The sequence below is a fragment of the Yersinia sp. KBS0713 genome (assembly GCF_005937895.2).
Classification (GTDB): Bacteria; Pseudomonadota; Gammaproteobacteria; order Enterobacterales; family Enterobacteriaceae; genus Yersinia; species Yersinia bercovieri.
The window spans coordinates 1,038,087-1,152,758 of record NZ_CP042173.1; the positions used below are offsets into that span (position 1 = coordinate 1,038,087).

Sequence of the window (114,672 nt, forward strand, 5' to 3'; positions counted from 1 at the left end):
CAGCACACGTGCTTGCAGCGCCAAGTAGCAAAGGTATCACTCTATCTAATTCAAGGTTAATGGCGATGAACAGTCGGTTAATGCTGATATTTGCCGCGCTGAGCGGTTTTTTCTATGTGGCTTTAGGCGCCTTTGGTGCCCATGTATTGAGCGCCACAATGGGGCCGAATGAGATGGCCTGGATCCGTACCGGGCTGGAGTACCAAGGGTTCCATACGTTGGCGATTCTGGCATTGGCTGTTGCGATGCAACGGCAGATAAGTATTTGGTTTTACTGGAGTGGAGCCTTGCTAGCGCTCGGAACGCTACTCTTTAGTGGCAGTTTATACTGCCTGGCTCTATCGCACCTGAAACTGTGGGTATATATCACGCCAGTAGGCGGAGTATGCTTCTTGGCGGGATGGATTTTGATGTTGATTGGCGCACTGCGTCTAAGAAAAAGGGCAGAACGCCATGAATAATAAAATTGCTTTATATTGCCGCTCCGGCTTTGAGAAAGAGTGTGCGGCAGAAATTACCGCGAAAGCGGCACAGCTCGAAATTTTTGGTTTCGCGCGAGTCAAAGATAATAGCGGCTATGTGCTGTTTGAGTGTTATCAGTTGGAAGATGCTGATCGTTTGATTCGTGAGGTGCCATTCCGCGAGCTGATTTTTGCCCGTCAAATGATGGTGGTGGGTGAGTTATTGAAAGACCTGCCACCGGAAGATCGTGTGTCACCCATTGTGGGTATGTTGACCGGCGTTATCGAAAAAGCGGGTGAATTACGGGTTGAAGTCCCAGATACTAATGAAAGCAAAGAGTTACTGAAGTTTTGTCGTAAGCTGACAGTCCCTTTGCGTAGTGCTATGCGCGAACAAAAAATATTATCCGCCCGTGAAAATGCTCACCGCCCTGTGGTGCATGTGTTCTTTATCGCGTCAGGTTGTTGTTATGTCGGCTACTCCTATAGTAATAACAACTCCCCATTCTATATGGGGATCCCGCGTCTTAAATTCCCATCAGATGCGCCAAGCCGCTCAACATTAAAATTGGAAGAAGCTTTCCATATGTTCATCCCTGCGGATGAATGGGAGGAGCGCTTGGCCAGTGGTATGCATGCTGTTGATTTAGGTGCATGTCCCGGCGGTTGGACTTATCAGTTAGTGCAACGCAGCATGATGGTTCAGGCCATTGATAACGGTGCTATGGCGCAAAGCCTGATGGATACTGGGCAGGTGACACATCACCGTGTTGATGGTTTTAAATATGAGCCGACACGCAGCAATATCTACTGGTTAGTGTGCGATATGGTGGAGAAACCGGCTAAGGTAACCGAACTTATCATCAAGTGGTTGGTGAATGGTTGGTGCCGTGAGGCGATTTTCAACCTGAAATTGCCGATGAAAAAGCGTTTTGAAATCGTTTCAGAGAATCTGGAAATGATGGATGAGCAGCTGAGAGAGAATGGCATCAATGCGCATATTCAAGCCAAGCAGCTCTACCATGACCGTGAAGAAGTGACGGTGCATGTGCGTCGTATTTGGTCTGGTTCTCCAGGGCGCCGTGATGAACGCGAGTAAAAGTGAGTGATATAGCGCTATAACGTTATGTTTAAGGGGCCTTTTGGCCCCTGAGGTTATTGGCAAAGTGCCGGTTGCGGAGAGAACAGCTAGATCGTAAAGACGCCGTCAATCCTTCCCTGGAGGCTCGAACCGCGCCCTCCCTGGCGCGGACGCTTTACTCTTCTACCCGTCCTCTCCGTTCCAGATCGCGCCATCGGGTTTTTTCAGCAGATTAAGGGGCCTTTTGGCCCCTTAATCTTTCTGTAAACGAAGCTGCTGTAAGTTGCCACTCAATGGTAAATCAGTTTTCAATGTGGCGATTTTTTTGCAAATAAACGCCATATCTTGATGCAGTTGCAACTTTTTACGCCATTTCTCCGGTACTGACTCCAGCCCCTGATAGAGTGCCTCTAGCGTGTTGGCCTGCTGTAGCAACAGTGTGGCCGTTTTTGCCCCAATACCCGCGACGCCGGGAATTTTACTGCTGCTGATCCCAGCAAGCCCCCAATAATCAGGCAGTTGGTGCGGTAATACGCCAAACTCCTGTTTCACAAACGGCATATCCAACCAGCGCTTTTGAAAGTAATCACGAATCTGCACATTTGGTGCCAATAGCTGGCAGTAACCTTTGTCGGTCGAAACAATCGTCACTTGATGGCCTGTGCCGCCAATTTTAGTTGCTAGCGTTGCGGCCAGATCATCGGCTTCATTGCCCGGTGAGTGCCAGCAAGCGACCCCTAGCGAATTGAATGCCTCACGGATAAGGGGCATTTCCTGCTGTAAGTTATCGGGCATCGGGGAGCGGCCCGCTTTGTAATCCGGCAGACACTGATGACGCCAACTGTCTGAGCGGTCATCTTCATCAAAAACCGCCACGGCATGTGTGGGTTGGCTGTGCTGAATCAACTGTTGCAGCGCATGTTGGCAAGCCTTAATGCAAGGCGAACCCTGCACCGCGTGAATGCGGCGAATTAAATTAAGGGCATCAACGATAAGAAGGTGGATTTGCATAGCCTGTTTTATATGAGAATTAAGCCAGTGGAGTCGGGCAGCGCTGGATCTCAATGCTGCCCGGTGATTGTACCTCTCTTTTAGCTACAGATTTCGTAGCACGGCGTATAATCACTGCCCGGCAATTTCATTCGTTGTTGAGCGATAAAGCCTTGCAATAGGCTATCCATTTGCTTCATCAATTGCGGGTCACCGTGTAATTTGAATGGCCCATTAGCTTCAATCGCCTGAATTCCCACCTCTTTCACATTGCCCGCCACAATTCCAGAGAAGGCACGGCGTAGCGCTGCGGCCAGTTTCTCAGGGGGCTGATTATGGGACAAGTTCAGATCCGCCATGTTTTCATGGGTTGGTTCAAATGGATGCTGCAGATCAGGCTCGATGCGGATTGACCAGTTAAAGCTATAAGCATCACCAGTATTGCGGCGATTCTCTTTCACTAATGGCATCGCTTTTTTCATCTGGCGAGCCACTTCATCCGGATCACCAATAATAATTTGGTAGTACTTACGCGCTTCATCACCCAGGGTATTCATGATGAACTCATCCACAACGCGGAAGTAGTCGGCACTCTCTTTCGGTCCGGTCAAAATCAGTGGCAATACCTGCTCACTGTTCTCTGGATTCATCAGAATACCTAACAGATAGAGTAGCTCTTCGGCGGTCCCTACACCGCCTGGGAAAATAATTATCCCGTGTGCGATGCGGACGAAGGCTTCCAGCCGTTTTTCAATGTCTGGCATGATAACCAGTTCATTGACCAGCGGGTTTGGCGGCTCCGCTGCAATGATTGAAGGTTCGGTCATACCGATAAAACGACTATTTCTGTAGCGCTGTTGGGCATGACCGACAGCTGCGCCTTTCATGGGGGCTTCCATCGCACCCGGCCCACAGCCAGTACAGATGTTCAACTCACGTAAACCGAGTTGGCTACCGACTTTGCGCGCGTATAAATACTCGTTTTCATTGATCGAATGGCCCCCCCAACAAACAACCATATTCGGCTCTTCATCAATATGCAGGGCGCGGGCATTACGTAAAATAGAGAAAACCAAGTTGGTCAAATGGCTGGAGCTTCCCATATTCAAATGCTGGTCATGTTCCGCACTAACAATTTGGCCATTCACAAATAAGATGTCGCGCAGTACGGCAAAGAGGTTCGCCTGCAAAGAACGGATGATTTTACCATCCACAAAGGCATGCTCTGGCGGATTCACCAGTTCGAGCTTCACACCACGCTCGCGGCGCAGTACGTTGATATCAAAGGTTTCATAGCGCGATAAAAGCTCTTTGCTGTTATCAGTCAGGCTACCTGAGTTGAGAACGGCCAATGAGCAGTTGCGGAACAAACGGTACAGATCACTGCTAGCTGTTCGCTTGAGCATATCCACTTCTAGCTGTGATAACAGATCCATTGAGCCGAGTGGGCTGATATGTGTAATCAAAGTTGCTCCTTTACACCCTTGAGGGTGGTAGTGCCCGTGTATCAGAATGCTACTTTCTATTTTGCTTAGGAATATCAGAGAGATCTTTCAGTATTCAGTTTGTGTTTTTTTGCTGAAAATAGCCGGAAGATACTGTAATTAACCTTAACGTTGTCCCCCGCATTTTGCCAACATTAACGTGCACTGGGCTAAAATGTTGCGCACATGCGCGCATTTATTGCCGTGCCAGACGACCTACTGACGGTACAAAATGGGTGTTGGAGCGCCAGGGATTGATATCCAATCCTCCACGACGGGTATAGCGGGCATAGACGGACAAGGTTTCCGGCTGACAAAAACGCATGATGTCATTGAAGATGCGCTCCACACACTGCTCGTGAAATTCATTGTGATGGCGGAAAGAGACCAGATAGCGCAGCAGTGCTTCGCGGTTAATTTGCCGACCACTGTAGCTGATTTGCACTGATCCCCAATCGGGTTGGTGGGTGATCAGGCAGTTGGATTTGAGCAGGTGGCTGACGAGGCTCTCTGCTACGTGATTCGCCCCAGCCGCGCCTTGCAGATAATCTGCACTGAATTCATAGCTATCAATGCGAATATCTTGCTGATCCAGACACTCTCCCGCAAAATTGGTAATCGGCTGATCCGCTATTTCATCGAGCCGGTACAGCGTGACGCTGACATCGCCCACAGCACAGGCGGCCAAATCACGTTGCAAAGTCGCCTGCACACTCTCCCAATTAGTAAAAACAGTTTGGTTAAAACTATTGAGGTAAAGTTTGAAGCTCTTTGATTCAATCAGATTGACGCTATTCGCATTGAGGCTTATTTCGCCTACCGCGACCTGCGGTAGCCCGTTGCTGTTTAGCCAGGATAGCTCATAAAGCGTCCAGATATCAGCGCCATGGAAGGGCAGGTTATCTGGATACAAGCCGAGAGGCTCGCGATTCATGCTACGTGGTACGGCTTGTAGTAAGGTCACGTCATAGTGATCGCGATAGGCGGTTGGTTTGCCCAGCGTCAGTTCCGCCAGCGCCTTGTGGTCTTGATATTCAGACATGCTGTTTCCATGATGAGAGTTCGGTACAATGGTTCTAGTTTATCAATTTATGCCGCGTTTAACTGCATTTCTAAGCGGGTGCGATACCCACCATGTTGCAGTGCACGCTGCCAGGATACTGAGAATTAAGAATGGACCAGAACGTTTCAACGGCACTGAACAGTTTTACTCAACGCTATATCGATTTATGGCAGCAGCAAACCGGGCACCCTCCCGCCAGTGAAGAACTCTATGGCGTACCCTCACCCTGCATCCTAGAAACGCAGGATAATCAGGTGATTTGGCTACCTCAGCCCTGTGTTGCAGATGCCAATCTGAGCAATATTGAGCGGGCACTGGAGATTCAGCTTCATCCAGATATTCATGAGTTTTACACTTACCAATATGCGGGTGACATGGTGGCTGATCTTGGTGATCACCGTTTCAGCTTGCTGCAAGTGTGGAGCGAAGATGATTTTATCCGCTTACAGGAGAATCTGATTGGTCACCTGGTAACACAAAAAAGACTGAAACTCTCTCCGACGCTATTTTTGGCAACCACTGAGTCAGAAATGACCATGGCCTCACTGTGCAATGTCAGTGGCAATGTGGTGTTAGAGCAATTTGGCAGCGGTAAACGTACGCTATTGGCTTCGATGCTTATACATTTCCTGGATGCATTACGCCCCGTATTGCCTGAATAAATAAGTGGTTATCCTGTATTCAGAGGCCCGTGCGTGTGAGAGATCTCGCACATGGGCTGTGAGACATCACTTCTATTGCTCATATGTAAAATTCTTGTACCAGATTTATCTTCAATAAAATCATTTTGTTATAAACGTTCATTTTTTTATATGAAAAAGTGTCAGCATCAATACCCTTACAGTACCTTGTCACCCTTTGTCGTTTAAGCGATCCTTCTACTCGCTGGATAGGATCTGGCGGAGAAGGAAGGTAGCGGATGCTACCACTTCAGGATGAAGAACACAGGGACTGCTTAGGACGAGTGAAGGGACGTTTCAGGATGAAACATAGGACACCTCCAGGATGGAGATTGAGAGCCGGTTCAGGATGGATGGTGGGTTAGGATAACTTCAGGATTAGCACCGGGATGGTGTAGGACAACGCTACGGATTGCTGGTTAGGATAACCGAACGGAAAAGTTTTCAAGGATTGAGCAGGGAGCATCACTTTTAGCTGGATAGCTATAAAACGAATCGAGGGGTACTGGTAAAACAGTACCCCTTTTTTTATCCACATTTTGCTTAGGTTATATCTGTTGCCTATGGTGTGAGTTTGGGCATAGCCTGCTTCAGTGGTATGCTTTGCCGCCGTTGAATCAGCCCGGTGAATGGCTGTTTTTGGTTGAGAGTAGAATCATGAATATAGAAAATAAAGTGCGCCAGAGCCTTCAGGATATTGAGCTAGCTATGCGGACCATTGATCTCTGGCAAACAGTTCCGCCGCAAGCAGAAGCTTTCGAAAGCAATGAACCTTTCAGCATCGACACTATGGATGCTGAGCAGTGGTTGCAATGGGTGCTTATTCCCCGGATGTATGCATTGCTGGAATCAAATGGCCCACTTCCCACCCGTTTTGCTATCACGCCCTATTTTGAAGAGGCGCTGAGTGGTGATGACCGGCCCGATTGCACCACACTGCTGGTGCACTTACAGCGTCTCGATGACCTGCTAAATAAAGAAAGTGCCTAATGCTGGAAATAATCTATCAAGACGAACATATAGTTGCAGTGAATAAACCGGCTGGTTGGCTGGTTCATCGCAGCTGGCTGGACAGTAATGAAACCGTATTTGTGATGCAAACGGTACGCGACCAAATCGGTCAACATGTCTATACCGTGCACCGTCTGGATCGTCCGACATCGGGGGTATTGTTGATGGCGCTATCCAGCGATGTTGCTCGTGCGCTCTCTTTGCAGTTTGAGCAGCATCAAATTCAGAAAACATATCATGCGGTAGTCCGTGGATATGTGCTGGAGGGGGGGACGGTTGATTACGAAATGACCGAAGAGCTGGATAAGATTGCTGATAAATTTTCTCGCCCAGATAAAGCACCACAGCCTTCAGTCACTCATCATCAGCCGCTTGCACAAGTGGAAATGCCTGTGGCCATTGGCCGCTACGACACTGCGCGCTTTAGCTTAATGGAGCTGAAGCCGGAAACAGGACGTAAGCATCAGTTGCGGCGGCATATGGCGCATATCCGTCATCCAATCATCGGTGATAGCACTCACGGTGACTTACGACAGAATCGTGGCGTTGCACAACACTTTGATTGCTCAAGACTTATGCTGCATGCGAGCCATTTAGAACTGAATCATCCGGTGACCGGTGAAGCTCTTTCGCTTACTGCGCGTTGGGATGAGTCCTGGCAAGGATTGATGTCACATTTTGGTTGGTCGGGCATTGCCCCTCATCTTGAAAGGGTTGAGTTTTCTGTAGCCGCCAGTCAGGATAGTGAATAATTTTTTCTAGCTAAAAGGGTATCTATTTTATGGCTCAGATCGGGATTTTTGTTGGCACAGTCTACGGTAACGCACTGTTAGTGGCAGAAGAGGCTGAGAATATACTGAAAGAGCAGGGCCACGACGTCAAAGTGTTCGACGAGGGTACCTTAGAGGCCTGGCAATACTATCGCCAACATTATGTTCTGGTGATCACCTCGACCACCGGGCAGGGCGACTTTCCCGATAGCATTGCTTCGCTCTTTGTGGCGGTTCGCGATCAGGTCGGATTCCAGCCTGAGCTACGCTATGGTGTCATTGCTCTGGGTGACAGCAGTTATGATAATTTCTGCGGCGCTGGGCGTGCATTTGATGAGTTGCTACAAGAGCAGGGGGCAACTCGGATTGGTGAAAAATTAGAGATTGATGCTATTGAGCAGCCAGAGCCGGAAGCGGTTTCCGCGCCATGGGTCGAGCAATGGGGGCGATTAGTTCAGTAATAAGCAGTAGTTTGGCCTCAGGGTTAATAATTAATTTACATAATAAAACTGAGGCTACTCCTTTATAAACTTCAATATTTCTTCATTTCTCATAATTAACCCACACTTAAATGGTTCATCAATGGTCTCTGTGTAATGTTGCTGCGACTGCCAATGCAGTGACTTATTTACTTTTTTTAAGAGACACAGCACTATGAATAGTACTTTTCTTTCTGTTACATCGGATCAATTGGGTTGTGGTAGCTTACCTTCAGGTTATGATGAAATCATATTTGAACTTTCAGAGGGCAAACCGGTTTACGATATTTTTTTACCTGACTATCCTGCCGATAATAGCAGAGTTGTTATTCGTTCTTCAGCAACCTGGGATGCAATGTTACATCTGCCTTTCACCTCAGTGAAAGTTAAGCCTAGCAGTGAATACTCTCTTGAATATCAATCAGATATTCAGCAATGGAGTATCAAAGGAACAGATATAAATTATCTGACGCCAAACAGTGATGGCAATATTACTCCTGATAATCCTAGCCATCTTACCTGCTATTCGATGGATGATAGTAATCACGCAGATGAAGTGACTCTGCCAACTAGAGCAGAAGATGGCGATATCATTGTTATTAGCTCAACAGCAGAATTTGATTCAAAAATTTCTGGTGTTAATAGATTAAGTAAAGAGGAAAAAACACTTAAGCGTGGCGATCACTATATTTTCAGATATCAGTCTAAATGTAATGGCACTGGCTGGGTGCTTGACTCTTTACCCATCCAACCACAGGAAGATATTAGTGATGAAAGCCCTGATTCAGAAGTTTTTATTAGCTATATAGATGATAGTGATGAGGTGGTTAAATTTACATATGATCTGTCAGATGATAATTGGACTGACGAGATTGTATTACCAACACAACCGACGGATAAATGCAAAGTTGAGATTAGTTCTTCCGCAGCTAAAAATTCAACACTAAATCTACCATTTGGCTCATTGAGTATTAAAAATGGTGATCAATATTTCCTCGAATATCACGCTGATACTCAGCAATGGAGTGTAAAAGGAACAGATATTGATTTTCTGACGCCAAACAGTGGTGGCCATACTCCTCCTGCCAAACAACAGACTAATATTAGTAATGAATCACTGGGTTCAACTCCAGATGTTACCGATGGCGTAGTGAGTGAAGAAGTCGATATAAATGTTAATAATGAAGAGAAGCAAAAGCGAAAAGCACGGCCGATAGCTAACCCCTTATCCACTACACCGAATAAATTAAAGAGTGGCTTATTACCTTCAGGCCATAGTGAGGTGGAGTTCAAACTTTCAGATGGTAACTGGACTAAAGATATCTTTTTACCACTGCAACCTGAGCAGGGGGATCGCGTTGTTATTCAATCTTTTGCAGGATATAATGCATACCTGCATCTACCATTTACCACAATAAAAATTGAAACTGGCAGTAAATACTCTCTTGAATACCGTGAAGATATACAGCAATGGAATATCCAGGGGACAGATATTAACTTCCTGACGCCAGACAGTGTCGGCAATACTATTCCTGATAAGTTAAAAGGTATTACCTACTATATGATGGAAAGCTATAACTGGGTGCCTGAAATTAGGCTTCCAGCTGCCGCCGAGGATGGGGCGCTTATTATTATCCGCTCTGCCGCAACAAACAGTGAGGCAAAAATCGCTGCGGAGAATTTGCTATATAACAGCACCAGCACGATAAAAAGTGGTGATCAGTATGTTTTAAAATATCTGAAAAAATTCAATGGTTGGGTATTTGAATCTGCGCCAATAAGAAGAGCCGAGTTTGATAGCACTGATGGAGAGATACCATATCCAACAGGAAAAAACACGCTGGTCGATATTACTGATAGTCATTGGTTGGCCAAAATAAAACTGCCTGAGCAAGCTGGGGACCGTGATAAAATCACACTGAAGTCATCAACTGACAAGATAACGATAATTGATACTACCCATATTAATGATCCGGGGGTGATGAAGCTCCGTAATGGCGAACAGTATGATTTTTTCTATATTGCTGAAAATGGAAAGTGGCAATTAATCAGTTCGCCGGATACGGTTTATCAAGCGCAAGATATTCTTAGTGGAGAAGTTCCTGAATTACGCACGCCACGAACGATCATTAATATATCTACCGATAATTATCAGCCAGAATTACGGTTACCGACAAACCCGTTATCAGGTAGTCGGGTTATCATTAATAGTGATGCTGAGTCAGATATTTCAGTTTCGGCGGGTAAAGAAAACTATAAAGTCTCTCAGGGTGAGACGGTGGCATTTAAAGTGGATGAGCAAGGGCTATGGTTCCGCGAAACAGTCACCATTGATATGTTATTGCTTTACAGCGATAAAGCCGCAGATAAGTTTGGTGAAGATGTCATTCGGGCTCAGTTGATAGAAGAACTTAATATAACCAATGAGGCTCTGGAAAATTCTGGGGCCAACTTTCGCTACCGTATGGTGGGTTTACGGCAGATAGAGGCGAAAGCGCACTGGCGCGGGTTGATAGATCCTCTTCGGGATTTACGTGATGATACTCTTGTACAAGAGTGGCGGGATACGTTAAAAGCTGATGGTATTTATTATAAAGGTACTGAAGATGGTTGTGGGTTGTCATGGCTAGGCACCCACAATAATAGCAAGAATATGGTTGCCACAGGTTCAACAAATTGTGGAAAAGCCGTTATGCGCCATGAAATGGGCCATAATATGGGCCTGAAACATTATCATAGTGATGGCTCATATAATGCAGGTTACGGGCTTTTATCAACTATTATGGCTGACAATTCGATTCCCTATTATTCCAACCCAAATCGCTATACTGCAGATTACGGCATACCAATGGGAATTGTGGGTGCACATGATGCTGTGCGGGCAATGAATGAGCGCTCTGCGACAGTCGCGGGCTACCGTTAAATGGCAGATCACGATTAATAGATTTGAGTTAGGGCTGAATTAAGCCCCTATTGTGGCGTGATGTTTACGCCACAATAGGTATCAGACTTAATATCTACCCTACGATTTAACTGCAACCGATTTAACGGCCACTGGTTAATTTTTCCAGGTCAGATTCAATCTCAGAAATTTTATTGGCGACCACACTCTCTAAATGACGCAGGTCATCCAGGATTTTACGTTTTAAATCAACTTCAATCTGATCGCGTTTGCACAATTGATCTAACTCATCAATGACATAACGTAGATTGGGGTTGATTTCATTGATCTCTTTGTAGCCATGGCCTGCATTATCCGCCACCACTGTTTTGCGTTGGCGCGGATATTTGAATTTCACACTTTTCGCGAAAAATTCGCCCTTATCTTTGCGGAAATAAATTTTCAGAATGTCGTTATTGGCCTCCTGACGCAGGCTATAGCGATCGACATCTTCTGGTTGTGTAATTCCTAAGCTTTTCAGATTGTCATACATAGCGCCACCTTTTTGGTTTTATATTCCACAGTTTTCTATTGTGACGGTAAATTCCGCCAAAATATGTGATTGCAGGCGATAACTGCTTTATCAGGCAAAAAAAAACGGGTGGTTAGCCCGCTTGTTTCAATATTAGTCGATAGTGCGTAATAACTCATTAATACCAACTTTTCCGCGTGTTTTGGCATCAACTTTTTTCACGATAACTGCACAGTATAGACTGTAGCTGCCGTCTTTTGATGGCAGGTTACCTGAAACGACAACCGAACCTGCTGGAACACGGCCATAGTGGATTTCACCGGTTTCACGATCATAAATACGGGTGCTTTGGCCGATAAATACCCCCATGGAGATAACGGAACCCTCTTCGACGATCACCCCTTCGACCACTTCTGAACGTGCGCCCACAAAGCAGTTGTCTTCGATAATGGTTGGGTTAGCTTGCAGTGGCTCCAGTACGCCGCCAATGCCAACACCGCCAGATAAGTGCACGTTCTTACCAATTTGCGCGCAAGAGCCGACAGTAGCCCATGTGTCGACCATGGTGCCTTCATCAACGAATGCGCCAATATTCACATAAGAGGGCATCAGCACGGTATTACGGGCAATAAAGGCCCCTTTACGCACTGTTGCCGGTGGCACCACGCGGAAGCCTTCACGTTGGAAACGTGCTTCGTCATAACCCGCGAACTTCATCGGCACTTTATCGTAGTAGCGGGTCTCTGCGCCTTCCATAACCTGATTATCATTAATGCGGAAAGAGAGCAGCACCGCTTTTTTCAGCCATTGGTGAGTGACCCACTGACCATCAATTTTTTCTGCAACACGCAGTGCGCCGGTATCGAGTAGATCGATCACGTGATTAATAGCTTCGCGCGTGATGGTGTCTACGTTCGCTGGCGTAATCTCTGCACGGCGCTCGAAGGCGGTTTCAATAACGTTTTGTAGTTGTTGCATTCTATTTCTCTTCCCTAACATTAAGAAGTTGTAAGTAAATTAATCGCTAAAAAGTTATTTGTATCACAGTTTATCGTTCGGATTGAGGGTATCTGTCAACCGTTGTGCTAATTCACGGCGCGTTTCTACACTCAATGCGCGGCGATCTTTATCGGCTAACACAAATAGATCCTCCACCCGTTCGCCGATCGTCGTGATACGTGCGCTATGTAGTGATAATCCTAAATCCGCAAAAATCTCGCCAACGCGCGCCAGTAGGCCCGGCTGATCCAGCGCAATTAGCTCAAGATAAGTTCGGCGCTCATTGTGAGTCGGCAAAAAGTTAGTTTCAGTCGGCACGCTGAAATGCCGCAGCTTGGGTGATAACCGCCTGACGCGCGGATGCTGATAGTTTGGTTGCGTCATAGCTTGCTCTAAAGCATGGCTGATGATGGGATGCCTATCTTGCGCCAGCGGGCTGCCATCTGGCTCCAGCACCACAAAGGTATCCATCGCCATCCCATCGCGGTTGGTGAAAATTTGTGCGTCATGGACACTCAGGTTGCGGCGATCCAACTCACCGACAACCGCGGCAAATAGTGATGGGCGATCAGGGCTCCAGATGAAGATTTCGGTGCCGCCACGGGTTGCCTGATGGCTAACCAGCACCAGCGGTTTGGTTGAGTCATGGGCCAGCAAATGGCGGGCATGCCAGGCCAATTGATTGGGTGAATGGCGCAGGAAGTAATCGGCCCGACAGCGGCTCCAGATACGATGTAGCGCTTCTTCATCAATATTATCCATCCGCAGCAGTGCCAGGGCCTGTAGCCGATGGTGGCGGACGCGATCACGTAAATCTGGGCTATTTTGCATACCACGGCGTAGCTGTTTCTCGGTCGCAAAATAGAGTTCGCGTAACAGGCTCTGTTTCCAGCTATTCCACAGGGTTTCATTGGTGGCGCAAATATCGGCTACGGTCAGACTGACTAAATAGCGCAAGCGGGTTTCGCTTTGTACCTCAGCGGAGAATTGCTGAATCACATCCGGATCTTGAATGTCCCGCCGCTGGGCGGTTACTGACATCAATAAATGGCAGCGGACTAACCAGGCGACCAACTGCGCCTCCCGTGAGTTAAGCCCATGCTGCTCAGCAAATTCCAGTACATCGTGAGCGCCGAGAATTGAATGGTCACCACCACGACCTTTGGCAATATCGTGGAATAGCGCGGCGAGCAGCAGTAATTCAGGCTGAGGCAGGCGCGGATAAAGCTCTACACACAAAGGGTGCTGTGGCCGTGTCTTTTCATCGGCGAAACTTTCGAGCTTAAGTAGCACTCGAATCGTGTGCTCATCAACGGTATAAGCATGAAACAGGTCAAACTGCATCTGGCCGACGATACTGCCCCATTGCGGCATATAGGCCCAGAGTACACTGTGGCGATGCATTGGCAGCAATGCGCGGGAGACCGCCCCTGGATGGCGCAAGATTGCCATAAACAGCTTACGGGCTTCAGGAATGTGACATAGCGGCTGCTTCAAATGCCGGCGGGCATGGCGTAAGCGGCGCATCGTAGTGGAGTAAATGCCTTTGATCTCCTGATTGCGAACCATCAGGTAAAACATGCGCATAATTGCTTCGGGCTGCTGTACAAAGAGATTCTCATCACGCAGATCAATGAGATCGCCACGTAACTGAAATTCATCATCCAGCGGGCGCGGTTTTTCATTGGTATCTAGCGCCAGTATGGCTTCGTCAAACAGCTGCAACAACATATTGTTCAGTTCGCTAACCCGGCGTGTCATACGATAAAAATCCTTCATCATATGCTCGACCGGTTCATTGCCTTCGCCCTGATATTGCAACAGCTGGGCAACACTGAGTTGGCGGTCAAATAGCAGGCGGTTATCGTAACGGGTCAATACCAGATGCAGCGCAAAACGGATACGCCATAAAAAGCTTTGGCTTTCAATCAGTTCGTTGCGCTCAGCTTTGGTCAGAAAACCGAAATCAACCATCTCACTTAACGAGGTGGCACCAAAATGACGACGCGCCACCCAGAGTAGGGTATGGATATCCCTTAATCCGCCAGGGCTGCTTTTGATATCTGGCTCGAGATTGTAGCTGGTGCCGTGGTAGCGCTTATGCCGCTCTTGCTGTTCGGCAACTTTGGCATGGAAAAATTGGGGTGAAGGCCAGAATCCGTCGCTAAAAATGTGTTTTTGCATCTGTAAAAACAGGGCTACATCGCCACAAATTAAGCGAGATTCAATCATATTGGTGGCAACGGTGAGATCAGCTAGCCCTTCCAGCAAGCACTCCTCCAGCGTTCGCACACTATGGCCGACTTCTAACTTCAGATCCCATAGCAGCGTAATCAACTGACCGATTTTCTGAGCATGTTCATCATTTAGGCGCTGCTTACTTAGGACAAGCACATCAATGTCTGACAGGGGATGTAGTTCGCCCCGACCATAGCCACCGACGGCGACCAGCGCGGTTTCTGGCACCTCATCAAAGCCATAGAATGTCCATAGTCGCCGTAACAGACGATCAATGTAATCACTGCGCGCAGCAATGAGTATCTCGGCGCTTATTCCACCGTTGAATGCTTCAGTTAGCCAGAATTGAAACGTCTCAAGCCGTTGCTTGAGTATCTGGCAATTAAGCTCGCCATCAAGATAGGTGCTGGGTGATGGGGGCTGCTCAGGAATAGTCAGCGTGAGCGCGCGTGATTCAGAGTGCTCGGTATGATTTTCAGACATATGTTTACCCGATGAATATTTACCCGATGAATGTATATCGGATAAAAAACGCAGCCCATAAAAAAGCCGGCGGGTGCCGGCTTGTCGTTATTACTCGTGCGTTATGATGTTGGGGATGGTGTCATCCTTGCGCAACGTCATTATTTCGCAGCCGTTATCCGTTACCACAATAGTATGCTCATACTGTGCCGACAAGCTGCGATCTTTAGTTTTTACTGTCCAACCATCTTTCATGGTGCGAATGCGGTAATCCCCTGCATTGACCATGGGTTCAATGGTGAACGCCATACCTGGTTGCAAAATGACGCCGCCGTCATCGGCATCGTAGTGCAGCACTTGTGGCTCTTCATGGAAACCTTCGCCAATGCCGTGACCACAATATTCACGTACCACCGAGAAGTTTTCCGCTTCCACAAACTTCTGGATCTCTTTACCCAGCGTACGCAGACGAATACCCGGTTTGACCATGTTGATGGCCAGATACAGGCTCTCTTGTGTCACGCGGCACAACCGCTCACCCAAAATGGTCGGTTTGCCGACAATGAACATTTTTGAGGTATCGCCATGGAAGCCATCTTTAATCACGGTAACGTCGATATTCACGATATCGCCATCTTTCAGGACTTTTTCATCACTGGGGATACCGTGGCAAATGACCTCATTCACCGAGATACAGACAGATTTCGGAAAGCCGTGATAGCCCAAACATGCAGAAATAGCCTGCTGGTGGTTGGTGATATGGTCGTGACAAATGCGGTCGAGTTCACCGGTGGTTACCCCAGGTTTGACGTGAGGCTCAATGATCTCCAGCACTTCAGCAGCCAGGCGGCCAGCAACGCGCATTTTTTGAATATCTTCAGGTGTTTTGATTGAGATTGCCATGCAAAAGTGTCCGTAGGGGCTGTGAATATCAGCCGCCATTATTAATATGACCTTCGTACTTGAGGTGCAGGGGCGAACTTGCTACCGAGCTGCCACGCCAAATGTTCAGGGCATAGATGCAGAAAAAAACAGGTGTATGTCGATTAATAAAAAATCTGTCGCCAATGTTACCAGCCCTGCAATTTGCTGCCAAACTTTCGTTTGCAGTCGCGGCACAAGATGCAACAAAAGTTGGTGTGTTGTGGCTGTTTATGGTATAAAGCGCGCCGGCGAACCGTACTGTGTTCTTGGAGATATTCTGGTCACGAATACGTTGTTTAGCTGAGTAATACCAATCGCACTCATATGTGTAAATAACACACACGTGTCGACACATACGCCGGGGTGCCCTAAAGTTTTTGATTAATATCAATCGCTTATGGGGTCGGCGTTATGGGACACGTGGAGGCATAACCCCAACTGATACTATAGAGGTTTTAATCATGGCAACTGTTTCCATGCGCGACATGCTCCAGGCCGGTGTTCACTTCGGTCACCAGACCCGTTACTGGAACCCGAAAATGAAGCCTTTCATCTTCGGCGCACGTAACAAAGTTCACATCATCAACCTGGAAAAGACCGTACCACTGTTCAACGAAGCTCTGGCTGAATTGAAAAAGATCTCTTCCCGTAAAGGTAAGATCTTGTTCGTTGGTACTAAACGCGCAGCAAGCGAAGCGGTAAAAGAAGCTGCCAACAACTGCGACCAGTTCTTCGTGAACCATCGCTGGTTGGGCGGGATGCTGACTAACTGGAAAACAGTTCGTCAGTCCATCAAACGTTTGAAAGATTTGGAAATCCAGTCTCAAGACGGCACCTTTGACAAGCTGACCAAAAAAGAAGCGCTGATGCGTACTCGTGAGCTGAACAAGCTGGAAAACAGCCTGGGCGGTATCAAAGACATGGGCGGTTTACCAGACGCTCTGTTTGTTGTTGATGCTGATCACGAACACATCGCTATCAAAGAAGCTAACAACCTGGGTATCCCGGTATTCTCTATCGTTGATACTAACTCCGATCCAGATGGCGTTGACTTCATCATCCCAGGTAACGACGACGCAATCCGTGCAGTTAAGCTGTACCTGAGCGCGGTTGCTACTGCCGTCAATGAAGGTCGTTCTCAAGATCTGGCCGTTCAAGCGGAAGAAAGCTTCGTAGAAGCTGAATAATAAGTCAGGCTCGCAGGAGCCCTTATTAACCAGGTATTGAAATATGTTGGTTAGGGGGGCCTTTTATAGGCCCCCTTTGCGTATCTAATGTGAGATCTTCTCTTCACAAGAGAACCGAGGAAATTTAAATGGTTGCTATTACCGCTGCTTTGGTAAAAGAACTGCGTGAGCGTACTGCCGCAGGCATGATGGAATGTAAAAAGGCGTTGGTTGAAGCTAACGGCGACATCGAGCTTGCCATCGACAATATGCGTAAATCTGGTCAGGCTAAAGCTGCCAAGAAAGCAGGTCGTATCGCTGCTGAAGGCATCATCCTGGCTAAAGTTTCAGCCGACGGTAAATTCGGTGTGATTCTGGAACTGAACTGCGAAACTGACTTCGTTGCTAAAGATGCTGGCTTCAAAGCATTTGGTGAAGAAGTTATCAACGCAGCTCTGGCTGACAAAATCGCTGATATCGACGCTCTGAAAGCTAAGTTCGAAGAACAACGTGCAAACCTGGTGGCTAAAATCGGTGAGAATATCAATATTCGCCGTATTGCTGCGCTGGAAGGCGACGTTCTGGGGACTTATCTGCACGGCGCACGTATCGGCGTTATGGTTGCTGCAACTGGCGCTGATGAAGAGCTGGTTAAGCACATTGCTATGCACATTGCTGCAAGCAAACCTGAATATGTTAAGCCAGATGATGTTCCTGCTGAAGTTGTTGCTCGTGAGCACCAAATCCAGTTGGACATTGCTATCGAATCCGGCAAGCCACGTGAAATTGCTGAGAAGATGGTTGAAGGCCGCATGCGTAAGTTCACCGGCGAAGTTTCTCTGACTGGTCAGAACTTCGTTATGGACCCAAGCAAAACTGTTGGCGATTTGTTGAAAGAGAACAAAGCTGACGTTGTAAACTTCATCCGCTTCGAAGTGGGCGAAGGCATCGAGAAAGCTGAGACTGACTTTGCTGCTGAAGTTGCAGCAATGAGCAAACAGTCTTAATGCTAAAAATGGGCCGCCAATAGGCGGTTCCATTTTATTCACTCCCCAATATTTTTACTGCTGCTTAGGACAGAACACCATGGCAACCAATGCAAAACCCGTATATCAGCGTATCCTGCTTAAGCTTAGTGGCGAAGCCCTGCAAGGCGCAGAAGGTTTTGGTATCGACGCAAGCGTTTTGGATCGCATGGCTCAAGAAGTTAAAGAGCTGGTCGAATTGGGCATTCAGGTCGGTGTGGTCATTGGCGGTGGTAACTTATTCCGCGGTGCCGGTTTGGCACAGGCAGGAATGAACCGCGTCGTGGGCGACCACATGGGAATGCTGGCTACCGTAATGAACGGCCTGGCAATGCGAGATGCACTGCACCGTGCCTATGTGAACGCCCGCCTGATGTCAGCTATTCCATTGAATGGTGTGTGTGATAATTACAGCTGGGCTGAAGCTATCAGCTTGCTGCGCCACAACCGCGTGGTGATTTTTGCCGCCGGTACGGGTAACCCCTTCTTCACCACTGACTCTGCTGCGTGTCTGCGTGGTATTGAAATCGAAGCTGATGTTGTGTTGAAAGCCACCAAAGTCGATGGGGTTTACTCCGCAGATCCGGTGAAAAATCCTGACGCGACGCTATATGAACAGCTAACCTATCAGGACGTTTTAGAGCGTGAACTGAAAGTTATGGATCTGGCAGCCTTCACTCTGGCTCGTGACCATAATCTGCCAATTCGCGTCTTCAACATGAATAAGCCAGGCGCTCTGCGTCGCGTGGTGATGGGTGAGAATGAAGGGACGTTGATCACTAAAGAAGTGACCTCGATCGCGAAATAAGCGGCTACTCGTCCTGTCAGGGGGATCTCAATTGAAGATTTGCCCCTCTAGCCAGCAACTGTTGGTTTGTATATTCACTGGCTATACTGAAGTTATGGCCTGCCAAGTAACCAGTTTTCAAGGGTTGACAACGTGATTAACGAAATTAGAAAAGATACTGAAGTGCGCATGGAAAAATGCTTAGAAGCTTTCCAGAACCATATCAGTAAGATCCGTACCGGCCGTGCTTCTCCAAGTATTCTTGATGGCATTCAGGTTGAGTACTATGGTACTGCTACACCACTGCGCCAGTTGGCTAACATCGTTGTTGAAGACTCCCGTACTTTGGCGTTGACTGTTTTTGACCGCAGCCTGAGTGCAGCAGTTGAGAAAGCGATCATGACCTCTGATTTGGGCCTGAACCCCTCTTCTGCTGGCACCGTTATTCGTGTTCCACTGCCAGCATTGACTGAAGAGCGCCGTAAAGACCTGATCAAAGTTGTTCGCGCCGAAGCAGAGCAGGGCCGTGTTTCTATTCGTAATGTGCGCCGCGATGCTAACGAGAAAGTGAAAGCTTTGTTGAAAGATAAAGAGATCAGTGAAGACGAAGATCGTCGTTCTCAAGATGAAGTACAAAAGCTGACTGATGCCTTTATCAAGAAAGTTGATGCTGCATTGGCTGCGAAAGAAGCCGAGCTAATGGATTTCTAATCCTCATTCATAATTGCAAAGCGCTGCTTAGGTGGCGCTCTGCTTTCGGCCAATCTGTTATGAGCTCATAAAGCGCCATAAAATTGGGCACGAGGATATTAATAATACCGCCTGTCATACAGATGGTTAACGCCTCGCCTATCATAAAAACAGTTATTCAGAGCACTCTCATGAAGCAACTGACTATTCTTGGTTCTACTGGTTCCATCGGCAACAGCACTTTGGGTGTTGTGCGCGCTAATCCTGAATTATTCAAAGTCACTGCGTTGGTTGCTGGCCGCAATGTCGAGCAGATGGCTCAGCAATGTCTTGAATTCGCTCCCCGTTACGCTGCAATGTCCGATGAACTATCGGCTAAAGCGCTGCGCCTGCTATTGGCTGAAAAGGGATCAAGAACCGAAGTATACGCTGGCGAAAAAGCTGCCTGTGAACTGGCGGCGTTAGATGATGTTGATCAAGTGATGGCGGCGATTGTCGGTGTTGCCGGATTATCTTCTACATTGGCGGCGATTCGTGCGGGTAAACAGGTATTACTGGCTAACAAAGAGTCACTGATTACCTGCGGCAAGCTGTTTATGGATGAAGTTAAGAGCAGTAAAGCGCAACTGCTGCCAATTGACAGCGAGCATAATGCTATTTTTCAGAGTTTACCTGAAAAAATTCAGCGCCAATTAGGCTACTCTTCATTGAGTGAGAATGGCGTTTCTAGCATCATCTTGACTGGCTCTGGCGGTCCATTGCGTGAAACCCCGTTGTCGCAATTCGCCGATGTCACCCCGGATCAAGCTTGTGCTCATCCAAACTGGTCTATGGGGCGTAAAATTTCAGTCGATTCTGCGACAATGATGAATAAAGGGTTGGAGTATATTGAAGCCCGTTGGTTATTTAATGCTAGCGCAGAACAAATTGAGGTGATTTTACATCCTCAATCCGTCATTCACTCGATGGTGCGCTATCATGATGGCAGCGTGTTGGCACAAATGGGAACACCTGACATGCGCACACCGATTGCGCATGCCATGGCCTACCCAATGCGGGTTAACTCTGGTGTAACAGCACTGGATTTCTGCAAGATACGTGAACTGACCTTTGCTACACCGGATTATCAACGTTATCCATGCCTGAAATTGGCGATCGATGCATGTAATGCCGGGCAGGCCGCTACTACTGCACTGAATGCGGCTAACGAAGTCTCTGTCATGGCATTTTTAGATTCACAGATTCGCTTCACTGATATTGCAGCCATTAATCGAGTGGTAGTGGAGTCTTTGTCATTGCCAGAACCCAGCTGTGTGGATGAGGTGCTGGTGATTGATCGTAAAGCCCGTAATGCAGCTGCGAATGCAATCGCAAAATTGAATAATTCAGAGCTACTGCCTGATTTGGGAATTTGTTAGGGCAAGGCTGAGATGGTATAGTCTGCACCGTCGATGGAGAGATAGACTGTTGATTAGTGGCCCAATAGGTATTTAAACCGTCTATTTTGGCTGTCACTTAAGAAGCCGTGACTTGGTACACGGCTTTTTTTGTGCGCTTACTGCCTAATGTTCGGGACGAACAATTGGTTTATTGAGGAAATGAGTTCGCATTATGTCGTCTGTAAATGAAGATAGGGCTAACTTGTCCCCCCTGATACCACGCCATGTCGCTATCATTATGGATGGTAATGGGCGTTGGGCTAAAAATCAGGGTAAATTGAGGGTTTTCGGTCATAAAGCAGGAGTGAAGTCAGTTCGCCGGGCAGTGAGTTTTGCGGCTACTCATCATTTGGATGCGCTCACGCTTTATGCTTTCAGTAGTGAAAACTGGAACCGCCCTGCTCAAGAAGTCACCGCCCTGATGGAGCTTTTTGTTCGTGCGCTGGACAGCGAAGTAAAAAGCCTGCATAAACATAATGTGCGCTTATCGGTTATTGGTGATATCAGTCGATTTAGTGAACGTTTGCAACAACGGATCCGTCGCTCAGAAGTGTTAACAGCAAATAATGACGGTCTGAAACTTAACATTGCTGCCAATTATGGTGGGCGTTGGGATATTATTCAGGGTGTGCGCCATTTAGCTGAACAAGTACAGCGAGGGGAGCTGCAACCCACAGATATCAATGAAGAATCGCTAAACTCGCATATCTGCCTGCATGAGCAATCTGAGGTGGATTTAGTGATCAGAACCGGTGGTGAACATCGCATCAGTAATTTCTTGTTGTGGCAAATTGCCTATGCTGAACTTTACTTTACTGATGTACTCTGGCCTGATTTTGATGAACATGTCTTTGAAGGTGCGCTGAATGCATTTGCACAACGCGAGCGTCGCTTCGGGGGAACTACACCTATCGATGCCACTGCATCCTAGGGGGAACTTTTGCTGAAGTATCGTCTCATAACTGCTTTGATTTTGATTCCGGTTGTCATTGGTGCACTGTTCCTGCTTCCGCCGGTTGGTTTTGCTATTGTTACTCTCTTTGTCTGTATGCTTGCAGCATGGGAGTGGGGTCAATTAGCTGGATTTGCCAGTCGTTCACAGCGTATTTGGTTAGCTATACTTTGTGGTTTTCTACTTGTTCTGATGCTGCTTAGCCTTCCAGCCTATCAGCATTCAGCTCATCTTCCACAAGTGAGTGTTCCTCTCTGGCTCTCTATGGGCTGGTGGTTCGCTGCATTGCTGTTGGTGCTTACATACCCACGCTCTGCCGTGTTCTGGCGCGATTCACGTCTCTTACGTATAATTTTCGGCATTCTGACCATTGTCCCCTTTTTCTGGGGCATGGTGGCACTGCGCCAGTATGGTTATGACCAGCACCACAATATTGGTGCCTGGTGGCTGTTATACGTGATGCTTTTGGTGTGGGGCGCAGATTCTGGTGCTTACATGTTCGGTAAGTTATTCGGTAAACATAAATTAGCGCCTAAAGTCTCACCAGGTAAAACGTGGGAAGGATTAATTGGCGGTTTACTGACATCAGCTCTGATATCATGGTTGTTTGGTCGATATGCTCCATTGGATATCATCCCAGAAAAGCTGCTAATCTGTTCCGTGGTTGCTGCATTGGCCTCGGTACTCGGCGATTTGACCGAAAGTATGTTTAAACGTGAAGCGGGAATCAAAGACAGTGGTCATTTGATTCCTGGTCATGGTGGGATACTGGATCGTATCGATAGCCTGACCGCAGCTGTGCCGGTATTTGCCTGCTTAATGCTGTTAGTGTTTTAATCCGTCGCTGACGGGGAGTTTAGGGAATATGATGAGCATACTCTGGAGCCTGGCCGCGTTTATTATCGCACTGGGGATCTTAATTACAGTGCATGAGTTTGGCCACTTTTGGGTGGCGCGGCGCTGTGGTGTCCGTGTCGAACGCTTTTCTATTGGTTTTGGCAAAGCTTTATGGCGCCGGACTGATCGCCAGGGTACTGAGTATGTTATCGCCCTTATCCCGTTGGGGGGCTATGTTAAGATGTTGGATGAGCGTGTGGCGGCTGTTGCACCGGAGCTTCGCCATCAATCTTTTAACAATAAAACTGTTTTACAACGCGCGGCAATCGTCAGCGCGGGTCCTATAGCTAACTTCCTTTTTGCTGTCATTGCTTACTGGCTAGTGTTTATCATTGGCGTGCCAAGTGTGCGTCCGGTTGTGGGTGATATTTCGCCACAATCTATTGCTGCACAAGCCAATATTTCTCCGGGAATGGAACTTAAGTCTGTAGATGGTATCGAAACGCCTGACTGGGATTCTGTTCGTTTGGCATTAGTTAGTAAAATTGGCGACAAGCAAACACAAGTTGGTGTAGCTCCATTTGGTTCTGTCAATGCGCCTGATTCTGTTAACAACCCGGATTCTGTCAACAACATAGTGCAAAAGACGTTAGATTTGCGTCAGTGGCAATTTGAACCTGATAAGCAAGATCCTGTCGTTGCGCTGGGTATCATTCCTCGTGGTCCGCAGATTGAATCCGTCCTGGCAGAAGTTCAACCAGGGTCAGCGGCACAAAAGGCGGGTTTACAAGCGGGGGATAGGATCGTTAAAGTTGGCGGTCAATCACTGGATCGTTGGCAAACATTTGTTTTGCAGGTTCGTGATAACCCCGGTAAGCCACTGGTGTTAGATATTGAAAGGGGAAGTACCCCCTTGTCTTTAACCTTGATACCAGATACAAAATCGGTGGGAGCAAACCGCAGTGAAGGTTTTGCGGGCGTAGTGCCGAAAGTTATACCGCTTCCGGATGAATATAGAACGATTCGCCAATATGGCCCGTTCACGGCACTCTACCAAGCTGGGGATAAAACCTGGCAGTTGATGCGGTTGACGGTAAACATGTTGGGTAAACTGATTACTGGTGATGTTAAGCTGAATAACCTGAGTGGCCCGATATCTATTGCACAAGGTGCTGGGGTTTCAGCTGAGTACGGGTTGGTGTATTACCTAATGTTTTTGGCACTGATCAGTGTCAACTTAGGTATTATCAATCTGTTCCCGTTACCGGTATTAGATGGTGGACATCTGCTCTTCCTGGCGATAGAAAAGCTCAAGGGTGGGCCGGTTTCTGAGCGAGTACAGGACTTCAGTTATCGCATTGGCTCTATTTTGCTAGTGTTATTAATGGGGCTTGCACTTTTCAATGATTTCTCCCGTCTTTAACGGCAGGGGATAGGTTAGGAAGAACGCATAACAACGATGGCGATGAAAAAGTTGCTCATAGCGTCGCTGCTGTTTGGCAGCGCCACCGTATACGGTGCAGACGGGTTCGTAGTGAAAGATATTCATTTCGAAGGCCTGCAACGGGTCGCCGTCGGTGCGGCGTTACTTAATATGCCGGTTCGCGTAGGCGATACCGTCAGTGATGATGACATCGGTAAAACTATCCGTGCGTTGTTTGCTACAGGCAACTTCGAGGACGTTCGTGTCCTGCGCGATGGTGATACGCTGATTGTTCAAGTCAAAGAACGCCCAACGATTGCCAGCATCACTTTCTCCGGTAATAAAGCGGTGAAAGATGACATGCTTAAGCAGAATCTGGAAGCCTCTGGCGTCCGGATTGGCGAAGCCCTGGACCGTACCACTATATCCAGCATTGAAAAAGGACTCGAAGATTTCTACTACAGTGTGGGTAAATACAGCGCTTCAGTGAAGGCTGTTGTTACACCACTGCCACGTAATCGTGTCGATCTTAAATTGGTCTTTACCGAAGGTGTCTCTGCAAAAATTCAGCAGATTAACATCGTCGGCAATCACAGTTTCACCACCGATGAGCTAATCTCGCGCTTCCAATTGCGTGATGAAGTGCCATGGTGGAACGTGGTCGGTGATCGTAAATATCAGAAGCAGAAACTGGCGGGCGATCTTGAAATCCTGCGCAGCTTCTATCTGGATCGCGGCTATGCGCGCTTTAACATTGATTCAACCCAGGTGAGCTTGACGCCAGATAAAAAAGGCATCTATATCACCATCAATATTACCGAAGGCGATCAATACAAGCTTAACAGCGTAGTTGTGAGCGGTAATCTTGCAGGCCATCAATCTGATGCTGACAAGCTGGTCAAGATTGAGCCGGGTGAGTTATATAACGGCAGTAAAGTCACGCGCATGGAAGAGGACATCAAGAAGATGTTGGGCCGTTATGGCTATGCCTATCCGCGTGTCGTGTCTCAGCCTGAAATTAACGATGCTGATAAAACCGTCAAACTGCATATCAATGTAGATGCGGGTAACCGTTTCTATGTCCGTAATGTTCGTTTCGAAGGTAATGACACCAGTAAAGACTCCGTATTGCGCCGTGAAATGCGTCAGATGGAAGGTGCATGGCTAGGTAATGATCAGGTCGAAGCGGGTAAGGAGCGTTTGAACCGTTTAGGCTATTTTGAAACCGTTGATGTTGAAACTCAACGTGTGCCAGGAACTGCTGATCAGGTCGACGTGACCTACAAAGTTAAAGAACGCAACACAGGTAGCCTAAACTTTGGTATCGGTTACGGTACTGAAAGTGGCGTGAGCTTCCAGGTTGGTGTTCAACAGGATAACTGGCTGGGTACGGGTAATACTGTTGGCATTAACGGTACGAAGAACGACTACCAGACCTATGCTGAATTTACCTTAACCGATCCTTACTTCACCGTTGATGGTGTCAGTTTGGGCGGGCGTATCTTCTATAATGATTTTAAAGCAGATAATGCAGATCTATCTGGCTATACCAACAGCAGTTATGGTGTTGATGGTACTTTAGGCTTCCCAATCAATGAGAATAACTCATTGCGTGTCGGCTTAGGTTACGTCCATAACGATCTGTCAGATATGGAACCGCAAGTTGCAATGTGGCGATATCTTGACTCTGTTGGCCAAGATCCTAATCTGATTGACCGTGCAGGTTTCACTGCCGACGATTTCACACTGAATCTGGGTTGGACATATAACAACCTTGACCGTGGTTTCTTCCCAACCAAGGGTGTTAAATCATCAGTAAATACCAAAGTCACTGTGCCGGGCTCTGATAACGAGTTCTATAAAGTGACTTTCGATACCTCTGCGTATCAGCCGTTAGATGAAGATCATTCGTGGGTGCTCTTGGGGCGTGGCCGCTTGGGTTATGGCGACGGTATTGGCTCTAAAGAGATGCCATTCTACGAAAACTTCTATGCCGGTGGCTCTAGTACAGTTCGTGGTTTCCGATCAAATAACATCGGGCCTAAAGCTGCATACTATAATGCTAATGGAACTGTTAGAGACTCTACCGATGCTGTCGGGGGTAACGCGATGGCGGTGGCCAGTTTAGAGCTGATTACACCGACACCGTTTATCAGTGAGAAATACGCTAACTCTATACGTACCTCATTCTTTATTGATTCCGGTACGGTATGGGATACCAATTGGGAAAATACCGCAGCTACACGAGCTGCTGGCATACCTGATTACAGTAAAGCGAGTAATATTCGTGTGTCTGCCGGTGTGTCATTGCAATGGATGTCTCCATTGGGGCCATTAGTGTTCTCATATGCTAAACCGGTTAAAGATTACGAAGGCGATAAGTCAGAACAATTCCAGTTTAACATTGGTAAAACTTGGTAATTGATTGGCAAAGCAGTACTGAATTTTCAAGACAGCACTGGTAGTTGGAAAAACCTAAAGTAGCGTTGGCCTAGGTCGGCGCTATCTTAGGCATTATTCAGCATTAAGTGCACTTCAAGGTGTCTCTGACACAAACGGGTAATGGTAAGGAGTTTATAGTGAAAAAGTGGTTGTGTGCCGCAAGTCTTGGTTTAGCATTGGCAGCTTCTGCCAGCGTTCAAGCCGCTGACAAGATTGCTATTGTTAATGTTTCCAGCATTTTCCAACAATTACCTGCGCGTGAAACCGTAGCTAAGCAGCTGGAGAATGAATTCAAAGGCCGTGCAACCGAATTGCAAGGGATGGAGAAAGATCTGCAGACTAAAATGCAGAAACTGCAACGTGACGGTTCTACCATGAAGGCCAGTGATCGTACTAAGCTGGAAAATGACGTAATGAAACAGCGTGAAACTTTCTCAACTAAAGCCCAGGCTTTTGAGCAAGACAATCGCCGCCGTCAGATGGAAGAACGTAACAAAATTCTGAGTCGTATTCAGGACGCTGTGAAATCTGTTGCTAGCAAAGGCGGTTATGATGTGGTGATTGATGCGAATGCTGTTGCATACGCAGATCCTGCTAAAGACATTACTGCTGACGTGCTGAAACAGGTTAAATAAAACATGCCTTCAATTCGACTGGCTGATTTAGCCCAGCAGTTGGATGCACAGGTGCACGGTGATGGCGATCTTGTCATCACCGGCATCGCTTCTATGCATTCTGCCGAGCCTTCGCAAATCACATTCTTGTCAAACAGCCGTTATCAGGAACAACTCGCCACTTGCCATGCCGGTGCTGTGGTGCTGACAGAAGCTGACTTACCTTTTTGTAAATCTGCGGCTTTGGTGGTTAAAAATCCTTATTTAACCTATGCACGTATGGCGCAGATAATGGATACCACACCTCAACCGGCGCAAGATATTGCACCAAGCGCGGTGATCTCCGTGCAGGCAACTCTGGGAGATAATGTCTCTGTCGGTGCTAATGCGGTGATAGAGTCTGGTGTTGTGCTGGGTGATAACGTGGTTATCGGTGCTGGCTGCTTTATTGGTAAGAATACTCACATAGGTGCTGGTAGCCGTTTGTGGGCCAATGTCTCCGTTTATCATGAAGTTGTGATTGGACAAAACTGTCTGATTCAATCCGGTACGGTCATTGGTGCAGATGGTTTTGGCTATGCAAATGATCGTGGCAATTGGATAAAAATACCACAGCTCGGTTCTGTACATATTGGCGACCGCGTTGAGATTGGTGCTTGTACAACGATTGACCGTGGTGCACTGGATAATACGATTATTGGTAATGGTGTCATCATTGATAATCAATGTCAGATTGCACATAACGTTGTGATTGGCGACAATACCGCAGTTGCGGGTGGTGTTATCATGGCGGGTAGTCTGAAAGTTGGCCGCTACTGTATGATAGGTGGTGCCAGCGTGATCAATGGTCATATGGAGATTTGTGACAAAGTCACAATTACTGGAATGGGAATGGTGATGCGCCCAATCACTGAACCTGGGTTATACTCCTCCGGTATTCCGCTACAACCGAATAAAGTTTGGCGCAAGACAGCTGCTTTAGTGATGAATATTGATGGGATTAATAAGCGATTAAAAGCTATTGAGCGTAAAATCGATAAAGAATAATCACTCAAGCCCGACACTCTGAGCGAATAATTAAACTTATTGGCAATTGATGCCAAAAGTAGATACCCAAAGAAATTGGTGTTGCAGCTAGTATCACCGCAGTTTCAGTTCGAAGGGTATACAGAGTTCCTAATTTGCGGCCTGCCTAATGCCTCCCTTTTGGGGCAGTGCAGGCCGTGTTGTTGATAGCATCAGTTTTTTAGACAGGAAGAGTATTTTGACTACTGACACTCATACTCTGCATATTGAAGAGATTTTGGATCTACTCCCGCACCGTTTTCCGTTCTTGCTGGTAGATCGCGTCCTTGATTTTGAGGAAGGAAAATTTCTGCGTGCAGTGAAGAACGTCTCTTTCAACGAGCCATTTTTCCAAGGCCACTTTCCGGGCAAGCCAATCTTCCCGGGTGTGCTGATTTTAGAAGCGATGGCTCAAGCTACCGGGATTTTGGCCTTTAAGAGCCGTGGTAAACTTGAACCGGGTGAGCTTTATTATTTTGCTGGTATCGATGAAGCTCGCTTCAAACGTCCAGTAGTCCCTGGCGATCAAATGATCATGGAAGTTGAGTTTGTCAAAGAGCGCCGTGGTCTGACTCGCTTTACTGGTGTTGCGAAAGTAGATGGTGAAATTGTTTGTACGGCCACTATGATGTGTGCTCGTAGCAAACCCGCGACACCGCCAGCAGAACCTGTAGTTGCAAAGGAGTCCTGATACGTGATTGACAAAACGGCCGTTATCCATCCAAGTTCTATTGTTGAAGAAGGCGCAGTTATTGGCGCTGGCGTTCATATTGGCCCCTTCTGCTTTGTCGGATCCCAGGTGGAAATCGGCGCTGGCACGGAACTGAAGTCCCATGTCGTCGTTAATGGAATAACAAAAATCGGCTGCGATAATCAGATTTATCAATTCGCTTCTATTGGTGAAGCAAATCAGGATCTGAAATATGCAGGCGAGCCAACTCGAGTCGAGATCGGTTCACGTAACCGTATCCGCGAAAGCGTTTCTATCCACCGTGGCACAGTGCAAGGTGGTGAATTGACAAAAGTAGGCAACGATAATTTACTGATGATCAATGCCCATATTGCCCATGACTGTATCATTGGTGATCGTTGTATTCTTGCGAATAATGCAACGTTGGGTGGTCATGTGGAAATTGACGATTATGCCATTATTGGTGGTATGACAGCTGTTCATCAATTCTGCGTGATCGGTGCGCATGTTATGGTGGGTGGTTGTTCTGGTGTTGCTCAGGACGTGCCTCCGTTTGTCATTGCTCAGGGTAACCATGCGACACCGTTCGGTATTAATATCGAAGGGTTGAAACGCCGTGGCTTCGACAAAGAATCACTTCACGCTATCCGCAATGCGTATAAGTTACTGTATCGCAGTGGCCGGACATTGGATGAAGTGAAGCCCGAAATTGCCGAATTGGCGGAACAATATCCGGCGGTTAAGGCATTCAGTGACTTCTTTGCTCGCTCCACTCGCGGCATTATTCGCTGATCTATGCAAAATAGCCCATTATCTGTTGATCGTCCATTAAGTGGCGGGCGTCCTTTAACGATAGGTTTAGTCGCCGGAGAGACGTCTGGCGACATTCTGGGTGCAGGGTTAATTCGTGCACTGAAAGCTCAGGTGCCTGATGCGCGCTTTGTCGGTGTCGCAGGGCCTCTGATGCAAGCTGAAGGATGTGAAGCCTGGTTTGAGATGGAAGAGTTGGCAGTGATGGGGGTTGTTGAAGTACTAGAGCGACTGCCACGCCTGCTGAAAATCCGAAAAGATCTGACCCAGCGTTTTAGTGAGCTATCCCCGGATGTTTTTGTCGGTATCGATGCACCTGATTTCAATATCACCCTTGAAGGGCGCTTGAAACAGCGAGGTATCCGAACCATTCATTATGTCAGCCCGTCAGTGTGGGCCTGGCGACAAAAACGTGTTTTCAAAATAGGTAAAGCGACTGATATGGTGCTTGCTTTTCTCCCTTTTGAAAAAGCGTTTTACGATCGCTTTAATGTTCCTTGCCGCTTTATCGGTCATACCATGGCCGATGCCATGCCGTTAACCCCTGATAAACAAGCCGCAAGAGCAGAGCTGGCTATTGCGCCGAATGTGCCTTGCTTAGCCTTATTACCAGGGAGTCGTCACTCTGAAGTTGAAATGCTCAGTGGCGATTTTCTGCGTACAGCAGTGCTCCTGAGGGAGCAACTGCCTGAACTGGAAGTGCTGGTTCCCCTCGTTAACAGCAAACGACGCGAGCAGTTTGAGCGAATTAAGGCCGAGATTGCCCCTGATTTATCCGTGCATTTACTCGATGGTAATGCCCGTGCGGCGATGATCGCCAGTGACGCAACACTGCTGGCATCCGGCACTGCGGCGTTGGAGTGCATGTTAGCTAAATGCCCAATGGTGGTCGGTTACCGGATGAAACCTTTCACCTTCTGGTTGGCAGAGCGTCTGGTCAAAACGCCCTATGTTTCGTTACCGAATCTGTTAGCGGGCGAAGAGTTGGTGACTGAACTGCTACAACAAGAGTGTCAGCCGCAAAAATTAGCCGATGCACTGCTGCCTTTGTTGCAAGGTGGTGAAGCGGTTGAGATATTAAAAGCGCGTTTTCTGATCTTACATCAGAGCATTCGCTGTGGCGCAGATGAGCAAGCTGCGCAAGCGGTTTTGGAGTTGGCAGGACGATGACTGATATTTTTATATATCCGCAGGCAAATCTGATTGCCGGTGTGGATGAAGTTGGCCGTGGCCCTTTAGTCGGCGCGGTTGTCACTGCTGCCGTGATCCTCGATCCTAAGCGGCCAATCGTAGGCCTTGCTGATTCGAAAAAGTTGAGTGAAAAGCGCCGCTTATCACTTTATGATGAAATTACCGACAAGGCATTATCGTGGAGCCTTGGTCGCGCAGAGCCAGAAGAGATAGATCGCCTGAATATATTGCACGCGACGATGCTGGCTATGCAGAGGGCGGTTGCAGGGCTGCATATCACCCCTGATTATGTTTTGATTGACGGTAACCGCTGCCCGAAACTGGCTATGCCGTCATTAGCCGTGGTAAAAGGCGATAGCCGAGTGGCAGAGATCAGCGCTGCCTCGATCCTGGCTAAAGTGACGCGAGATCGTGAAATGACTGAGTTGGATCGCCATTTCCCTGAATATGGTTTTGCGCAACATAAAGGCTATCCAACCGCTGTCCATTTGGAAAAATTGTCCGCCTTCGGTGCGACAGAGCATCACCGACGTAGTTTCGGTCCGGTTAAACGTGTGCTGGGTCTGGTGTAAGCCACCAAGCAACATCCATAACGTATCGATATGATTCCTCAGCAGTGAATCGCTGAGGGCATGATTCAATCCACTAATTTCTGGTATCTGGATATGGCCGAACCTCGTTTTGTCCACCTGCGTGTTCACAGCGACTACTCCATGATCGATGGATTAGCCAAGATTGGGCCATTGGTGAAAAGAGCTGCTGCGCTAGGTATGCCCGCTCTGGCCATTACCGACTTCACTAACCTTTGCGGCTTGGTGAAATTCTACGGTAGCGCTCATGGTGCTGGGATTAAGCCCATCATTGGCGCCGACTTCTACGTGCAAAGCGAAATTCTGGGTGATGAATTAGCCCATCTCACTGTGCTGGCACGCAATAACGAAGGTTATCAAAACCTGACTTTACTGATCTCCGAAGCCTATCAACGTGGTTATGGCGCTGCTGGGCCTATCATTGATCGTGATTGGTTGATCCGGCATAAAGAGGGGCTGATCCTGCTATCTGGTGGCCGGATGGGGGATGTCGGCAAATTTATTTTGCGTGGTAATCAGATTCAGGTTGATCAGTGTCTTGAGTTTTATCAGGAGCATTTTCCTGGCAGCTACTATCTGGAATTAATTCGTACCGGTCGGCCGGATGAAGAGAATTATCTGCATGCCGCTGTAGCATTAGCTACTGAGCGTGGCTTGCCGGTAGTGGCAACCAATGATGTGCGTTTTATCGATGAATCCGATTTTGATGCCCATGAGATCCGCGTCGCCATCCATGACGGTTTTACACTGGTTGATCCTAAGCGGCCCAAAAATTATAGCCCTCAGCAGTTTATGCGCGATGAAGAGCAGATGTGTGAACTGTTCGCGGATATCCCTGAGGCACTGATCAACAGTGTTGAAATCGCCAAACGTTGCAATGTGACCATCCGTCTCGGGGAGTATTTCTTACCGCAATTCCCGACCGGGAAGATGAGTACAGAAGATTTTCTAGTCGAGAAGTCGAAACAAGGTTTAGAAGAGCGGCTTGAGCTACTCTTCCCTGACCCTGAAGTGCGGGCGCAGAAACGACCAGAGTACGACGAGCGCCTGGAAATTGAGCTGAAAGTGATTAACCAGATGGGCTTCCCTGGTTACTTCTTGATCGTAATGGAATTTATCCAGTGGTCGAAAGATAATGGTGTACCAGTAGGGCCGGGGCGAGGCTCGGGTGCGGGCTCTTTGGTGGCGTATGCGCTAAAAATTACCGACCTTGATCCATTGGCATTTGACCTGCTGTTCGAACGTTTTCTCAACCCAGAACGTGTCTCAATGCCCGACTTCGACGTTGACTTCTGTATGGAGAAACGCGATCTGGTGATTGAGCACGTGGCGGATATGTATGGTCGTGATGCGGTTTCCCAGATTATTACGTTTGGTACCATGGCGGCTAAAGCCGTCATTCGCGATGTTGGTCGCGTACTGGGCCACCCCTATGGTTTTGTCGATCGAATCTCCAAATTAGTTCCACCAGACCCAGGTATGACCCTGGAAAAAGCCTTCGCAGCTGAACCCCAATTGCCTGAAATTTATGAGGCAGATGAGGAGGTTAGAGCGCTGATTGATATGGCGCGCAAGCTGGAAGGGGTAACGCGTAACGCCGGTAAACATGCCGGTGGTGTGGTGATCGCGCCGACTAAAATTACTGATTTTGCACCGCTATATTGCGATGCAGAAGGCAACAACCCCGTTACCCAGTTCGATAAAAATGATGTGGAATATGCCGGGCTGGTGAAGTTTGACTTCCTCGGTTTGCGAACACTCACTATCATTAACTGGGCGCTGGAGATGATTAACGCCCGGCGCGCCAAAACCGGGTTAGAGCCAATAGATATCGCCTCTATTCCGCTGGAAGATAAAAAAAGCTTCGATATGCTGCAACGTTCGGAAACGACAGCGGTATTCCAGCTTGAATCCAGAGGGATGAAGGATCTTATTAAGCGCCTGAAGCCTGACTGCTTCGAAGATATGATAGCACTGGTGGCGTTATTCCGCCCCGGTCCGCTGCAATCAGGGATGGTAGATAACTTTATCGACCGCAAACATGGCCGTGAAGCGATATCTTATCCGGATATTGAGTGGCAACATGAGTCCTTGAAACCGGTGCTTGAACCGACTTATGGCATCATTTTGTATCAAGAACAGGTTATGCAGATAGCCCAGGTTCTGTCTGGTTATTCACTCGGCGGCGCAGATATGTTGCGCCGTGCGATGGGTAAGAAAAACCCGGCAGAGATGGCTAAACAGCGCTCTGTATTTGAAGATGGTGCAAAAAATCAGGGCATTGATGGTGAACTAGCGATTAAGATTTTTGACCTGGTAGAGAAATTTGCCGGTTATGGTTTCAACAAATCTCACTCCGCAGCATATGCATTGGTCTCCTACCAAACGCTTTGGTTGAAGGCGCATTATCCGGCTGAATTTATGGCGGCAGTCATGACCGCTGATATGGATAACACCGATAAAGTGGTTGGTTTGGTCGACGAATGCTGGCGTATGGGGCTGAAAATTCTGCCTCCTGACATCAACAGCGGCCTGTATCATTTCCATGTTAATGATGAAGGCGAGATCGTTTATGGCATCGGGGCCATCAAGGGTGTGGGCGAAGGGCCGATTGAGGCCATGCTGGAAGCCCGTAAAGAGGGCGGACACTTCAAAGAGTTATTTGATTTGTGTGCCAGAGTCGATACCAAAAAACTCAATCGCCGCATCTTAGAAAAATTGATTATGTCCGGTGCCTTTGACCGTCTGGGGCCGCACCGTGCCGCATTGATGAGTTCGTTGGGCGAAGCATTAAAAGCTGCTGACCAGCATGCCAAGGCCGAAGCTATTGGTCAGGCAGATATGTTTGGTGTATTGGCTGATGCGCCTGAGCAGGTTGAGCAATCTTATGCTAATGTGCCGCCGTGGCAGGAGCAAATTGTCTTAGACGGTGAGCGGGAAACGCTGGGGCTGTACCTGACCGGTCACCCGATCACCCAATATCTCAAGGAGATAGAGCGTTATGCCGGCGGGCAGCGTTTGAAAGATATGCATCCGACGGATCGGGGCAAAATGACCACTGCAGTGGGGCTGGTTATCGCGGCAAGGGTTATGGTAACAAAACGCGGGAATCGCATTGGTATTTGTACTTTGGATGACCGCTCCGGGCGTCTGGAGGTGATGCTATTCACCGATGCGTTGGAAAAATATCAGCATTTATTGGAAAAAGACCGTATCCTGATAGCCACCGGACAGGTCAGCTTTGATGACTTTAGTGGTGGACTTAAAATGACCGCCCGTGAGTTAATGGACATCAGTGAAGCTCGTGAAAAATATGCCCGTGGGCTTGCTATATCGCTGACCGACAGGCAAATTGATGACCAGCTTTTGAACCGTCTCCGTCAATCGTTGGAACCCCATCGAGCGGGGACGATCCCAGTGCATCTTTATTACCAACGGGAAGATGCTCGCGCCCGGCTGCGGTTTGGAGCCACATGGCGCGTGACGCCCACCGATCGCTTATTGATAGATTTGCGGACGCTGGTAGGTAATGAGCAGGTGGAACTGGAATTTGACTAAAATAGGAATGCTATGAGTCTGAATTTTCTTGATTTTGAACAGCCGATTGCAGAGCTGGAAGCGAAAATTGACTCGCTGACTGCAGTCAGCCGTCAAGACGAAAAATTAGATATTAATCTGGATGAAGAGGTCCAGCGTCTGCGTGAGAAAAGTCTCGAGCTGACGCGGAAGATTTTCTCGGACCTCGGCGCATGGCAGATTGCCCAACTGGCACGCCATCCTCGTCGTCCCTATACCCTGGATTATATCGCTAATATCTTTACCGATTTTGAAGAGCTGGCTGGCGATCGTGCCTATGCTGACGATAAAGCTATCGTCGGTGGCATTGCTCGTTTGGATGGTCGCCCAGTGATGATCATTGGTCATCAAAAAGGTCGCGAAACCAAAGAGAAGATTCGCCGCAACTTTGGTATGCCTGCACCGGAAGGTTATCGTAAGGCACTGCGTCTGATGGAGATGGCTGAGCGATTTAAGTTGCCAATCATTACTTTCATCGATACACCCGGAGCCTATCCGGGGGTTGGCGCAGAAGAGCGAGGTCAATCTGAAGCCATCGCACGTAACCTGCGTGAGATGTCACGATTGAATGTACCTATCGTTTGTACCGTTATTGGTGAAGGTGGTTCTGGTGGTGCACTCGCCATCGGTGTTGGCGATAAAGTGAATATGCTGCAATACAGCACCTATTCCGTTATCTCTCCAGAGGGTTGTGCTTCTATCCTGTGGAAAAGCGCCGATAAAGCGCCATTAGCCGCAGAAGCTATGGGCATCACCGCACATCGTCTCAAAGAGTTGAAGATGATTGACTCCGTGATCGCTGAGCCGTTAGGTGGCGCACACCGTGATTACTTAGCGATTGCTGCTTCACTGAAAGCACAATTGCTGGCGGACCTCAGTGATTTGGATGTCCTGAATGAAGAAGAGCTGTTGAATCGTCGTTATCAGCGTTTGATGAACTACGGCTACTGCTGAGTTTATTGCTCATTGAGAAAAACCGGTGCAGAATTTAAGCATCGGTTTTTTTTTAGCTATTTTTTGCCGAATAGCTAAGTTTGGCTAAACCATATATAGCCTAAATAGCTTGAGTGCAGGAGGGTCGCCAACGCACAGGTAACCCGAAGCATGATGGGCATGGATACTTAATTTAACGGAGGATACATGCTGATAATACGTCAGGTTCACCATATTGCGATCATTGGCTCAGATTATCAGGCCAGCAAAAAATTCTATTGTGAGCTGCTGGGCTTCAATCTGCTCAGTGAGGTTTATCGTGCAGAGCGCGATTCGTGGAAAGCTGATCTGGCGTTAAATGGGCAATACACCATTGAATTATTCTCCTTCCCTTCACCGGCACCGCGCCCGAGTCGCCCGGAGGCTTGTGGCTTGCGACATCTGGCTTTTCAGGTTGATGACATTGAACAGGCGGTCAGTGAACTCGGCACCGCCGGGGTGATTTGCGAAGCAGTTCGCATTGATCCTTATACTCAATCACGTTTTACTTTCTTTAATGACCCAGATGGTTTACCACTGGAGCTCTATGAATTGATGCCGGAATAACATGAACCCAGTCCCTGCTACGCCAAATGTTTTACTTAACCCCGTGTTCGCACAATTGGGGGGGCAGCGCAATTTTCTGGTGGGATTCAGTGGTGGCTTGGATTCGAGTGTATTGCTGCATCTATTGGTCTGTATACGTGACCAACTCATTCCTGAACTGAAAGTACGCGCCATTCATATTCACCACGGCTTAAATCCGCGGGCAGATGGTTGGGTAAAGCATTGCCAACAACAGTGTGAGCGATGGCAAATTCCACTCGAAGTGGTTCGAGTGAGTATTGATCTCCGTCACAATGGTATTGAGGCGGCAGCCAGGAGTGCTCGCTATCAGGCATTCTCTTCACATTTAGCCGCCGATGAAGTGTTACTTACAGCCCAACATCTGGATGACCAATGTGAGACCTTCCTGCTCGCACTTAAGCGGGGTAGTGGCCCGGCAGGTTTATCTGCAATGGCTGCCAGAACGCCCTTTGCTCACAGTCAGTTATTGCGGCCTTTACTGACACTCTCCCGCGAAACACTGGAGAACTATGCCCGAATCCAGCAATTACAGTGGATTGAAGATGACAGCAATCAGGACGATCGCTTCGATCGTAATTTCCTGCGCTTGAGAGTTCTGCCTTTACTTCATCATCGTTGGCCGCATTTCGCACAGGCCACGGCACGCAGTGCGGGTTTGTGTGCTGAGCAAGAACAGCTATTGGATGAGTTGTTGGCTGAGAGTGTGCAACAACTAAAAAATCACCATGGCGCGCTCTCTATTGAGGGGCTGCTGCTGGCGTCAGAGGCTAAGCGAGCGGCAATAGTGCGCCGTTGGTTAGCAGAGAGAGGAGCCTTAATGCCGTCGCAGAGCCAGCTACAGAGATTGTGGTTGGAGGTCGCGATGGCCAGGCAGGATGCAGAGCCTCAATTAACCCTCGGTGCTTATCAGGTTCGCCGTTTCCGGCAACACCTCTATTTGGTGCCGGCGCTGCAAGAGATAGGTGTCGCGCATATCTTTTGGGCAACAGTTGAGGATAAAGAGCTGCCACCTGAACCCTTGGTTCTGCCCGCCAAACTAGGTGTACTGAGCTTGACTGCCCATGGTGGGCAAGCGATAAGAGCTGCTGCTATCGGCGACGAAATCAGTATAGGTTTTGGATTACATGGCGACGTCAAAATTGTCGGGCGGCACCATTCGCGCCAAGGCAAGAAGATATGGCAGGAGTTAGGCATTCCGCCATGGCAGCGGGAACGTATTCCATTGCTCTATTTTGGCGAGCAATTGATTGCCGCAGCTGGGGTTTTCGTGACTCAGGCGGGGCAGGCTAAAGAAGGCGAGCCGTGCTGGTGCCTGAATTGGACCAAAACGGAATAATAATAAATAGACCCAATAGATTTCAGCGGGCGGGAAGGCGGCAAACAGACGTCGCCAACAGGCCCGAAATTGGCAAGATACTGTGTGAGGAGCAATGATGAAATTAGTCGTCAGTACATTGGTCGTTCTCGGCCTATGCAGTTTTTCGGCGTTGGCAAAAAATGATATTGAGGCGGGGCGAGTGAAGTCAGCCAGTTGTGTGGCTTGCCATGGTATGAATGGCAAAGTTTCAGTGCCGATGTACCCCAATCTGGCCGGGCAGAATGCACTCTATCTGGAGCAATCATTGGCCGCGTATAAAAAAGGTGGGCGTACAGGAGGGCAGGCTGAAGTGATGCGGGCTTATGTCTCTAACTTATCTGACGAGGATTTTTCTGACCTGGCCGCTTACTATGCCAGTCTTAAACCTTAATATGCCGATTTAACCACTTAAACTTTAGGGCCGCTGTAAAGCGGCCCATATAAAGCGTGGAAATTATGATGCACTCACCACGACAGTCCCGATTTCGGGATGACTGAAACTGGCAATATGGTCCAGACGTAACTCGCGCATAGCTCCGTCTTGTTCGACAATCAGGTACTCGACCTTTTTTCTCAGCAGCAGATCGCTAGCTTTACCTTCCACGATCTCACCGCCTCTCAACTTCAACGTCAATATCAGGTGATGTTGGCAGGCGAGTTCCAGATTATCGTAGTCATCACAGTTGATGGGTTGATACTCTTCACTCATCGACATAATCGCTCACCAATAAGTTAGCGGCGGCATAGGCCGCCTGTTCCCTAACGGAGGACGGGAGTGCGTCGTTAGCCGCAACTTCGTCCAATGCTTTCAATACACAACGCAGGGCGTCTGGCACGTAGCCAAGATCACCACTTCCTATTTCGGCATAAAAACGGCGTACTAATTCACAGTATTGCTGCACAGTAATCCTCCTGAAAAGTTTAACCCGGTAGATTCTCAGTGGAAACAGCGCACTGTCAACCTACGAAGATAAACTCTGAACTTATAAGGACTATAGCACAGGAGTGATGGAGATATTAGAGTGGGAGATAAGGTTTCTTTTTAGTATTGATGCCACTAATAACTCTCTTTATGCAGGGTTGTCTGGCTGCTGGCAGACCTAATCAAGTACACTGTCCGCCAGATAATTAAGAGGTCACCCATGGCACTAAAAGCAACCATCCATAAAGCCGCTATTAACATTGCTGATATGGATCGTAATTTTTTTCAGGATGTTAACCTGACGATAGCGCAACACCCCTCCGAAACCGACCAGCGCATGATGCTGCGTTTATTAGCGTGGATTTGTCATGCAGATGAACGTTTGCAGTTTACTAAGGGGCTGAGCGCCGATGATGAGCCGGAAATCTGGCGTCACAACGATCACAATGGCATTGAACTCTGGGTAGAATTAGGGCTGCCAGAGGAGAAACGGTTACGAAAAGCCTGTAATCAGTCACAGAAAGTTGTGCTGTATGCCTACAGTGAGCGGGCGGCTAAAGTGTGGTGGCCACAGGTTCAGGATAAGCTCTCAGGACACCGCAATCTTCAAGTGCGCTTCCTTGATGATGAGCAGATGGCAAAGTTGGCTGCGCTGTCTAACCGAAATATGTCATTACAGGCCACGTTGCAAGAGGGAACTATCTGGCTATCAGATGATAAGAATAGTCTGGAAATTAGTTTTGCCGAATGGCAAAGCAGTGGGCAATAAGTGTGCTGATTATATCTAATAGCGTCAGCCTACCCGACAGCGAGATTGAGCTGACCGCGATCCGAGCGCAGGGGGCGGGGGGCCAACATGTCAATAAAACCTCAACTGCTATCCATTTGCGCTTTGACATCAAGGCATCAAGCCTGCCAGAGTATTATAAAGAAAGGTTATTATTGCTAAATAGCCATTTGATGACGGCTGAAGGTGTGGTCATCATTAAAGCGCAGGAGTACCGCAGCCAGGATATGAATCGTGAAGCGGCATTAGCGCGACTGGTGGCATTGATTCGTCAAGCCATGGTCGTGGAAAAGCCCCGTCGGGCGACGAAACCCACCAAAGGCTCAAAAATCAGGCGGGTTGAAAGCAAAGTCCGCAAAGGGGTAACCAAAGCGCTGCGCGGTAAAATAGATCAGGGATGATGCCTGAATGGCTTCATGCCTTATATATCGGACACTGTATGGGAGAGTGGCTGTGAGTAAATTAGCAATAGCGCTGTTTGTGGCAGTAGGTGCGCTGTCACTCTTCGGTTGTAATAATCGGCATCAGCCGATAGAGCAGGTTTTACAACCGATGCAGCAAAGTTATCAGGGGGTATTACCCTGTGCAGATTGCAGCGGACTGGATACCTCGCTGTTTCTTGATAGTGATGGCACATTTGTCCTAAAAGAGATTTATCGTGGCAGCAAAGAGGGTGATCAAACTTTTGCTGAATATGGTAAGTGGGCGCGTACTGCGGATAAGTTGGTGTTAACCAATGGGCAGGGCGAAAAACGTTATTTCCGCCCCGTGGGTAAGAATCTGCTAATGCTTGATCAGCAGGGGTTGCCGATCCAATCTACCTTGAATTATCAGTTGGTGCCGAGCGAACAATCTTTGCCTAAAACGCCGATGCCATTAAGTGGCATGTATAAATACTTTGCGGATGCCGCACTATTTACTGATTGTGCAACCGGCAAAACTTTCCCAGTAGAGAATAGTATCGCGCTGGAGAGAGGGTATTTGAAAGCACGTAAAAATGCCGGTGAACCTGTATTTCTGACCCTCAATGGTCACTTTGATATTCGACCTTCGATGGAAGAGGGGCAATCGGATAAAACGCTGATTCCGGCGGGTGATGATATTCAGTTCAATGCTAATAAAAGCTGCGACAGCCAATAAAATCGGTTTGTCGCTGAAATAAAAAAGCCGCTGGTGGTGATTACCCAGCGGCCTGATGAGCAAAATACCTAACTTAGCGTTTGATCTGACTCAGCAGGAAATCAATGATTTCGCTGGTTTTAATCATTTGCTTTTCGCCAGCACGGCGATGTTTATATTCCACTTCTTCGCTATCAAGATTACGGTCGCCGATCACGATATTGTGTGGCACACCAATCAATTCCATATCGGCAAACATCACACCAGGGCGCTCTTTACGATCGTCAAGAATAACGTCAATGCCATGTGAACGCAGCGTGACATACAACTCTTCTGCCAACTCTTTCACTCGGAAGGATTTGTGCATATTCATTGGCAAAATTGCCACCTGGAATGGCGCGATCGCATCTGGCCAAATAATGCCACGGTCGTCATAATTCTGCTCAATCGCCGCAGCAACCACACGAGAGACCCCGATACCATAGCAACCCATGGTCATCACTTGATTACGGCCATCCTCACCCTGAACCGTGGCTTTCATCGCTTCGGAGTATTTGGTCCCGAGCTGGAAGATATGGCCCACTTCGATCCCGCGCTTGATTTGCAGCGTACCTTTACCATCAGGACTGATATCGCCCTCAACCACATTACGCAAATCAGCAACTTGTGGCAGCGGCAAATCGCGCTCCCAGTTAATACCGAAGTAGTGTTTATCGTCGATATTCGCGCCCGCACCGAAGTCACTCATCACTGCCACGGAGCGGTCAGCGACAACCAGCAGTGGCAGATTAACCGGGCCAAGTGAGCCAGGGCCTGCGCCGATTGCCGCACGAATCTCCTCTTCGCTGGCAAAGGTCAGTGGTTTGGCAACTTGTGGCAACTTCTCTGCTTTGATTTCATTTAATTCGTGGTCACCGCGCACCAGCAGCGCTACCAACTTATGTCCACTCTCTTCATGAGCATGGACCAATAAGGTTTTCACTGTTTTCTCAATCGGCAGTTTGAACTGCTCGACCAACTGAGCGATGGTTTTTGCATTTGGGGTATCAATGATACGCAGCTCTTCTGTTGCCGCGGCCCGGGGTTCAGTGGGGGCCAGAGCCTCAGCAAACTCAATGTTAGCGGCATAATCAGAGTCGGTTGAGAAAACAATATCGTCTTCGCCACTTTCTGCCAGCACCTGGAATTCGTGGGATGCGCTGCCACCGATTGAGCCGGTATCTGCCAGCACAGCACGGAAATTCAGATCCATACGTTCGAAAATCTTACTGTAAGCGGTATACATCGCGTCGTAAGTTTCCTGCAACGACTCCTGAGTGGTATGGAAAGAGTAGGCATCTTTCATCAGGAATTCGCGAGCACGCATCACGCCAAAACGTGGGCGAACTTCATCGCGGAACTTGGTCTGGATCTGGAAGAAATTCAGCGGCAGCTGCTTGTAAGAGTTGATCTCACCGCGAATCAGATCAGTAATCACCTCTTCATGAGTCGGGCCGAGAACAAAAGGGCGCTCGCCGCGATCAACAAAACGTAATAGCTCAGGGCCATATTGTTCCCAGCGGCCACTCTCCTGCCACAAGTCAGCCGGTTGCACCACTGGCATTGAAACCTCGATAGCACCCGCATTATTCATCTCTTCGCGCACGATGTTTTCGACTTTCTTCAATACCCGAACCCCGGTCGGTAACCAGGTATAAAGACCTGATGCCAGTTTACGGATCATCCCGGCGCGGAGCATCAGTTGGTGGCTGATGACTTCAGCATCGGCAGGTGTCTCCTTTAGAGTGGAGAGCAAATATTGGCTAGTACGCATGATGTTTTGGTTCCATTGGCACTGCAACAAGTAGAGGCAGCCAAAAAGTAAAAAGTGGTTTAGTTTACCAGTGAGTACGGGTTGTCAAAAGAGAGCAGGGCGAAATTTAACGTGGGTCGATGGATAACACTTCTGTTTGTTGGCCCATAACCCGCCAGCGCACATTAAATTCCAGTAGTAGAACAGCATACTCGCGGTTGTCGTTATCATCTTTGCGGTAGGCGGGACGCGGGTCCTGCGCTAAAACCTGAGTGATGAAACGCCGCAAATTCGGATACTGTTGTTGTTGCTGTGCTAACTGCTGTTCGGCGGTGGTGGAGAAGCAAACCTGCATGTTAGCATCAGGCGCTAATTGAGCAAAACCCGCGCGCGCTTGCGGTTGGCTCTCCGCAAAAGGCAGATAGGGCTTGATATCAATCACTGGCGTGCCATCAACCAGATCCAAACTGCCCAATGCTAAAATCACCTCGCCACCTTGGCAGCGCACCCCTTTTAGCTCAATCAGAGACATCCCAATCGGGTTAGGGCGAAAAGTGGAGCGGGTAGCAAAAACGCCCATTCGGGCATTGCCGCCTAAACGTGGCGGGCGAACCGTCGGGCGCCAGCCGCCATCCATGGTTTGATGGAAAACAAACATCACCCATAGATGGCTGAAATCAGATAAGCCCCGCACGGCCTCCGGCTGATTATAGGGTGCTAATAGTTGTAACTCACCCCCGCCATCCTCAATCAAACCGGGTTGCCGTGGCACGGCAAACTTCTCTTTATAGGGTGAACGGATCACGCCGATCTGATTAAAGGAGAACAGACTCATTTTGAGGAAACGCTCAGCGCTGAACCTTGGCATACCGCTTGTTGATAACAGCCAGGGACACCACTTTGTATTTCACATTCATGGAGCAAGACTGCATTGGCTTTCATATAAGATGCGCGGGTCTGCATTCTTTTGCGGGCGGTTGCAATGCTGGGTGGAGAGTCCTGAACTGTCGATTGGCAAGATTCACCGGACACCTCCCCTAAGTCACGGAAAGGCTTGCCGACCAGCTCTTCCGCGCTTTTATAAAGTTTTACCGGAGCCGGGCGAGGGGCTACCGTTGGGCTGGTTTTAGTCACCGGGGCGGGTTGTTTAACCGGGGTTTCTGTGGTGGATGGCTTTGATTGAAGCATGGAGCATCCCGTTAGCGAAAGGGCTAACAGACACAGAGGTAACGCACGCATAGAAATTCCTCAGCCTTTTTATTTAGGAGGCGCTATTGAAGCAATCTATTATGCAAATAACAAGACGGGCCATAGCCCGTCTTACAATATATTTAGCAAACACTGAATTTAGTTAGCGTGGTATTCAGCAAAATAGCCAATTGATGATTACCAGCCTTTAACTGCACCGCCATTGAAGGCTTTATTTGCTGCGTCGTAAACTTCGTCAGACTGGTAAGCCTGAACAAATTTCTTCACATTTTCCGCATCTTTATTATCTTCGCGGGCCACGATCAGATTGACGTAAGGTGACTCTTTATCTTCCACAAACAGGCCATCTTTCGCAGGTGTCAGACCAATCTGGCTTGCATAGGTGGTGTTGATAATGGCCAATGCTATCTGTTGGTCATCCAAAGAGCGTGGTAACTGAGGCGCTTCCAGTTCAACCAGTTTCAGATTTTTAGGATTCTCAACCACATCCAGCACGGTTGGCAACAAGCCAACGCCCTCTTTCAGCTTAATCAGGCCCACTTTTTGCAGCAGTAACAGAGAACGGCCCAGGTTAGTCGGATCGTTTGGCAGTGCGACCTGAGAGCCAGGTTGTAACTCTTCCAATGATTTGATCTTCTTAGAGTAACCAGCAATCGGGTAAACGAATGAGTTACCTACGGAAACCAACTTGTAGCCACGATCTTTGATTTGCTGATCCAGATAAGGTTTATGCTGGAAGGCGTTCAGGTCAATATCACCTTTGCTCAGTGCTTCGTTTGGCAATACATAGTCATTGAAAGTGACCAGTTCAACATCCAGACCATATTTGTCTTTTGCTACTTTCTGCGCAACTTCAGCAACTTGTTGCTCAGCACCCACAATGACACCCACTTTAATATGGTTTGGATCTTTTTCCGCCGGGCCGCAACCCACGAGAGCCAGAGTACCAATGAGTGCGCTGACTGCCGCGATAGATTTGAATTTTAAAGACATATCCCTTCCTCTATAGACCTTCGTTAAGGTGCGCCGCTGTGTGAGGCAGTCGCTATATAATTTATGTGGCAACAACTACTTTATGTGGCAACAACTACTTGTGGGTAACGGCTTTTACAATCCGATCGCCACTAAGCTGGATTAGATAAACCAGAATTACTAATAATACTAATACCGTATTCATTACAGTGGCGTTATAGCCAATGTAACCATACTGGTAACCGATTTGGCCTAGACCACCGGCACCGACTGCACCCCCCATAGCGGAATAGCCTACCAGGGTAATCAGGGTAATTGTGGCGGCATTGACCAAGCCTGGAAGGGCTTCAGGCAACAGCACCTTTTTAATGATTTGCATCGGCGTTGCACCCATCGCACGCGCGGCTTCAACCAAACCGGACGGGATCTCCAGCAGGGCGTTCTCTACCATTCGGGCAATAAAGGGTGCTGCACCGACGGTTAACGGCACAATCGCGGCCTGCAAACCAATAGATGTACCGACTATCATTCGCGTAAATGGAATCATCCACACCAATAAGATAATGAAAGGTATAGAGCGGAAGATATTCACCACCCCAGACAGTGTTCGGTAAATCTTATTGTTGGCAATAATTTGCCCAGGACGGGTGACATACAGCAGAACCCCGACCGGTAGCCCCAAAACAAAGCCAAAGAAACCGGAGACAAAAGTCATCATTAGAGTTTCCCAGACGCCTCGGCCCATTAACCACATCATTGCCTCAGACATAACCCAGAACCTCTACTTTTACATGATGATCTTGCAAGAACTTGATGGCAGCGAGGCCATCTTGAGTGTCGCCATGTAGCTCAGCTAGCATGACACCAAACTTAACGCCGCCGGCATAATCCATTTGCGAGCTAAGAATCCCGATATCAATGTTGAAACGGCGCACTGCTTGTGAAATCAGCGGCGCATCAACAGACTTACCGGTGAACTCCAGTTTCAGCAGTGGGACGCTATCCGTCGTTGACTCTTGAGTCATACGCTTGGCGTAATCCTCCGGAATATCCAAATGCAGGGTTGATTGGATAAATTGTTGAGCCAGCGGGGTTTTCGGATGAGAGAACACTTCGCTGACACTATCTTTCTCAATCAATTTACCGTCACTAATAACGGCGACTTGATCACAGATGCGCTTCACCACATCCATTTCATGGGTGATCAACAAAATTGTGAGGCCCAAGCGGCGGTTGATATCTTTTAGCAATTCCAGAATTGAGCGGGTCGTTGCCGGATCCAGTGCGCTGGTGGCTTCATCACACAGCAGAACTTTAGGATTGCTGGCCAGTGCGCGAGCAATAGCGACACGCTGCTTCTGCCCCCCGGATAAGTTCGCGGGGTAAGCATCTTGCTTATCAGCCAGGCCGACTAAATCCAACAGCTCGGTTACTCTCTTCTTTATATCTGCGCGTGATCTGTTGTCCAATTCAAGCGGCAACGCGATATTGCCATACACGGTACGGGAGGCGAGTAAATTAAAATGCTGAAAAATCATGCCAATTTGACGACGAGCGCGCGTCAACTGGCCTTCTGATAAGGTGGTGAGATCTTGACCATCTACCAGGACTTGCCCGCTGGTAGGGCGCTCTAGCATATTGGCGCACCGAATCAGTGTACTTTTACCGGCACCTGAAGCACCGATAACGCCATAAATTTGCCCAGCTGGGACGTGTAGGCTCACGTCTGAAAGCGCGGTAATCGTGCGCGAACCCTGCTGGAATACTTTGCTGATGTGAGAAAGTTTAATCATATTATTCTTATTTTATCGTTATTTCCGTGGCTAGATATGAAGTCAACTTCAGCAGAACCGAAGTATGGATTGGATGTTAAGGCGTCTAGACGGCTAAGTCAACTGGCAACACTGATTCTCTTCCATTCTCAATCGGCAATAAAACATGCGATACTAACCGAGTTTACAGCCTTCAGGAGCAGATAAGTGACTCAGCCCGTCCCCGCAATATTTTTAGATCGTGATGGTACAATTAATGTCGACCACGGTTATGTTCACGAAATTGACAATTTTCAGTTTATAGACGGTGTTATTGATGCATGCCGTGAATTGAAGGAAATGGGTTTTGCTTTGGTATTAGTCACCAATCAATCGGGCATTGCACGCGGTATGTTTACCGAAGAACAATTCTTAAGCCTTACTGAGTGGATGGATTGGTCCCTTGCTGATCGTGGGGTTGATCTGGATGGTATCTATTTCTGCCCACATCATCCCGATGGTAGTGTCGCGGAGTTTAGCGAAGCATGTGAATGCCGTAAGCCACTGCCAGGTATGTTACTGCAAGCGCAACGTGAAATTAACATCGATATGGCTTCTTCTTATATGGTTGGCGACAAAATTGAAGATATGCAGGCAGCATTAGCAGCAAATATCGGTACTAAAGTGTTGGTGCGCACCGGCAAAGCAGTCACGGCAGAAGGCGAAGCTGCGGCAGATTGGGTGCTAAATAGCCTTGCAGATCTGCCAAAAGCGATAAAAACGCGTCACAAATGACCTTTGTGTTCAAATAACCATCAAGCGGAAAAAACTTTAATATAAACCCTTGCCATTCTGAAGCGGCTCCCTATAATGCGCATCCATCGACACGGCGCTGTGAGCAACTTCACAAAGTAGCCGAGTAGAGCAGAGGAAATTAAGTGATTGACTCTGTGGCGGGAAAGCGTATTATCTGCCTCCCGCGTTACCGTAAGATTCGCTGAAAAGCCAACGGGTAACGAACGCTCTTTAACAATTTATCAGACAATCTGTGTGGGCACTCGCAAGACGATATCGAAGCCTGTTTCGGCAGGCAGACGCAATATCAAAGTCTTGAAGAGTGACCAAAGCAGTACACATTTGAACTTCAGTTCGAATGCATATTTGCAGAAAGTAATCTTTGAGCATCGCTACTTCGGTAGCAAATCAAACAAATCTTAAATTGAAGAGTTTGATCATGGCTCAGATTGAACGCTGGCGGCAGGCCTAACACATGCAAGTCGAGCGGCAGCGGGAAGTAGTTTACTACTTCGCCGGCGAGCGGCGGACGGGTGAGTAATGTCTGGGGATCTGCCTGATGGAGGGGGATAACTACTGGAAACGGTAGCTAATACCGCATGACCTCGTAAGAGCAAAGTGGGGGACCTTCGGGCCTCACGCCATCGGATGAACCCAGATGGGATTAGCTAGTAGGTGGGGTAATGGCTCACCTAGGCGACGATCCCTAGCTGGTCTGAGAGGATGACCAGCCACACTGGAACTGAGACACGGTCCAGACTCCTACGGGAGGCAGCAGTGGGGAATATTGCACAATGGGCGCAAGCCTGATGCAGCCATGCCGCGTGTGTGAAGAAGGCCTTCGGGTTGTAAAGCACTTTCAGCGAGGAGGAAGGCAGTCGTGTTAATAGCACGATTGATTGACGTTACTCGCAGAAGAAGCACCGGCTAACTCCGTGCCAGCAGCCGCGGTAATACGGAGGGTGCAAGCGTTAATCGGAATTACTGGGCGTAAAGCGCACGCAGGCGGTTTGTTAAGTCAGATGTGAAATCCCCGCGCTTAACGTGGGAACTGCATTTGAAACTGGCAAGCTAGAGTCTTGTAGAGGGGGGTAGAATTCCAGGTGTAGCGGTGAAATGCGTAGAGATCTGGAGGAATACCGGTGGCGAAGGCGGCCCCCTGGACAAAGACTGACGCTCAGGTGCGAAAGCGTGGGGAGCAAACAGGATTAGATACCCTGGTAGTCCACGCTGTAAACGATGTCGACTTGGAGGTTGTGCCCTTGAGGCGTGGCTTCCGGAGCTAACGCGTTAAGTCGACCGCCTGGGGAGTACGGCCGCAAGGTTAAAACTCAAATGAATTGACGGGGGCCCGCACAAGCGGTGGAGCATGTGGTTTAATTCGATGCAACGCGAAGAACCTTACCTACTCTTGACATCCACAGAACTTAGCAGAGATGCTTCGGTGCCTTCGGGAACTGTGAGACAGGTGCTGCATGGCTGTCGTCAGCTCGTGTTGTGAAATGTTGGGTTAAGTCCCGCAACGAGCGCAACCCTTATCCTTTGTTGCCAGCACGTAATGGTGGGAACTCAAGGGAGACTGCCGGTGACAAACCGGAGGAAGGTGGGGATGACGTCAAGTCATCATGGCCCTTACGAGTAGGGCTACACACGTGCTACAATGGCAGATACAAAGTGAAGCGAACTCGCGAGAGCAAGCGGACCACATAAAGTCTGTCGTAGTCCGGATTGGAGTCTGCAACTCGACTCCATGAAGTCGGAATCGCTAGTAATCGTAGATCAGAATGCTACGGTGAATACGTTCCCGGGCCTTGTACACACCGCCCGTCACACCATGGGAGTGGGTTGCAAAAGAAGTAGGTAGCTTAACCTTCGGGAGGGCGCTTACCACTTTGTGATTCATGACTGGGGTGAAGTCGTAACAAGGTAACCGTAGGGGAACCTGCGGTTGGATCACCTCCTTACCTCACGATACGCATTGCGCAGTGCCCACACAGATTGTCTGATGAATGTAATGAGCAAGGTAACCTGCTGTAGATGGGTGAGACGCGCACCGCAAAATCGAGTGTTGACTGCATCAGTCGCTCGGATTTGCAGGCAAATTCTCGCCTCTACACGAAATTCTCGAAGCAGTGCTTCGAGAGTCAAATTTCGTGTCCCCATCGTCTAGAGGCCTAGGACACTGCCCTTTCACGGCTGTAACAGGGGTTCGAATCCCCTTGGGGACGCCAATCCGATAATGTGTGAAAGACATTATCAACCGGTTCTTTATGAACTAAAAAATAACTTAAAGATGACTTTAACGAGTCGTGTTTAAGATATTGCTCTTTAACAATCTGGAACAAGCTGAAAATTGAAACAATACAGCTGAAACTTATCTCTCCGTAGATGTACTGAGATAAGGAGTAGCCTGTATTAGAGTCTCTCAAATAATCGCAACGCAAAGGGTCTGCAAAGACACCTTCGGGTTGTGAGGTTAAGCGACTAAGCGTACACGGTGGATGCCTAGGCAGTCAGAGGCGATGAAGGGCGTGCTAATCTGCGAAAAGCGTCGGTAAGCTGATATGAAGCGTTACAACCGACGATACCCGAATGGGGAAACCCAGTGCAATTCGTTGCACTATTGCATGGTGAATACATAGCCATGCAAGGCGAACCGGGGGAACTGAAACATCTAAGTACCCCGAGGAAAAGAAATCAACCGAGATTCCCCCAGTAGCGGCGAGCGAACGGGGAAGAGCCCAGAGTCTGAATCAGTTTATGTGTTAGTGGAAGCGTCTGGAAAGTCGCACGGTACAGGGTGATAGTCCCGTACACAAAAATGCATATTCTGTGAACTCGATGAGTAGGGCGGGACACGTGACATCCTGTCTGAATATGGGGGGACCATCCTCCAAGGCTAAATACTCCTGACTGACCGATAGTGAACCAGTACCGTGAGGGAAAGGCGAAAAGAACCCCGGCGAGGGGAGTGAAATAGAACCTGAAACCGTGTACGTACAAGCAGTGGGAGCACCTTCGTGGTGTGACTGCGTACCTTTTGTATAATGGGTCAGCGACTTATATTTTGTAGCAAGGTTAACCGAATAGGGGAGCCGTAGGGAAACCGAGTCTTAACTGGGCGTCTAGTTGCAAGGTATAGACCCGAAACCCGGTGATCTAGCCATGGGCAGGTTGAAGGTTGGGTAACACTAACTGGAGGACCGAACCGACTAATGTTGAAAAATTAGCGGATGACTTGTGGCTGGGGGTGAAAGGCCAATCAAACCGGGAGATAGCTGGTTCTCCCCGAAAGCTATTTAGGTAGCGCCTCGTGAACTCATCTTCGGGGGTAGAGCACTGTTTCGGCTAGGGGGTCATCCCGACTTACCAAACCGATGCAAACTCCGAATACCGAAGAATGTTATCACGGGAGACACACGGCGGGTGCTAACGTCCGTCGTGAAGAGGGAAACAACCCAGACCGCCAGCTAAGGTCCCAAAGTCATGGTTAAGTGGGAAACGATGTGGGAAGGCACAGACAGCCAGGATGTTGGCTTAGAAGCAGCCATCATTTAAAGAAAGCGTAATAGCTCACTGGTCGAGTCGGCCTGCGCGGAAGATGTAACGGGGCTAAACCATGCACCGAAGCTGCGGCAGCGAACGTATCACCCAAGACAATTTGATGATGTGGATAATGATTGACGGAGCACAGCGACGTCAATGCGTCCAATAAAGTCGAGTTGGCTTAGGGATACGTTCGTTGGGTAGGGGAGCGTTCTGTAAGCCGTTGAAGGTGACCTGTGAGGGTTGCTGGAGGTATCAGAAGTGCGAATGCTGACATAAGTAACGATAATGCGGGTGAAAAACCCGCACGCCGGAAGACCAAGGGTTCCTGTCCAACGTTAATCGGGGCAGGGTGAGTCGACCCCTAAGGCGAGGCTGAAAAGCGTAGTCGATGGGAAACAGGTTAATATTCCTGTACTTGGTGTTACTGCGAAGGGGGGACGGAGAAGGCTAGGCTAGCCGGGCGACGGTTGTCCCGGTTTAAGCATGTAGGCGGAGTGACCAGGTAAATCCGGTTGCTTATCAACGCTGAGGTGTGATGACGAGCCACTACGGTGGTGAAGTAGTTGATGCCAAGCTTCCAGGAAAAGCCTCTAAGCATCAGGTAACATTAAATCGTACCCCAAACCGACACAGGTGGTCAGGTAGAGAATACTCAGGCGCTTGAGAGAACTCGGGTGAAGGAACTAGGCAAAATGGTGCCGTAACTTCGGGAGAAGGCACGCTGGCGCTAGGTGAAGAGACTTGCTCTCGGAGCTGAAGCCAGTCGCAGATACCAGCTGGCTGCAACTGTTTAATAAAAACACAGCACTGTGCAAACACGAAAGTGGACGTATACGGTGTGACGCCTGCCCGGTGCTGGAAGGTTAATTGATGGGGTCAGCCGCAAGGCGAAGCTCTTGATCGAAGCCCCAGTAAACGGCGGCCGTAACTATAACGGTCCTAAGGTAGCGAAATTCCTTGTCGGGTAAGTTCCGACCTGCACGAATGGCGTAATGATGGCCAGGCTGTCTCCACCCGAGACTCAGTGAAATTGAACTCGCTGTGAAGATGCAGTGTACCCGCGGCAAGACGGAAAGACCCCGTGAACCTTTACTATAGCTTGACACTGAACATTGAGCCTTGATGTGTAGGATAGGTGGGAGGCATTGAAGTGTGGACGCCAGTCTGCATGGAGCCAACCTTGAAATACCACCCTTTAATGTTTGATGTTCTAACTCGGCCCCATAATCTGGGGTGAGGACAGTGTCTGGTGGGTAGTTTGACTGGGGCGGTCTCCTCCCAAAGAGTAACGGAGGAGCACGAAGGTTAGCTAATCACGGTCGGACATCGTGAGGTTAGTGCAAAGGCATAAGCTAGCTTGACTGCGAGAGTGACGGCTCGAGCAGGTACGAAAGTAGGTCTTAGTGATCCGGTGGTTCTGAATGGAAGGGCCATCGCTCAACGGATAAAAGGTACTCCGGGGATAACAGGCTGATACCGCCCAAGAGTTCATATCGACGGCGGTGTTTGGCACCTCGATGTCGGCTCATCACATCCTGGGGCTGAAGTAGGTCCCAAGGGTATGGCTGTTCGCCATTTAAAGTGGTACGCGAGCTGGGTTTAGAACGTCGTGAGACAGTTCGGTCCCTATCTGCCGTGGGCGTTGGAAGATTGAGAGGGGCTGCTCCTAGTACGAGAGGACCGGAGTGGACGAATCACTGGTGTTCGGGTTGTCATGCCAATGGCATTGCCCGGTAGCTAAATTCGGAAGAGATAACCGCTGAAAGCATCTAAGCGGGAAACTTGCCTCGAGATGAGTCTTCCCTGGGGCTTTAAGCCCCCTGAAGGAACGTTAAAGACTATGACGTTGATAGGCTGGGTGTGTAAGTGCAGCGATGCATTGAGCTAACCAGTACTAATGATCCGTGAGGCTTAACCTTACAACACCAAAGGTGTTTTGGTGGTTTGAGAGAGAGATTTTCAGCGAAGTTCCGAGATTGGACTGACTGGCTGCACGATATATTATCGTGAAGCGGGTGAGTTAAGACAGAATTTGCCTGGCGGCCATAGCGCGGTGGTCCCACCTGATCCCATGCCGAACTCAGAAGTGAAACGCCGTAGCGCCGATGGTAGTGTGGGGTCTCCCCATGCGAGAGTAGGACACTGCCAGGCATCAAATTAAGCCGAAACCCCATGCCAAAAGCGTGGGGTTTTTGCTATGTGTAAAAGTAAAAATGGCTATCCTTACGGCTGGCAGGAAAAACATTGCGTTCGCGTGACCTGTGGTCGCTAAAAAGACAAAACCCCACGAAAAAGTGGGGTTCAGTTTGTACTTAGCGAGCTACACGTCCCACTTTGGTGCCAGACCATCGGGGCTAACCTGACGTTCCCCCTGATCCAACGTTGCGATTAGTGCCATATCCTTTGCGCTTAAGCGCAACTTCTGTGCCAGTAAATTACTGGCCAAATTAGCCTCTTTGGTTGATGACGGGATAACGCTGTAGCCCAATTGCATCGCCCAGCTTAAAATGACTTGTGCGGGGGTTGCGCCATGTTGTTCAGCAATCACTTTGATGACCGGCTCTTCCAATGCTTTACCATAGGCTAGAGTCATGTAAGAGGTAATTGCAATGCCATTTTCCTTTGTAAATTCAACCACTTTTCTATTCTGTAATAGAGGCGATAGCTCGATCTGATTGGTCGCAATGGCCTCTGCGCCTACCGCCGCAATTGCCTGTTTCATTAGATCAATGGTGAAATTAGAAATCCCAATCTGACGCGTTAATCCCATCTCTTTGGCCTTCATTAGCTCAGCCATAAATTCATCAACAGAGATTTCATCATTTGGTGATGGCCAGTGAATTAATGTTAAGTCCACATAGTCGGTTTTCAGCTTCTGCAAGCTCTCTTGCAGACTAGGAATCAATTTTCCTTGCGCTAAATTAGCAATCCAGATTTTGGTGGTGATGAATAGCTCATCACGTTTGATACCACTTTGTGCGATAGCTTGGCCAATGGCTGCTTCATTTTCATAGATTTGTGCTGTATCAATAGCGCGATAGCCCAATTTCAACGCTTGGCTAACGGAATCAATAACAACTTGATCTTGAAGGCGGAAAGTTCCCAGGCCGAATACAGGTACACTCATTATAATTCCTTGTTTTGCTGATAATGGTCTTATCTTTAGCTGTGATTGAGAATTCTCTATCGGCCATAACGGCATATATTATCGGCTCGATGAAGAACTGAGTGAATTATGGCAAGAGTGTTATCAACAAAAAATGCGGTATTAGACATAATACTATTGATTATAAATCAAGTATTGCTATCACCAAGAGGGGAAGGATCTTTTGCCGTTCAGTTTGTGGGTTTTTTATCGCTTGACGGTTTATTAGTGCATTATGAATTACATAAATTGAATCTTCCTTGCGCATCCCTATATCAAAGTGATGCCGTGGGTAAAAGAGATTACTGAGTGCAACATCTGGGCGTATAATCAGTAAAGCATCGGCGGCAGTTACCTCAAAAGCCATCGTGATTTCGAATAAGGAATAGGCTATCAAAGTGCCGAAACGAACATATGCAATGCGGTATGTTGCAGGTCAACCGGTTGAACAGATTTTCCCTGGCTCAGCAACGCAGTTGGGGCAGGGGTTACCGCCTGGTGCACCATTGCCTACATCTGAGTTCCTGCGTGTGATGGTGTGGAATATCTTTAAGCAACAGCGCGCTGAGTGGCTCTCTGTTCTCAAAGAGTTCGGGCGTGATGCTCAGTTGATGTTACTGCAAGAAGCACAAACAACACCCGAGCTGGTGAGGTTCGCTACGTCCCATTATCAGGCCGCAGATCAGGTTCCCGCTTTTGCGTTGCCTCAGCACCCCTCTGGCGTCATGACGTTAGCGGCTACTCACCCAGTCTACTGCTGCCCATTACGTGAGCGTGAGCCACTACTGCGCTTGTCTAAATCGGCATTAGTCACCGTTTACCCAATCCATGATGGCCGCTTATTAATGGTAGTGAATATTCATGCCGTGAATTTCAGCCTTGGCGTCGATGTCTACAGTAAACAACTCGAGCCCATTGGTGAACAAATTGCGATGCATCGCGGTCCGGTTATTTTGGCGGGAGATTTCAACGCCTGGAGTCGTCAGCGGGTTAATGCTTTGCAGCGTTTTGCCCAAGATGCGGGTCTGGATGAGGTGAAGTTCCGCACTGATCTTCGCAGTCGTGCTTTTGGTCGGCCCCTTGATTTTGTATTTTATCGCGGACTAACGCTGGCTGATGCATCAGTACTGGTGACTCGAGCCTCCGATCACAACCCACTTCTGGTTGAATTCGAGCCATAAAAAAAGCACCCCGAAGGGTGCTTTTTAACAGCTTTAATAGCGATTCTAGCTCTACGTATCCGGGGTCGATTTGCCGTCAACGAACAACGTCAATTTTAAGCCTGGCTGTAAATTATTAGCTTTGCTGACTACCGAATTCCATCGCATCACATCATTGGTGTCTACACCGTGACGCTTGGCAATACTGGCAAAGGAATCACCTTTACGAACTTGATAGGTGATGCTGTTGCTGGTTGTATTGCTTGCCAGTTGCAGGGTTTGCCCAACTTTTAAGGTGCTCTTGGCACGTAAGTTGTTCCAACTCTGCAAATCGCTGGTCTTGATATTCAACCGCTTGGCAATCGTAGATAAGGTATCGCCGGGACGAACTTTATACTGCGAACTTGATGCTGATTTTGTGCTGTTCTGCGCCAGTTTAGTGGGTTGAACTGCGGCAATATCAGTATCTGCCAATGAATCTTTAAGCTGCTCAGCATGGGCTTTCGGCAACATTATATAACGAGGACCGTGTCCATCAGGTGCCGTTACATTGCGCTTATACCCAGAGTTAAAGGATTTCAACTTTGTGAGTGACATCCCCGCCATCTCAGCCGCCTGAGTTAGCTGTATCTGCTGACCAACATCAACACGCGCCAATGCACGGTCTTTGTCGGGTTCAGGTAAGGTTATACCGTACTTTTTGCTGTTCTTGATTAAGTCACCCAAGGCCAGCATTTTTGGAACATAAATTGACGTTTCACGTGGAAGCGACAATGCCCAAAAGTTCGTCGGTTTACCCTTTGCCTTATTGGCTTTCACCGCTTGCATGACTCTGCCTTCACCGCTGTTATAAGCAGCAACTGTTAATAACCAGTCACCGTTAAACATCTTGTTCAGGCGCTCCATCATATCAAGCGCTGCTTTGGTAGAAGCAACCACATCTCTGCGGCCGTCATACCATTGGTTCTGTTTTAAGCCATAATTTCGACCGGTACTCGGCACTATCTGCCATAGCCCTGCGGCGTTGGCGGATGATGTCGCGTGAGGGTCAAAAGCGCTCTCCACTATGGGTAGCAGTACCAGCTCCATCGGCATCTTACGTTTCTTAATCTGCTCGACTATCAGGTACATGTACGGCTCTGCCCGTAATGTTACATCGTGGAGATAGCTCTTATTTTTTAAGTATTTTTGCTTCTGTTCACGGATCCGGGAATTTTCCGGAACCTTCATCTTCAGCTCGTCGCTAATGAAGTTCCACAAATCTTGCTGCGCGAGACTACTTTCACTATCCAGCCATCGCGCGCTGCCCACTCGGGCGCTATTTGTGTACTCTCCTGCTTCACTCTCTTGACCTGCCGAAGACAAACTCTGTGCATGCTGTACGGGGGCCTTCACATCCGTCTTGGACGTCTGGCACCCAACAAGCAAGACTGAGGCGAGTAATATCGCTTTGGTCTTCATGTGTGTGTCAATGTAGTTGCTTAAAAGACGAGCAATCATACTTTGCTTCGACAAAAAACACAACTAAAAGCTCAGAAGCGGTCTTTCCGGGCGCGTAATTCGGAAAAAACTGAGACAAGTGTGTCTGGTGGCGAAATTACGCCTATTTCTCTTTGTAAATCAACGTCATTACAGCGTAAAAAAACATTAATTTTACGCTCAAATTGCAATTTTACCGGTAGGCTAGGTAGGTTTTTTGCCCGTAATTGCATGATTTGTTGTTGATATGTAGCTATATCTTGATCTGACGGTAACAGTGAGCGGGCAAACTTAAGATTTGCGAGAGTATATTCATGCGCGCTGCAAATTAAGGTTTCATCAGGGAGTTGCGCGAGCTGTTGAATTGACGTGTACATTTGCTCTGGCGTACCTTCGAATAACCTGCCGCAACCAGCGGAAAATAGGGTGTCACCACAGAAAAGATAAGGTTTGCTGTAGTATGCAATATGTCCGAGGGTATGGCCGGGTACGGCAATCACGTGGTAGTTTTGCTCACCAATTGTCAGGTCATCACCCCCATTTACAATAATTGTTGCGCCTTTGTTCGCCGTTTCCTGTGGGCCATAGACGGGAATGTCGGGGAAATGGCGACGTAAATCAGCAACACCGCCGACGTGATCGTGATGGTGATGGGTGAGTAAGATGGCCTGAGGTGTGAATTGGCCTTGGCTCAGGGCTGCCAGTACCGGGGCTGATTCACCGGGATCAACAATAACGCACTGTTTTTGTGGGTCTACTAATAGCCAAATGTAATTGTCTTGAAATGCCGGAATGCTGATAAGATTCATTGAGTACCTCTTTTGTCGATAACTGTTTGAAAGAAGATGATATCTCCGTCATCTTTCAAATTGCAGGTGTGTTGGCAACTCTGGTTCACCTGAGTGACTTGCTTGCCGCCTTCTCGCACCTTGAAATCTATTGGGTAGAAACATGAAACCAGCACAAACGCGCCGAAAGATTGATGCACCCACATCCTGGGCTGAGTTGCCTTGGGGAGAGTATTATCGCGCGGCAATTGAGCAGCAGTTGCAGCCTTGGTGGCCCAAATTCTTTGGTTTTCACTTGCTGAAAATAGGCCATTTAAGTGCCGAAATCGCCAGCGATAAATGTGTCATCTCCCATCAGGTTAATGTGGGGGAAAGAGGCAAAAATATGCAAGTGTTTGCCAGCCCGTACCAGTTACCTTTCGCTGAAAAATCAGTGGATGCCTGTTTGCTGTCTCACACTTTAGCTTATGCTGCTGATCCACACCGCATTTTACGTGAGATGGATAGGGTGCTTATCGACGACGGCTGGCTGGTTATCAGTAACTTTAATCCAATGAGTATGCTGGGTGCAGGAAAGTTTATCCCCATATTACGCCAGCGACAGCCCTATGTTAGCCGGATGTTTACCCAGATGCGTTTGCTGGATTGGCTGAGCCTGCTAAATTATGAAGTTTTGTATCTGTCGCGCTTTCACGTTTTACCCTGGCATAAAGAAGGTGGGCGCTTTATTAGCACCCACTTGCCGGCGTTAGGTTGCGTTAGCCTGATTGTCGCCCGTAAACGCACCATTCCACTGACGTTCAATCCGATGAAGTTCGGTGCGCGTAAACCTTGGTTCAGTCGCGCCGTTGGTGCCACCAAAAGCTATCGCGATCAGCCCTAATTTGGTGGCAACATATTAATTGGGAATATAGCCAGTATCCTCTAACGTCGGTGAATTCGCCCCTTGGCGGGCCAGTTCATCGCAACGTTCATTTTCCGGGTGGCCTGCATGGCCTTTTACCCATTCCCATTGCACGGTATGGGTTTGGATCGCCAGATCCAGACGTTGCCATAAATCCACATTACGTACCGGTTTGCGATCGGTGGTTTTCCAGCCGCGTTTTTTCCAGTTGTGAATCCACTGAGTAATACCCTGGCGTACATACTGGCTATCAGTGCTGAGCGTCACTTCACAAGGTGAGGTCAGCGCCTCAAGGGCGACGATGGCAGCCATCAGTTCCATGCGGTTGTTGGTTGTTAAATAGTAGCCGGCACTAAAGGTTCTTTCATGCTGCTTGTAACGCAAAATTGCGCCGTAACCACCGGGTCCCGGATTGCCAAGGCAAGATCCGTCGGTGAAAATCTCTACCTGCTTAGTCATCTCTGGTAGACTCTTCCTATCTGTTTAAACGTTAAGTCTGACATAAACGAGCGCTATGAGCACTGGCAATATGATCGTTACACCGACCAGACAGATTGTTCTGGATACTGAAACCACCGGTATGAATAAGCTGGGCGTTCATTATGAAGGCCATCGGATTATTGAGATCGGCGCAGTTGAAGTGATCAACCGCCGTCTGACCGGCAGAAACTTCCATGTGTATGTGAAGCCCGATCGTCTGGTTGATCCAGAGGCATATGGTGTTCACGGTATTAGCGATGAGTTTTTGGCGGATAAGCCGACGTTTGCTGATATTGCGCCTGAATTTCTCGAGTTTATTCGTGGTGCAGAATTAATCATCCATAATGCGGCGTTTGATATCGGCTTTATGGATCATGAATTCCGTATGTTGCAGCAGGATATTCCGAAAACGGAGACCTTCTGTACCATCACCGATAGCCTGTTAATGGCGCGCCGCCTGTTCCCCGGCAAGCGTAATAACCTCGATGCGCTGTGCGATCGCTACCTGATCGATAATACCAAGCGAACACTGCACGGCGCGCTACTTGATGCCGAAATTCTGTCAGAAGTCTATCTGGCGATGACTGGCGGTCAGACGTCGCTCACTTTCTCAATGGAGGGTGATCAGTCACAGAATGACTCTTCCGACGATATTCAGCGCATTACCCGCCCAGCATCCGGGCTGAAAATTATTTATGCCGCAGAGGATGAATTGGCGGCCCATGAGTCGCGCCTCGATTTAGTGATGAAAAAGGGCGGGAGCTGTTTGTGGCGGATGCCGCTTGAATCGGAAGGCAGCGCAAACGCAGAATAGAGTGACACCCGATGAAAAACTACGCAACCAGCTTATTTTGCTAGAAAAAGTGTTGACGCCAGCACCTTCGATACGTAATATCCGTCTCGTTCTTAACCGGAACAGCAGCGTGGTGCGGTAGTTCAGTCGGTTAGAATACCGGCCTGTCACGCCGGGGGTCGCGGGTTCGAGTCCCGTCCGCACCGCCAACATTCAGAAGCCCTGAGTTAGCAATAACTCAGGGCTTCGTTGTTTTTATCCCCTTAAGACTTGAAGTCGTGGGCGCCAGGCTTGTTAGTTGGCCCATCCATGGGCCTCGCCTTCGTTTATTGCCTACCTACAACTCCAAGTTCTTCCGGGAGATATCAATTTTTATTGGGTTATTTTTGCATTTCCTGCTTGTGCGGCGGTATTCACCCAACCATCAAAGGTGGCCTGATGAGCTTGAATCCAGCCGTTCACATGGCGTTCGATATCAGCATCTGATGATTCACCGGCATGCATCCGCATGTTCTGAGCATTCACATCATTAATTGATAATTTCATCACAGAGAACAGTTTAGCGGCAGCGGGGTTGGCCTCCGCCCATTTTTTGTTGGCGACAATATGCATCACACTCGGTGGGTAACCATAGTTCGCGCCGTTAGAAAGTTGGGTGTCGATAGTTTTATCTGGCAGGGAAGAGAACGGCACCTGCAACCACACCACATCCCGCCCCGGTACTAAGACATCACTGACCCAATAGGGGGTCCAGGTGTAATAAAGAATCGGTTTACCCTCTTTGTAGCGGGTGATGGTATCGGCAATCATGGCGGCATAGTTGCCCTGATTATGGGTCACAGTGTCGCTCAAGCCGTAAGCTTTGATTTGATGATTAATCGGCGCTTCACAGCCCCAGCCTGGGTTGCAGCCGGTGAGATCGGCTTTGCCATCATTATTGGCATCAAACAACTTGGCGATTTTCGGATCTTTTAACTGCTCAATATTGGTGATGTGGTACTTATCGGCGGTTTTTTTGTCAATCAGATAGCCCTGCGCCAGCCCTTCAATATAGTTACCCTGACGATAAAACTTGGCATCGCCACCGGCTGCGGCATATTGGTCGTTATGCAGTGGCTCCCAGTTTACCGCCAGATAGGTGGCATCACCTGCGGCAATGGAAGCATAGGCGACATTGTAGTCAACCTCTTTGGTTGGCTGGACGTCGTAACCGAGCTTCTCTAGCGCTTTATTGACCAACGAGGTCTGGAAGGTCTCTTCGGAAATGGTGCTTTGCAGCGGTTGGACGCTAACGCCTTTGCCCGGTAATTCTGCGGCGGATAACTGAGTGCTGATCAGTGTGGTGAGGGCTAATATCCAGATTCTTGTCTTACGCATAATTTTCCCCTTATTCCCTTCGTCCTTGACGCTGCTGCTGTGTTAGCGGCGCTCGCGCACCCGAATCACTTACTTATGTAAGCTCATCGGGATTTACTTGCTTGCTGCCTTGCCGCAACGCCAATGACTTTGGGTATAATATTGAGTGTGATTATTTAAAGTTATTTGCTGTTACGAAATGGTTTGGTGAGTAGTCCAATCGGGCCGGTGGCATACCAGCGACCAACACCTTTACTGCGGCGATCTCGGCCTAATGATTGGGTTAGGCGGTCAAGAATAATCGCCAGAATCACGATGCCCACTCCGCCGACAGCTGCCAGCCCCATATCCAGACGACCAATACCGCGCAGAACCATCTGACCTAAACCGCCGACGGCAATCATTGAGGCGATAACCACCATCGACAGTGCCAGCATCAGGGTTTGGTTCACACCTGCCATAATGGTTGGCATCGCCAGTGGCAACTGCACTTTGAACAGTAATTGGCGTGGATTGGCACCAAAGGACTCTGCGGCTTCAATAAGATCTTCCGGCACCTGTTTGATGCCCAAAATGGTCAAGCGAACAATCGGTGGTAGCGCAAAGATAATGGTGACCACGACGCCCGGAACATTACCGATACCAAATAGCATGACGATCGGCACCAGATAGACGAAGGCTGGCGTGGTCTGCATGGCATCCAGCAGTGGCCGAATAATACGTGCGGCACTATTGCTACGCGCCAGCCATATCCCGAGCGGTAGCCCGATAAGGATGCAGAAGAATAGCGAGGTCAGAACCAGCGCCAGTGTCACCATGGCTTGTGACCACGCGCCGATAGCGCCGATGGCGATCAGTGAGACCAGTGTCGCCACGCCCATCCCTAAGGTGGAGAACTGCCAGGCTATCAGGGCGAAAACCAAAATTGCCACCGGTGCTGGCATACCCAACAGTAAGTGCTGGAAGCCGCTGAGAATAAAGTCGACCGGTACACGAATGCCCTGGAACAGTGGGCGGAAGTGCAGTACCACCCAGTCAATGCCGTGAGTGACCCATGAATCCAGTGGCAACCAGGTGGTGTGGAACGGGTCCATCAGACTGAAATGTTCAGGTGCCGCCGCAGGTGCGCTGTTTAACCAGTCAGTATTTGCCACTTGGCTCTGTGCCGCCTGAGCGGCAGCCTCGTGGCCGGCACTCCCTGCGGTATGGCTACCCTCGGCCATACTGGCTCCCCAAGGGTCAGCTGCGGCTGACAGACTCTGAGGGGCGGTGTCAGTGACGGCAGGGGCTGTCGACGCCGCATCCGTGGCCCACGGGTTACTGACGGTTTGATCATTGATCTGGATTTGATCACTCATTTGGCGTCTCCTTATCTAGGGCCTGTAACAGCATGGCCTTGGAAATAATACCGATATAGCTGTTGTCTTCACCGACCACCGGCACCGCGCACGGTGCTTGTGCCACCAGTGAGATCAGCTCACTGAGGGGCATATCTGCGGGAACCGGTGCGGGATCAGCCAGTAAGGCGCTGTCCAACGACTGGTTTTCAGCCAACGCTTTTTTCAGTGAATCTATCGATACCACGCCAATAAACTTCTGCCCGCGCTCCAGCACATAGCCGTAATCGCGGTCTTCATCCTGAAGCAGTTTTAATGCTGAACGGGGGCCGAAACCCGGTGTTTTGCGGATCAAAGAGACTGGACGTCGGCGCGCAATATCTTTGGCGCTGAAGACGTGGCTAATATCAACGCCACGGAAGAAGGTGCGCACATAGTCATTAGCCGGATTGTTCAGTATCTCATCTGGGGTGCCGACCTGTACGACCACGCCGCCCTGCATAATGGCAATACGATCACCAATGCGCATGGCTTCATCCAGGTCATGGGAGATAAAGACGATGGTTCTTTGCTGTTTGGCCTGTAACTTGACCAACTCATCTTGCATTTCGGTACGGATTAATGGGTCGAGGGCGGAAAAAGCCTCATCCATCAATAAGATGTCGGGGTTGTTGGCCATTGCGCGGGCTAAGCCGACACGTTGCCGCATCCCGCCGGAAAGCTCATCGGGATAAGAGTAGGCGTAGCTGTCTAGACTCACCTGACGCAAAGCTTCCATGGCTTTTTCGTGGCGCTCCTGTTGAGGGACGCCAGCCAACTCCATGCCGAATGCGGTATTATCAAGAACATTCAAGTGGGGCATTAATGCAAAGGATTGGAAGACCATACTGATCTTGTTACGACGCACAGTGCGCAGGGCGCTATCCGATATTTTGGCAATATCTTCGCCGTCGATCAGCACTTCGCCACGAGTAGGTTCTATCAGACGATTGAGAAGGCGTACCAGGGTGGATTTACCGGAGCCGGATAATCCCATGATGACGAATATCTCGCCTTCTTCAATGGCCAGATTGGCATCTTTAACGCCAACGGACAAACCTGTTTTAGCAAATATCTGCTCTTTATTCTTGCCGGATTCAAGCAGTTTAAAAGCCCGTTCGGGATGCTCACCAAATATTTTATATAGATTCTTTACTTCGAGTTTAATTGCCATGCAGCTGGTATATCCCTCTGTCAATTTTGAATTATGTTTATTCGATCGATGTTATCCTGATGGAAAAATAGAGCGCTATATACCCTAACACAGTGAGAATCTGAGACAACCCTCAATATCCTTATAATCAAATTCGCAATGGTCACTGTTTCAATATATATCATTTGGAATGATTGATTTACATGCGTTAATATTGTGGTTTTTTGGCTCTGATAAATTGTCTAATATTGTCGGTGAGAGTAATGGATAATTAGTCGATTATTGGTATAAATATTACGCATATATAGTGAATATTATTTTGTATCACTTTTGATTATATCTTTCCTGAAAATTGGCTCTCATTTAGCTCTGTAGAGGTGTAGTTAGCTGGGCTAATAGGGTATTTTTGTTGGCCATGCCAGATGGGCGGAGTCCCCTAATGCTCTGGTCTGTCGCCAAATGTATCGCGAGATGATAATTTCAAATTCTGCTACTTGCTCTGGCCGTTGAACCGGCAAAAATAGGGCGAGGTCGATGGGGTATCTTTAGGGCGAAATTGGAGGGTAATAGCAGAAAAAAAACAGGCAACCTCAATAGGGCTGCCTGTTGGTCTTGACCCCTCAATTTTTATGCTCTGACAAAGGGAGGAAGATGCAGAGTGAGAAAGCTTAAAAATCCCAATCTTCGTCTTCGGTATTGACCGCTTTACCGATCACATAAGAGGAGCCAGAACCAGAGAAGAAATCGTGATTTTCATCTGCATTTGGCGATAATGCCGCCAAAATAGCCGGGCTGACCGCCGCCTGGCTGGCGGGGAATAATGCTTCATAACCTAAATTCATTAATGCTTTATTGGCATTATAGTGCAGGAATTTTTTGACATCTTCTGTCCAGCCGACCTTATCATAAAGGTCTTCGGTGTAGCGCACTTCATTATCATATAAGTCTTGCAGCAAATCGAAGGCGAAATTCTTTATTTCCTGACGGCGGCTATTATCGACTCTCTCTAGGCCTTTCTGGAATTTATAGCCGATGTAATAGCCATGCACTGCTTCATCACGAATAATCAACCGAATAAGATCCGCGGTGTTGGTTAATTTAGCTCTACTAGACCAATACATCGGCAAATAGAATCCGGAGTAGAATAGAAATGATTCCAAGAATACACTGGCAATCTTCTTCTTCAGCGGATCATCATTATGATAGTGTTGAAGGATAATATCGGCTTTCTTTTGTAGTGGGCCATTTTCCTCACTCCAGCGATAGGCATCGTCCACATCAGATGTCATGCAAAGTGTCGAAAAAATGGAGCTATAGGAGCGGGCGTGTACCGCTTCCATAAAACTGATGTTCGAAAATACCGCCTCCTCATGGGGGGTAATGGCGTCTTTAATGAGCGCCGGTGCTCCCAGCGTATTTTGAATGGTATCCAGCAGAGTCAACCCGGTGAAAACGCGAATTGTTAGCTGCTGCTCATTGGGGGTCAATGTTGCCCAAGAGGGAATATCATTGGATAGCGGGACTTTTTCCGGCAGCCAGAAATTAGCCGTCAAACGGTTCCAGACTTCCAGATCTTTATCGTCTTCAATTTTATTCCAATTAATGGCGCTGATGCGTGTTATCGGTTTTACTGCGTTCATAGTGGCTTCCTTATTAACCCGATTTTATTCATTTACAGCGAGCAGGAAACACAACCTTCGACTTCCGTGCCTTCCAGCGCCATCTGACGCAGCCGAATGTAATAAATAGTTTTAATCCCTCTCTTCCAGGCATATATCTGCGCTCTGTTAATATCGCGGGTGGTGGCGGTATCGCGGAAGAAGAGTGTCAGTGATAGCCCCTGATCGACATGCTGAGTCGCCTCGGCGTAGGTATCGATGATTTTCTCCGGCCCTATCTGATAAGCATCTTGATAATACTCAAGATTGTCGTTGGTCATATAAGGTGCGGGATAGTAGACGCGACCAATCTTGCCCTCTTTGCGGATCTCAATTGGAGAGACAATCGGGTGAATGCTTGATGTCGAATGATTGATATATGAAATTGAACCAGTTGGCGGCACGGCCTGCAAGTTCTGATTATAGATGCCGTGTTCCATCACGGATTGGCGCAGGGCGGCCCAATCTTGCTGGTCGGGAATTGTAATGCCCGCATCGGCAAACAGCGCCTCTACCTTGGCGGTTTTAGGCTGCCAGCGCTGTGCGATATATTTAGTGAAATAGCTACCCGAAGCATAAGCCGACTCATCAAAGCCCTTAAAGTGGCAACCGCGCTCTATTGCCAGCAGGTTAGATGCCCGGATCGCATGGTACACCACGGTATAGAAGTAGATATTGGTGAAATCCAGCGCCTCTTCTGAGCCGTAAAAAATGCGCTCGCGCGCCAGATAACCGTGCAGATTCATCTGCCCGAGGCCAATAGCGTGGGACTCCTGATTGCCTTTTTCAATTGAGGGTACTGAGCGAATATTGCTCATGTCAGAGACTGCGGTTAATCCACGAATGGCGGTTTCAATGGATTTACCAAAGTCTGGTGAATCCATGGTGTGGGCGATATTCAGTGAACCCAAATTACAGGAGATATCTTTGCCAATATGACGATAGCTGAGGTCGTCGTTATATTCGGTAGGTGAATTAACCTGCAAGATCTCTGAGCACAGATTACTCATATTGATCCGGCCTTTGATTGGGTTGGCGCGATTCACCGTATCTTCAAACATCATATAGGGGTAGCCGGACTCAAACTGAATCTCTGCCAGGATCTGGAAGAACTCGCGCGCCTTGATCTTGCTTTTACGGATGCGTTTGTTATCAACCATTTCGCGGTATTTTTCGCTGATGCTGATCTCTGACATTGGCACGCCGTAGACCTGCTCTACGTCATAAGGCGAAAATAGGTACATATCCTCACTATTTTTCGCCAGCTCAAAGGTGATATCCGGGATAACCACCCCCAGTGACAGGGTTTTAATGCGCACTTTTTCATCAGCATTTTCCCGTTTGGTATCGAGAAAACGCAAAATATCGGGATGATGGGCATGGAGATAGACTGCCCCCGCACCTTGTCGCGCCCCCAATTGATTGGCGTAAGAGAAAGCATCTTCCAGCATTTTCATGATGGGAATGACCCCGGAGGACTGATTTTCAATCCGCTTGATAGGCGCACCGACTTCACGAATATTGCTCAGCAAGAAAGCCACCCCGCCGCCACGTTTAGACAACTGCAGCGCCGAGTTTATTGAGCGACCAATGGACTCCATATTGTCTTCAATGCGCAACAAGAAGCAGGAGACCAGTTCACCGCGCTGCTTTTTACCGCAATTGAGGAAGGTCGGGGTGGCGGGTTGGAAGCGGCCAGAGATTATCTCCTCGACCAACTCCCGCGCCAGTTGTGGGTTACCGGCCGCCAGTGTCAGCGCAACCATGCAAACGCGATCTTCATAGCGCTCCAAATAGCGTTTGCCATCAAAGGTTTTCAGGGTATAGCTGGTGTAATACTTAAACGCGCCAAGGAAAGTCGGGAAGCGGAATTTTTTGCTATAAGCTTGCTGGAATAGGCTCTTGATAAAGCTGAAGTCATACTGATCCAGAACCTCTTTTTCGTAATACTCCTCCTCAATCAGGTAGTTGAGTTTCTCCTGCAAATTATGGAAGAACACGGTGTTTTGATTGACGTGCTGCAAGAAATATTGCCGCGCTGCCAGCCGGTCTTTATCAAATTGGATATGCCCGTCTGCGTCATAGAGGTTCAGCATCGCATTCAGTGAGTGATAATTAAGCTCGCTGTTGGATGGATCGGTGATTTTCAGTTCTGTCGTTGCCAAAATTCAGTTACTCCCTTGCGCACGTTTGCCACATCTTCAGCTGTACCCAGTAGTTCAAAACGATACAGATAAGGCACCTGACATTTTTGCGAGATGATTTTTCCCGCCAGGCAGTAGGCGTCGCCAAAATTAGTGTTACCCGCGGCAATGACACCGCGAATCAGTGAACGGTTATGGGGATCATTGAGAAACCGAATGACCTGAATCGGCACTGTGCCTACCGGGCTGCCGCCGCCATAACTGGGTACTAACAAAATATAGGGTTGCTCGACCCGTAATTTTCCCCGCGCCCCCGCAATGGGGATTCGTATCGCAGGGAGTTCGAGCTTCCCGATAAAACGGTGGGTGTTCTGTGACGAACTGGAAAAATAGACCAGCGGGTTCATGCCATTGCCCTCATCAGGCACTGACAGCTTGAGCCAGTGCGCTTATTTTATCGGGACGAAAGCCAGACCAATGGTCATCACCGGCAATAATCACCGGCACTTGCTGATAGCCAAGGGATTTAACGTGAGTTAATGCCTGCATATCTTCTGTTAAATCAATGACCTGATAAGCGATTCCCTGTTTATCCAAAGCCCGGTAGGTGGCATTGCACTGGACACAATCGGGTTTACTGTAAATAATAATGCTCATGATTCGCATTTACCTTTTGTATTGAGGAAAGGCGTAATTAGCCAGGTTGTTCGTGTGTCGTGACGACCTGCCCCTGATTATCAACCACAGTTTCATTCCCGCAGATGATAGTTAAATACTATATCTAGTGTTTATTTAATTCAACCACACCATATGTAGTTATTTGCATGTATTCTGTGAGCCACATAGAGACAAGGCCGCCAGCACGGGGCTGGCAGCAGAGTTTGGTAATAATGAGCAGGGTAAAAATATTTTTAACGCAGAAGGGGGCGGGATGGATCTGTTACTGGCGCAGACTGACGGCTAACCGGTTAAATGCATTCATGATGCTGATAGCAAAAGTTAAGTCAGAAATTTCGGCATCAGTAAAATGGGCCTTCAAGGCGTCGAAAATATGATCAGGTGTGCCGCTGGTGGTGATGTTAGTGACCGCTTCTGCCCAATCCAGTGCCGCCCGTTCAGCTTCACTGAAAGCATGACTCAGCCGCCACCCAGCGATCGTATCCATTTTGGCGTTATCAAAGCCATTGGCCCGTAAAAATTTACCGTGCATATCCAGACAGAACGCACAGCCGTTAATTTGTGAAACCCGCATAAAAATCAATTCGATCATTGCTTTTGGCAACGAACTTTTATCCAGCGTGAGGGAGGTGTTTACCAGTGCTTTGTAGGTGGCTGGAGAGAGTTCGGAAAAATAGAGGCGCTGCTTAACCATGATAGTTACCTGTGATGTTGATAGTAAAATATGGCGCTACTCTAGCAACACCATGGCCTATACTATAGGGCCATAAATTACTTATTTTAGTGGGTCATGATGAAGGTGTTTTCGCGCCTGTTGAATTTGGATCGTCAACAAAACGAGCCGGTTTATCGCCAGATTTATCAACGTATTAAAGATGCGATTGTTCAGGGCGCACTGCTACCTAATACTCGGGTGCCCTCGGTTCGGGCGCTGGCCAGTGAAGTGGGGGTCGCGCGCGGGACTGTGGAAAACGCCTATGCCCAATTGATTGCCGAGGGCTTTTTACAAAGCCGTGGGCAGGGGGGAACTTACGTTTCAGCCCAGCTGCTTGATGCCCCTTTGCTGCCATTGAACAGTGTAGCTGAAGGCCGTCAGCCGATTGCCGTCAACCATGCATTATCAGCTAATCGTATGATGGCGCTGCCGTTTCAGTTGGGGCTACCAGCACTGGATGCCTTCCCGCGCGCGCAATGGGGGCGAATGATGGCTAAACAGCTGCATAGCTTGACCGCCGCATCACTCGGGCACCCTCCCGCCACCGGATTACCCGCCTTACGTGCATCAATTGCTCACTATTTGCAGCTCTCACGGGGGGTTAGTTGCCAACCGGAACAAGTATTTATCTGTGCTGGTTATCAATCGCTACTGGATTTGGTGGTCAGTAGCTTACTGAAACCCGGTGATTGTGGCTGGCTGGAAGATCCCGGCTACCCAGCGACTCAACAGCTGATCCGCGAAGCGGGATTGATTCCACATCCAGTGAGGGTGGATGACGAAGGCATGGATGTGAGCGCCGCCACTCAGTGTTGCCCGCAGGCGCGTTTTGCCATTATCACACCGGCACATCAAAGCCCATTAGGTGTGGCGCTCAGTTTAGTGCGGCGCATGGCGCTACTGGATTGGGCTGAGCAGCAGCAATCCTGGATCATTGAGGATGATTATGACAGTGAGTTCCGCTATCAGGGCCGACCACTGCCTCCGCTGAAAAGTATGGATAGGCAAGGGCGGGTACTCTATGCCGGAACATTTAGCAAAGTGATGTTTCCAGCACTGCGGCTGGCCTATCTGGTGGTGCCCCCCGCGCTGGTGGCGGTATTTAATCACCGTTGCCAATTGCGCACCTGCGCCTGCCCGCCATTGATACAGGCCAGTGTGGCGGAATTTATGAATCAGGGGCATTTTTATCGCCACCTTAAACGGATGCGCCACCTCTATGCAGAGCGTCGCGAAATGTTATCCGTCAGTCTGATGCGGCAACTTGCGGGTATCGTCGAGGTTGAACGGCAGTCGGGTGGCATTCAATTACTGGCGCGGCTGGATAGCCGTTTTGTTGATCGGGTTGTTGCCGCAGAGGCTCAGCGCCAAGGGCTGGCGATTCAGGCTCTATCAGACTGGGCGCTGGCAGAGAGAGTGGGCGGCAACCAAGAGAATGGCCTGCTAATGGGCTTTACTAATTTGACGTCAGTGACAGAAACCGATCAACTGGTGGCACGGCTGGCAAAAATAGTCAGCGCTTTATCTGAGGGATAGAAGGTGTTGGCCCGAGGTGAGGGTCACCTGGGCCGCCGATAAACAAACGCAACTCAAATACAGTAGACACAGCAATGAGGGTGATGAGTTATCGGCATCAGCTTGATTTTAGCGGCGTGCCAGCAGCACACCCAGTACGATACCGACGGCGGCACCAATACCGACACCTTGCCATGGCTTATCGCGGATATAGTTATCTGCATTGCCGGCCACATCGCGGGCATGCTGCTTAAGGCTGGTCGAGCCACTGAACCGCGCTCGAGCATCACGTAAAACCCCTTCGGCATTTTGGCGCACCTTGGTCAGCTCCTCTTTGGTTTTCTCACCTGATGAGCGCAAGACATCGTCGAGAGTATCTGCCAGAAGGGTCACATCTTGATCGAGGTCTCTTTCGATTTTTTCTGATTTTTTGAACATTTGACTCTCCATTTGCCTGATGAATATTAAGCATAGACCATCAATCAGCCGATAAATGGGCTTCAGGAGTAATCCGAAGGTGAGTAGCATTTATGGCACCAATCATCATCACCATGACTTTGTACATTTGGTTACTTAGCGAAACCAATGACTCACGGAAAGAGAAAATTCATTCCTCTATGATTCTTCCCAACGGCCCCATCGGGGGCTTAGCGAAAAAACTCTGAGGATTTGAAAATGAAAAAAGTATTAGCGATGATCGTTGCTGCAACTATGGGTCTGTCTTCTGTTGCTTTCGCTGCTGAAACGACTGCAACTGCTGCGGCACCAGCGACTACCACTACTACTGCGGCACCCGCTGTAGAGAAAGCTGCACCAGCTAAAGCAACTCAACATAAAAAGCATAAAGCCACCAAACAAACAACAGAGCAGAAAGCACAAGCTGCTAAAGCTAAAAAACACGAGAAAAAAGCCGCAGTACAAAAAGCACAGGCTGCTAAAAAACAGGTGAAAAAAGCGCCAGCTCAAAAAGCACAAGCCGCTAAAAAACATCACAAAGCGGCTAAAAAATCAGTAACAGCTCCAGCTGCATAATTACGCCGGAATGCGGGCCTTGTACCGCACCATCTAGCCAATTCCAGACACTCGGTTAATGCCGGGTGTCTTTTTTTATAGGCTAATCATCATGATCAATCGCTATCTGTTTGAACTGATTTTCGGTGTCGTGACGTTGTGTGGTCTATTACTTGCCTGCGTATTATTGCTGACTGACTCGGTTATTTAGCCGACATGCCCCCCTCATCCCCTCGCAGTGGCGTGTGGACTATTCCTAAATAGCCGTTTTGAGCCAATAAAGAGGTGGTTTCCCTTATTTATTGCGGTAAGGTCGCTCAATAGTAGTTAAAAAGAGGGAAAGTAAATGTATTTACGGCCAGATGAAGTGGCTAGAGTGCTGGAGAGTGCCGGCTTTGAGCGGGATTATACGGTTGATCAGGCTTACGGTTATCGGAAAGCGGGACACTATGTTTATGTGAATCGTGAAGCTCGCATGGGTAGGACCGCTTTGGTTATCCACCCCGCGCAAAAAGATAAAAGTTTGCTGTTTGCCACACCGACAGCCACCATTCGTATCAGTGATAAGTATGTTGAGTTTCCACTCTATCTGGCGGGGGAAGCCGCAGATCGCTACGGTATTGCTCACGGTTTTAGTTCAAGGGAAATATTATTGCGCTACCTGAACAGCATGTTTCAGACCATTTAGCGCGCTACCCTACCGCAATACATATCATCGCGCCGTAGTGCTATTATCAATGCAATACGGCGTCAGCTTCCTGATTAAAATGCAGATTATAGTGGCGGCGGAATTGCGCCAATTCAAAGGCATCTAAATCCAGCTCAGCAAAATAGAACAATGCCGCTTCAGTGTGTTCGGCCGTTAGCATTGGGGATATATGTGCGCGAACCAGCGTGTTTCGCCATTGCATTACATTTTCGTCGGAGGGATCTTTAATAAAGGTCTGATAGATGAAAACCAGATATGCCGCCTTTCTAACATCCTCGGCGTAACCATTGCTGGTGGAGCGGATAAACATTTGAGTTTGACGTTGCCCCATCTCTTGCAACATCGACTCAATATATATGGGTTTTATCTTCAGTAAATTAGCCAGCGTATCCACAGCCTTACGGGTATCTGATGTCAATACACGGTAGCCCACAATAAAAACCACGATCAGAACAGCAATAATTATCCACGTCATTGAGTGTTTCTTTGCGCCCTACAAGGTGAAATTGGTAACGTAAAATTATCTGGCTGTTAAATCGCCTGAGCCGATAAATTCAACGAAGTGTTTAAGGGGTATTGCCACTGAAGTTATCACTGTTTCTCTGCTGATTATTCAGATGATGGTTGAACGCTGCGGCATCTTTCGCCAGCGCATCAAGATGGGCACCCAGCATTTTTATCTGTCTGACCAGCGAATGTTGCTCTGGCAAGGTGTTCGCGGTATTGAGCTTTCTAAGCAACATATCATTTTTAGCACGCAATGCTGTCTCTCGTGCTTTTGACTGCTCCAGCTCATATTGCAGTGCGGTAAAACTTGCCTGCCATGTCTGATGCTGCTTCTCAAAAGTTGACTGCAACTCACTCATTGCATTAAGAAACTGGACTTCAAGCTCTCGCATTGTCATTGCTTTTCCTTTATGACGACTTCCGATTTTGAGTGGCAGTATAACGAAATTTGAGCATAACCTCATCCGCTAGAATCTCTGTTTCGCCCTCGGTGTAGAGTGCCATCGGGCGATGCATTACCTTGAGTTTTACCATAACTTATGAGTGATTTGTGCTTATCATTCATTGAGGGGCAAAATAAATAAGCCTTGCTATTAATATCTTAGCATGCGTTAATAGCTTCATCGGTTTGTAGCACAGACCTATTTATGTAAGCCATTTAAGTAAAGCAGTTCCTAGTTAAAGCGATATTTTTAGACATCACTTCTCCGACGAATTTCCTTCTTTAGTGCCCCCATAAGTAACTCTTGATAAGCAGACCTCAATAGCCAAATATTGGCACTAATAATGAAGGAAATATCTTATGTCTAATAAAATGACTGGTTTAGTAAAATGGTTTGATGCTGGTAAAGGTTTTGGTTTTATCTCTCCTGCTGACGGTAGCAAAGATGTATTCGTACATTTCTCTGCAATCCAAGGCACTGATTACAAAACTCTTGATGAAGGCCAGAACGTAGAGTTCAGCATCGAACAGGGTCAGAAAGGCCCTTCAGCTGTAAACGTAGTAGCGCTGTAATTTATACTGCTGCAATAAGCGTTTAGCTGTAAAAAAAACCTCGCCCCGGCGAGGTTTTTTTATTTCTGCGATCGTAGAAGTATATGTATTCAAAGTTTGGTTTTTTGGCCGCTGGCATCAATGAATGCCAACTAAGAATGCTTCCTGCTATTATTATGATATGTTTCAATCAGTGGATAATAACCTCCGGTTGGAATCTTCCTTGTTATTTCGGCACTGTTTTGATTATTCGAAGCGCAAAATAATAGCTTAAGTGATCAGTCGACAATTAATCACCTTGATAAAGCAATAGCAAATAATAAGTGGGCTAATTCATAGGCTAAGCCTCTCGGTAATGAGATTACGATAGTTAAATCTTGTGGTTAGGTTGAATGGTAAGGATTATATCTGTTATTCAAGCTCGATGTTTTTTACTGCTTTATCGATGTAGATCAATTTCATCTGTTAATTATTTTATTTCTGACCTGGCTTTTTTTGATTTACCTCATCTAAATCCGATATTTGTCACATAAATACTTTAAAGTTCTAATCAATGAATAGAAAATTAGTCATTACTACTAAAGAGGGGCAATATTACCCATATTAATGTTTAGTGCTACGCTTAATTGCTTGTTGAATCTGTCTCTGACAGGCAATGACCTATATTCGCTAGCTAATTTGTCCAAGGATGATACATGTCTAAACGTCTATTGCTCCGCAATACCTTACTGACCGCCACTTTATTGAGTGCATTATCTATTTCGGTCAGCGCTGCACCCCCCCACACACTACAACTGGCTATCGGTGATGAACCAACCGAAGGTTTTGATCCCATGTTAGGGTGGAGTCATGGCAGCTATTTGCTACTGCACAGCCCCTTGCTGAAACAGAATGAAGATCTTAGCTGGAATAGTTTTTTGCTGAGTCAGTATAAGAGCAGTGACGATGGTAAAACCTGGTTACTGACACTCAAACCCGATCTCAAATTCTCTGATGGTTCGCCGCTGACAGCCAAAGATGTGGCCTTTACTTACAACAATGCCGCTGCCAGTGGCGGGAAAGTTGATATGGGTAACTTCCTCAGTGCCGAAGAGATCGACCCGCTCAATGTACGTATCCAACTGAAAGCCCCACAAAGTACTTTTGTGAATGTATTGGGTTCACTGGGGATTGTTTCAGCCGATAAATACGATGCTAAAACATATGCGCAAAAACCTATTGGTGCCGGCCCCTACCGCTTAGTCAGTTTCCAACCCGGTCAGCAGATGATTGTGGAGGCGAATCCTTACTATGCGGGGAGTAAAAACGATTTTGACAAGTTGATTTTTGTCTTCCTTGATGAAGATAGCGCCTTTGCAGCAGCACAAAGTGGGCAATTAGGTGTGGTACGTATTCCCCCATCAATGGCGGCAGGCCCGGTCAATAACATGAAGTTATGGGTCAGACCAAGTGTCGAAAACCGTGGCATTGTGTTCCCGACCACGCCAGCGGGTAAAAAAGATGCCCATGGTGACCCCATTGGGAATGATGTCACGGCTGATATTGCGATTCGCCGGGCGATTAACTACGCCATCAACCGCCAGCTACTGGCCTCGCAAATCATGGAGGGCCATGCTATCCCGGCCTATACCGGCGTGCAGGGGCTACCATGGAATAATCCGGATTCGGTCATCAAGGATGGTGATAGCGAAACAGCCAAACAGATTTTGGAGCAAGCTGGCTGGAAGCTGAACCAAGAGGGCATTCGGGAAAAGAGTGGTGTGCCAGCAAAAATAACCCTTTGGTATGCCAGTGGTGATACTACGCGCCGTGATTTAGCGCAGGCCGTTCGCTCGATGCTAAAACCTATCGGCATTGATGTTGATTTAAAATCAGGCAGTTGGGAAACCGTAGAGCGAAATATGCATGCCAATCCCACCCTGTTTGGCTGGGGCAGTTTGGACCCAATGGAGCTGTACCATCACTACAGCAGCAAAGCGGCGGGCGTGGAGTATTACAATCCGGGCTATTACCAGAATCCGGTGGTAGATAAACATCTGCAACAGGCACTGGATGCCCCCACTTGGGAACAAGCGGTGCCATTCTGGCAGCAGGTGGATTGGGATGGAGCCACGGGGGCTGGTATTCGTGGCGATGCGGCCTGGGCATGGTTGCTGAATATTCAGCATACATATCTGGCTAATAATTGCGTTGATTTAGGTAAGGGGGCGCCAGAGATCCACGGCTCCTGGTCACTGCTCAATAGCCTCGATAGTTGGAAATGGATTTGCCAGTAATGAAGGGCATCTCGTTTTTTGCTCTGCGCTTAATTTGCCTGCTGCTGGTCACCGCAGTGGGCACCTTTACGCTACTGAGCTTCTCCCCCGTCGATCCCATCCGTGCCTACATTGGCAGTGAGCTGCTACATGTACCACCGGAGCAATATCCGCTGATTGCAGCGCGGTGGGGGCTGGATTTACCGCTATGGCAGCGATTCCTACACTGGTTTAGCCAGGTCGTACAAGGGGATTTGGGCTACTCGATGCTGTACAACGCGCCGGTCTCACAGGTGATCGGCGAGCGGTTTGCAACCTCATTCGCGTTACTGCTTTCGGCGTGGTTGTTCTCAGGTATTGTTGGGTTACTGCTGGGGCTAACGGCGGGGCGCTACCTCAATCGCTGGCCAGATCGTGCTATCTCATCGCTCTCCTATTTGCTGGCCTCGCTGCCCACCTTCTGGATTGGTCTATTGCTGCTGTCACTGTTCGCGGTAAAGCTGAATTGGGCACCGATTTGTTGTGCATGGACACCGGGTAGTAACGCCGAGACCGCCGGTTGGGGCGACAAACTGCACCATCTTATTTTGCCGATGCTAGCTCTGGGGCTATTGGGGGTCGGCAACATCGCCCTGCATACCCGCGCCCGGGTGGCCGAGGTGATGAACAGTGAATTTATTCGTTATGCACAAGCGCAGGGGGATAAAGGCTGGTCGTTGGTGAATTTCCATATTTTACGCCATGCGATAACCCCGGCACTTTGTCTGCAATTCGCTTCAGTGGGGGAGCTGTTGGGGGGATCGTTACTCGCTGAAAAAGTCTTCGCCTATCCCGGCCTAGGGCAGGCGACTATTGATGCCGGGCTACATGGTGATATTCCGCTATTGATGGGGATCGTGATGTTTTGCGCCATCCTGGTTTTCTGCGGTAACAGTGTGGCCAATGTCCTGTTACACCGTCTGAACAGGGGGGCCGCACGGCCATGATGACTTATAACCCGAACCGGGCGTTGTTCCGGCTGTTTGTCTCAATAGCACTATTATCCATTCTGATCATTTATGGGTGGGCCATCTATCCCGTTGACGTTCCAATGGATTTGATGGCTCGTCGTCAGCCGCCATCAATGATCTACTGGTTCGGCACTGACAGTTTAGGGCGTGATCTGTGGCTGCGCTGTTTTCAGGGCATGACCACCAGCTTGCAGATTGGCCTAATTGCCGCCTTTGCCAGTGGCTTGTTGGCGATGCTCACCGCCAGTCTGTGTGCGGTGAATAAAACGCTGGATTATCTGATTCGTGGGCTGATTGACAGCATGTTAGCACTGCCACATTTGCTGCTGTTAGTGCTGATTTGCTTCACCTTGGGCGGCGGAAAACAGGGGGTTATTCTGGCGGTGGCATTCACCCACTGGCCCAAACTGGCCTTGATTCTACGGGCGGAAATTTTACGTATTCGTGAAACTGATTATGTGATGCTTTCTCATCGGCTGGGTAACAGTAATTTTTACCGCTGGCGTCATCATCTGCTACCGTTATTACTACCGCAGTGGATTGTTGGCACCCTATTGATGTTCCCCCATGCGGTGTTACACAGCGCAGCACTCAGTTTTCTCGGCTTTGGGTTGTCACCTCATGAGCCGTCATTGGGGATATTATTAGCCGATGCATTACGCTATCTGAGTAGTGGGGCATGGTGGCTGGCATTTTTCCCCGGATTGATTTTGGTGGGATTAGTGCTGATATTTGACCAGTTTGCCCGATCACTGCAACAGCTCTGGGTGAGGATAACCTGATGTTGAAATTTGAAAGGTTTGCCATTGATGTTGCCCATTACCGCTGGTTAGGGCGAAAAACCTGGCATCCTCTGCTGAGTCACATTTCACTGGAGGTGAATCCGGGGGAGTTGGTCGCGTTAGTGGGTGGCAGTGGTGAAGGTAAAAGTCTGTTGCTGCAAAGTGCGCTGGGGTTGCTGCCGGATAATATGCGCTGTCATGGCGAGATTATCCTGGATGGCGAGGTGTTGTGTGCTCGCGACAAAATTGAGCAGCGTGGCAAAACCCTGTGCTATGTCCCCCAAGGGGTCAGCGCCCTAAACCCCTTGATTAAAGTGGGGTCGCAAATGACCCGCGCAGCACAGCTCAGTGGTGTAAAACTGCGGCTGGAAGATGTCGCCATGCAGCTGCAAACCTACAATTTGGCACCGGGGCTGGTTCACGACTTCCCACGTCAACTCTCTGGCGGGATGGCAAAACGTGTCCTGACCAGCTGCGCAACACTGACCCATGCCCGCTATATTCTGGCCGATGAAGTGACCTCCTGGCTAGATGATGACCATGCCTGCCAGTTACTCACCCACTTGCGGGCTTTTTGTCAGCAAGGGCGCGGCATTTTGTGGGTCACTCATGATTTGGCGCTGGCGGCCCGTTTTGCCGACAAAATTGCGGTATTGCATAAGGGGGAATTGCACGAAACACTCAGTGCGGATGAGCTGAAAAATAATGGCGGTAGCCCGTGGTTACAATCGCTATGGGCGGCACTGCCGGAGCAGCAATTTGTCAGCCAGAAACTATCGTCGACGGAGGTAGCAGAGTATGTTTAGTGTCGACAATCTGACCATTGATCAGGGGGGAAGACGGCTGTGGGATTCTATCTCCTTCTCTCTCAAAGCGGGGGAGCGATTGGGCATCTCCGCCCCCAGTGGCTTTGGTAAAACCACCCTTGGTCGGGTGCTGGCACAGTGGCAATCAGCCACCTCAGGGCAAATTTTGCTCGGGGGGGCACCGCTGGCGAAAAAAGGGTATTGCCCGGTCCAACTGGTGCCTCAGCACCCGGAACAGAGCTTCAATCCTTACCGCACCACGGGAGATAGCCTGCATGATGCCTGGCGGCCAGATAGCTACTGGCTTGAGCGAATGGCGGTGAATCCCGATTGGTTGAAACGTCGGCCGGATGAGCTATCTGGCGGGGAGTTGGCCCGTATTGCGCTGCTGCGAGCGCTGGACCCGCGCACTCGTTATTTGATTGCTGATGAAGTTACCGCGCAACTGGATGCACACATTCAGGCGCAAGTCTGGCACGTGTTATTGGCTGAAGCGGCTCACCGCCCGCTCGGATTAATTGTTTTTAGTCACAATAAGGCCTTATTAGAAAAGGTGTGCTCACGGATATGGATACCTGCACAAGAAAATGAAACCTCTCTTTATCCAGGCAGCAAGGTTAAGCCGCATCTTGGTTTGGCAATGGTAAAAACAGGGTAGGGTTATCTAGCGAAAAATAAGAGGAGATCAAGATAAGCCTAACGGGAGAATAATAATTCTGCGTGATAATAAGCTGACGCGAACTATGATTTTTAGCTTATTGTTTTAAATGCATTGATTAAGATCATATCCTTACTTTTGTGAATAAATGCTTGCCAAAGGTAGGTTGGGTTAACTTTAGTTGTAACAAATATAAACCAGCTGATATTAACTATCATTATATTGATTTTAATCGATATTTTTATTGGCTATAGCGCATTTTTTATTAAATTTCTAATTAATGATGTGTTTTCAGTGTTTTGGTCTATATTGGTTAAAGGCTCTATTTTTATAGCAACCCATTGATTTATCGCTATCTGTTACAGAAGTGTTATACCGAAATCCAGTTTTAAATAAAGGGATTGATTAGCTATGACATTCGCTATTGAAGGCAAACGATTAATTGATTTACTCATTTGTGGATCACTGTGGATAAATGCAGTGACATATTTTTGTTTTAGTAAAAAAATATTAATGAGCAATCATTTTTTATTGATTGGAATAGCTAAAAGCGGTAAAAAAAACCCATCCAAACAAATCATCATACAAACTAATCTGACGGGGTGACCTCGATAAAACACGACTGTCGTTATTATCAACAACAGTGTGATCGGTGGCTATTCGTCTTTTTTCAGTAAATTGTTTTTCTCACTTTCACTTTCTTAACACGATACAGGAGGGCTTATGCAGCTCACCCCAAGAGAAGTTGAAAAGCTTATGATTTACACGCTGTCTGATGTGGCGTTCAAACGCAAAGCGCGTGGCTTGAAACTCAATTATCCGGAAGCCGTTTCTATTATTACAGTGACTGCAATGGAGGGGGCCAGAGATGGCAAATCCGTAGAGGATGTGATGAAAGAAGCTAGTAAAGTTCTTACCAAAGATGACGTGATGGATGGGGTAGCTGATCTAATTCCCAATGTTCAGGTTGAAGCGATTTTTACTGACGGTAGCCGTTTGGTCACGGTGCACGATCCTATTAAATAACCGATGGCAACATGCGAGTAAAACCTGAACTGATTATTGCAGAGGATTAAAGCATGAGCGCAAAGAAAGGCACTAAAACATCAACAGAAGAGAATACCCCTCTGGGCGGCTGCATTTTAGCCGATATCCCCATCACTTTTAATGAAAATAAGCCGGTAACCAAAGTGAAAGTGCGAAATACCGGTGACCGGCCCATTCAGGTGGGTTCACACTTCCACTTCTTCGAGGCTAACCGCGCACTTGAGTTTGACCGTGCTGCGGCTTATGGCAAGCGGCTGAATATCTCCTCAACTACCGCCATCCGTTTTGAACCCGGTGATGAGACCGAAGTTCAGCTGATTCCCTTCGGTGGCAAGCAAACACTGTATGGTTTTAACAATCTGGTGGATGGCTGGACTGGCGAAGGCGTGGTGCCGAACAGTGAGCGCCCGGATAAGCTCGAGGCTATCCGCCGTGCGGCGGCGCGTGGTTTCAAATCACCTAAATAACACGTTATTTATTGAGTAAATCATCGAAATTCGCATACGTGTGATGAAGAAATCCGTTACACGCACCGGAAAAAGAAAGGAGCGACAGATGCCTCAAATTTCTCGGCAAGAATACGCGGGTCTATTTGGCCCTACCACGGGCGATAAAATCCGCTTGGGTGATACCAATCTATTTATCGAAATCGAAAAAGATCTGCGTGGATATGGTGAAGAGTCAGTTTACGGTGGTGGCAAGTCATTGCGTGACGGGATGGGGGCCAATAACCATCTGACCCGTGATAATGGCGTGCTGGATTTAGTGATTACCAACGTCACTATTGTGGATGCTCGCCTTGGGGTGATTAAAGCCGACGTCGGTATTCGCGATGGCAAAATTGCCGGTATTGGCAAAAGTGGTAACCCTGGGGTGATGGATGGTGTGACACCTGGAATGGTGGTGGGGGTCAGTACCGATGCTATTTCCGGTGAGCATTTAATTCTCACTGCGGCCGGTATTGATAGCCACATTCATTTGATCTCACCGCAACAGGCATACCATGCATTATCCAATGGGGTCGCCACCTTCTTCGGCGGCGGGATTGGCCCAACGGATGGTACTAACGGCACCACAGTGACACCTGGCCCATGGAATATCCGCCAGATGCTGCGTTCAGTTGAAGGGCTGCCGGTTAACGTGGGGATTCTGGGCAAAGGTAACTCTTATGGCCGTGGCCCATTACTGGAGCAAGCTATTGCCGGTGTTGTGGGCTATAAAGTCCACGAAGACTGGGGTGCAACTGCTAATGCCCTGCGCCACTCTTTGCGGATGGCGGATGAGATGGATATTCAGGTTTCCGTGCATACCGATAGCTTGAATGAATGTGGTTATGTGGAAGATACCATTGATGCCTTCGAAGGTCGCACTATCCATACCTTCCATACCGAAGGGGCCGGTGGGGGCCATGCGCCGGACATTATCCGCGTCGCCAGCCAGATGAATGTGCTACCAAGCTCCACTAACCCAACCCTGCCCTATGGTGTCAACAGTCAGGCCGAGTTGTTCGATATGATCATGGTGTGTCATAACCTCAACCCGAATGTGCCCGCTGACGTCTCCTTTGCTGAAAGTCGCGTGCGCCCGGAAACCATTGCGGCAGAAAACGTCCTGCACGATATGGGGGTTATCTCCATGTTCTCCAGTGATTCACAGGCGATGGGCCGAGTCGGGGAGAACTGGCTGCGCATTATGCAAACGGCCAATGCGATGAAAGCCTCGCGCGGCAAACTGCCAGAAGATGACGCCAACAACGATAACTTCCGCGTGCTGCGTTATGTGGCGAAAATCACCATTAACCCGGCTATCGCGCAGGGCGTCAGCCATGTCATCGGTTCGGTTGAAGTGGGCAAAATGGCTGATCTGGTGCTGTGGGACCCGCGCTTCTTTGGTGCCAAACCTAAACTGGTTATCAAGGGTGGCATGATCAACTGGGCGGCCATGGGTGATCCAAACGCGTCATTGCCGACACCTCAACCGGTGTTCTACCGCCCAATGTTTGGGGCCTACGGTAAAACCCTGCAAGACACCTGCGTTACCTTCGTTTCTCAGGCCGCGCTTGATGATGGGGTGAAAGAGAAAGCGGGATTGGATCGTCAGGTTATTGCGGTTAAAAACTGCCGAACCATCTCCAAGCGGGATCTGGTGCGTAATGATCAAACGCCACACATTGAGGTGGATCCAGAAACCTTTGCGGTAAAAGTGGATGGTGTACACGCCACCTGTGAGCCAATCGAAACCGCATCAATGAACCAGCGCTATTTCTTTGGCTAATTGATAAATCAGGTGAGTCTGGACGCTAATCCCACTGATATCAGGGCCAGTCGATTACAGAATTCAGCTTGCCCATGGTAAGTGTCATCTAGCCTTTGGATGGGGCGACCAACAATGGCTGGGATATGTGGCACAGAAATGGATTTCATTACTGTGGGCAACTGACCACTCGCAATGGATAGATGCAAGGAGCCGCAACATGATTTTGATAGAGCACATTTTGGGTAATGTGAAAAAAGATCCGGTTTGGCGGGAGAGACTCAAAGGGGCCACTTTTGACTTCCTGGTGCTGGATCAGCGGGAGGCGCAAAAAAGTCGCTGCCGTAAATCCAGCACTCAAGGTCTGGATTTGGGAATTTCTCTCGATCGAAACGTGGTACTTGCTGATGGTGATGTGCTGTCATGGGATGAAAAAACCAATGTTGCCGTCATCGTGCAGATCAATTTACGCGATGTCATGGTGATTGATCTGAGGGAGTTAAAAAAACGTTCAGCGGATGAACTGATTAAAACCTGCTTTGAGCTGGGACACGCGCTAGGTAATCAGCACTGGAAAGCCGTCACCAAAAATAACGAGGTGTATGTCCCGCTGACGGTTGCCACCACCATGATGGACTCCGTCATGAGAACCCATGGTTTTCAGCATCTCCCTTTCCGCTTTGCTAAGGGGGCGGAGATTTTACCTCTGCTGAGTAACTCTGAAGCTCGGCTGCTGTTTGGCGGCGCGGAGGAGAGCGACACTCATGTTCATGTCGCCAGCCCCTTAGATGAACCCCATGGTTCCGGCTTACATGTGCACGCCATTCATTCTCATGGCCATAGTCACAGTCATGACCATGATCATGATCACAACCACGACCACGACCATAAACATAAACAGTGATCCGGGCAGAGGAGGGGCAGCGCAATGAATGCATCAGATCTGATTCGGATTATGCAATTTGGTGATTCGGTACTGCCGGTCGGGGCCTTTACGTTTTCCAATGGTGTGGAGTCAGCCATTCAAACAGGCATCGTCCATGATGTGGCGACCCTAAAAGGCTTTGTGTTGACAGCACTGAAGCAGGCTGCCAGCTGTGATGGCATGGGGGTTGTCGCGGCCCACCGCGCCGTGATGGCCGATGATCGGGACGGCATTATCCGCGCCGACTGGGCGGTGAATAACCGCAAATTAAATGAAGAGAGCCGTCTGATGGCGACCCGCATGGGGAAAAAATTGGCAGAAATGTCTATCCATGTGGTGGAGCACCCGCTAATTAGCTGGTGGCTGGAACAGATAAAAAATGGCAATACCGCCGGGACTTATCCGGTGACTCAGGCCGTGGTCATGGCCGCGCAGGGGATCGGGCAGCGGGAAGTGGTGGTGATGCATCAATATGGGGTGGCAATGACAATATTAAGTGCGGCCATGCGCTTAATGCGTGTGACCCATTTTGACACTCAGCACATCCTGTTTGAGTTGAACCATGACATTGAGAAGTTCTGCGATATTGCCGAAATTGGCGATATCGACCAGATGTCGTCTTATGTGCCCATTGTGGATGTATTGGCGGCGGTACATGTGAAAGCCCATGTTCGCCTATTCAGTAATTAATCGGTTAGCAAACCACTGATTAATAAAAGTGCATGCTGAGTACTGGGTTTGCTGTAAACCCAGTACCGACCCAAATCAGATTAAAATGAAGAGGATTATCCTGTGAACAGCCATTCAACCGATAAACGCAAAAAGATCACCCGCATTGGTATTGGTGGCCCGGTAGGTTCAGGTAAAACCGCCATCATCGAAGTGATCACCCCCATTCTGATTAAGCGGGGCGTTAAGCCACTGATTATTACCAATGATATTGTTACCACCGAAGATGCCAAACAAGTAAAACGCACGCTGAAAGGCATTTTGGATGAGGAGAAGATCCTCGGGGTAGAAACCGGCGCTTGCCCGCATACTGCGGTGCGCGAAGACCCGAGTATGAACATTGCTGCGGTGGAAGAGATGGAAGAGCGCTTCCCTGATAGCGACCTGATTATGATTGAAAGTGGCGGCGACAACCTAACACTGACCTTCAGCCCGGCGCTGGCTGACTTCTATATCTATGTCATTGATGTGGCTGAAGGGGAGAAAATCCCGCGTAAAAATGGCCCCGGTCTGGTGCAGGCCGATATTCTGGTTATCAATAAAATTGACCTTGCCCCCTATGTGGGCGCCAGTCTGGATGTGATGGAGAGTGACACCAAAGTGGTTCGTGGTGAGCGCCCTTATATTCTGACCAACTGTAAAACCGGGCAGGGTATTGAAGAGCTGGTGGACATGATTATGCGCGACTTCCTATTTACCCACGTACAGCCTGAAGGAGCAAACGCATGACATCCCAGAGCCAGAATATCGTGGAAACGCCTTCACGGGTTCGAGCTCACGCATTAGGCATTAACGCGCCGGAATTAGCGAAATATCAGGACGAGCCGGCGCAAATGCGTAGCGGGGCCGTAGGGAAAAGTGGCTATCTCAAACTGAGATTTGCCAAACGTGGGCAGCGCAGTGTTTTGGCAGAAATGGAAAGACGGGTGCCATCTTTGGTGCAAAAGGCGTTGTACTGGGACGAAGAGATGCCCGAGCTACCTTGTGTCACCATGATCTCGACGGCAGGGTGCATTTTACAAGGGGATCGGCTGGCAACCGATGTGCATGTGGAGGCCGGAGCCTGCGCCCATGTCACCACCCAGTCAGCAACCAAAGTTCATATGATGAATGCGAACTACGCGGCGCAAATACAGAATTTCACGGTAGAGGAGGGCGGTTATCTGGAATTTATGCCGGACCCGCTGATTCCGCACCGCAATTCGCGCTTTATTACGGATACCACTATTCATATTCATCCGACGGCGACGGCGATTTATTCAGAAGTGCTGATGTCCGGGCGCAAATATCACCATGCGGAAGAGCGCTTTGGCTTTGATGTTTATTCATCCAAAGTGGTCGCCCATAATTTGGCAGGAAAAGAGCTGTTTGTTGAGAAGTATATATTGGAACCTAAAGTTGAGAGCCTGGATGCCATTGGGGTCATGCAAACATTTGACTCATTCGGCAACGTTATTTTATTAACTCCGAAGGAGCATCATGACCGTATTTTGGCGCGGGTTCCTGCGCGCTTTGATATTAAAGGCGGCATTGCCAGTGGGGCAACACGTTTACCCAATGATTGCGGCTTGGTATTTAAAGCACTGGGTATTGATAGTGCCGGTGTTAAAGCCGAAATTCGCCAATTCTGGAAGATAGCGCGTGAAGAAATTCTCGGTATTACATTGCCGGAAAAATTTTTGTGGCGCTAGGTGTAAGCCAAAAATAGTGCTGTTACCGCTGATAGGCTGCAACTTCATGTCAGAAGGATAAACATAATGAATGCAAAAACCGGCAATTTATCTGGCTGGGCGCAACTGAGTAGTTCGAATGTTTTCATTGAATTTATCGATACCACACTGCGCGGCTGTGCTCAGGTTATGTTCCAAAATAATCCACTCACAGGGCTACTCTTTTTTATCGCAATATTTGTTGGCGCTTATGGTGAGGGGAATCCGGCGGTCGCTTATGGTTGTGTATTGGGTACAGTTATTGCCACCTTAACGGGGCTAACCATGCGCGATCGTAAATCATGGCGGGCTGGGCTATATGGTTATAATGGCTGTTTAGTCGGCGCGGCACTGCCGACTTTTTTGGTCGTCACGCCGATACTTTGGGCTTGCATTATCTTGGGCAGTATCGTGTCGGTTATTGTCACTGCCTGTATTGCCGATATTTTAAAAACCTGGAAAGTCGCAGCACTGACAGCGCCTTTTGTCTTAACTACCTGGATGATACTGCTAGGCAGTTATGCATTTGCCGGTTTGCACAGCAGCGGATTACCAACGCCAGCCTTACCGCATCAACTTATTTTGGATGGCAGCAACTTTTTTGCGCAAAGTAATATTTTTGTCAGCATGTTTAACGGCATTTCACAGGTCTTTTTATTCAGTAGTTTGATTGGTGGTATTTTATTTGTTATTGGCTTAGCCGTTGAATCGCTATGGGCTGCTATTTTTGGCGTCTGTGGTGCATTATTAGCGATCCTGACAGCCGCTCTCCTTGATGCAGATCACCAGAGTATTAATGCCGGGCTCTATGCTTTCAGTGCGGTATTAACGGCTATTGCATTAGGCTCTACATTTAATAAGCCCAGTTGGCGAGTTCTGGCTTACACCATTGTCGGGGTTATTTTCACTGTCATCGTCCAAGGAGCGCTAAATACTTTACTGTCGCCGATTGGCATTCCGACATTAACCATGCCGTTTGTTTTGGCCTCGTGGTTATTCCTGGTGCCGAATAAAGATGTGATGCCTGCGCATCGACAATAACGATTTTATTCTGGAGTACAAACATGACGACAGGAATAGAGAGAAGTAGCGCCTTTGGCAATCGGGAAACTAAGCTTCGTGCTATCTACTTGCTGATTGGCTTATTGATTGTTAATGGGCTGGCGTGGGTTTGGGCTTTTACGGAATTTAATGATAATGCAGTATTGATGGGGATGGCATTTTTGGCTTATAGCTTTGGCCTTCGTCACGCCGTTGATGCGGATCATATTGCTGCCATTGATAACGTCACTCGCAAATTGATGCAGCAAGGTAAAACCCCGATTGCCGTCGGAACATTCTTCTCTCTCGGCCATTCAACCATTGTGATATTAGCATCACTGGCCATTGCTGCGACCGCCATGGCATTTAAGAATAATATGACTTGGTTTCATGAAACCGGCGGTTTGATCGGCACACTGGTTTCATCTGTATTCTTGTTATTGTTTGCCTTCCTTAATTTAACCATCCTGATTTCAGTGTACAAAAAATTCAAACAGGTCAAAGCGGGTCATGTGTACAAAGATGAAGAGCTTGATCTGCTGGTGACGAATAATGGTGGCCTACTCGCCAGAATTTTTAAGCGAGTATTTAATATGGTCAATAAAAGCTGGCATATGTACCCGGTGGGTTTTTTATTTGGCTTGGGTTTTGATACTGCCACTGAAATTGGAGTGTTAGGGATCTCAGCTGCCAGCGCAACCCATGGTATGAATCTGTGGTCGATTATGGTGTTCCCAATCTTATTTGCTGCCGGGATGGCATTGATCGATTCACTTGATAATTTTGTGATGATTGGCGCTTATGGTTGGGCTTTCTCTAAACCGGTGCGCAAACTATATTACAACATCACTATTACAGCAGCTTCAGTTATCATTGCTTTCTTTATTGGCGGTATTGAAGCATTGGGATTAATATCAGATAAACTTAACTTGACCGGTGGAATTTGGACGCCAATTAATAATATCAGCGAAAACTTGGGCGAGATAGGCTATTGGATTATTGGTATGTTTATACTGTGTTGGTTAATTTCGGCTATTAACTATTATGTCCGTGGCTACGATAAATTAAGTATTACTCGATAGGATTTTATTACCCCAAAATATAAGATGCCCATTAGTCGTTATGGCCAATGGGCATCTTACTTACTGCGCTACATTTGACAATTACATATTGTGTTTCTTAGCGAAATTTAAAATATCCTGTTTCATTTCAGATAATTTACTTTCAGGCGACTTTTTGCACACCTCAACGACCTTTGGTGTCACGATGGTATCTGTTTCGTGTAAATCAACATAATCGCCATGCTTATATTGAGTATCATCATTCAATACCCAATACACAACAGGAGTTAATGACTTAGGGTTCAGATCCAGGAACTCTTTGCAGGTCATATCACTCGGGGTAGTTCCTGTTGCGCTAGTGGTTGTTGCTGCAAAGGTTGTTGCCGCAGCGGAAAGGAGTAAACCAGTCAATGCAATATTACGAAGTGATTTGTAGGACATGCTTATTTCCTTATTTATCTGTTAAATACGGTTAGATATTTGTAACATTAAATTAAGGGTGATGAATATCACTCAAGGATAAGAACTCCAGCGTATTATATGCCAGAGAACAACTATATTATTGTTTATGAATAGAATTAATGCCAATAATTCTATTTGTTTTTTTACAAATTATTGAGTATCGATAACTTTACAGGGTGTAAAACTAGCTTTCAATAAAATCAATACATTAAATATTAACGTCTGATGATTATATTGGATCTTAAATCCGATTGCGCCGCGTGAATATTAGATGACTATAAGTGCATGCAACTCTCGCCGTATTCAGTAATGTTATCTCTTGATTTTAGTCAAAAATAGTCTGGTTCTGCCATGAAATATCTCATTTTTTATCTATACTTAATCTACCTATAACAATTTTAGTCACTCTATTGATGAAAATATTACAGGAAATTAAGACTAAGGTATCAATACCACTTTTGTTGGCTATTTTGGTGGCCATTAATGGGTGTCTGGTGTTAAGCCCTGTGCTTCTCCGGGCGATCTCTCATTCAACTGATGCGATAAACAATTTCAGTACCTGGAAGGAGGCGCTTAGTTTTCTTGATTTATTTGAAATTCCACAATTTATGATCGGTGTGCTATTGATACTGATGGCATTTGCAGTGTCGATGAAAATCCGTACGGCATGGTTCCTTACGGTGTTATTACTGTTTACTCTCGTTGCTATCAATATATTTATTCTGAGAGATCAGAATAAATTGACGACTTATTCTCTTATCGTCGTTGTCGCGCTGCTATTTTATTGGCGTGAGTTTGATCATTACAGTCTCGGTAGTGCGACATTCTTTGCGATCGCAAGTATCTGTTCCTTAATCGTCTATAGCATGTTGGGCACACTTTACATGGGCGATGAATTTGCACCGGTAGTGACTGATTTACCGACTGCATTCTATTTCGCGATTGTCTGTATGTCGACGGTGGGCTTCGGGGATATTATCCCGCATACCACTGTGGCGAGAATGTTCACTCTTACGGTGATTATTGCTGGTATTACTGTTTTTGCGACTTCAATTGCTTCGATTGCCGGCCCGATAATCAGTAATAATATTAAACGCATAGTTAAAGGCAGGATTACTCACGTGGAACGTAAAAATCATTTTATTATTGTTGGTTCCAGTTCTTTGGCGCTGAATGTCTATAATGGCCTGCGTGACCGAGGTGATGATGTCACAGTTGTCTGTGCCGTCGGCAGCCAACACAATTTCCCTCCTCATGCAGATGTTATCGAGGGTGATCCCTCTTCGGTAGAAACATTGAAACTGGCCGGCGCGGCCAAGGCAAAATATATTATTGCATTGTGCAACAGTGATGCCGACAACACCTTTACCATTCTGGCCGCCAAAGAAATTGCTGGTGAAGGCACGAAAACATTGGCATTAGTTAATGAAACGCAAAATATGGAAAAAGTTAAACGGGTTAATCCTGATATGGTGTTCTCACTCCCCTTACTCGGCAGTGAACTGCTGGTTAGAACCCTGAATGGCGATACCATCAATAATTCCCTGATTACGGAAATGTTCTTTGGTAAATGCCAAAAATTAGATTAATTATGGCGAGTTTTTATCAGTAATAGCAGATAAAACACCCTCGGCAGTGAGGGTGTTGTTTTTCTTCTTGGGACGATAGTCAGTTTTTTATTTATTCAACGGCTGCTTGTGGATCTTTGGGTTTCTCTTTTGGGCCGATCATTAAACCCAATTCAACCGCAATAAAACCAACGATTAGGCTAGTGACTAAATAGCAGATTGAGATTAACACCCCGGTTGGATTTTTCATCATCTCGACTGCGCCAAATACAAAGCTGGAAAATGTCGACAGCCCGCCCATAATCCCAGTTCCTACCATTAGATGTACATATTGGTTAATTTTGTTTTGTTTAAACCAAGAGGTCGCCAGCCCCAATAAAAAGGCGGCAATGATATTAGCAACAAAAATATCCATGGGGAATCCATCGGCCAGTCGCGGCACTGACAGCATAATGAACTCACGACACATGGCACCAAATGCGCCACCGACAAAGACGAGAATAATAAGATTCGGCATAATAGTGCTCTCCGATTAATAAGCCAGCCAAGCGCCAAATGCCGCTGCGGCTAGACCTACCAGAACAGAAATAATCAAATACCCAGCAGCAATGGCTCTACCACGTATAGTCGCCAATTTTGCCGCATCTAATTGCATGCTACTGAAGGTGGTATAGCCACCTAAAATACCGGTTAATACCGCAGCATTCATTAAGTCACCATAGCGGTCACGCCAGTCAACGTTAAAAAGAACACTCAGATAACCAATAATAAATGCACCGGAAATATTGATCAGAAAAGTGCCGAGCGGGAGATTGCCTTTATATACTCTGCCGACGCCCAGCCCTATCCACCATCGTAAAAGTGAACCGATGCCGCCACCCAGTCCTACCCACATTACATCTATTGCTGTCATAACAAAGCCCTCAATGGCTATTCGTTAGAGTCGGAATAATTGTAGTACAAATAAGCTGAGGCGATTAGCCAACCGTAATGCTTATTTTCAGTAATTTACCGCCACTTTCATTGGTTAACAGGTAAAGATAGCCGTCAGGTCCAATGCGCACATCGTGAATATGTGCGCTGCTAGCTCTTGAAGAGTAGAAATGCACTTCGCACCACGAATAAAGCCGTGACACTGAATCACTGTCAATGTGGGAAAAGTTCGAATGGGACGATTCTCAAACCGATAAGAATCCCTAATTTATCCTGCCATAAGTTTCAATGTATTTTTATTGCTGCATCTTGTTCTACTGTCATTCGCGAATAAAACTAACCATATGAAATGCAAATGAATTAAACTTAATTCGCCGAGCAAAAAAATAACCATTTTGCGATAACCATCACATTGTAATCGCTTAGAAATGTGAAGGGCATCAATATCAAAAGTCAATTAGAGACGATTATAGTGATATGTGAATTACTGACTTGGCTATCAACGCCGTATACTGCCGACAACCAGAAACAATGGGCTGGGCAAGGGGCACGATAAAGTACAGATAAAGGGAATTCACCATTGCACTGGCATATAAATAACTTGTTTCTTTTGAACATCAAAAGGTGTTGGGTATGGAAAAGAAAAAAATTTATCTATTTTGCTCTGCCGGTATGTCCACCTCGCTACTGGTTTCCAAAATGAAAGTACAAGCAGAGAAGTATGAGGTGCCAGTTATCATCAATGCTTACCCGGAAGCGCTGGCGGCAGAGCATGGTGCTCAAGCAGATGTGATCCTACTAGGGCCGCAAATAGCATATATGTTGCCCGAAGTTGCCAAAATGTTCCCCAATAAGCCAGTTGAGGTGATCGACGCGCTTCTATACGGCAAAGTCGACGGTTTAGGGGTATTAAAAGCAGCTGTAGCCGCAATAAAAAAAGCAAAACAATAAGGGGAGCACTGTGAGCGCATTTATTAATTCTCTGGAGAAGGCTATTTTGCCTTTTGCGATTAAGATTGGCAGACAGCAACATATCAATGCCATCAAGAACGGATTTATCCGGCTGATGCCATTAACCCTGACGGGGGCCATGTTTGTTCTTATCAATAACGTATTCTTAAGTTTTGGTGAGGGGTCATTCTTCTTTTCAATGGGGGTGCGGTTAGATGCTGATACCATTGCCACGCTCAATGGTTTGAAAGCGATAGGCGGCAACGTCTATAACGGTACTCTCGGCATCATGTCGTTAATGACGCCATTCTTTATCAGTATGGCCTTGGCTGAAGAGAAGCGAGTCGACCCTCTCGCCGCCGCTCTACTGGCTATTGCCGCTTTTATGACGGTAACCCCGTACAGTGTTGGTGACGCCTATGCGGTGGGGGCCAATTGGCTGGGGGGAGCGAATATTATCTCCGGTATTATTATTGGCTTAGTGGTCGCAGAAGTCTTTACCTTTATTACTCGGCGCAACTGGATCATCCGCTTGCCGGACAGCGTTCCAACCTCAGTTTCCCGCTCCTTCTCCGCCTTGATTCCGGGCTTCGTTATTCTTTCCATTATGGGTGTACTGGCCTATACCCTCGGGTTATACGGCACTAACTTCCACCAGATCATTATGGACAGCATTTCAGCACCGCTATCAAAAATGGGCAGTGTGGTAGGTTGGGTGTATGTCATGTGCTCCTCGCTGTTATGGTTCTTCGGGATACATGGCGCGATGGCACTATCTGCACTGGAAAGTGGCATTATGATGCCGTTTGCCTTGGAAAACGTAGCTACTTATACCCAATATGGTTCAGTCGCGGCGGCATTGGCTGCGGGCAAAGAGTTCCATATGTGGGCCAAGCCTTTTGTTGACTCCTATATCTTCCTGGGCGGAACCGGGGCAACTCTTGGGCTGGTTATTGCTATCTTTATCGGTTCCCGCCGTGAAGATTATCGTCAGGTCGCAAAACTGGGGGCGCCAGCGAGTATTTTCCAAATTAATGAACCTATTCTGTTTGGCTTACCGGTCATTATGAACCCGCTATTTTTCATTCCATTTATTCTGGTTCAGCCGGTCTTGGCAATCATCACTTCAATTGCATATTACACTGGCTTTATTCCGCCAATCACTAATATTGCGCCGTGGACCATGCCAGTAGGCTTGGGGGCATTCTTTAATACCAACGGTAGCATTGCCGCGATGTTATTAAGCTTGTTCAACTTAGGTGTCGCCACACTGATGTATCTGCCGTTCGTGATTATTGCCAATAAGGCGCAGAGCGAAATTGATCGTCAGGTTGAAAGTGAAGAAGATATTGCGGATAGCTTGAAGTTTTAATGAATACCCTGTTTTAGCGTACTGGTCTGGAGGCTGGAATGAAATATCAATTTCCCGATGATTTTTGGTGGGGTAGTGCCACCTCTGCAACCCAATCTGAAGGGGCGTCATTGCAGGATGGCAAGAGCAAGAATATCTTCGATTATTGGTATGAGATTGCACCAGAGCGTTTTCATGGTCAGATTGGCCCAGAAAACACCTCCACCTTTTACGATAATTATCAGCAGGATATTCTGCTGCTAAAACAGCTCGGGCATAACACGTTCAGGACGTCGATTTCATGGTCGAGACTGATCCCAAGTGGTGACGGTGAGCTTAACCCCAACGCCGTCACCTTTTATAACGCGGTGATCGACAGTTTATTGGCGAATGGCATTACGCCATTTATCAATCTCTATCATTTTGATATGCCACTGTGTATGCAGGAAAAAGGGGGATGGGAAAGTCGCGCCGTTGTCGATTCCTATGCTCGGTATGCCAAAATCTGTTTTACCTTGTTTGGTGATCGGGTAAAACATTGGTTCACCTTCAACGAGCCGATTGTCCCGGTTGAAGCTGGCTACTTAGGCCATCAACATTACCCTTGCGTGGTTGATTTTAAACGCGCGGTGACCGTGGCCTATCATAGCGTGTTGGCACATGCCAAAGCGGTAGAAAACTACCGAGAACTCAAGCAGGGCGGTGATATTGGGATTATTTTGAACCTCACACCGACCTATCCTCGTTCCGACAGTTCATCAGACCAGGTGGCCGCCAACCATGCAGATCTGCTGCTCAATCGCAGTTTTCTCGATCCGGTCACCAAAGGGGCTTACCCAGAAGAACTGATCCGGTTATTGCGCGATCACGATCTATTGCCATCGACTGAATCGGGTGATTGCGAGCTAATTGCGAGTGGCGTCATCGATTTATTGGGGGTTAACTATTACCAGCCCCGAAGGGTTCAGGCGAAAGATATCCCAACCCCTAAAGGGCAGGTGAGAACGCCGGAAGACTTATTTAGTTTCTATTCAATGCCCGGGCGGAAAATTAACCCACATCGTGGCTGGGAAATCTATGAAAAAGGGCTATATGACATCCTGACAAATCTGAGAATAAATTATGGCAATATTCCGTGCTATATCTCAGAGAATGGCATGGGGGTTGAGGGTGAGGAGCAGTTTATTAATTCATCCGGTCAGGTAGATGATGAGTATCGGATTGAGTTTATCCGTGACCATTTGAAATGGCTGCATCAAGCATTACAAGAGGGTAGCAACTGCAAGGGTTATCATTTATGGACCTTTATTGATTGCTGGTCTTGGCTTAATGCTTACAAAAATCGTTATGGATTTGTTCGGTTAAATCTGGCAAATCAAACGCGGGTCATCAAGAAAAGTGGCTATTGGTTTGCGGATGTCGCAAGGCAGAATGGCTTTAATTAACGGAGTAACAGTATGTTTGATTTAGATAAAATCGTTGAAGATGTGCAACCCACTGATGAAATGGAAGATGTGATCATGGGGTTGATTATCAACGCAGGGCAAGCCCGAAGTCTGGCTTATAAGGCGCTGAAGCAGGCAAAAAGTGGTGATTTTGCCCAAGCAGATGAGTTGATGGCGCAATCACGCCAGGCTCTGAATGAGGCGCATCTGGTTCAAACTAAGCTCATTGAATCCGATCAAGGTGAAGGGAAAACCAGAGTAACATTAGTCTTAGTACATGCTCAGGATCATTTAATGAACGCGATGCTGGCCAGAGAGTTAATTACTGAGCTGATTGAGTTACACCAAAAGTTACGATAAAACGGGTAAACTTGTTAGCTATTTCGAACGAAAGAGTGAAGGTAAATAAGATGGAAGTCAGGTTAGTACGTCAAAAAGACTTTTTTAACGGAAAAGAGTTTCATCTATTTATTTATAACAAAACGGAAAGCGCAACGGGTCTACACCAACATGACTATTATGAATATACCCTGATATTAACTGGGATGTGTTATCAGGAAATTAATGGTAAGCGGGTCTTCTTAGAACGCGGCGATGTCGTTTTTATTCCCATTGGTTCTCATCATAAAAGCGCCTATGAATTTGGTGCGACACGTATATTAAACGTTGGTATCAGCAAAACCTTTTTCGAAGAGCACTATTTCCATCTGTTATCGCGGCCTATTGTGGCCTCGCAAGCCTATCGCCTAAAAGGTGATTTCCTTTCTTATATTGAATCAGCCATTTCTGCACCGCACTTTAGGGAAGATGAACTGACTGAATTGGTCGAGCTATTGACATTTTATGTCACCAACCGCATCAGCCACTATAAAGAGAGTGAGGTCAACGACGATATTCCCCTATGGCTAAAAACCAGCATCGACAAAATGCACGATAAATCGATGTTTGGTGAGAAAGCCTTGGTGAATATGATTGAGCTTTCCGGCAAAACCCAAGAGTACTTGACCCGTGCGACCCGACGTTATTACCAGAAAACGCCGATGCAGATTATCAATGAAATAAGAATCAATTTTGCTAAAACCCAGCTTGAAGTGACGAACTACTTAGTTTCAGACATTGCCTTTGAAGCGGGTTACAGCGACACCACATTATTTATCAAAAACTTCAAGAAACTGACCTCTTTTACGCCAGGAAACTACCGCAAGAAATTCAACTGCGTCAGAGAGGGGTTATCCGATTAGTTTCTGGCTAGATATTACCTGCCGGAACCGCTTACAAGGCATCCTCAATGGAAAAGTTACTTATTGTTAATGCTGATGATTTTGGTCTATGCAAAGGACAAAATTATGGAATCATTGAAGCATTTCGCCATGGTATTATCTCATCGACCACGGCAATGATGAACTGCGCGGATATTCACCACGCGGCAGAGTTGAGTCAGCAAAATCCAGCATTGCCCGTCGGGATGCATTTTGTGCTGACCTATGGGCGGCCGTTAACCGCGATGCCTTCTTTGGTTGATGCTAATGGGCTATTGGGCAAAGGTTTGTGGCAACGTGCTGAGGCCGGTGCGCTAAATTTGGCTGAGATTGCGCAAGAGTTGGCTGCTCAGTTTGATAAATTTGTCGCTATTTTTGGTCGTTCGCCGACACATATCGACAGCCACCACCACGTACATATGTTGCCGCAGATCTATCCGCTGGTTGAAGCTTTCGCTCGCGAAAAATCACTCGCGTTACGAATTGACCGTCATGAAGCGCAGCAACAGGGTATCTCGCTCAATGAACCACATAGCACTGAATGGTTTGATGCTGGCTTTTATGGCGAAGCGCTAACGGAACAGACATTCTTACAGCTGTTGGACCACGCTGACCAAAAAGGGGTTAGCTCGCTGGAAGTTATGTGCCATCCGGCTTTTATTGATAAAATTCTGATGACCAGTGGCTATTGTTATCCACGGCTGACCGAGCTGGAAGTACTGACTTCGCCGACATTAAAGCGGACAATTGAACAGCGTGGTTATCGGTTGGGATCTTATTTGGCGTGCTGAGTGGTAATTTCTCTTGTTATCCATCTCTAGGGCAACAAGAGAAATTGTTTTGCCACGAAAAACGCTAAAGCCGTGGTCAGTTTTAGTTGACCACTACAATACAAGAATAAAAGCAATACACTTCAAACTGATAATGATGCGGAAACAGATCAGCTCTGGCTGGGGACGGAGCTATTGTGCTCCCTATTGATGAACACTCAGAGGTATTTGCAACGTCCGCCCTGGCACAGAGCGGACAGTCCATGACTAATATCAGCTGATCTGACGGGCATTCCACTCATCGCGGGTGATTTCCCACAGATCAGAGTCCAGCAGGCCGCTGACATACTCTTTCTTATCCGTCCTGATGAGTCGCATGCCGCTACTGGCTGAAATACGCTGGGAGCGGCTATTGACAGCTGCCTTCGGAGCACGCAACACCGGCTTATTCAGCGTATTAAACCAGTAATCCGTAGCCGCAATACTGGCCTCACGCATATAGCCCTGCCCCTGATATTCCGGTGCCAGCCAGAATCCGCGGTTATTATCCTCAACGTCATAAAGACAGATTAAACCCATGAGGTAGTCAGGCGCCTCACGACGTCTGATAGCCCAGAACCAGGCAATTCCTTTCTCCATATCTGGCAGTACAATGTTATTGACGTAATTCTCAGCACCGTTATCAGGATAGGGCCATGGCACTGAGGCGACCATATAGCGAACTATCTCCCAGCGCGGAAAGAGCTTCTGAATCTGAATTGCATCTTCTGCAACCAGCGGTTTTAAACACAGTCGTTTTGTTGTTAGCGTGGGTATCGTCATCCATGGATTTCCTTTTGAGTAATTCGCTTATTTTTACCAGTGATTCCAGCGACTCCGCTCTCTCTTTTGGCAAAGCTTATTTCTTAATTTTGTTTTTAACCCATTTGGTAGGATTGCGCCAGTTTACGCATTGATTCCCCCTGAGCTTAATTCGATAGTGTCTAACACCACCCCAATGATTAATGCAGTGGGGGATTAACAACATCAGATTATGGCACCGAGCTGACTGTCAGATCTGATTTAGCCCAGAGTACAATGAGTGTCAGAGTAAGTATGAACGAATACAAAAAACGCATAAAAAGCTATTCGTTACGAATTTTACCCACTATTATGATAAGAGTGGGTTGTGCAGTAGCGCTTACCCAGTCAAATAAACCTCGCCATCGTGCGGGGTTTTGTCGTGTGTGCCGGGCATGCTCAGCAGCTCGGGGGTGAAAGTCCCCTGTCCAGCCTGATGGTGGCGAAGGACTAGTGAAGCGCAAGGGCGTCGTCGTGAGGCGGGGTCTGAAGGAAGCGTGGAGCAAAACCATGACCTGACGGACAGAAACCCGATATAAGGCCTACCCGACTGGCGGAGCAAGCATGTGATTGCGAAGGCCATAACCATCAAGAGCCGGGGTGGTAGATTGGGCAGGTGTGTGGTGAAAGCGGCTGAGCTTACCCCGGGAGGCCTGTCCGGCGTTCTGTATTCAGAACTGAGTGCATCGTAAGGTGCGCTGACCGGTGGACAGGAGTCAGCAGAGGGCATAGTAGGACGTGACGTCTGAAGGCCCGAACGGTAATGAGTGACGAGTATCAGCGGAGGTTCTGAACGGTCATGCAGCAGAAAACGCATCGCGGCCCTGAAGCCCGAAGAAGGGGTGAAGCCCCGGACGCCGGTTCCCGGGGGGCTGAAACCGGGCAGGCACCGACGACCAGAGAAAGTCCGTCGTCAACAGCGTGGCTGATGGAAGCCATCTGTGAACCCGTCAATCTCAGGCAAGCCCTGAAAAGAGTGAAGGCCAATAAAGGTGCGGCGGGAGCCGACGGCATGAGCGTAAGCGAACTGCCGGAGTACCTGAAACACCACTGGCCCGAACTGAAAGCGCAACTGCTGTCCGGCAGCTATCGCCCATCCCCTGTAAGAAGAGTGACCATCCCGAAACCCTGCGGCGGCGAACGTCTGCTGGGTATCCCGACGGTGGTGGATCGTTTTATCCAGCAGGCGATGATGCAGGTGTTGCAGATGCAGTGGGATGCGTCGTTCAGCGACAGCAGCTACGGGTTCCGCCCCGGGCGCTCTGCCCATCAGGCTGTGAAACAGGCTCATGAATATATTGGGTCCGGGTATCACTGGGTGGTCGATCTCGATCTGGAGAAGTTCTTCGACCGGGTGAACCACGATGTACTGATGAGCCGGATAGCGAAACGGGTGTCGGATAAACGGGTGCTGTCACTTATCCGCAGGTTCCTGAATGCAGGCGTGATGGAAGCCGGTCTGGTAAGGCCGGTGACAGAAGGGACGCCGCAGGGCGGCCCGCTGTCGCCGTTGTTATCGAATCTGCTGCTGGATGACTTCGATAAGGAACTGGAGAAACGCGGCCTGAAGTTCGCCCGTTATGCAGACGACTGTAATGTGTATGTGAAAAGCGAACGTGCAGGCAATCGTGTGATGGCGGGGCTGACGCACTGGCTGAGCCGTAAACTGAAGCTGAAGGTGAATGCGAAAAAGAGCGCAGTGGCGCATCCGGAGTCGCGTAAGTTCCTGGGTTACAGCTTCATAAGGGGCAGGAAAGTGTGGTGCGTGGTGTCGCCGGGATCGGTGAAGCGGTTCAAAACGCGGATAAGGGAACTGACGGGACGTAACACGGGCAGAAGCCTGGAGCAGCTAATCGAGCCGTTAAAGCGATATATGACGGGCTGGAAAAGCTACTACAGGCTGAACGAGTGGCCATCGCTGATAAGAGAGCTGAACGGGTGGATAAGGCGCAGGCTGCGGAGTGTCCTCTGGAAACAGTGGAAAACGGGCGGCAAGCGTTATAAAGAGCTGCACAATCGCGGGGTTAGCAAAGACCTCTCGGCGCAGACGGTGGGAAGTTGCCATAAACAGTGGCGGGTGAGCTGTAGCCCGGCGCTGAACATAGCACTTCCCAATAACCTGTTCGTCAGACTGGGCCTGCCAGAGTTATAGGAAGGCGACGATCAACATAACCGAACCGCCGTATACGGACCCGTATGTACGGTGGTGTGGGAGGAGGCTGGTTGTGAGATCAGCCCCTATCCCGATTTATTTATTGGGTGCAAAAAAAACTTACTCCCGCTTATCTTGGCAAGGGGTGCCAATAGGTGAACACCGGGGAAAGCTTTACTGCCAGTTGTCATATTATTGTTTAAGTTAATTAATGTTTTTAAAGTTAAATTGAGTGACTAACTCATTAAAATTAATAAATTTATTTATAATGGCGCTTATTCGTAATAGTAATTTTAATAAACTATCTAATTGTGTTAATGGTTTCATAAGCTAGAGTTAATATGTAACCAACTAGCCAGTACCACGGGCAGGCCCCCGTAACGATGCCTCTCGCTTCAGCCCAACCTAACCGGTAGGGCTTTTTTGTTTCTACATTCGCCTGAGCATCACTGAATGACGGGTTCATATCCCAATCTATTCAGGACATTGTTGCAGCAGTGGTTGGTGCTCAGCCGAATGTGGTGAATACGCGACCAGCCCGTCCGGGCGGGGGAGATATGAAAATGAGCAATAGAACAACAGCGGTCTCCTATACCGTGTCGGGTGGACTATTCAGTCAGTCTACGGGGTATAACTCCCTAACTGTAATAACCCGCGTTTATAAATCCTCACACCTGTATTTGGTGGGGATAGCCGTACCAAAAAACACGATAAGAATATAACTATATGTTATTTAATATTAAAATTTATATTCATCGACCAACAATTTATTTTCTGATATATAGACTAAGGAATGTCAGTCGTTTTTAAGGATGAACAGGCAATGAGAGTAAGCGAAGAAGCGCTGTTAAGCTCTGGCTTCAGTCATACAGAACTTCAGAAAATTAAAAATAACGTAGAAAGCTATGGTGGAACCCTTGGGGAAGCCATTCAAGACTTAGCCAAGCGCTTTATCATAGCTATATGTGTTGTTAGCAGTTGCCTTGCTGTATTTCTTTTCCTGGTGATGTTCGGAACTACGGAAAGTATCTTTTCTGGTGGAATTGGTCTTCTTTGCGGCATTGCTATCGCCACTTTTATACAACCGCCAGTACTTTCTTATAAGTCTTGGCGATACTGCCGAACTAATAAAACTTAATTGGTGGTGTTATCCGTCGCCAGAAGATCGAAAATCACCTTCGCTTTAATACCATAGCCAGCAATTTTCATCGTTAATTTAGGCCTGCTCATCGTATCAACCTTTCTGTAATAGTCACGGGGAAGCCAACGAAATAATCTCCAAGCCTCTGGTTTCCTTGCTAACCCCAAAATACCATAAACGCCAGCGCTTAACGTGATTGCATTATAAAAAGCCAGACCGGATTCTGGTTTAAACCCCATAAACTGAGCTGCTTCCATGGCCTCATTAGCAAAGATACCTTCTGATTGTGATTGTTTGCCATAATGAAGGTGGCTGGCTTCTTTTGTTATTCCATTAACACCATCCATGAAGAGAATCGCACCAGCAAGAACCCCAAGTGGGGTCATTGTTGACATCATTATCATTCCGCCGAATAGAGCTGCACCGGAAACAACAATATGTACAACTGAAATAACATACCCGACAATTTTATTATTTTCCCGGACAAACTCCACTTTGGCGTAAAGTTTCGCGGTTTCCATCCGCAACATCCGGTCCTGCGCCTGAAGGTTTTCCGTCTCCGCTCTCAGACTTTGTATGCAGACCATACACTCTTCGTCCGATGTAGCACGTCGCGCGGCAGCGAACTGTTGCTCAACAACTTCCTTTATTTCTTGGATAAAATTCATTTGGGTCAGACTATCACTAAGGTGGGAAGCGGACAGCGTGTTCGCGATATTAATTAGCTTACGGGCCTCCAGGTTCACCATCGTTTCTGACCAACTTGTAATCCTGCCACCTGACCGCATCCTTGAAAGCAACGTCGCATCCATTTCTTTATCTCCCTGTGTTTATTGACTCATCCGATAATACGACATTGTTTTTCGTTCAAGCATATGGTGTTTTATCTGGCTACTCCTAATGATTTAAGCTCCGAATATTCTGAAAATAGCGCTATGGGTAGCAGGAATACTTATTGAAGTTGGCATTGGCGAATGGAGCAAAAGGAGGTGAAATATTTTTATGTGTGTGCAGGTTTGCGCAGAGTAAAGATATATAGTCTCAACACTGAATAGAAATGTTGAGCCATCTGTTTGGATAGTAATCTTTTTACTGCGGTTTTGGGGTAAAAGAATCTAGGTACGAAATTATAGTAACAGCAGAGTCTATATAACTTTCAGCGTCAGCAGCCGCGAGTTCTACGTCAATATTATGAGCCATTTGGTTTCTTAGTAAACGTAACGATTGTAATACATTGGCTTGTCGAGTGTTTAGAATCTCATCGTTAACTAATTTTCTAATTAACGTTATTGGGTTTCGTTCAGGTATAAATGTCTGTCCATGCTTTCTTTCTAATGCTTCAAATGCTGATTTTTCAACTCTAATCCAAGCCTCCATGATTGCAGCTCTAGGATCTTTTGCTAGTAGAGATGCTCTTATATCAACATATTGGTCTGTATTAGTGTCAGGTATAACCTCTGAGGTTTCTTGTGCAAGCTTCTCTGCTTCATCACTGAAGATAGCCTCAAATTGATCGCCGACCTTAATAGATTTTAATGTTCTAACGAGTTTAAGTATGTCATCTCGGCCATAGTAGAGAATAAGAAAGACAACCACTGGCCACGCAATACTATCAATAATCTTGCTGATGAAAGTAAAAAAATCCATTAACGGGATCCTATAAAAAAGCCCGCAAGAAGCGGGCTTAGTGTTTTTTAAAGGAGCCGCGTATCTTTTGCGTATCCTTTTTGGTCTAAACTAGGTCAGTGCTTCGTCCGGTAATTTATCATAAGTTACTGGTTTATATGATGCTGTCCGGTCACTGTCCTATTAAAAGTGGGCTGGGGGACGCTGAATAGATTAATCAATACATTGTATTTATTGATAAAAATTGAGTTCAAACTTTCTGTGTGTACCTAAACGTGTACCAATTATTGAAACTGACAGTGAAGTAGGCTGTGTTTATTAATGGATTTCTCTGCTGCTAGTTTATGTATTTGTAAGGTACCTTACGGAAAAAAAAGATTTATAGAAAAACTGTTCACACTGTTCACTTTTGAATTTAATCATTTAAATACAATGTATTAGACGGTGATGAGTTAGTGACGAGTTTATCCAAACTAGTCACTTGCTGTGAACAGTCGGCCATTGAATACAAAAACACCGGCCCAGGCCGGTGTGATTATTTTTGAGGTGCCAAGAGATGTGGGACGAATTGGGGATAAAAGAAAGGCCTGCAAGCAGGCCCGAGTACACACTGATACATTGCTCCCCGGTGTTGGATGTATGAGGTTTGTACAACGCAACTATAAGTGTCGTAACTGATAGCGTCCAATGGGTTAGGCAGATCAATAACGCCATATTGATCGGTAGAAACGATCGTGATGTTGTTTATTCAATGTGCTTCACATTTAGGCAACCAATCGGCCTCGCAGTCTTCACTTAATATCAGATTGGTTTGCATCCCCTGATTGGTCTTACGTTTTAATAAGGCTATTTCATATTCGCTCAAGGTTTGTGGCACAGCGCGCCCGAATGCGGTCAGGCTCATTGGCCGTTGATGGCCGCGCGCCTCCATAAATGACAGGTAAGCGTGATACAGGTATTTACGCGGGTTAGCCGGGATGATGTTGGCATTCCCCATATACAGGCCATTGGGGGTATTAACGGCCAGCAGATAACCACAAAAATCGACCAGCGGGTCAGCACCGCGTTTAATCTCCAGTGCTTCATCCGAGTTCTGCTGTGCTTCGAGTAGCGCACGAGCATCATTGGGGGCGGTAAAGCGCTGCATCAGGTGGCGCACTATCACTGCCAGTTCACCGGTAATTTTCGCCAGTAATAGCGGGTCGCGCTCATTGGCCGGAATAACCTCCGGGAACGGCAAAATAACCCGGCGACGGGAGACGCCGCCACTGCGGTCACTGAACTGCATTGGGTTGTTATTGACGGCCAGAATCACCGCCGGAATATGAGTGGAATAGGCATCACGGTATTTCGGGTCTATGGCAACGGCATCACCGCCAGTAATGGCTTTAATGCCAGCCCCATCACCACTCCAACGCTCTTGGTCTGGCAGGATAATCAGTGAGAACCCCACCACGGAAGCACGTTCCCGCGATGACTCCAGCGTATCGATGGTAGCCGAGGTAGTATTGTCTTTACCGGCCAGCAAGCTGGCGATGGAGGCCATCACGCTTTTACCACTGCCACCCGGCCCGGTCACTTCAAGGAACAGTTGCCAGTCATAGCGGTTCGCCAACACCATATAAAGCGCCGCGAGAATACGCTCCTGTTTCTCATGCTGTTGCCCGGCGGCCCGTGTTAACCAGCGCCAAAAGTGCGGGGCATGGTCGGACAGATTTTCCCCGGCTTTGGGCGGGGTGTAATCCACACTGTTCACGGTACGCAACCAGTGCGTTTTCTGGTGTGCGCTGAACTGGCCGGTAGTGGTATCAAATACCCCGTTACGAAAACCTATCAAGTGCCGAGCGGGTGTTCCCATTTGTGGCACCATCAGCTTGAGCGTATCGAGTACGCTATTAATCCCTGACGCTGAGAATGGGGCGCGGATTTTCTGGAACAGGGCGGCAATCTCTCGACTGAGAACCCGATATGGCAGCACCTGCCACGCCCCTTTTTCATAGCGACACAGGTCTTCACCCACCTGTGGTACGGCCAATAAGTGCTGATAGTGCTCTGCTAATAGTTCGGCCTTTTCACTGGCACTCATGGCTTTCAGGTCGGCGTCACTGAGCGTATCAAACGGGCTGGGCTGTTGCGGCTGATTGAATGCTTGTAACTGGGTCAGAGTAGCCAGTTTGCCTTGCTGCTGATAAACGTCGTTCCAGTCACCGACAACCGACGGCAACGCCAGCTTACCGCCGCTCAATTGGGCGGCCTCTGTTGCGCGGCTCTGGCCGGTGCCGTTCTCGTCATTATCGGCGGCCAACAATAGCAATGCATCCGGGTAGTGGGTACGCAACTGTTGCGCCAGTGCGGGCAGATTGTTAGCGCTGAGCGCGACACACACCGTTTCCCCTGTCAGATGATGCACCGTTAGCCCGGTAGCATAGCCCTCAGTCAGCCAGATAACGGCGTTATCCTGTCCGGCCAAAGAATGACAGGCTGTTTTCACTTGTCCCCCGGCCAGTGTGCGCTTGTCACCGTCGGCGTTAATCAACTGAACGTTAACCACTTCACCGCTACTGTCAGTCAGGGGGAATAACAGGTCGCCGGGTTGATAGGTAATACCCCCAACACACAACGGTTTACCGTGTAATGTCAGCGTCTCCAGCTCTGGCCAACCTTTGGTGGTCAGATAGGTATTCCCGGCCTGTGGTTGGGCGACAGTCAGCAACTGTCTGGCCTGTTCTGCGGCCCGCTGCCGTGCTTGCGCTTTCTCCTGCGCTTCCTGTCCGGCATTGTGTGCCGGTAATGGAGGGGTCGATGGTTCCCCTAACACCTCGGCCACTTTGCAGGCGGCTTCCTTGGTCGTGACCGCCAGCGCCTTTTCAACCAGATTCAGGCCATCGCCGCTGCCGCACTGGTTACAAAACCATGTGCCACGCCCTTGCAAATTATCAAAGCGGAAACGGTCTTTACCGCCACACATCGGGCAGGGCTGCGCTCGCCCTCCGGCGGTGATATGAATACCAAGCGCCGGGAGCAATACCGGCCACTGGCCGGTGGCTGCACGTGAGGTTTTTGAAACGTTTAATGTTGTCATTCTCTGTTTCTCCTCAGTGCAGGGTGGTTTTGCGGGTTGTGGTTATCTGCGCTTGGCACAGTTCATCCATCATTTTTTGCCCCAATACTGTCAGGCGTGGCGGAGCCAGCAAAATATCCGGTTGCACCATGTCACTGAGCATAGTGCAGGCCATATCCATACCGGCTTCTGGCCCGTGCTGGCGCACAAAGTAGCCCTCAATATCCATCGCAATCGCCATTTGCAATTCATCCAGCGAGTAACCAAGGCTCACCCCGTGAGACACGCAGGTATCCAGATAGGCATGGGCCAACGCGCGGCGATAAACAGCGGTACGGACTTCAACGGGCAGACAGGATTGATTTAGGATATTCATACGATAGGTGCCTCCATGCGGGATAAAATTTGAGATTCGCAGGTGTTCATCACCTGTCCGAGCTGGTCAGTCAGTAACGCCACCATTGAGGCGAACGATTCAGGCGACGGCGGGGTAATGCCGTGCAACAGACTGCTTTGCGTTTCCAACATATCGAGGAACGTCACACCGACATTGTGTGCATGCTGGAGACGTAAGAAATCGGCGTGAGGGATGCTGTACTGCGTATCAAAGTCATAACGGGCGGCAAGGGTATTCATGCGACCTCCCCCAGTGGCAGACGGCCAGCAAACGACAGGATGTAGTCACGGGTTAAACGCAGGCGGGCATTTTTCTCACTGCTGGCGGTGGTACGCAACATGCAGGGACGCGCCGTTAATTCAGTACGGCGAACAGCAGCAAACAGATAGATAAATTGCGGGTGTAACGGGGTGAGGGATGTAGCCATAGTGGCAGCCTCCATTGAGTCATGGTTATTGCTACCGCCGGAGCTGCAAATCTCATGGGTGGTAGCCCAGACGGGGTTTGCAGTACCGGCCTCAATGGATACCGGCCAGCCCGAAGGCTGCCCCGCCTGAGCCACCATTGCTTGATAGCGACAGCGGTGTAGAAACCACTGCGCAAAAAACTGGTAGGCTAAAGCTACGACATAAAAAAACACGCCAGGCGCGTGTTGAGTCGCCATTGAGTTGCTCGGGCTGCAAATCCCGGCTGTCGATTTTGCGACAGCACGGCGACTATAACGCAAGGCCTGCAAAAAATGCAAGCCAGAGAAAAACCCATTTTGCGGAATGAGCGTCATCGGTTTAACAATCAGTCTGAATATCAGGCTTGGGCTGAGTAGGAGCACGGGAGTAGAAATTGGCCTGTGCTGGCGTGCCTGCCGCATTGCCCGACATCACTTGCACCACGCCGTTTAACTGGCTGCGGTACTTGGGTAAAGCAAGGCCGGGTTGTTGTTGCGCAATCTGGAACGCCTCAGCGATGTACTGCACGTCGCCATCATTCAGAGTGAAGAATTGCTCGCCGATTTTTAGGGTGATCATGCTGATACCCCCTGACGGTTAGCAATACGCTCTGCCATCCAGCCCTCAATCTCAGAGGCCAGCCATGCGACGTTCTTACCGCCGAGGGAAATCTGTGCGGGGAAGTGGTCACGGCTAATCAGTTCATAAATGGTCGAGCGGGATAATGCGGTGGTGTTAATCACTTCCGGCAGACGCATAAAGCGGTCACGCGGGTAGTGTGTTGCCATGGGTGGTGGCGTATTGGATAGAGCCTGTTGGGTCATTGCAAGCATGAAAAGCTAGCTTGTTGTTGTCCGGCCATATACCGCCGGGTTTGCTGGGATTCAGTTGGGTAGCCCCCTATTGTGAGAATATTTTTACCTGATGCAACAAGACGTTGTTGTGTGATTTACCACAACAAACACGCGTAAAAATGACGGTATTTGACTCTCTGGGTCTATGTGGGTGTATTCGGGTATATGTGTGGAAGGGGTGTTTTTTTGTACTGAGTCGTTAAAGCTAAAATGAATTAAAAGACATTGATTGATATTAAAATGCTCTAAAAAGAGTGGTGGTGGTTGAGCACAACAGTGAGGATTTGGCCTGCTTTTTAAGCTAGCCAGAGAAAAAGCTCTTTTTAACCAAGTGAACAGTAGTGAACACTTGGTGAATAGTTTTAAATGGACTGTTCACCCTTTTATTTATTGATTATTAATACTTTTTTCCTAAAGTGAAGAGTAGTGAACAGTTTTTATAAAACTATTATTTTTATAGCCCTTTTAGTTTGATTTGAGAGTGTGTTGTATGGGAAATGGCACAACGGGCATTGATTGAGGCGTTGTGTGAGAGCTTGCAAAATGACTCCACCTTGACTGAAACGGAGTTATACCAATGAGCACGATCCCTGACATGACCCCTTTGGAACATTTTGAAGTGGCGAAAGCAGCACATCAGAAAAACATGCTAATACTGAATGAAGTTACCTCCGCAATTACTCGTTGCCATGAGCAACAACAAGAAGCAGAAATAAAAGGCAAGCAGGCGGAAAGTAGCTGGCGGAGCTTGTTTCGTAATATGCGCGGTGAAATGACCGATGAGCTGAAAGAACAGCATGGTCAGCGAATTTCACAAAAAGAATTAGCTAAGGAGTTCTCAACACTAATCAAAGAGCTGGAGCTTGATAAAGATTCAGCGATGCTGGCATGTTGTTATTCAGCAAAAAAACTTGAAAATACCTATAAAAATAACTTTAAAATTTATGCTGAACAAGAATGGCGACAGGCTTTACTGGAACTCCCCTCCTCTCTGATAAGGGTTATTAAGTTGAAATTACGTGCTCTAGCACTAGCTAATGAGGGCAACGAAAATCAGCTTGGTTATGAAACCCCGGATAAGATAATGGAACGGCAAGTAGGGCAGATATTAGTAGGTGTTGCGGAACGTCATAAGATCTCAATATACCCAGACTCAACTTTAGATAAAATCGGCTGGAATAGGCCTAATTTAGATGGAGTGGACTGGAAGTTATACAATAGCCCGGCTTCTTGTTCTAAATTAGCCAAAGAGATAATTATAAAAAGAAAGAAATTACAGCAAGAAGAGGAATGCTAATATGATGCGTTGCCCAGTGTGTAAACATGCGTCTCATACTCGCGCCAGTCGCTATTTATCAGAGCAGACAAAAGAGGCATATTATCAGCGTCAGAATATAGAATGTTCTTGTACCTTTAAATCGATTGAGAGTGTGGATAAAATAATTACTCGCCCTCCGGTTAAAGAGCCTGAAATAATACCTGATGTTATTCTACCAGAACGAAAAATATTAAATCGCTACGGTTCTAACGCACGAATTCATTAATAATCCCACCCTGCCTGTAACCTCTCAAGGCGGGGACTTTTCTCCGACTCTCACCACTACGCCCTTGCCGTTTAAGGGCTTTTTCTCTGGCTAGCCTGCCAAAAAGAGCACTGCATGCATATAGTGCATGATTTTGCATGCAACACCCCAGCATAAAAACATCTGAAACACCGCGCCACAAGGGCTTGTAGGCTCTCTATGCCATGCATGAAAAGTGCATGATAAAGTCAGAGCGCGTAGGCGGGGGACCATTGCGCGCGCGGGGATTGAAGATAGAAATTGATCCAACAACCATCTCGATTTCTTAGGCAACACACTGTTAAGAGGCCAGTAGCGATCTCCTAGAAGACAGGTTTACAATCGGAGTTTGATGAGTCTAATGCTCTTAAGAAAATGTCTTCAAAAAAATATAAATTGAAACAGTAAGTTATGAGCATGTTGGGGCAGTTTATAAGACCCGGTAGCAGTGGGTAAAACTGTATTGCCGGATCTCACAATGTTCTATCTTTTTAGTTGCGAAATAAAATAACACTTAATATGCTAGTACCATACTTTAGTTTGGTGGAGAGGATTTATGTTCGACCAATCATTTAATATAAAAACACTAGCATATCAGCTTAAAAAAAGTGATTTTTTTAAATATAAAGAGATTCGTAACGAGGACATAAAAGAAAAGGCTTTGAAAGAAGCAGATGAATTGGCTAAAACTTCTCTTTTAGCTTATAAGTTAAGAAGCAACACATTAAAAGGTAAAGTGGTTTTTCAGCTTGATGGGTTGTCTCAGGAACTGGTATTTAGGAAGTTGAATAACAATTTGGAGTATTATCTTAAAATCAAGTATTCGAATAGAAGTGATATTGTCGATAACATTAAGAATATATTGTCTGAGGGTAATCCATATACTGTTTATAGGCTGGATGTAAAATCATTTTATGAATCATTTGATATTGAATTTGTGAAAAATAAGATAAATTCAGAACTGTATTTATCAAATGAAACAAAAAAATCGTATCTAATGTATTAAATGAACATCTTGCCTCAGGTTATTCTGGTTTGCCAAGGGGATTAGCTACAAGTGCAATTATTTCAGAATACATGATGAAGGATTTTGACCTATTCATAAAAAGAAAGGCCGGAGTGTTTTACCATGCACGATTCGTTGACGATATATTTATAGTCACTAATGGAGAAGATGATGATGTTAAATTCGTAAGTGAGGTTCAAAAAAATCTGCCTAAAGGACTTCAGTTAAATAAAAAAAAGAAAAGTATAAAAAAATAAGCAACAAGGTATCACCGAATAAAGGTAACGCTCTCGATCATATCCTTGAGGTGGATTTTTTAGGTTATAGATTCACTGTGCATGAGCCACAATATGATAAAAGTATAAAAAATAGTTTCAGAGATATTCAAATAGATATATCCGGAGATAAGGTTAGGAAAATAAAAACCAGATTGGTCTGCGCATTTAAAGATTTCAATGATAGCAAGGATTTTAGTTTGCTAGTGAACAGATTGAGGTTTCTTTCCTCAAATTTTAGTGTGTTAGATGCTGAAAGAGAGCGGAAGAGACTGTCTGGAATATTTCATAACTATCATATGACGCATGTTGAACGCTCAAAATCTTTGGTTGAATTAGATTTGTTTATTAAGAAGGCTGTTTTATCTGGTACTGGCAAAGTCTTTTCAGATTCATATTTATCATTGACGCAGATGCAAAAATATAGATTGTTGAAATTTAGTTTCAAGCGTGGTTTCCAAAATTGTCATTATGTATATTTTAAAGCTGATAAACTGAAAGAAATTCAGGAGTGTTGGAAATATGTCTAACAGCACAGAGAAAAAAATTGATAAAAAGGATTTTTTCAGAGTTCTTGTGACTGAAACAATTCCCTTTGAAACTCCACTAATATATTCCAATGATGGATTATATAAGAATTGCGATAGACATGGAAAACATTCTATTTCCAATGATTTTTTTGATTTTCTTGTTATTGGAAATGGAAAAAGAAAGGGGTACACAATACCATACCAGTATAAAATCAGAAAGAATGACGTCGATTATAGAAAGCTCTCAGTACTCCATCCTATCTCACAAATGGAAACAAAAGAGTTTTATAAAAAATTTAGCACTCTTATTTGCCATTTTTGCACGCGTAGTAGTTTCTCAATTAGAGCTCCAAAAAAGATAGCATCTACTTTTTATTATAAAAACTCTTGGGAAGATATTAAAAAGTTCAAAAGAGGTGGTGTAAGTAATGTAGAGAATGAATTATTATTAAAGCATTCCACTTCATACTTTTCATATTCAGGTTATGACCGGATTTATAAGTTCTACAATTCTGTTGAGTTTATAGGGTTGGAGAGAGACTTTCCCTCATTTTGGACTCTAGACGTTTCAAAATGCTTTGATAGTATTTATACGCATTCTATAAGTTGGGCAACTAAAGATAAAAAACATGTAAAAATAAGAATGGGAGCTATTGCAGATTTTGGGAATGAATTTGACTCATTAATGCAACGCTCCAACTACAATGAAACTAATGGTATAGTTATTGGCCCAGAAGTAAGTAGGATTTTCGCTGAAATTATTTTTCAAAAAATTGATTCAATATTAGAAGATAAGCTTTTAACAGGTGAGAAATCCTTAATTCACGGTCGAGATTATAAGGTAAAAAGATATGTTGATGATGTATTTATTTTTGGAGTTAATGAAACAGTAGCCAAGCAAGTTTATGAAATGTACTCAGACTGTTTAAGTACATTTAATCTACATGTTAACAAATCTAAATCACTAAAATATCAACGCCCATTTTTTTCTGTGAAATCAAAGTTGATATTGCGGGTAGGTTAGTTAATTAATGATTTTATTGATAAGTTTATAGGGCCATCAGAGGAAGAAAACCTTCAAATGATCCCTAAACGGATATTTAGAAAGTCTAATTTAATAAATAATTTTATAGATTCAATAAAATCTGCTTGTGTTGATCACCAAGTAACTTATGATGAGGTTTCTTCTTACATTATTTCTTCTTTGTTTGAAAGAATAAAAAGACTTGTGGTTAATGATGATAGTGAATATTTGATTAGAAACGAAGAAAATATTAAGGATGCTTTTTTAGTTTTCATTGAAATTATGTTTTTCTTTTACTCTGTATCTCCTTCCGTTACTTCATCATATAAGCTCTGTTCCTCACTAATTATCATCAGCAGATTTTCAGAACTGAATTTTAATATTTACAGTACTACAATAAAACAAAAAATACATGAGAGAGCAATATCTTTATTTTCTGGTGAGTTGTTAAAAAACAAATCAAAAATTGATGGTTTTGTTTTTTTAGAAGCCATAAATGTGGCTCTAACAATAGGTGAGTTAGGTGAAGATTACTCACTTAGTAGCGATGTTCTGGAAGGGGTTTTTTCAGGCAATAATACTTATTATAATTTAATTTCATGTTTGTTTATTGTTAAGGACTTTAGTAAATACAATGATATTAAAATTAAGACTATTAGCTCGATTGCGGAAAAGTTATCTGATTTAAATGATATACAAACTGATGCTGAGATATGCTCTTTATTCTTAGATTCTATTAGTTGCCCATATATCCATAACAAATATAAGCATAAGTGGATACGAGATTTTTATAGGGTTGTTCAAAAAAAAGCACCATTGAAAGCTGACATTGATGACTTTTTAGCTAGCATGCCGAGAGAACATTGGTTTGTAGATTGGCAAGCCGTGGACCTTCTAAATGCTCTTGAACGTAAGGAATTGAAAAAGACATACTAAAGTGTTAGCTTGAGTAAGGAGTAGCCAATATGCCCTCTACGTTTACGATATACTAGTTAATAGCCAATCTAAGACCTTCAACAGTTGATTTGCGGCTTTTTCAAGAGCAGAAATGCACACACTAAGGGATGAGGCTGCTCCACCATTTTTATGTTATTGCTAATTTGATGTGGTCATTAGAATACTTCCGTTACCAAAAATTTATCGTGTAGAGAATACCTTATCCCCCCACCATTGCATGAGTTTCCGCCGTTGTTCAAGATATGTTGATCGGTTATAAGCTTTCCTCACTTCATTTTTTTCACTGTGTGCCAAGGCAGCTTCAATCACATCTGCATTGAATCCGGTCTCATTCATTGCCGTGCTGGCGATTGATCGTAATCCATGAGCTACAAGCTTCCCCCCATAACCAATACGCTTTAAAGCTGCATTGGCAGTCTGACTGTTCATTGGATTACTCGGATTATTGCGGCTAGGGAAAACGTACTGACGATTACCACTAATTGGACGCATAATCTCTAGCAGTTCTAAAGCTTGTTCTGAGAGAGGGACTATATGGTCACGTTTTGCTTTCATACGTTCTGCAGGTATACACCACTGTTTATTCTCAATATCGATCTCTGCCCATGCTGTTGCTGATGCCTCCGCGGGACGTATCAGAGTCAATAATTGCCATTCAAGTAAGCAGCGAGTTGGTATCGATAGATTGCTCATGGCTATAGTACGCATTAGCTTGGGTAATTCTTCTGGCCTTATGGTTGGCATATGCTGCTTTTTAGGGCGTTCAAAAGCGTTACCTATACCTGATGCAGGATTAGCATCAATCAAGCCTACATTTACCGCATAAATCATTATCTCGTTTATACGTTGTACCAATCGCCTGACCGTCTCTAATGCCCCACGTGCTTTGATTGGTTCTAACGTCTGTATCAACGTTCTCGCTTTGATATCCTGCACCGGGGTATTTCTGATAGATGGCAAAATATCTTTCTCTATGGAGCGCCAAATATCTTTTGCGTGTTCTTCGCTGACATGTGTTTTTTTTAGGCTAAACCATTTTTGTGCAACATTCTGAAAAATACTCTCTTGGGCTATCTGGCGTTCTTCAGCTTGTTGCTCTTCTTTCTCTTGGGGATCAATACCACGAGCGAGTAGTGCTAGTTTATCATCTCGTATTTGTCGCGCATCGGCTAATGAGAGTGCGGGATATGCCCCAAGACTAACATTTGTACGTTTGTCACTGGCAGGGCGTTGATAGCGTAAACGCCATAACTTCTTGCCACTCGTTTTAACAAGCAGGAATAGACCATTGCCATCATGCAGAGTGAAGTCTTTATCTTGAGGTTTGGCTTTCAAAATTTCATTGTGGGATAAAGGGCGTGTTATTCGCGCCATAGCTAGCCTTTTTCCATAATTGGTACACGTTTAATGGTACACATTATAACGTGTACCTAAACGTGTACCAATGTTTACTGGATTTAGCCGGATATCCTCGGACTACTACAGACACAAAAAAACCCGCAAACCTAGGTGGAATGCGGGCTTTCCGTACTTCTCCGGACTTATCTGGTAATACCCGGATCATTATTTGGTGGAGCTGGGGGGATTTGAACCCCCGTCCGAAATTACTACGCCGTCGGCACTACATGCTTAGTCCAGTCATTACATTCGCCGGTTAGCTGCGGACGGACACGCCACTAACAAACTATCCTGATTGGGTTTAACGCTTTCACCCCAGGCAAGGTGTCCACGCGATCTCTTTTAGGTTTGACCTCTCTTGATCCCCGTCCTAAGAGCGGAGGCTAGGGAGAGAGGGAATCTTCAGTTTCTTAGGCTGATTAAGCTGCTAAAGCAGCAGATTCGTATTGCGAGTCGTTTGCAATTATTTTTTTTGCGGTTTTTTACGAGGCCTCCGCACCTCGGCATGCACCTTGGGTTTCGCAAATCCCGTCGAATCCAGAATCAGCCCCAAAGAACTTATTTAGTATACCAGAACTATCGCCTGTTAAGCCAGTGACTTAACGATTAGCATGTTTCATTATTCTGGCTTTATCAACCTGCCACTCACGATCTTTG

Annotated in this window: 115 protein-coding genes, 2 tRNA genes, 3 rRNA genes and 1 other RNA gene (1 of these 121 cut by a window edge); 76 read left to right on the forward strand and 45 right to left on the reverse strand. The window is 47.4% G+C overall.

What is annotated here, in order from left to right; translation table 11 throughout:
- Positions 1 to 65: 65 nt before the first annotated feature.
- Positions 66 to 461: a DUF423 domain-containing protein gene (locus FFE93_RS04795; protein WP_072083871.1), complete on the forward strand. Its 396-nt coding sequence runs from the start codon at positions 66 to 68 to the stop codon at positions 459 to 461.
- Complete coding sequence (gene rlmM, locus FFE93_RS04800) at positions 454 to 1,560, forward strand: 23S rRNA (cytidine(2498)-2'-O)-methyltransferase RlmM (RefSeq protein ID WP_032897310.1); 1,107 nt, start codon at positions 454 to 456, stop codon at positions 1,558 to 1,560. Before FFE93_RS04795 ends, rlmM begins: the two co-directional genes overlap by 8 nt.
- Before the next feature lie 234 nt (positions 1,561 to 1,794).
- Here rlmM and xni read toward each other — a convergent pair whose 3' ends face one another.
- The 3 genes from xni to queF all read right to left on the reverse strand — a co-directional run bounded on the left by xni (position 1,795) and on the right by queF (position 5,058).
- A complete protein-coding gene (gene xni, locus FFE93_RS04805) occupies positions 1,795 to 2,553 on the reverse strand; it encodes a flap endonuclease Xni (RefSeq protein WP_049602558.1) in 759 nt (252 codons plus the stop codon).
- 80 nt (positions 2,554 to 2,633) lie between these two features.
- Positions 2,634 to 3,998: a nucleotide 5'-monophosphate nucleosidase PpnN gene (ppnN, locus tag FFE93_RS04810; RefSeq protein ID WP_032898233.1), complete on the reverse strand. Its 1,365-nt coding sequence runs from the start codon at positions 3,996 to 3,998 to the stop codon at positions 2,634 to 2,636.
- A gap of 214 nt (positions 3,999 to 4,212) precedes the next feature.
- Positions 4,213 to 5,058: an NADPH-dependent 7-cyano-7-deazaguanine reductase QueF gene (gene queF, locus FFE93_RS04815; protein ID WP_054872597.1), complete on the reverse strand. Its 846-nt coding sequence runs from the start codon at positions 5,056 to 5,058 to the stop codon at positions 4,213 to 4,215.
- A gap of 131 nt (positions 5,059 to 5,189) precedes the next feature.
- On the opposite strand from queF, the gene syd reads away from it, so the two are divergent.
- From syd to FFE93_RS04840, 5 genes are all read left to right on the forward strand, one after another.
- Positions 5,190 to 5,741, forward strand: a complete 552-nt coding sequence (gene syd, locus FFE93_RS04820; protein WP_138774866.1) for a SecY-interacting protein — start codon at positions 5,190 to 5,192, stop codon at positions 5,739 to 5,741.
- Between the two features lie 675 nt (positions 5,742 to 6,416).
- Positions 6,417 to 6,749, forward strand: coding sequence for a YqcC family protein (locus FFE93_RS04825; RefSeq protein ID WP_138774867.1), 333 nt, complete (start codon positions 6,417 to 6,419; stop codon positions 6,747 to 6,749).
- Positions 6,749 to 7,522 (forward strand): tRNA pseudouridine(65) synthase TruC, encoded by a 774-nt coding sequence (gene truC / locus FFE93_RS04830; RefSeq protein WP_005276079.1) that lies wholly within the window; start codon positions 6,749 to 6,751, stop codon positions 7,520 to 7,522. The genes FFE93_RS04825 and truC overlap by 1 nt, the downstream gene beginning before the upstream one ends.
- A 29-nt stretch (positions 7,523 to 7,551) precedes the next feature.
- On the forward strand, positions 7,552 to 8,001 hold the full coding sequence (locus FFE93_RS04835; RefSeq protein WP_005276081.1) for a flavodoxin: 450 nt from the start codon (positions 7,552 to 7,554) through the stop codon (positions 7,999 to 8,001).
- A 193-nt stretch (positions 8,002 to 8,194) separates the two neighbouring features.
- Positions 8,195 to 10,942: a M12 family metallo-peptidase gene (locus tag FFE93_RS04840; protein ID WP_138774868.1), complete on the forward strand. Its 2,748-nt coding sequence runs from the start codon at positions 8,195 to 8,197 to the stop codon at positions 10,940 to 10,942.
- A gap of 121 nt (positions 10,943 to 11,063) precedes the next feature.
- Here FFE93_RS04840 and FFE93_RS04845 read toward each other — a convergent pair whose 3' ends face one another.
- The 4 genes from FFE93_RS04845 to map all read right to left on the reverse strand — a co-directional run bounded on the left by FFE93_RS04845 (position 11,064) and on the right by map (position 16,034).
- Positions 11,064 to 11,453, reverse strand: a complete 390-nt coding sequence (locus FFE93_RS04845; protein ID WP_005276087.1) for a DUF3461 family protein — start codon at positions 11,451 to 11,453, stop codon at positions 11,064 to 11,066.
- A gap of 132 nt (positions 11,454 to 11,585) precedes the next feature.
- Positions 11,586 to 12,410, reverse strand: a complete 825-nt coding sequence (gene dapD, locus FFE93_RS04850; RefSeq protein ID WP_032898236.1) for a 2,3,4,5-tetrahydropyridine-2,6-dicarboxylate N-succinyltransferase — start codon at positions 12,408 to 12,410, stop codon at positions 11,586 to 11,588.
- 63 nt (positions 12,411 to 12,473) lie between these two features.
- On the reverse strand, positions 12,474 to 15,152 hold the full coding sequence (gene glnD / locus FFE93_RS04855; protein WP_005276092.1) for a bifunctional uridylyltransferase/uridylyl-removing protein GlnD: 2,679 nt from the start codon (positions 15,150 to 15,152) through the stop codon (positions 12,474 to 12,476).
- 90 nt (positions 15,153 to 15,242) lie between these two features.
- Entirely contained in the window at positions 15,243 to 16,034 is a 792-nt protein-coding gene (gene map, locus FFE93_RS04860) for a type I methionyl aminopeptidase (RefSeq protein ID WP_032898237.1), read from the reverse strand.
- A 116-nt stretch (positions 16,035 to 16,150) separates the two neighbouring features.
- Between map and FFE93_RS21475 the strand changes: the two genes are divergently transcribed.
- From FFE93_RS21475 to FFE93_RS04960, 21 genes are all read left to right on the forward strand, one after another.
- Positions 16,151 to 16,294, forward strand: coding sequence for a hypothetical protein (locus FFE93_RS21475; protein WP_005276097.1), 144 nt, complete (start codon positions 16,151 to 16,153; stop codon positions 16,292 to 16,294).
- A 222-nt stretch (positions 16,295 to 16,516) separates the two neighbouring features.
- Positions 16,517 to 17,242 (forward strand): 30S ribosomal protein S2, encoded by a 726-nt coding sequence (rpsB, locus tag FFE93_RS04865; protein ID WP_004706703.1) that lies wholly within the window; start codon positions 16,517 to 16,519, stop codon positions 17,240 to 17,242.
- A 128-nt stretch (positions 17,243 to 17,370) separates the two neighbouring features.
- The gene (tsf, locus tag FFE93_RS04870; protein ID WP_005276101.1) at positions 17,371 to 18,228 is read left to right on the forward strand and encodes a translation elongation factor Ts; all 858 of its coding nucleotides are present in this window, start codon (positions 17,371 to 17,373) and stop codon (positions 18,226 to 18,228) included.
- A gap of 79 nt (positions 18,229 to 18,307) precedes the next feature.
- Positions 18,308 to 19,054 (forward strand): UMP kinase, encoded by a 747-nt coding sequence (gene pyrH / locus FFE93_RS04875; RefSeq protein ID WP_005185746.1) that lies wholly within the window; start codon positions 18,308 to 18,310, stop codon positions 19,052 to 19,054.
- Between the two features lie 132 nt (positions 19,055 to 19,186).
- Positions 19,187 to 19,744, forward strand: a complete 558-nt coding sequence (frr, locus tag FFE93_RS04880; protein WP_004874494.1) for a ribosome recycling factor — start codon at positions 19,187 to 19,189, stop codon at positions 19,742 to 19,744.
- Between the two features lie 170 nt (positions 19,745 to 19,914).
- A complete protein-coding gene (gene ispC / locus FFE93_RS04885) occupies positions 19,915 to 21,141 on the forward strand; it encodes a 1-deoxy-D-xylulose-5-phosphate reductoisomerase (RefSeq protein WP_005276105.1) in 1,227 nt (408 codons plus the stop codon).
- A gap of 193 nt (positions 21,142 to 21,334) precedes the next feature.
- Positions 21,335 to 22,093, forward strand: coding sequence for a (2E,6E)-farnesyl-diphosphate-specific ditrans,polycis-undecaprenyl-diphosphate synthase (ispU, locus tag FFE93_RS04890; protein ID WP_032898238.1), 759 nt, complete (start codon positions 21,335 to 21,337; stop codon positions 22,091 to 22,093).
- Positions 22,094 to 22,102: 9 nt separating this feature from the next.
- Positions 22,103 to 22,951, forward strand: a complete 849-nt coding sequence (cdsA, locus tag FFE93_RS04895) for a phosphatidate cytidylyltransferase (protein ID WP_032898239.1) — start codon at positions 22,103 to 22,105, stop codon at positions 22,949 to 22,951.
- A gap of 28 nt (positions 22,952 to 22,979) precedes the next feature.
- On the forward strand, positions 22,980 to 24,374 hold the full coding sequence (gene rseP / locus FFE93_RS04900) for a sigma E protease regulator RseP (RefSeq protein ID WP_005276116.1): 1,395 nt from the start codon (positions 22,980 to 22,982) through the stop codon (positions 24,372 to 24,374).
- Between the two features lie 36 nt (positions 24,375 to 24,410).
- Positions 24,411 to 26,795 carry an outer membrane protein assembly factor BamA gene (bamA, locus tag FFE93_RS04905; protein WP_005276119.1) on the forward strand — a complete coding sequence of 795 codons (2,385 nt, stop codon included), beginning with the start codon at positions 24,411 to 24,413 and terminating at the stop codon, positions 26,793 to 26,795.
- A 158-nt stretch (positions 26,796 to 26,953) separates the two neighbouring features.
- Positions 26,954 to 27,451: a molecular chaperone Skp gene (gene skp, locus FFE93_RS04910; RefSeq protein WP_032898241.1), complete on the forward strand. Its 498-nt coding sequence runs from the start codon at positions 26,954 to 26,956 to the stop codon at positions 27,449 to 27,451.
- A 3-nt stretch (positions 27,452 to 27,454) separates the two neighbouring features.
- The gene (gene lpxD, locus FFE93_RS04915; RefSeq protein WP_005276124.1) at positions 27,455 to 28,477 is read left to right on the forward strand and encodes a UDP-3-O-(3-hydroxymyristoyl)glucosamine N-acyltransferase; all 1,023 of its coding nucleotides are present in this window, start codon (positions 27,455 to 27,457) and stop codon (positions 28,475 to 28,477) included.
- 217 nt (positions 28,478 to 28,694) lie between these two features.
- Positions 28,695 to 29,186, forward strand: a complete 492-nt coding sequence (fabZ, locus tag FFE93_RS04920; RefSeq protein ID WP_004874503.1) for a 3-hydroxyacyl-ACP dehydratase FabZ — start codon at positions 28,695 to 28,697, stop codon at positions 29,184 to 29,186.
- A 3-nt stretch (positions 29,187 to 29,189) separates the two neighbouring features.
- Positions 29,190 to 29,978 (forward strand): acyl-ACP--UDP-N-acetylglucosamine O-acyltransferase, encoded by a 789-nt coding sequence (gene lpxA / locus FFE93_RS04925; RefSeq protein ID WP_005276132.1) that lies wholly within the window; start codon positions 29,190 to 29,192, stop codon positions 29,976 to 29,978.
- Positions 29,979 to 29,981: 3 nt separating this feature from the next.
- Positions 29,982 to 31,166, forward strand: a complete 1,185-nt coding sequence (gene lpxB / locus FFE93_RS04930; RefSeq protein WP_005276135.1) for a lipid-A-disaccharide synthase — start codon at positions 29,982 to 29,984, stop codon at positions 31,164 to 31,166.
- Entirely contained in the window at positions 31,163 to 31,759 is a 597-nt protein-coding gene (gene rnhB, locus FFE93_RS04935) for a ribonuclease HII (protein WP_032898243.1), read from the forward strand. Before lpxB ends, rnhB begins: the two co-directional genes overlap by 4 nt.
- 93 nt (positions 31,760 to 31,852) lie before the next feature.
- Positions 31,853 to 35,335 carry a DNA polymerase III subunit alpha gene (gene dnaE / locus FFE93_RS04940; protein WP_032898248.1) on the forward strand — a complete coding sequence of 1,161 codons (3,483 nt, stop codon included), beginning with the start codon at positions 31,853 to 31,855 and terminating at the stop codon, positions 35,333 to 35,335.
- Between the two features lie 12 nt (positions 35,336 to 35,347).
- Positions 35,348 to 36,307: an acetyl-CoA carboxylase carboxyl transferase subunit alpha gene (gene accA / locus FFE93_RS04945; RefSeq protein ID WP_005276143.1), complete on the forward strand. Its 960-nt coding sequence runs from the start codon at positions 35,348 to 35,350 to the stop codon at positions 36,305 to 36,307.
- A gap of 186 nt (positions 36,308 to 36,493) precedes the next feature.
- Entirely contained in the window at positions 36,494 to 36,892 is a 399-nt protein-coding gene (locus FFE93_RS04950) for a VOC family protein (RefSeq protein ID WP_005276145.1), read from the forward strand.
- Between the two features lies 1 nt (position 36,893).
- Positions 36,894 to 38,249, forward strand: a complete 1,356-nt coding sequence (tilS, locus tag FFE93_RS04955) for a tRNA lysidine(34) synthetase TilS (protein ID WP_049602562.1) — start codon at positions 36,894 to 36,896, stop codon at positions 38,247 to 38,249.
- Positions 38,250 to 38,343: 94 nt separating this feature from the next.
- Entirely contained in the window at positions 38,344 to 38,661 is a 318-nt protein-coding gene (locus tag FFE93_RS04960) for a c-type cytochrome (protein ID WP_005276151.1), read from the forward strand.
- Positions 38,662 to 38,724: 63 nt separating this feature from the next.
- Here FFE93_RS04960 and rof read toward each other — a convergent pair whose 3' ends face one another.
- Entirely contained in the window at positions 38,725 to 38,985 is a 261-nt protein-coding gene (rof, locus tag FFE93_RS04965) for a Rho-binding antiterminator (RefSeq protein WP_019211527.1), read from the reverse strand.
- Positions 38,972 to 39,172 carry a YaeP family protein gene (locus FFE93_RS04970; RefSeq protein ID WP_002212152.1) on the reverse strand — a complete coding sequence of 67 codons (201 nt, stop codon included), beginning with the start codon at positions 39,170 to 39,172 and terminating at the stop codon, positions 38,972 to 38,974. Before FFE93_RS04970 ends, rof begins: the two co-directional genes overlap by 14 nt.
- A gap of 240 nt (positions 39,173 to 39,412) precedes the next feature.
- Between FFE93_RS04970 and FFE93_RS04975 the strand changes: the two genes are divergently transcribed.
- From FFE93_RS04975 to nlpE, 3 genes are read left to right on the forward strand one after another with little or no spacing between them, the layout of a single operon-like run.
- The gene (locus FFE93_RS04975) at positions 39,413 to 39,961 is read left to right on the forward strand and encodes a YaeQ family protein (protein ID WP_005276157.1); all 549 of its coding nucleotides are present in this window, start codon (positions 39,413 to 39,415) and stop codon (positions 39,959 to 39,961) included.
- A gap of 2 nt (positions 39,962 to 39,963) precedes the next feature.
- Positions 39,964 to 40,380 (forward strand): alternative ribosome rescue aminoacyl-tRNA hydrolase ArfB, encoded by a 417-nt coding sequence (gene arfB / locus FFE93_RS04980; RefSeq protein ID WP_005276161.1) that lies wholly within the window; start codon positions 39,964 to 39,966, stop codon positions 40,378 to 40,380.
- Between the two features lie 52 nt (positions 40,381 to 40,432).
- Positions 40,433 to 41,119 carry an envelope stress response activation lipoprotein NlpE gene (gene nlpE / locus FFE93_RS04985; protein WP_054872604.1) on the forward strand — a complete coding sequence of 229 codons (687 nt, stop codon included), beginning with the start codon at positions 40,433 to 40,435 and terminating at the stop codon, positions 41,117 to 41,119.
- 73 nt (positions 41,120 to 41,192) lie between these two features.
- Here the strand turns inward: nlpE and proS are convergent, their stop codons facing one another.
- The 6 genes from proS to metN all read right to left on the reverse strand — a co-directional run bounded on the left by proS (position 41,193) and on the right by metN (position 46,864).
- A complete protein-coding gene (gene proS, locus FFE93_RS04990) occupies positions 41,193 to 42,911 on the reverse strand; it encodes a proline--tRNA ligase (RefSeq protein WP_054872605.1) in 1,719 nt (572 codons plus the stop codon).
- Positions 42,912 to 43,017: 106 nt separating this feature from the next.
- Entirely contained in the window at positions 43,018 to 43,725 is a 708-nt protein-coding gene (gene tsaA, locus FFE93_RS04995; protein WP_032898246.1) for a tRNA (N6-threonylcarbamoyladenosine(37)-N6)-methyltransferase TrmO, read from the reverse strand.
- Positions 43,722 to 44,129, reverse strand: coding sequence for an Rcs stress response system protein RcsF (rcsF, locus tag FFE93_RS05000; protein WP_032898247.1), 408 nt, complete (start codon positions 44,127 to 44,129; stop codon positions 43,722 to 43,724). Before rcsF ends, tsaA begins: the two co-directional genes overlap by 4 nt.
- A gap of 147 nt (positions 44,130 to 44,276) precedes the next feature.
- A complete protein-coding gene (locus tag FFE93_RS05005) occupies positions 44,277 to 45,092 on the reverse strand; it encodes a MetQ/NlpA family lipoprotein (RefSeq protein WP_005276171.1) in 816 nt (271 codons plus the stop codon).
- Positions 45,093 to 45,186: 94 nt separating this feature from the next.
- Entirely contained in the window at positions 45,187 to 45,840 is a 654-nt protein-coding gene (locus tag FFE93_RS05010) for a methionine ABC transporter permease MetI (protein ID WP_032813821.1), read from the reverse strand.
- Positions 45,833 to 46,864 (reverse strand): methionine ABC transporter ATP-binding protein MetN, encoded by a 1,032-nt coding sequence (gene metN / locus FFE93_RS05015; protein WP_138774869.1) that lies wholly within the window; start codon positions 46,862 to 46,864, stop codon positions 45,833 to 45,835. The genes FFE93_RS05010 and metN overlap by 8 nt, the downstream gene beginning before the upstream one ends.
- A 186-nt stretch (positions 46,865 to 47,050) precedes the next feature.
- On the opposite strand from metN, the gene gmhB reads away from it, so the two are divergent.
- From gmhB to rrf, 5 genes are all read left to right on the forward strand, one after another.
- On the forward strand, positions 47,051 to 47,617 hold the full coding sequence (gene gmhB / locus FFE93_RS05020) for a D-glycero-beta-D-manno-heptose 1,7-bisphosphate 7-phosphatase (protein ID WP_005276178.1): 567 nt from the start codon (positions 47,051 to 47,053) through the stop codon (positions 47,615 to 47,617).
- Positions 47,618 to 48,038: 421 nt separating this feature from the next.
- Positions 48,039 to 49,581, forward strand: a 16S ribosomal RNA gene (locus tag FFE93_RS05030).
- Between the two features lie 191 nt (positions 49,582 to 49,772).
- Positions 49,773 to 49,848, forward strand: a tRNA-Glu gene (locus FFE93_RS05035).
- Positions 49,849 to 50,091: 243 nt separating this feature from the next.
- Positions 50,092 to 53,085 (forward strand): 23S ribosomal RNA (locus FFE93_RS05040).
- A 116-nt stretch (positions 53,086 to 53,201) separates the two neighbouring features.
- Positions 53,202 to 53,317: ribosomal RNA gene (gene rrf, locus FFE93_RS05045) — 5S ribosomal RNA — on the forward strand.
- Together the 16S, 23S and 5S rRNA genes with 1 tRNA gene alongside form the textbook arrangement of a ribosomal RNA operon.
- Before the next feature lie 169 nt (positions 53,318 to 53,486).
- Here the strand turns inward: rrf and dkgB are convergent.
- Positions 53,487 to 54,293 (reverse strand): 2,5-didehydrogluconate reductase DkgB, encoded by an 807-nt coding sequence (dkgB, locus tag FFE93_RS05050; RefSeq protein ID WP_138774870.1) that lies wholly within the window; start codon positions 54,291 to 54,293, stop codon positions 53,487 to 53,489.
- A gap of 108 nt (positions 54,294 to 54,401) precedes the next feature.
- Between dkgB and FFE93_RS05055 the strand changes: the two genes are divergently transcribed.
- Together FFE93_RS05055 and FFE93_RS05060 are read left to right on the forward strand one after the other, a co-directional pair.
- Complete coding sequence (locus tag FFE93_RS05055; RefSeq protein WP_138774871.1) at positions 54,402 to 54,620, forward strand: hypothetical protein; 219 nt, start codon at positions 54,402 to 54,404, stop codon at positions 54,618 to 54,620.
- Between the two features lie 89 nt (positions 54,621 to 54,709).
- Positions 54,710 to 55,492: an endonuclease/exonuclease/phosphatase family protein gene (locus FFE93_RS05060; RefSeq protein WP_071984916.1), complete on the forward strand. Its 783-nt coding sequence runs from the start codon at positions 54,710 to 54,712 to the stop codon at positions 55,490 to 55,492.
- A gap of 51 nt (positions 55,493 to 55,543) precedes the next feature.
- On the opposite strand, the gene mltD is transcribed toward FFE93_RS05060, so the two are convergent.
- Positions 55,544 to 56,932 carry a murein transglycosylase D gene (gene mltD, locus FFE93_RS05065; protein WP_138774872.1) on the reverse strand — a complete coding sequence of 463 codons (1,389 nt, stop codon included), beginning with the start codon at positions 56,930 to 56,932 and terminating at the stop codon, positions 55,544 to 55,546.
- Positions 56,933 to 57,003: 71 nt separating this feature from the next.
- Positions 57,004 to 57,759, reverse strand: coding sequence for a hydroxyacylglutathione hydrolase (gloB, locus tag FFE93_RS05070; RefSeq protein ID WP_005275898.1), 756 nt, complete (start codon positions 57,757 to 57,759; stop codon positions 57,004 to 57,006).
- Between the two features lie 142 nt (positions 57,760 to 57,901).
- Between gloB and FFE93_RS05075 the strand changes: the two genes are divergently transcribed.
- Positions 57,902 to 58,621: a class I SAM-dependent methyltransferase gene (locus tag FFE93_RS05075; RefSeq protein WP_057648636.1), complete on the forward strand. Its 720-nt coding sequence runs from the start codon at positions 57,902 to 57,904 to the stop codon at positions 58,619 to 58,621.
- 15 nt (positions 58,622 to 58,636) lie between these two features.
- On the opposite strand, the gene rnhA is transcribed toward FFE93_RS05075, so the two are convergent.
- A complete protein-coding gene (gene rnhA / locus FFE93_RS05080; protein ID WP_005275904.1) occupies positions 58,637 to 59,101 on the reverse strand; it encodes a ribonuclease HI in 465 nt (154 codons plus the stop codon).
- A gap of 70 nt (positions 59,102 to 59,171) precedes the next feature.
- On the opposite strand from rnhA, the gene dnaQ reads away from it, so the two are divergent.
- Both dnaQ and FFE93_RS05090 read left to right on the forward strand, forming a co-directional pair.
- Positions 59,172 to 59,936, forward strand: coding sequence for a DNA polymerase III subunit epsilon (dnaQ, locus tag FFE93_RS05085; RefSeq protein ID WP_032898229.1), 765 nt, complete (start codon positions 59,172 to 59,174; stop codon positions 59,934 to 59,936).
- 111 nt (positions 59,937 to 60,047) lie between these two features.
- A tRNA-Asp gene (locus tag FFE93_RS05090) sits at positions 60,048 to 60,124 on the forward strand.
- A gap of 163 nt (positions 60,125 to 60,287) precedes the next feature.
- On the opposite strand, the gene proX is transcribed toward FFE93_RS05090, so the two are convergent.
- The 8 genes from proX to FFE93_RS05130 form a co-directional block, all read right to left on the reverse strand.
- A complete protein-coding gene (gene proX / locus FFE93_RS05095; RefSeq protein ID WP_057648634.1) occupies positions 60,288 to 61,292 on the reverse strand; it encodes a glycine betaine/L-proline ABC transporter substrate-binding protein ProX in 1,005 nt (334 codons plus the stop codon).
- 161 nt (positions 61,293 to 61,453) lie between these two features.
- Positions 61,454 to 62,629: a glycine betaine/L-proline ABC transporter permease ProW gene (proW, locus tag FFE93_RS05100; RefSeq protein WP_049602965.1), complete on the reverse strand. Its 1,176-nt coding sequence runs from the start codon at positions 62,627 to 62,629 to the stop codon at positions 61,454 to 61,456.
- Positions 62,622 to 63,821: a glycine betaine/L-proline ABC transporter ATP-binding protein ProV gene (gene proV, locus FFE93_RS05105; RefSeq protein ID WP_005275920.1), complete on the reverse strand. Its 1,200-nt coding sequence runs from the start codon at positions 63,819 to 63,821 to the stop codon at positions 62,622 to 62,624. Before proV ends, proW begins: the two co-directional genes overlap by 8 nt.
- Positions 63,822 to 64,468: 647 nt before the next feature.
- Entirely contained in the window at positions 64,469 to 65,440 is a 972-nt protein-coding gene (gene nrdF / locus FFE93_RS05110; RefSeq protein ID WP_057649045.1) for a class 1b ribonucleoside-diphosphate reductase subunit beta, read from the reverse strand.
- Between the two features lie 32 nt (positions 65,441 to 65,472).
- Positions 65,473 to 67,623: a class 1b ribonucleoside-diphosphate reductase subunit alpha gene (gene nrdE / locus FFE93_RS05115; protein WP_138774873.1), complete on the reverse strand. Its 2,151-nt coding sequence runs from the start codon at positions 67,621 to 67,623 to the stop codon at positions 65,473 to 65,475.
- Positions 67,605 to 68,009, reverse strand: a complete 405-nt coding sequence (nrdI, locus tag FFE93_RS05120; protein ID WP_005275928.1) for a class Ib ribonucleoside-diphosphate reductase assembly flavoprotein NrdI — start codon at positions 68,007 to 68,009, stop codon at positions 67,605 to 67,607. Before nrdI ends, nrdE begins: the two co-directional genes overlap by 19 nt.
- A gap of 13 nt (positions 68,010 to 68,022) precedes the next feature.
- Positions 68,023 to 68,259, reverse strand: a complete 237-nt coding sequence (nrdH, locus tag FFE93_RS05125; RefSeq protein ID WP_005275932.1) for a glutaredoxin-like protein NrdH — start codon at positions 68,257 to 68,259, stop codon at positions 68,023 to 68,025.
- Between the two features lie 283 nt (positions 68,260 to 68,542).
- Positions 68,543 to 68,974, reverse strand: coding sequence for a carboxymuconolactone decarboxylase family protein (locus FFE93_RS05130; protein WP_005275937.1), 432 nt, complete (start codon positions 68,972 to 68,974; stop codon positions 68,543 to 68,545).
- Between the two features lie 96 nt (positions 68,975 to 69,070).
- Between FFE93_RS05130 and FFE93_RS05135 the strand changes: the two genes are divergently transcribed.
- The gene (locus tag FFE93_RS05135) at positions 69,071 to 70,531 is read left to right on the forward strand and encodes a PLP-dependent aminotransferase family protein (RefSeq protein ID WP_049602964.1); all 1,461 of its coding nucleotides are present in this window, start codon (positions 69,071 to 69,073) and stop codon (positions 70,529 to 70,531) included.
- A gap of 108 nt (positions 70,532 to 70,639) precedes the next feature.
- Here the strand turns inward: FFE93_RS05135 and FFE93_RS05140 are convergent, their stop codons facing one another.
- Positions 70,640 to 70,948, reverse strand: coding sequence for a YqjD family protein (locus FFE93_RS05140; protein ID WP_032898209.1), 309 nt, complete (start codon positions 70,946 to 70,948; stop codon positions 70,640 to 70,642).
- 237 nt (positions 70,949 to 71,185) lie between these two features.
- Here FFE93_RS05140 and asr point away from each other — a divergent pair, with 237 nt between their 5' ends.
- Positions 71,186 to 71,542: an acid resistance repetitive basic protein Asr gene (gene asr / locus FFE93_RS05145; protein ID WP_032898211.1), complete on the forward strand. Its 357-nt coding sequence runs from the start codon at positions 71,186 to 71,188 to the stop codon at positions 71,540 to 71,542.
- A gap of 325 nt (positions 71,543 to 71,867) precedes the next feature.
- The gene (locus tag FFE93_RS05150) at positions 71,868 to 72,209 is read left to right on the forward strand and encodes a DUF2002 family protein (RefSeq protein WP_005275951.1); all 342 of its coding nucleotides are present in this window, start codon (positions 71,868 to 71,870) and stop codon (positions 72,207 to 72,209) included.
- A gap of 46 nt (positions 72,210 to 72,255) precedes the next feature.
- Here FFE93_RS05150 and FFE93_RS05155 read toward each other — a convergent pair whose 3' ends face one another.
- Both FFE93_RS05155 and FFE93_RS05160 read right to left on the reverse strand, forming a co-directional pair.
- Positions 72,256 to 72,705 carry a DUF1198 domain-containing protein gene (locus tag FFE93_RS05155; RefSeq protein ID WP_005275954.1) on the reverse strand — a complete coding sequence of 150 codons (450 nt, stop codon included), beginning with the start codon at positions 72,703 to 72,705 and terminating at the stop codon, positions 72,256 to 72,258.
- A gap of 91 nt (positions 72,706 to 72,796) precedes the next feature.
- On the reverse strand, positions 72,797 to 73,135 hold the full coding sequence (locus FFE93_RS05160) for an MbeD/MobD family mobilization/exclusion protein (protein WP_049602962.1): 339 nt from the start codon (positions 73,133 to 73,135) through the stop codon (positions 72,797 to 72,799).
- Positions 73,136 to 73,539: 404 nt separating this feature from the next.
- Between FFE93_RS05160 and FFE93_RS05165 the strand changes: the two genes are divergently transcribed.
- From FFE93_RS05165 to FFE93_RS05240, 16 genes are all read left to right on the forward strand, one after another.
- The gene (locus tag FFE93_RS05165) at positions 73,540 to 73,752 is read left to right on the forward strand and encodes a cold shock domain-containing protein (RefSeq protein ID WP_005275958.1); all 213 of its coding nucleotides are present in this window, start codon (positions 73,540 to 73,542) and stop codon (positions 73,750 to 73,752) included.
- Positions 73,753 to 74,426: 674 nt separating this feature from the next.
- The gene (locus tag FFE93_RS05170) at positions 74,427 to 76,007 is read left to right on the forward strand and encodes an ABC transporter substrate-binding protein (protein ID WP_138774874.1); all 1,581 of its coding nucleotides are present in this window, start codon (positions 74,427 to 74,429) and stop codon (positions 76,005 to 76,007) included.
- Positions 76,007 to 76,972: an ABC transporter permease gene (locus FFE93_RS05175; RefSeq protein ID WP_072083940.1), complete on the forward strand. Its 966-nt coding sequence runs from the start codon at positions 76,007 to 76,009 to the stop codon at positions 76,970 to 76,972. Before FFE93_RS05170 ends, FFE93_RS05175 begins: the two co-directional genes overlap by 1 nt.
- Positions 76,972 to 77,778, forward strand: a complete 807-nt coding sequence (locus FFE93_RS05180) for an ABC transporter permease (RefSeq protein WP_032898230.1) — start codon at positions 76,972 to 76,974, stop codon at positions 77,776 to 77,778. The genes FFE93_RS05175 and FFE93_RS05180 overlap by 1 nt, the downstream gene beginning before the upstream one ends.
- On the forward strand, positions 77,778 to 78,584 hold the full coding sequence (locus FFE93_RS05185; RefSeq protein ID WP_032898214.1) for an ATP-binding cassette domain-containing protein: 807 nt from the start codon (positions 77,778 to 77,780) through the stop codon (positions 78,582 to 78,584). Before FFE93_RS05180 ends, FFE93_RS05185 begins: the two co-directional genes overlap by 1 nt.
- A complete protein-coding gene (locus tag FFE93_RS05190; protein ID WP_032898215.1) occupies positions 78,577 to 79,242 on the forward strand; it encodes an ATP-binding cassette domain-containing protein in 666 nt (221 codons plus the stop codon). The genes FFE93_RS05185 and FFE93_RS05190 overlap by 8 nt, the downstream gene beginning before the upstream one ends.
- A 411-nt stretch (positions 79,243 to 79,653) precedes the next feature.
- Positions 79,654 to 79,848 carry a hypothetical protein gene (locus FFE93_RS05195; protein WP_032898217.1) on the forward strand — a complete coding sequence of 65 codons (195 nt, stop codon included), beginning with the start codon at positions 79,654 to 79,656 and terminating at the stop codon, positions 79,846 to 79,848.
- A 117-nt stretch (positions 79,849 to 79,965) separates the two neighbouring features.
- Entirely contained in the window at positions 79,966 to 80,268 is a 303-nt protein-coding gene (locus FFE93_RS05200) for an urease subunit gamma (protein WP_002215288.1), read from the forward strand.
- Positions 80,269 to 80,321: 53 nt separating this feature from the next.
- A complete protein-coding gene (locus FFE93_RS05205; protein ID WP_057649059.1) occupies positions 80,322 to 80,756 on the forward strand; it encodes an urease subunit beta in 435 nt (144 codons plus the stop codon).
- 88 nt (positions 80,757 to 80,844) lie between these two features.
- Positions 80,845 to 82,563, forward strand: coding sequence for an urease subunit alpha (locus tag FFE93_RS05210; RefSeq protein ID WP_049602959.1), 1,719 nt, complete (start codon positions 80,845 to 80,847; stop codon positions 82,561 to 82,563).
- Between the two features lie 199 nt (positions 82,564 to 82,762).
- Positions 82,763 to 83,446 (forward strand): urease accessory protein UreE, encoded by a 684-nt coding sequence (gene ureE / locus FFE93_RS05215; protein WP_032898219.1) that lies wholly within the window; start codon positions 82,763 to 82,765, stop codon positions 83,444 to 83,446.
- Positions 83,447 to 83,470: 24 nt separating this feature from the next.
- Positions 83,471 to 84,157: an urease accessory protein UreF gene (locus FFE93_RS05220; protein ID WP_057649063.1), complete on the forward strand. Its 687-nt coding sequence runs from the start codon at positions 83,471 to 83,473 to the stop codon at positions 84,155 to 84,157.
- 102 nt (positions 84,158 to 84,259) lie between these two features.
- Positions 84,260 to 84,925 (forward strand): urease accessory protein UreG, encoded by a 666-nt coding sequence (gene ureG / locus FFE93_RS05225; protein ID WP_005275992.1) that lies wholly within the window; start codon positions 84,260 to 84,262, stop codon positions 84,923 to 84,925.
- Positions 84,922 to 85,887 carry an urease accessory protein UreD gene (locus FFE93_RS05230; RefSeq protein WP_032898221.1) on the forward strand — a complete coding sequence of 322 codons (966 nt, stop codon included), beginning with the start codon at positions 84,922 to 84,924 and terminating at the stop codon, positions 85,885 to 85,887. The genes ureG and FFE93_RS05230 overlap by 4 nt, the downstream gene beginning before the upstream one ends.
- A gap of 66 nt (positions 85,888 to 85,953) precedes the next feature.
- Entirely contained in the window at positions 85,954 to 86,946 is a 993-nt protein-coding gene (gene yut / locus FFE93_RS05235; protein ID WP_005275998.1) for an urea transporter, read from the forward strand.
- Positions 86,947 to 86,969: 23 nt separating this feature from the next.
- Positions 86,970 to 88,028, forward strand: a complete 1,059-nt coding sequence (locus tag FFE93_RS05240; protein ID WP_005276000.1) for a HoxN/HupN/NixA family nickel/cobalt transporter — start codon at positions 86,970 to 86,972, stop codon at positions 88,026 to 88,028.
- An 81-nt stretch (positions 88,029 to 88,109) separates the two neighbouring features.
- On the opposite strand, the gene hdeB is transcribed toward FFE93_RS05240, so the two are convergent.
- Positions 88,110 to 88,448, reverse strand: a complete 339-nt coding sequence (hdeB, locus tag FFE93_RS05245) for an acid-activated periplasmic chaperone HdeB (RefSeq protein WP_032898223.1) — start codon at positions 88,446 to 88,448, stop codon at positions 88,110 to 88,112.
- Between the two features lie 434 nt (positions 88,449 to 88,882).
- Between hdeB and kch the strand changes: the two genes are divergently transcribed.
- Entirely contained in the window at positions 88,883 to 90,058 is a 1,176-nt protein-coding gene (gene kch, locus FFE93_RS05250; protein WP_032898225.1) for a voltage-gated potassium channel protein, read from the forward strand.
- A gap of 91 nt (positions 90,059 to 90,149) precedes the next feature.
- Here kch and crcB read toward each other — a convergent pair whose 3' ends face one another.
- Together crcB and FFE93_RS05260 are read right to left on the reverse strand one after the other, a co-directional pair.
- Positions 90,150 to 90,554, reverse strand: coding sequence for a fluoride efflux transporter CrcB (gene crcB, locus FFE93_RS05255; protein ID WP_005276012.1), 405 nt, complete (start codon positions 90,552 to 90,554; stop codon positions 90,150 to 90,152).
- Positions 90,555 to 90,569: 15 nt separating this feature from the next.
- Entirely contained in the window at positions 90,570 to 90,950 is a 381-nt protein-coding gene (locus FFE93_RS05260; protein WP_032898227.1) for a fluoride efflux transporter FluC, read from the reverse strand.
- A 653-nt stretch (positions 90,951 to 91,603) separates the two neighbouring features.
- Between FFE93_RS05260 and FFE93_RS05270 the strand changes: the two genes are divergently transcribed.
- Genes FFE93_RS05270 through chbG form a run of 6 tightly spaced genes read left to right on the forward strand, consistent with a single transcriptional unit; the run spans position 91,604 to position 96,767 of the window.
- Entirely contained in the window at positions 91,604 to 91,921 is a 318-nt protein-coding gene (locus FFE93_RS05270; RefSeq protein WP_005276021.1) for a PTS sugar transporter subunit IIB, read from the forward strand.
- A 10-nt stretch (positions 91,922 to 91,931) separates the two neighbouring features.
- Entirely contained in the window at positions 91,932 to 93,293 is a 1,362-nt protein-coding gene (gene chbC / locus FFE93_RS05275; protein ID WP_005276023.1) for a PTS N,N'-diacetylchitobiose transporter subunit IIC, read from the forward strand.
- Positions 93,294 to 93,331: 38 nt separating this feature from the next.
- Positions 93,332 to 94,717, forward strand: coding sequence for a glycoside hydrolase family 1 protein (locus FFE93_RS05280; protein WP_057649066.1), 1,386 nt, complete (start codon positions 93,332 to 93,334; stop codon positions 94,715 to 94,717).
- A 12-nt stretch (positions 94,718 to 94,729) separates the two neighbouring features.
- Positions 94,730 to 95,077, forward strand: coding sequence for a PTS N,N'-diacetylchitobiose transporter subunit IIA (gene chbA / locus FFE93_RS05285; RefSeq protein WP_005276029.1), 348 nt, complete (start codon positions 94,730 to 94,732; stop codon positions 95,075 to 95,077).
- Between the two features lie 50 nt (positions 95,078 to 95,127).
- Positions 95,128 to 95,958 carry a transcriptional regulator ChbR gene (chbR, locus tag FFE93_RS05290; RefSeq protein WP_005276033.1) on the forward strand — a complete coding sequence of 277 codons (831 nt, stop codon included), beginning with the start codon at positions 95,128 to 95,130 and terminating at the stop codon, positions 95,956 to 95,958.
- 47 nt (positions 95,959 to 96,005) lie between these two features.
- Entirely contained in the window at positions 96,006 to 96,767 is a 762-nt protein-coding gene (chbG, locus tag FFE93_RS05295) for a chitin disaccharide deacetylase (RefSeq protein WP_138774876.1), read from the forward strand.
- Between the two features lie 252 nt (positions 96,768 to 97,019).
- Here the strand turns inward: chbG and FFE93_RS05300 are convergent, their stop codons facing one another.
- Entirely contained in the window at positions 97,020 to 97,568 is a 549-nt protein-coding gene (locus FFE93_RS05300; protein ID WP_054873130.1) for a GNAT family N-acetyltransferase, read from the reverse strand.
- 946 nt (positions 97,569 to 98,514) lie between these two features.
- On the opposite strand from FFE93_RS05300, the gene ltrA reads away from it, so the two are divergent.
- Both ltrA and FFE93_RS05310 read left to right on the forward strand, forming a co-directional pair.
- The gene (ltrA, locus tag FFE93_RS05305; protein WP_261368997.1) at positions 98,515 to 99,738 is read left to right on the forward strand and encodes a group II intron reverse transcriptase/maturase; all 1,224 of its coding nucleotides are present in this window, start codon (positions 98,515 to 98,517) and stop codon (positions 99,736 to 99,738) included.
- An 823-nt stretch (positions 99,739 to 100,561) separates the two neighbouring features.
- Positions 100,562 to 100,876, forward strand: coding sequence for a hypothetical protein (locus FFE93_RS05310; RefSeq protein WP_032898228.1), 315 nt, complete (start codon positions 100,562 to 100,564; stop codon positions 100,874 to 100,876).
- On the opposite strand, the gene FFE93_RS05315 is transcribed toward FFE93_RS05310, so the two are convergent.
- The 8 genes from FFE93_RS05315 to FFE93_RS05350 all read right to left on the reverse strand — a co-directional run bounded on the left by FFE93_RS05315 (position 100,873) and on the right by FFE93_RS05350 (position 107,242).
- A complete protein-coding gene (locus FFE93_RS05315) occupies positions 100,873 to 101,691 on the reverse strand; it encodes a DUF4225 domain-containing protein (RefSeq protein WP_099460461.1) in 819 nt (272 codons plus the stop codon). The genes FFE93_RS05310 and FFE93_RS05315 overlap by 4 nt on opposite strands.
- Before the next feature lie 277 nt (positions 101,692 to 101,968).
- Complete coding sequence (locus tag FFE93_RS05320; protein ID WP_032897836.1) at positions 101,969 to 102,526, reverse strand: hypothetical protein; 558 nt, start codon at positions 102,524 to 102,526, stop codon at positions 101,969 to 101,971.
- Positions 102,527 to 103,253: 727 nt separating this feature from the next.
- Positions 103,254 to 105,587 carry a primase-helicase zinc-binding domain-containing protein gene (locus tag FFE93_RS05325; RefSeq protein WP_138774877.1) on the reverse strand — a complete coding sequence of 778 codons (2,334 nt, stop codon included), beginning with the start codon at positions 105,585 to 105,587 and terminating at the stop codon, positions 103,254 to 103,256.
- A gap of 13 nt (positions 105,588 to 105,600) precedes the next feature.
- On the reverse strand, positions 105,601 to 105,942 hold the full coding sequence (locus tag FFE93_RS05330; RefSeq protein ID WP_138774878.1) for a DUF5375 family protein: 342 nt from the start codon (positions 105,940 to 105,942) through the stop codon (positions 105,601 to 105,603).
- Positions 105,939 to 106,202 (reverse strand): hypothetical protein, encoded by a 264-nt coding sequence (locus FFE93_RS05335; RefSeq protein ID WP_050109210.1) that lies wholly within the window; start codon positions 106,200 to 106,202, stop codon positions 105,939 to 105,941. Before FFE93_RS05335 ends, FFE93_RS05330 begins: the two co-directional genes overlap by 4 nt.
- Positions 106,199 to 106,744 carry a host cell division inhibitor Icd-like protein gene (locus FFE93_RS05340; RefSeq protein ID WP_138774879.1) on the reverse strand — a complete coding sequence of 182 codons (546 nt, stop codon included), beginning with the start codon at positions 106,742 to 106,744 and terminating at the stop codon, positions 106,199 to 106,201. Before FFE93_RS05340 ends, FFE93_RS05335 begins: the two co-directional genes overlap by 4 nt.
- 4 nt (positions 106,745 to 106,748) lie before the next feature.
- The gene (locus FFE93_RS05345; RefSeq protein WP_230845849.1) at positions 106,749 to 106,988 is read right to left on the reverse strand and encodes a hypothetical protein; all 240 of its coding nucleotides are present in this window, start codon (positions 106,986 to 106,988) and stop codon (positions 106,749 to 106,751) included.
- A complete protein-coding gene (locus FFE93_RS05350) occupies positions 106,985 to 107,242 on the reverse strand; it encodes a helix-turn-helix transcriptional regulator (protein ID WP_025381895.1) in 258 nt (85 codons plus the stop codon). The genes FFE93_RS05345 and FFE93_RS05350 overlap by 4 nt, the downstream gene beginning before the upstream one ends.
- A 598-nt stretch (positions 107,243 to 107,840) precedes the next feature.
- On the opposite strand from FFE93_RS05350, the gene FFE93_RS05355 reads away from it, so the two are divergent.
- The 7 genes from FFE93_RS05355 to FFE93_RS05385 all read left to right on the forward strand — a co-directional run bounded on the left by FFE93_RS05355 (position 107,841) and on the right by FFE93_RS05385 (position 112,596).
- On the forward strand, positions 107,841 to 108,560 hold the full coding sequence (locus tag FFE93_RS05355; RefSeq protein ID WP_138774880.1) for an aldehyde dehydrogenase: 720 nt from the start codon (positions 107,841 to 107,843) through the stop codon (positions 108,558 to 108,560).
- 1 nt (position 108,561) lies between these two features.
- Entirely contained in the window at positions 108,562 to 108,807 is a 246-nt protein-coding gene (locus FFE93_RS05360) for an ogr/Delta-like zinc finger family protein (protein WP_138774881.1), read from the forward strand.
- 574 nt (positions 108,808 to 109,381) lie between these two features.
- Complete coding sequence (locus tag FFE93_RS05365; protein ID WP_138774882.1) at positions 109,382 to 109,831, forward strand: hypothetical protein; 450 nt, start codon at positions 109,382 to 109,384, stop codon at positions 109,829 to 109,831.
- A gap of 29 nt (positions 109,832 to 109,860) precedes the next feature.
- Entirely contained in the window at positions 109,861 to 110,088 is a 228-nt protein-coding gene (locus FFE93_RS05370) for an RNA-directed DNA polymerase (protein WP_186367697.1), read from the forward strand.
- 77 nt (positions 110,089 to 110,165) lie between these two features.
- The gene (locus FFE93_RS05375; RefSeq protein ID WP_138774884.1) at positions 110,166 to 110,636 is read left to right on the forward strand and encodes a hypothetical protein; all 471 of its coding nucleotides are present in this window, start codon (positions 110,166 to 110,168) and stop codon (positions 110,634 to 110,636) included.
- Positions 110,629 to 111,660, forward strand: a complete 1,032-nt coding sequence (drt3b, locus tag FFE93_RS05380) for an antiviral reverse transcriptase Drt3b (protein WP_138774885.1) — start codon at positions 110,629 to 110,631, stop codon at positions 111,658 to 111,660. Before FFE93_RS05375 ends, drt3b begins: the two co-directional genes overlap by 8 nt.
- 57 nt (positions 111,661 to 111,717) lie before the next feature.
- Complete coding sequence (locus tag FFE93_RS05385) at positions 111,718 to 112,596, forward strand: hypothetical protein (RefSeq protein ID WP_138774886.1); 879 nt, start codon at positions 111,718 to 111,720, stop codon at positions 112,594 to 112,596.
- A 201-nt stretch (positions 112,597 to 112,797) separates the two neighbouring features.
- Here the strand turns inward: FFE93_RS05385 and FFE93_RS05390 are convergent, their stop codons facing one another.
- The 3 genes from FFE93_RS05390 to smpB all read right to left on the reverse strand — a co-directional run.
- On the reverse strand, positions 112,798 to 113,991 hold the full coding sequence (locus FFE93_RS05390) for an integrase domain-containing protein (protein ID WP_138774887.1): 1,194 nt from the start codon (positions 113,989 to 113,991) through the stop codon (positions 112,798 to 112,800).
- 194 nt (positions 113,992 to 114,185) lie between these two features.
- Positions 114,186 to 114,566: a transfer-messenger RNA gene (ssrA, locus tag FFE93_RS05395) on the reverse strand.
- A 48-nt stretch (positions 114,567 to 114,614) separates the two neighbouring features.
- Positions 114,615 to 114,672 carry the 3' end of an SsrA-binding protein SmpB gene (smpB, locus tag FFE93_RS05400; protein WP_032897911.1) on the reverse strand. Its footprint extends 425 nt past the window's final position, so 58 of the gene's 483 nt are visible here — the last part of the coding sequence; its start codon lies off the right edge, out of view — the gene reads right to left on this strand; the stop codon is at positions 114,615 to 114,617.

Excerpts from the sequence above, each read along its gene's own strand:
- FFE93_RS05220 (WP_057649063.1), top strand. The coding sequence starts at position 83,471 with ATGAATGCATCAGATCTGATTCGGATTATGCAATTTGGTGATTCGGTA.
- accA (WP_005276143.1), top strand. The coding sequence starts at position 35,348 with ATGAGTCTGAATTTTCTTGATTTTGAACAGCCGATTGCAGAGCTGGAA.
- ureE (WP_032898219.1), top strand. The coding sequence starts at position 82,763 with ATGATTTTGATAGAGCACATTTTGGGTAATGTGAAAAAAGATCCGGTT.
- FFE93_RS05195 (WP_032898217.1), top strand. The coding sequence starts at position 79,654 with ATGACATTCGCTATTGAAGGCAAACGATTAATTGATTTACTCATTTGT.
- FFE93_RS05140 (WP_032898209.1), bottom strand. The coding sequence starts at position 70,948 with ATGTTCAAAAAATCAGAAAAAATCGAAAGAGACCTCGATCAAGATGTG.
- kch (WP_032898225.1), top strand. The coding sequence starts at position 88,883 with ATGAAAATATTACAGGAAATTAAGACTAAGGTATCAATACCACTTTTG.
- FFE93_RS21475 (WP_005276097.1), top strand. The coding sequence starts at position 16,151 with ATGCAGAAAAAAACAGGTGTATGTCGATTAATAAAAAATCTGTCGCCA.
- FFE93_RS05170 (WP_138774874.1), top strand. The coding sequence starts at position 74,427 with ATGTCTAAACGTCTATTGCTCCGCAATACCTTACTGACCGCCACTTTA.
- FFE93_RS04795 (WP_072083871.1), top strand. The coding sequence starts at position 66 with ATGAACAGTCGGTTAATGCTGATATTTGCCGCGCTGAGCGGTTTTTTC.
- FFE93_RS05390 (WP_138774887.1), bottom strand. The coding sequence starts at position 113,991 with ATGGCGCGAATAACACGCCCTTTATCCCACAATGAAATTTTGAAAGCC.
- metN (WP_138774869.1), bottom strand. The coding sequence starts at position 46,864 with ATGATTAAACTTTCTCACATCAGCAAAGTATTCCAGCAGGGTTCGCGC.
- truC (WP_005276079.1), top strand. The coding sequence starts at position 6,749 with ATGCTGGAAATAATCTATCAAGACGAACATATAGTTGCAGTGAATAAA.
- FFE93_RS04835 (WP_005276081.1), top strand. The coding sequence starts at position 7,552 with ATGGCTCAGATCGGGATTTTTGTTGGCACAGTCTACGGTAACGCACTG.
- lpxB (WP_005276135.1), top strand. The coding sequence starts at position 29,982 with ATGCAAAATAGCCCATTATCTGTTGATCGTCCATTAAGTGGCGGGCGT.
- syd (WP_138774866.1), top strand. The coding sequence starts at position 5,190 with ATGGACCAGAACGTTTCAACGGCACTGAACAGTTTTACTCAACGCTAT.
- FFE93_RS04845 (WP_005276087.1), bottom strand. The coding sequence starts at position 11,453 with ATGTATGACAATCTGAAAAGCTTAGGAATTACACAACCAGAAGATGTC.
- FFE93_RS05210 (WP_049602959.1), top strand. The coding sequence starts at position 80,845 with ATGCCTCAAATTTCTCGGCAAGAATACGCGGGTCTATTTGGCCCTACC.
- rcsF (WP_032898247.1), bottom strand. The coding sequence starts at position 44,129 with ATGCGTGCGTTACCTCTGTGTCTGTTAGCCCTTTCGCTAACGGGATGC.
- proX (WP_057648634.1), bottom strand. The coding sequence starts at position 61,292 with ATGCGTAAGACAAGAATCTGGATATTAGCCCTCACCACACTGATCAGC.
- chbA (WP_005276029.1), top strand. The coding sequence starts at position 94,730 with ATGTTTGATTTAGATAAAATCGTTGAAGATGTGCAACCCACTGATGAA.
- FFE93_RS05335 (WP_050109210.1), bottom strand. The coding sequence starts at position 106,202 with ATGAATACCCTTGCCGCCCGTTATGACTTTGATACGCAGTACAGCATC.
- yut (WP_005275998.1), top strand. The coding sequence starts at position 85,954 with ATGAATGCAAAAACCGGCAATTTATCTGGCTGGGCGCAACTGAGTAGT.
- FFE93_RS05075 (WP_057648636.1), top strand. The coding sequence starts at position 57,902 with ATGAAACCAGCACAAACGCGCCGAAAGATTGATGCACCCACATCCTGG.
- proV (WP_005275920.1), bottom strand. The coding sequence starts at position 63,821 with ATGGCAATTAAACTCGAAGTAAAGAATCTATATAAAATATTTGGTGAG.
- FFE93_RS05230 (WP_032898221.1), top strand. The coding sequence starts at position 84,922 with ATGACATCCCAGAGCCAGAATATCGTGGAAACGCCTTCACGGGTTCGA.
- FFE93_RS05345 (WP_230845849.1), bottom strand. The coding sequence starts at position 106,988 with ATGATCACCCTAAAAATCGGCGAGCAATTCTTCACTCTGAATGATGGC.
- asr (WP_032898211.1), top strand. The coding sequence starts at position 71,186 with ATGAAAAAAGTATTAGCGATGATCGTTGCTGCAACTATGGGTCTGTCT.
- nrdI (WP_005275928.1), bottom strand. The coding sequence starts at position 68,009 with ATGAACCCGCTGGTCTATTTTTCCAGTTCGTCACAGAACACCCACCGT.
- nrdF (WP_057649045.1), bottom strand. The coding sequence starts at position 65,440 with ATGAACGCAGTAAAACCGATAACACGCATCAGCGCCATTAATTGGAAT.
- ispU (WP_032898238.1), top strand. The coding sequence starts at position 21,335 with ATGTCGTCTGTAAATGAAGATAGGGCTAACTTGTCCCCCCTGATACCA.
- rlmM (WP_032897310.1), top strand. The coding sequence starts at position 454 with ATGAATAATAAAATTGCTTTATATTGCCGCTCCGGCTTTGAGAAAGAG.
- gloB (WP_005275898.1), bottom strand. The coding sequence starts at position 57,759 with ATGAATCTTATCAGCATTCCGGCATTTCAAGACAATTACATTTGGCTA.
- chbG (WP_138774876.1), top strand. The coding sequence starts at position 96,006 with ATGGAAAAGTTACTTATTGTTAATGCTGATGATTTTGGTCTATGCAAA.
- rnhA (WP_005275904.1), bottom strand. The coding sequence starts at position 59,101 with ATGACTAAGCAGGTAGAGATTTTCACCGACGGATCTTGCCTTGGCAAT.
- ltrA (WP_261368997.1), top strand. The coding sequence starts at position 98,515 with ATGGAAGCCATCTGTGAACCCGTCAATCTCAGGCAAGCCCTGAAAAGA.
- dnaE (WP_032898248.1), top strand. The coding sequence starts at position 31,853 with ATGGCCGAACCTCGTTTTGTCCACCTGCGTGTTCACAGCGACTACTCC.
- FFE93_RS05205 (WP_057649059.1), top strand. The coding sequence starts at position 80,322 with ATGAGCGCAAAGAAAGGCACTAAAACATCAACAGAAGAGAATACCCCT.
- FFE93_RS04950 (WP_005276145.1), top strand. The coding sequence starts at position 36,494 with ATGCTGATAATACGTCAGGTTCACCATATTGCGATCATTGGCTCAGAT.
- lpxD (WP_005276124.1), top strand. The coding sequence starts at position 27,455 with ATGCCTTCAATTCGACTGGCTGATTTAGCCCAGCAGTTGGATGCACAG.
- tsaA (WP_032898246.1), bottom strand. The coding sequence starts at position 43,725 with ATGAGTCTGTTCTCCTTTAATCAGATCGGCGTGATCCGTTCACCCTAT.
- pyrH (WP_005185746.1), top strand. The coding sequence starts at position 18,308 with ATGGCAACCAATGCAAAACCCGTATATCAGCGTATCCTGCTTAAGCTT.
- FFE93_RS05160 (WP_049602962.1), bottom strand. The coding sequence starts at position 73,135 with ATGACAATGCGAGAGCTTGAAGTCCAGTTTCTTAATGCAATGAGTGAG.
- rpsB (WP_004706703.1), top strand. The coding sequence starts at position 16,517 with ATGGCAACTGTTTCCATGCGCGACATGCTCCAGGCCGGTGTTCACTTC.
- FFE93_RS05385 (WP_138774886.1), top strand. The coding sequence starts at position 111,718 with ATGATCCCTAAACGGATATTTAGAAAGTCTAATTTAATAAATAATTTT.
- rseP (WP_005276116.1), top strand. The coding sequence starts at position 22,980 with ATGATGAGCATACTCTGGAGCCTGGCCGCGTTTATTATCGCACTGGGG.
- FFE93_RS05005 (WP_005276171.1), bottom strand. The coding sequence starts at position 45,092 with ATGTCTTTAAAATTCAAATCTATCGCGGCAGTCAGCGCACTCATTGGT.
- dapD (WP_032898236.1), bottom strand. The coding sequence starts at position 12,410 with ATGCAACAACTACAAAACGTTATTGAAACCGCCTTCGAGCGCCGTGCA.
- FFE93_RS05165 (WP_005275958.1), top strand. The coding sequence starts at position 73,540 with ATGTCTAATAAAATGACTGGTTTAGTAAAATGGTTTGATGCTGGTAAA.
- FFE93_RS05055 (WP_138774871.1), top strand. The coding sequence starts at position 54,402 with ATGGCAAGAGTGTTATCAACAAAAAATGCGGTATTAGACATAATACTA.
- FFE93_RS05270 (WP_005276021.1), top strand. The coding sequence starts at position 91,604 with ATGGAAAAGAAAAAAATTTATCTATTTTGCTCTGCCGGTATGTCCACC.
- FFE93_RS05325 (WP_138774877.1), bottom strand. The coding sequence starts at position 105,587 with ATGACAACATTAAACGTTTCAAAAACCTCACGTGCAGCCACCGGCCAG.
- drt3b (WP_138774885.1), top strand. The coding sequence starts at position 110,629 with ATGTCTAACAGCACAGAGAAAAAAATTGATAAAAAGGATTTTTTCAGA.
- FFE93_RS05200 (WP_002215288.1), top strand. The coding sequence starts at position 79,966 with ATGCAGCTCACCCCAAGAGAAGTTGAAAAGCTTATGATTTACACGCTG.
- proS (WP_054872605.1), bottom strand. The coding sequence starts at position 42,911 with ATGCGTACTAGCCAATATTTGCTCTCCACTCTAAAGGAGACACCTGCC.
- xni (WP_049602558.1), bottom strand. The coding sequence starts at position 2,553 with ATGCAAATCCACCTTCTTATCGTTGATGCCCTTAATTTAATTCGCCGC.
- FFE93_RS04840 (WP_138774868.1), top strand. The coding sequence starts at position 8,195 with ATGAATAGTACTTTTCTTTCTGTTACATCGGATCAATTGGGTTGTGGT.
- tilS (WP_049602562.1), top strand. The coding sequence starts at position 36,894 with ATGAACCCAGTCCCTGCTACGCCAAATGTTTTACTTAACCCCGTGTTC.
- FFE93_RS05135 (WP_049602964.1), top strand. The coding sequence starts at position 69,071 with ATGATGAAGGTGTTTTCGCGCCTGTTGAATTTGGATCGTCAACAAAAC.
- chbR (WP_005276033.1), top strand. The coding sequence starts at position 95,128 with ATGGAAGTCAGGTTAGTACGTCAAAAAGACTTTTTTAACGGAAAAGAG.
- FFE93_RS05300 (WP_054873130.1), bottom strand. The coding sequence starts at position 97,568 with ATGACGATACCCACGCTAACAACAAAACGACTGTGTTTAAAACCGCTG.
- FFE93_RS05350 (WP_025381895.1), bottom strand. The coding sequence starts at position 107,242 with ATGCTTGCAATGACCCAACAGGCTCTATCCAATACGCCACCACCCATG.
- dnaQ (WP_032898229.1), top strand. The coding sequence starts at position 59,172 with ATGATCGTTACACCGACCAGACAGATTGTTCTGGATACTGAAACCACC.
- FFE93_RS05180 (WP_032898230.1), top strand. The coding sequence starts at position 76,972 with ATGACTTATAACCCGAACCGGGCGTTGTTCCGGCTGTTTGTCTCAATA.
- FFE93_RS05330 (WP_138774878.1), bottom strand. The coding sequence starts at position 105,942 with ATGAATATCCTAAATCAATCCTGTCTGCCCGTTGAAGTCCGTACCGCT.
- FFE93_RS05355 (WP_138774880.1), top strand. The coding sequence starts at position 107,841 with ATGAGCACGATCCCTGACATGACCCCTTTGGAACATTTTGAAGTGGCG.
- map (WP_032898237.1), bottom strand. The coding sequence starts at position 16,034 with ATGGCAATCTCAATCAAAACACCTGAAGATATTCAAAAAATGCGCGTT.
- proW (WP_049602965.1), bottom strand. The coding sequence starts at position 62,629 with ATGAGTGATCAAATCCAGATCAATGATCAAACCGTCAGTAACCCGTGG.
- nrdH (WP_005275932.1), bottom strand. The coding sequence starts at position 68,259 with ATGAGCATTATTATTTACAGTAAACCCGATTGTGTCCAGTGCAATGCC.
- FFE93_RS04960 (WP_005276151.1), top strand. The coding sequence starts at position 38,344 with ATGATGAAATTAGTCGTCAGTACATTGGTCGTTCTCGGCCTATGCAGT.
- rof (WP_019211527.1), bottom strand. The coding sequence starts at position 38,985 with ATGTCGATGAGTGAAGAGTATCAACCCATCAACTGTGATGACTACGAT.
- dkgB (WP_138774870.1), bottom strand. The coding sequence starts at position 54,293 with ATGAGTGTACCTGTATTCGGCCTGGGAACTTTCCGCCTTCAAGATCAA.
- FFE93_RS05240 (WP_005276000.1), top strand. The coding sequence starts at position 86,970 with ATGACGACAGGAATAGAGAGAAGTAGCGCCTTTGGCAATCGGGAAACT.
- tsf (WP_005276101.1), top strand. The coding sequence starts at position 17,371 with ATGGTTGCTATTACCGCTGCTTTGGTAAAAGAACTGCGTGAGCGTACT.
- FFE93_RS05310 (WP_032898228.1), top strand. The coding sequence starts at position 100,562 with ATGAGAGTAAGCGAAGAAGCGCTGTTAAGCTCTGGCTTCAGTCATACA.
- FFE93_RS05130 (WP_005275937.1), bottom strand. The coding sequence starts at position 68,974 with ATGGTTAAGCAGCGCCTCTATTTTTCCGAACTCTCTCCAGCCACCTAC.
- FFE93_RS05260 (WP_032898227.1), bottom strand. The coding sequence starts at position 90,950 with ATGACAGCAATAGATGTAATGTGGGTAGGACTGGGTGGCGGCATCGGT.
- FFE93_RS05365 (WP_138774882.1), top strand. The coding sequence starts at position 109,382 with ATGTTCGACCAATCATTTAATATAAAAACACTAGCATATCAGCTTAAA.
- rnhB (WP_032898243.1), top strand. The coding sequence starts at position 31,163 with ATGACTGATATTTTTATATATCCGCAGGCAAATCTGATTGCCGGTGTG.
- crcB (WP_005276012.1), bottom strand. The coding sequence starts at position 90,554 with ATGCCGAATCTTATTATTCTCGTCTTTGTCGGTGGCGCATTTGGTGCC.
- FFE93_RS04975 (WP_005276157.1), top strand. The coding sequence starts at position 39,413 with ATGGCACTAAAAGCAACCATCCATAAAGCCGCTATTAACATTGCTGAT.
- ispC (WP_005276105.1), top strand. The coding sequence starts at position 19,915 with ATGAAGCAACTGACTATTCTTGGTTCTACTGGTTCCATCGGCAACAGC.
- mltD (WP_138774872.1), bottom strand. The coding sequence starts at position 56,932 with ATGAAGACCAAAGCGATATTACTCGCCTCAGTCTTGCTTGTTGGGTGC.
- FFE93_RS05150 (WP_005275951.1), top strand. The coding sequence starts at position 71,868 with ATGTATTTACGGCCAGATGAAGTGGCTAGAGTGCTGGAGAGTGCCGGC.
- FFE93_RS05185 (WP_032898214.1), top strand. The coding sequence starts at position 77,778 with ATGTTGAAATTTGAAAGGTTTGCCATTGATGTTGCCCATTACCGCTGG.
- FFE93_RS05155 (WP_005275954.1), bottom strand. The coding sequence starts at position 72,705 with ATGACGTGGATAATTATTGCTGTTCTGATCGTGGTTTTTATTGTGGGC.
- FFE93_RS05190 (WP_032898215.1), top strand. The coding sequence starts at position 78,577 with ATGTTTAGTGTCGACAATCTGACCATTGATCAGGGGGGAAGACGGCTG.
- bamA (WP_005276119.1), top strand. The coding sequence starts at position 24,411 with ATGGCGATGAAAAAGTTGCTCATAGCGTCGCTGCTGTTTGGCAGCGCC.
- FFE93_RS04825 (WP_138774867.1), top strand. The coding sequence starts at position 6,417 with ATGAATATAGAAAATAAAGTGCGCCAGAGCCTTCAGGATATTGAGCTA.
- queF (WP_054872597.1), bottom strand. The coding sequence starts at position 5,058 with ATGTCTGAATATCAAGACCACAAGGCGCTGGCGGAACTGACGCTGGGC.
- FFE93_RS05175 (WP_072083940.1), top strand. The coding sequence starts at position 76,007 with ATGAAGGGCATCTCGTTTTTTGCTCTGCGCTTAATTTGCCTGCTGCTG.
- FFE93_RS05360 (WP_138774881.1), top strand. The coding sequence starts at position 108,562 with ATGATGCGTTGCCCAGTGTGTAAACATGCGTCTCATACTCGCGCCAGT.
- FFE93_RS05315 (WP_099460461.1), bottom strand. The coding sequence starts at position 101,691 with ATGGATGCGACGTTGCTTTCAAGGATGCGGTCAGGTGGCAGGATTACA.
- FFE93_RS05010 (WP_032813821.1), bottom strand. The coding sequence starts at position 45,840 with ATGTCTGAGGCAATGATGTGGTTAATGGGCCGAGGCGTCTGGGAAACT.
- FFE93_RS05280 (WP_057649066.1), top strand. The coding sequence starts at position 93,332 with ATGAAATATCAATTTCCCGATGATTTTTGGTGGGGTAGTGCCACCTCT.
- glnD (WP_005276092.1), bottom strand. The coding sequence starts at position 15,152 with ATGTCTGAAAATCATACCGAGCACTCTGAATCACGCGCGCTCACGCTG.
- FFE93_RS05320 (WP_032897836.1), bottom strand. The coding sequence starts at position 102,526 with ATGGATTTTTTTACTTTCATCAGCAAGATTATTGATAGTATTGCGTGG.
- hdeB (WP_032898223.1), bottom strand. The coding sequence starts at position 88,448 with ATGTCCTACAAATCACTTCGTAATATTGCATTGACTGGTTTACTCCTT.
- FFE93_RS05340 (WP_138774879.1), bottom strand. The coding sequence starts at position 106,744 with ATGACGCTCATTCCGCAAAATGGGTTTTTCTCTGGCTTGCATTTTTTG.